Source organism: Roseomonas chloroacetimidivorans (genome assembly GCF_049629625.1).
Lineage (GTDB): Bacteria > Pseudomonadota > Alphaproteobacteria > Acetobacterales > Acetobacteraceae > Roseomonas > Roseomonas chloroacetimidivorans.
In genome coordinates this window covers 1-112,126 of sequence record NZ_JBNBZS010000009.1, presented here as the reverse complement: position 1 = coordinate 112,126, position 112,126 = coordinate 1, and the positions used below count along the sequence as shown (strand labels likewise).

Below are 112,126 nucleotides of genomic sequence, written 5' to 3'. Positions count from 1 at the left end.
ACGGTCCGAGAGCATGCCGAAGATGAGGCCACCCAGGACGGCGCCCACCAGTGTGCCGGTCACAAGGGAGGCAGCCTCGGCCTGGCCAAGCTGCAGCTCGCTCGCGATGGCGCGGAGCATGAAGCCCAGGATGAGAAGATCGAACCCGTCCATCGCATAGCCGACGGCCGAGCCCCAGAGCGCCTTCCGCGCCTCTGGCGTGACAGGTGTTTCCACGTTGACTTTTGCCTTTGTGACTGGTTTGCGGCCGGGCTCGTATCAGGCAAGCTTGCCGGCGAGCAACCGCGCTTCCCGCGGGCGCGTTCGTCCGTGCTATCCTATGATCAGGATGACACAGAGCGCCGGGCTTCAGAATTTCGTCGATCGTCACCGGCGCCTGTTCGTGCTGAGCGGGGCCGGTTGCAGCACGGATTCGGGCATCCCCGACTACCGGGATGCCGATGGCCGGTGGAAGCGCGCGCAGCCCATGACGTTCCAGGCCTTCATGGGGGGCGCGTCAGCCCGCCAGCGCTACTGGGCGCGCAGCCTGATCGGTTGGCGGAGCATCGCCCAGGTCAGGCCCAACCAGGCCCATAAGGCGCTAACGCGTCTGGAGGCGAGCGGCAGGAGCACGCTTCTGCTCACCCAGAATGTCGACGGGCTGCATCAGGCCGCCGGAAGCCACCGCGTGGTTGATCTGCACGGGCGGCTGGACACCGTGCGCTGCATGGATTGCGGGTGGATGGGCCCGCGGGAGGCCGTTCAGGAGGAGATGGTCCGGCTCAATCCCGGCTGGGCCGGGCTTGATGCCGCCCGGGCGCCGGATGGCGATGCCGATCTCGACGGGCTGGACTTCGCCTCCTTCGCCGTGCCGGGCTGCCCGGTCTGCGGCGGGCTGCTCAAGCCCGACGTCGTGTTCTTCGGCGAGACGGTTCCGAAAAGCCGGGTGGAGGCCGCCTTCCAGGCGCTGGAGGAGGCTGACGCGATGCTTGTCGTCGGGTCTTCGCTGATGGTCTGGTCGGGCTTCCGCTTCGTGCAGGCCGCGGCCCGCGCCGGGAAGGAAATCGCCGCCGTGAATCTGGGCCGTACCCGCGCCGACGAGCTGTTGACGCTGAAGGTGGAGCAACCCTGCGCGGAGGCCCTCTCCTTCCTGCTCTAGCCGCCGCGCCCTGCGGACCCTTACGCCGTCACGACGAGCCCCGGCCCATTCCCACGCAGCGCGCCGCGAGTGTCCACCACCAGCTTCGCCGCCCGGCGCACAAGGGCGAGGTCCATGCCCGGCTGCGGGGTGACGAGGATCACCGCGTCCTGCGCGGCGAGAATGGCTTCGTCCAGAGGCACGCTCTCCAGATGGGGTGAGGTGCCGGCCAGGCGGCGCGTCGCCGGAAAACGCGGCACCAGGGGGTCGTGATAGGCGAGCTGTGCACCGCGTTCCTCCAGCAGGCGGAAGATCTCGACAGCCGGGCTCTCCCGCGTGTCGGGCACCCCGGATTTGTAGGCGAGGCCGAGAAGGAGGATGCGGGCGTTGCGGAGCGGGATGCCACGATCGTCCAGCGCGTCGCGCAGCCGGGCGACGACATAGCCGGGCATGGCGTCGTTCACACGGCCAGCCAACTCCACGAAGTCGCTGGGCACGCCGAGTTCGCGCGCCTTCCAGGCCAGGTAATAGGGATCGACGGGGATGCAGTGGCCGCCCAGGCCAGGGCCGGGGCGGAAGGGCATGAAGCCGAAGGGCTTGGTGGCGGCCGCGTCGATCACCTCATGCACGTCCAGATGCATGGCATGGGCGATGCGCTTCAACTCGTTCACCAGGCCGATATTCACGGCGCGGAAGACGTTCTCATAGCACTTTGCCAGTTCGGCGACGGCGAGGGATGAGACGGGAACGAGGCTGCCGGCGACGGGCTCATAGAGGGCCTGGGCCACGGCGAGGCAGGCAGGAGTGGCGCCGGCGACGAGCTTGGGAATGCGGGAGACGGTACCGTCGGGATTGCCGGGGTCTTCGCGTTCCGGGGAGTAGATGGCGAAGGCGTTCTCCCCGACGCGCAGCCCGGCGGTAGCGAGGGTGGGAAGGACCAGCTCTTCCGTCGTGCCGGGATAGGTCGTGCTTTCCAGCGAGATGGCCTGGCCGGGCCGCAGATGCGGGGCCAGTGCCGCCAGCGTGGCGCGCACGGCCGAGAGGTCGGGTTCCTTATGCGGACCGATCGGGGTGGGAACGCAGATCACCAGCGCGTCGCAGGCGGCGGCGGCCTCGGCCGTTGCATGGGCGCGCATGCCGGAGGCGGCGACCCGGGCATCCGGGATTCCGTGGACGGGGCTGCGGCCCGCATTGATGGCTTCCACCTTCGCGGGATCGGTGTCGAAGCCTTCCACCGGAAAGCCCAGTTCGGCGAAGCGCAACGCGAGTGGCAGGCCGGCATAGCCGAGGCCGACCAGGCCGACCCGCGCCTGCCGTGCCGCCAGCCTTGCGATCAGCCTGTCGCGCCAGGCGGCGGGCGCGGTGACACCGTCCATCATGCTGTCCGGCCACGCGGTGGCAGGGCAGGGGCGGGGCGGAGCTTCATGCCCGCCCCGCCGCGGGGGTGTTCGGCGCGTGCTCGAATTCCGGCACCATGCGCGCGAGGCCACTGAGGGCAAGGCGTGCCTGGCCGCCGCGGGCGGCGTTGGAGATCTCATCGATGGCGCGGCCGACCAGGGCAGCATCGGCCGTGCGTGGCTTGGCGACGAGCAGGCCCGGGAACTGCGTCGGGCGCGGCGGCTCCTGCCCGTGGAACAACTCCTCATAAAGCTTCTCGCCCGGGCGGAGGCCCGTGAAACGGATCTCCACATCCTCGTCGGGCCGCAGCCCCGCGAGGCGGATCATGCGGCGGGCCAGGTCCACGATCTTCACGGGCTTGCCCATGTCGAGCACGAAGATGCCGCCGTCGCGCAGCTCAGGCGGCTGGTCCGCGCGGTCCTCCGCGCCGATGACGCTGGCCTGCAGCACGAGACCCACCGCCTCCCGCACCGTCATGAAGTAGCGGCGCATGTCCGGATGCGTGACGGTCAGCGGCCCGCCGCGCTCCAGCTGGCGCCGGAAGAGCGGCACGACGGAGCCGGTGGAGCCCAGCACATTGCCGAAGCGCACGGTGACGCAGCGCATGCCGCCGCCGCTCCGCGCCGCGACGTCGAGCGCCTGGCAGTACATCTCCGCCAGGCGCTTGGAGGCACCCATGACGCTGGTCGGATTGACCGCCTTGTCGGTGGAGATGAAGACCATGGCGCGGCAGCCATTGGCGCGGGCGGCATCGGCGATCAGGCGGGTGCCGAGGGCGTTGGTCAGCAGCCCTTCCATCGGGTCGTTCTCGACCATCGGCACATGCTTCAGCGCGGCGGCATGGAAAACCAGATCGGGCCGGATCTCCTCCATCAAGCGGCGCAGGCGTGGCTCGTCCCGCACATCGGCCAGCACGGCGCGGCGGGGGACACCGGGGTGACGCTCCGACAGTTCCAGATCGATCTCGTAAAGGGCGAACTCGCCATGGTCGAGCAGGGTGAGGTTGGACGGACCGAGCGCCGCGATCTGCCGGGCCAGCTCGCTGCCGATGGTGCCGCCGGCGCCGGTCACCAGCACGCGGCGGCCCTGGATCAGCCGGGCCATGCCTTCGCGGTCCAGCGGGATCTGCGGACGGTCCAGCAACTCCTCGATGGAGACGGGGCGGAGGTCGAGCTTGCGCGCCGCCTGGGGGCGGGCGGTGGCGGGATCCAGCGCCGTGGGGCGCGGGGCGCGGCGCACCGGCACGCCGTGACGGTCGGCAGCGTCCAACAGGGTTTCAAGCGCGTCACCGGCCAGCGAGGGATCAGCCAGCACCACCAGCGCGGGCAGGCGTCCCTCGGCCCGCAGCGTATCGAGAACCGTGCCGGCCTCCTCCACCGCACCCAGGATCGGCACGCCGAGGATCCGGCGGCCCCGCTGACGCGCGCGGGGGGCGAGGATCCCCTCCACGCGATAGCCGGGCGCGCGTTGGGCGATCAGGGCGCGGATGAAGAGATCCACCGCGTCGCCGCCGCCGACGGCCAGCACGGGCTGTGCCGGTACATCCGATTGCGGGCCGACGCGGTGGGTGGAGTTCACGCGTCCGACCAGCCGCGCGCAGCCGAGCAGAACCACCATCGCGCCGGCATGCAGCACGGGGAAGGCCATGTTGTCCGGCCGCCAGACTCCGGCCACGAGGAGCCCGGCCCAGAAGAGCACGGCGCCGCCCAGGGCGGCTCCGGCCACGGGCAGGAGATCGGGCAGATCGGCATAGCGCCAGTATTGCCGGGGCAGGCGCAGCGGCAGGGCAGCGGCAAGGAAGGCGAGCAATGCGCCCGCCAGCCCGCCCATCCACCAGGTGGCGGGCGGCCAGTCGCCAGGAGCGGCCAGCCAGAGCGCCGCGGGCAGAGCCATCGCGGCGAGGGCCAGATCCAGGCCGAGATTCAGGAGAATGCGCTGAGGTGCCATTTTGAGGGGCCTAGTGACGGGCCTGGGAAGGCAGACCGGCCGCATCGGGCAGCGGCGGCAGGGCCGGGGAGGGTTGAAGCAAGCGCCACTCGGACGGAACCGGCTGCGGCGCCATCCGGGGATTGGCGGCGCGCAGCCCCGCCTCCACCAACGGCACGTCGGAGTTGACCGGCGACCGGGCCGGAACCGGCTTGGAGGGCGTGTCGGGCGTGCGGGCAAGCATGGCGGCCAGTGGACTCGGCACACTGCGGGCCGCGGTCAGCCCGGCTTCCGTCAGCAGCCGCATGCCAGCAAAGCGCGGTGCTGAACCAATCGGCCGTCCCGTCAGGGCCGGAGCCGCCGGCTGTGGTAGGGCCGGAGGCGTCGCTCCAGGCGCGTCATGCAGGGAGGCGAGGAGGGCAGGGGCGGGCTCCGCCGGCTCTGCGGGCTGCGGTTCCGGGGCTGCATTGCGGATTGCCTGCACCATGGCGTTGAGCGCGGCTGCGGGGCTGGCGGGCGGTACGGCCACCCGGGGTGCTTCCGGCGGCGTCGAACCCAGAACCTGGGGAGATGGCGGCGAATGACCCGGCAGCGATGCGGCGGGGCGCGGCTCCCGGACGGAATCGGGCGCTTGGTGCGCCAGGGAAGAGACCGGTGCGGTTGGCACTGCCCGCGCCTCGCCCAGCGCAGCCTCGAGAAGGCGCGGAACAGCGTCGGACGAAGCGGGCGCTGGTGGGCTGGCGGCCCGGATCGCGGCGGACAGATTCGCGAAGAGCGTGTCCGCCGGCTCGGGCGATGCCCGCGTGACCGGAGCACGGGCGATCTCTGCGACGGGCGGCAAGGGGGGCTGTGGGGCCGCGGGCGCCGTTGGCTCTGTCCTGTTCAGGGCGGCGGTGAACGGGATTGCGGGCTGGGCAGGACCGGCTTCGGCTGGCTTTCCATGGCTGGCCATGGGGCGCACCACGTTGGACTGCGGAAGGGGCGCCAGATCGCGGTACAGGGCAATCAGGCGATCTGCCTCACCACCCCAGCCATAACGCCCAAGGGCGGCGACCCGGCCGGCCGCTCCCATTTCCGCCCGCCGCTTTGGATCGCGCAGGCTGCGCACGGCATTGGCGATCGTGCCGGGATCGGCGGTATCCACAAGGATGCCGCAGCCCGTCTCGCGCACCACCGTAGCCACCTCCTCCGCAAAGTCCGGGGCGATAACGGGAAGGCCGGCCAGCATGCAGTCGAACAGCTTGTGCGGCAGGGCAAGCCGGTGGTTCTCATGCCCGGGCTGGAACAGGACGAGGCCGATATCGGCCTCCGCCGCCCGCGCCACGGCTGCGTCGTGCGGCAGCCAGCCGTGGCGTTCCACCGCGCCCGCAAGGCCAAGGCGCTTGGCCTCGGAGAGGAACTCGGTCTCGGAGGAGTCCGTGAAGCGGCCGATGAGGGAAAGGCGGGTACCCTCCGGGCTCTGGGCGAGCGCCTGCAGCATCTCGAAGGCGCCGCGTTCCCGTGTCAGCGCGCCGAGATGGACAAGGGTGACGGGGCCTTGGCGGTGCTCGCGCGGCGCCACCGGCACACTGGCGGCGTAGTTACGGACGGGGACGACGGCGCTCCCGGGGAAGGCGTCCTCCAGCCCGTCCTTGGCCACCACGATGGCATCGGCCCGCGCCGCCATCCAGCGGCAGGAGGCCAGCACCGCGCGGCGGCCCAGGCCGCGGAAAAGGCCGGGCAGGCGGTTGTCGAGGCGCGAGGGGTAGTGCTCATGCACGTCCAGCACCACGGCCGCGCCGATCTTCCGGGCAGCGAGGATGGCGGCGTACCAGCTGTCCGGCTCATGCGCATGGATCACGTCCGGCTTCAGCCGGGCGGCGCGCCTCGCCAGGGCGCGGGCGCCGCGCAGCCGGCCCATCCAGCCTGAGGGGCGGGGATAGGTGACGATCGTCACGCCAGCGTGGCTGGCCGGCACGTCCTTGGCGCCACGCAGCGGAGCGGGGGCGAGATGCGTGACGCGCCAGCCCGCCGCGGCCAGGGCCGCGCCCTCCTTGCCGACGATCCGCAGGTCGGTCGGGGGATGCGCGGCCGAAAGCATCAGGACCAGCGGCGCCTCGGACAACGCTTTCGGGGAGCGGGTGTCGTGCGCCTCGCTCATGCTCTGCCTTCCTGCCCGGGAGCGTGATCCAGGAACTCGGCCAGATGCGCGGCCATGCGGGCGCCGGCCTGGCCATCCCAGAGCGGGATAGGGCGGGCGCGGGGGCGGTCACCTGCCAGGACAGCCGCGACGGCGTCGGGCAGCCCCGCAGGCTGTACGAGGCGGTTGGTGCCGGCCTCCAGCGTGATGGGCCGCTCGGTGGAGGGGCGGAGCGTCAGGCAAGGCAGGTCGAGCGCCCAGGCCTCCTCCTGCACGCCGCCGCTATCGGTGACGACCAGGCGGGCCTGGGTGAGCAATCCCAGGAAGTCCAGGTATCCGAGCGGCGGGAGGAACATGACCCTTTCTGGCACGGCAAGACCGAATTCCGAAAGGCGCTGCGCGGTGCGGGGGTGGACCGGCCAGGCCAGAGGCAGATGCTGCGCCGCCCCGGCCACCGCCGCCAGCAGGGCGGTTAGGGCCTCGCGCGAGTCGACATTGGCTGGGCGGTGGAGAGTGAGAACGCCATAGGCGCCGCCTTGAAGCCCGTCTGGAAGGGGACGGGCGCGGGCCATAGGCAGGGCGCGTAACAGGCTGTCGATCATCGTGTTGCCCACCGCACGCACGGAGTCAGCCCTATGGCCTTCGGCGAGGAGGCGGGCGGCGGTCGCCTCGTCGGGCGCCCAGAGAAGGGTGCTGATGGCATCCACGGCGCGGCGATTGATCTCTTCGGGCATATCGAGGTCGCCACAGCGCAGCCCCGCTTCAAGATGCGCGACCGGAATGGCCAGCTTGCGCGCGGCAAGAGTGGCGGCGAGCGTGCCGTCCACATCCCCGGCCACCACGACCAGGGCCGGGCGACGGGCGGCCCAAAGATCCGCGCAGGCGATCATGGTGCGGCCTGTCAGCCCGGCATGGCCCCCGCCGGATATGCCAAGCGCGATGTCCGGCGGGGCGAGGCCCAGATCGGCCAGATGGGCACCGAACATCGCGGCATCGTGATGCTGTCCGGTGTGAACGAGAACAGGGGTGCAGAAGGGTGTGACCTCAGCCAGGGCGTGCAGCAGGGCGGCCAGTTTGGGGAGGTTAGGGCGCGCGGCCGCGATCAGGTGGATTTCAGGAAGCAAGGGAAAAGTCCCGAGGGAAGTATCGCTCCGGTCCCCCCTCCACCTTTGTCTGGAGCGCTGGTGTGCCAACGACGCGGGGGCGCCCGTACACCCAAAGAAAGCGATGGGGGCCAAAGGCAGGCCCTCGCGCGGGGGCCGGGGAAGGAATTCTTCCTTCTCCCGGCCTTTCTTCTCTCATGCCGCCGCCTCCAGGATCTCGCAGAACCGTGCCGCATGCAGGCGCCGGTCCCAGAGCCGCATGGCCCGCCCCCGTGAGGCGGCGCCCATCGCGGCCCGGCGTGCCGGGTTCGTGGTGAGCGCCGCCAGCGCGTCGGCCAAGGCCGGCGCGTCGCCGGGGGGCGCGGCGAGGCCGCAGGCCGGGTCGTCGCCCTGCGCCTCCACCAGCCGCGCGGCGCGGCCGGGAGCGTTGGTGACGACCGGAAGCCCGGCGGCGAGGTAGTCCATCAACTTGTTCGGCGCTGTCCATTCCGCGAAGGCGGGAATGGGGGCCAGGAGGTGCAGCCCGATTCCGGCACCCGAGAGCAGGCCGGCGAGGCGGGTCTTGGGTAGGGGATCAAGGAAGGTAAGGTTCCGCAGGTCGCGGCGCGCCGCCTCGGCCATCAGCCGGCGGCGCTCGCCGCCCTCGCCGATCAGGACCAGGCGCAGGCGGCGCTCGCCATGATTGCGGAGGATGGTGGCGGCTTCGATGGCGGCATCTAACCCGTTGGCGCGGCCATGGGCACCGGCATAGACGGCCAGGACTTCCCCCGATGCGGCTGCGGGCGGGCGCCAGGGCGCGATATGCGGGCCGAAGAGGTCGAGATCGCAGCCATTGGGGACGACATGAACCCCGCCCGGGGCGGCGCCGCGAGCCAGGGCGGTCTCAACCATGCCTTCGGTCAGGCCGATCACGGCGCGGGCATTGCGGCAGGCGGCGGTGGCCAGGCGGTCCATCCCGGCCAGGATGGGCGCGGGCACGCCGGCGCCCTGCGCCCCGGACAGGGCGCGGGGCAGTTCGGGCCAGGGATCGCGGATCTCGAGGACAAAAGGCAGGCCGCGCAGGCGCCGGGCCGCGAGGGCGGGTAGGGCGACGGTCAGGGGCGTGGAGGAAGCGAGGAGAAGGTCGAAGCCCCCGTCCAGCGCGAGCCCGAGGGCGCGGCGGGCGTAGCGGAGGAAGGCACCGGTGCGGGCGACGAGACCCTGGCCGTTGGCGTAGGGAATGTCGAATTCGACCACCCGGAAGCCGGCTGTGCGGCCCTCGCGCCGGCCGGCACGGAAGGGACCGGACAGACCGGTCTCGGCGCCCTCGTAGCGGCCGCAGGCAAGGGTGACCTCATGGCCACGGGCGGCCATGGCGCGGGCCATGGCATGGGCGCGGGTGGCGGTGGCCCCGTCCGGGCCGGAATAGTGCTGGTGGAGGTAGAGGAGGCGCAGCGGGATCGGGCCTTCAGTGACGGGCTAGGCGGCGGATCACCTCGATAACGCGGGCTTGCTCACCCGGGGCCATGGCGCCGGAGGGAAGGCAGAGGCCGCGCTCGAACAACCCGGCCGCGACGCCACCACCGATACTGCGCATGCCGCGGAAGGCCGGCTGCAGATGGAGAGGCTTCCAGACCGGCCGGCTCTCGATTCCGGCCTCGTCAAGGGCGCGGCGTACCCTTTCACGGTCTGCCCCGAAGCGGTCGGCGTCAAACAGGACGACGCTGAGCCAGCGAGAGGAACGGCCCCAGGTGGGCTCCGGCATGAAGGTGATGCCGGGCAGGTCGGCCAGACCGGCGACATAGCGGGCGAAAACGGCGCGGCGGGCCTCTACCCGCGCTTCCAGTGCGCTGAGCTGGACGAGGCCGACAGCGGCCAGGATGGAAGAGAAGCCGTAGGAATAGCCTGTTGTCTCGTGTTGGTAGTGCGGCGCCGCCTCCTTCGCCTGCATGCTGAGATGGCGGGCGGCAGCGATCAGGCGGGAATCATCCGAAACCAATGCGCCGCCGCCCCCGGCGGTGACGATCTTGTTGCCGTTGAAGGAAAAGCAGGCGAGGCGCGCGCCCTGCCCGGCCCGGCGCCCCCGCGCGGTGGCGCCCAGGCTCTCCGCCGCGTCGCACATCACCGGCACGCCCCAGCGGTCGCAGATGGCAACGATGGCGTCGAGATCGGCGCACTGGCCGTAGAGGTCCACCGGCACGATGATGCGGGGCAGCCGCCCCTCCCGCGCCGCTTGGCCCAGGGCGTCCCGCAGTAGGTCGGGGTCGAGGGTCCAGCTCTCCGGAGAGACGTCCAGGAAGGTGACCCTCGCGCCCATCTGGACCGCAGGTGCGACAGTGGCGACAAAGGTGAGGTTGGGCGCCCAGACTTCATCGCCCGGGCCGAGGTCCAGCACACGATAGCCGAGATGTAGCGCTGCGGTGCCGGAGGAGACGGCGAGGGTATGGCGAAAGCCAGTCGCCCTGGCAAAGGCATCCTCGAAGGCCTTCGGGACGGGACCGGCAGGGGCAAGCCAGCCGCTCCGGAGGGTTTCCTCGATTGCCTCGACCTCGCCTCCCGCTAGTTCGGGTGGGGAGAGATGAATGCGGGCCAGCTGTGCTGCATTCCCGCCGGGGCGGCGGAATGGCAGCACGTTATGCAACGCGCCGGTTGTCACGGAAGCCGGGACGGTACCTATAGAGGGGGGAAGGCGCAGGACCATCTTTCGCTGCTTGGATATGACAACGAAAAGTTGATGCCGTAACCGGCGCATCCGCAAGGGCTTTTGCAACCTTTGGTAAGATTTTGCCGAGGAATTGCACGCATGACTCGAAAATTGTCCGTTTAAAAAGACAGTCGCTCGTCAGAGGGATAAATCTCATATATTTACGTTGTGTTGATCTCGGCGGACGGTCTTATGAGCACCAGGTGCGCAGCGGGCATGGATGGCCGCCGGCGACTCCAGGGCCGGCATGGTAGCGTGGCCTGGTGCGCTGACGCCGTTGCCGGAGAGCAGGACGCGCAACGTGCCCAGGATCGCCGCAAGATCGCCACGTAGCGTAACGGCCTCGGCATAGCGCGCATCCCATTCGAGCCGCTCGGGCCAGGGCACCGCGTTGCGGCCGTGGGACTGGGCCAGGCCGGCGAGGCCGGGACGGACCCGCAAGCGGGTTGTCTGGCGGGCGGTGAAGCGGGGGATATAGGCCATGGGCAGCGGGCGCGGGCCGACCAGGCTCATCTCCCCTCGCAGCACGTTCAGGAGTTGCGGGATCTCGTCGAGGGCGGAGGCGCGGAGAAGCCGGCCGAAGCGGGGTAGGCGGTCCGCGTCGGGTTCCCCGGGGAAGTGGGGCGCGCGCATGGAGCGGAATTTGAGGATGGTGAAAGGCACGCCGTTTCGCCCGGCGCGCTCCTGCCGGAACAGGATCTGGGGGCCAAGGGCCAGGCGCACGGCGAGCGCCGCCAGCGTGAGCACCGGGGCGAGCACAATGAGCAACAGCGTCGCCGCGATGGCGTCGAGCCAACGCTTGCCGCGCCGGGCGTAGAAGCCTTCAGCCATGATGCGCTCCTGAGGAGGCCGGGCCCCGGGGGCTGAGGCGTGGCTCGGCCTCCAGCCCGGCTGAGAGTGCAAGGCCGAGAGCGAACCAGACCATGCGGTTGCCCAGGTCGGTCGAGACCATGGCGCTAAGGGCCACGGGCAGCACCAGCGCGACCAGCCGCCCAGCGGCGCCCGGAGGCAGGGCGCGCAGCCGGCCCAGGAGCAGCGCCGCCCCGCCCCCGAAGGCGCCGAGCCAGAGAAGGATGCCGGGCAGGCCACCCTCCGCCAGGACCTCCAGCGCGTGGTTGTGGGGATAGAGGCCGCGCCGCTCCCCATTCCCGGCCGCCATGGTGAAGCCGCCGGTGCCCAGGCCCCAGGGCAGGCTTTCCCCGGCCCAGCGCAGCGCCTGCGCCCAGAGTACGGGGCGGGCAGAGGCGGCGAGGCCTTCGCCGGTGAAGCGCTCCAGCGTGCGAAGCCCGGCGGCACGGTCCGGCTGGGCGAGCAGCAGGGCCAGGCCGAGCAATCCCAGGCCTGCCGCCGCTGTGGTCCAGCCGAGGGCGGCCCGGGCACGCCCAGCGGACCAGAAATGGGCGGCCGGGGCCAGTGACACCGCAAGGCCCAGGGCCAGCAGCCCGGCCCGCCCGCCCGGTAACAGCCCCGCACCGCAAAGAAGGAGCGTCAGGCCGAGCCAGGGCAGGCGCCAAAGCCCCCGGGCCTCGGCCGCGCGAAGCGCGGACAGTCCCGCCGCGCAAGCTATTGCCAGCCCGGCGAGCTGGTACTGTACCCGCACCAGATCGGGATTTGCCCCTACCGCCCCGCCCAGCACCACCGTGCCGCTCGTGATGCCCCAGGCAACCGAGACGGCTACGAAGGGGCCGAGGGCGAGAGTCGTGGCCGCGAGCACGCGCCGCGCCCCCGCCTCGGCGCCAATGGCCAGACCGGCGAGGAGCATGGCTGGGGCGACCAGCACCTCCTCGGGCAGCTTGGCCGCCAGGATGTCGCGCGACGGGCTCCAGAGGGCCGCGATAACCAGCCAGAGCCAGAGCAGCGCGCAGGCACCGATAGGCAGGGCCAGGGCCGCATGGGCCCGCCAACGTGTTCCGGCGACGAGCAGCAGCAGGCCGGGAGCGAGGGCGGCCGTGCAGAGGAGCGTGATGTCGAAGGGCAGGTTCGCCAGGGGCGGGGCGGATTTGAGGGCCCCCGCATATTGCATTCCGGCGGCGGGGAGGCCGGCCAGGGCGGCGAGCATGGGCATGTTGGGGTGGGGGATGCTCACGCCGTCGGCCGTGGGAGGTGAGGGCTTCCGGGAACCATCCTGCGCTACGCCGCTCATTCCTCCCGCCGCGCGATAAGCGCCGGCGGAACACGTGCCCCCAGGCGGCTCCGCTTCTCCCGGTTAGGCGGTACGCCGAAGAGGAGCACATGGCAGGCGGCGAGAAGAAGGCAGGCGAGGGGGACGGTGACGGCCAGCAGGAGGAGGAGAAGGGGCCGATTGGGCAGGGCGGGCGAGAGGCCCACGCCGGGAGCGGAGACGAGGCGGGCGGCAACGGCCTCATCGGCCCCCGCAATGACGCTGGCGCGCTGATGCTGGGCCAGCAACTCGTAGATGGGGGTGCGGAGATAGATGTCGCGCTCCGTCGCCAGGCGGGCTTCCAGAGCGGCGATGCGGCGGCGGGCGAGGTCTTCCAGGCTTTGGCGCACCCGGCTCTCACCGAAGGCGTGCAGCCGGCGGAGTACGTCGAGGGCGGTGGCGCGGTCGGGATGGGGAATGGAGAGGGTGGTGGCGACGGTGGAGAGGGACTGGGTGACGGCGAGGTTGCGCTCAAGCCAGCGATCCAGGTCATCGAGGTCCACAGGGCCGGGAGGAAAGCCGATCAGGCGACGGATGAAGCCGATGGGGCCATGCCGCTTCCATTCCGTGAGGTCGGCCAGGAGGGAGGTGTCACGGGCGAGCATGGCCACTGCCTCGGGGCTGCGGAGGGTGGCGAGATAGACAGCGAAGTTGCCAGCCGCGCGGGTATCAAGCAGGCCGCCGGGCATAACGAGCCCACCCTGGATGAGAGTGGAGGCGGCAAGGCCTGTGGTTTCGGCCGGGGCTATCACGGCCTCGGCCACGTATTGCCGAGGCCAGAGCAGGACCAGCGTGCCGCCGAGGATGAGCAAGGCCGTGGCCGCGGCGATGACATGCCAGCGGAGCCTCCATACACCGAGCAGGACGAATTCGAGTGGCATCACGGATTGCTGAGAGGTGACTTGATCCAGTTAGGACCGGGTTATGCTACGGTTGCAATCGGAGCGGGACGAATTCGCGTAAGAAGACGGCTGATCGGGGCCAGTGCACGCACCACGAGCACAGGGATAGGGCGGGCCTCACCATAGGCGGGACTCTCCCAGCCCTGGCTCAGGGTCAGGTCCAGCGGGGCGTCCGCCGAGAGGGTGAGGTGGGCGCCTGGGCCTTCCACCCCATCGGCAGTACGGCGCCATGGGCCGGGGGAGAGGTGCCAGCGGAGCGTTAGCTGCCGGAAAGGGCCATTGACCCTGTCCTCAACGGTCCATTCAGCAGGGGTCGGAAGGATGCGGCGGGCGTGGCGGTTGCCGCGGGAATCGCGTGTGGCGGCGCCGTCCCGCAGGAGTGCCGTGGCGGGCCAGCGGGCCATCAGGAAGCGTCCGGCACGCGGCATGGGCTCGGTGTCGTCGAAGACGATCAGGTTATGGGCCGCGGCAGAGGGGAAGTGGGTGGTCCACCAGCTATGGCCGGGCGGCGGGTTGTAGGCGCCGGTGCCCGCGTCCCGAAGCAGGTTCAGCGGGCCATGCCAGAGATCGAGATGGAGCAGGTCGGCCTGACCGGGACGGAAGCGGAGCGGGCCCGTGCGGAGAAGGGCGCGGGTTTGGCCCTGCTGCCATCCCCGGCTGCCTTGGGCGATCCAGGCCGGCTCCGAGGGCCGGGTTGGCCCAGGCGGCAGGGCGAGCCAGGCGCAGCCGGGGTCATCGGGGAAGCCTGCGGAACTGCCGGCAAAGAGGCGGGCGGCACGCTCCGTGCTGCCCCGGGCATCGGCGGGACCGGACAGCGAGAGATCGGCAAAGGCCGAGCCGTCCTGATGGCCCAGGCGCGGCGTGGCGCCGGTTGAGGGTTCGGTAAGGCGGGCGAGCCATCTGGCCGCAGCGGCGGCGCGCGCCGCGATGGGCCGGGGCAGGGATGGCGCGGCGTGATGGCGGCGCAGGATCTCGGTCACCGAAAGTACGTCGAGGAGCAGGCGGTGATAGCCGGTCGAAACCTGGGCGAAGCCGCCATCGGGGGCGACGAGGCGGGCCATGGCGCGGGCCAGGTCACGGGCGGCGTGGCGGGCCAGGGCGGCGTCGCCGAGGGTCCAGGCACAGGCGAGGAGGCCGGCAGGCTCACTGACTGAATGATTGTTGTCCTGCGCGATCGCATAGGCGCGGGTGGCGGCGATCCGCGTCGTATGCAGGCGGAGCAGGGCAGCGAGGCCGGGGCGGACGGAACCGCCGCCGAGCAAAAACTGGGTAAGGGCGATATTCAGGACCCGCAGCGCGGCCTCCTGGCCGCAGGCCCAGTTCGGGCCCTGGAAGGGCGGATTGGCGGCCACCCACTCGGTCAGCTGGGCCTCGGCGCGGGCGAGATGCCCGCCGGCGGGGTCGAGCCGGTGAGCCTGGGCGAGGAGTGGCAGCCAGGCAAGGCGGTTGGCCTCCCAGACCGGGCGGATGTCGCCGGGCGCGAAGAGATCGAGGGACAGGGCCGGCGCGGCGGGATTGAAAGGGCCGTGAAAGGCGGCTGGGGGCAGTGCGCCTGCAGCGGCGAGGATCGCGTCCCGCGCCAAGGGGGAGAGAACGGGCGTCGGCGGGGCGGCATCAGGGAGGAAAGGGCCGCCCGGAAGTGGCGCGGGCTTGAGGGCCCGCGCGGCGAGACCGGCCGACAGGCGTAGCCTGTGCCATGCGAGCCACAGCACCGGTCGCGCGCCCAAGCGTCGGGCCGCCTCGAGGCGCAGCAGGGTTTGTGCCGCTTGGAGGGGCATACATCCCGTGTTAGCACCGATCACGAAGTTGTCACCGCCGGATCTTCCTCGCCGAATGGTTGCGGCCTGGAAACCGGCACAGCCTGGAGCAGGCGGCGGTTGTCGATCCGGGGCGGCGCGGCGAAGCGGGTGATGCGGCTGGCCGTGGCCGCGCTCATGCTGCCTTCCCTGTCCGGCCCGGCCTGGAGCCAGGGGCAGCCGCTTCTGCCGCCCTCGCTTCCGCCCAGCCTTCCAGGCGGGATGCCGCTGCCGAGCCTGCCCGTTGGTTCGCAGCAGGATATCCTCCAGCGCATCCTTGATGCGACCGGTGGGCGGCCGCCGGGTGGGGCGGCGCCCGCCGCGCTGGCGCCGCCCCCGCCTTCGCTTGTACCCGCCGCGCCATCGCCCGGACCGGCGAGCTTTGCCTCTCGTCCCGATGCCGGGGAGCCGCTTTCGAGCACCGAGGCCTTCTTCGCCGCTCGCCTGCCGGAGCAGCAGCCGCCCTTGCGGCAGTTCGGCTACGACACCTTCCGCAATCTTGTGCCAGTGCCAGGGGTAAGCTCCGCCATCATGGGGGCGCTGCCCGATGGCTATGTGCTGGGGCGGGACGATGAGGTTGTGGTGGCCATCCGCGGGCGGTCGCGCCAGTCGCTTTCGCTTCGCGTCGGGCGGGACGGGATGCTGGCCCTGCCGGATCTCGCGCCCATCCCTGCGGCAGGGCGCACACTGGCGGAACTGAGGGCCGATATCGAGGCACGGGTGGCGCGGGAGCTGGGTGGGTCGGAAGCCTTCGTCTCAATCGGGCAGACCCGGCAGATCGCGGTCTTCGTGGCGGGGGAGGTGGTGCGGCCGGGGCTGGTGCCGCTGCCGGCGATCTCCTCCCTGCTCGATGCGCTGGGCGCGGCGGGGGGCATCCGCCGCACCGGCAGCCTGCGCGCAATCAGGGTGGAAGGGCCGCATGGGTCGCGGGTGGTCGATCTCTACGCTGCCATCGCGGGGGTGGCGGGCACGCCGGACCTGACGCTGAGCGAGGGGGAACGGGTGGTGGTGCCACCCCTGGGCGGGGTGGTGGCGCTGGGCGGGGATGTGACGCGGCCCGCCATCTATGAATTGCCGGCACGGGCGGGTGCGGCGCCGCTGTCGGCGATGCTGGCGCTGGCGGGGGGTACGCTGCGGCCCGCGGGGAACCGCTTCCTGGCGACAGGGACGGATGCCGGCGGGCGGCGGGCCGTATCGGAGCTGTCGCCGGGCTCGTCCTTGCGGCGGGGGGATGCGGTGATCGTCTCGCCAGGCGCGGATGTGATGGCGGGCGGGCTGCGACTGGCCGGGCATGTCGCGATTCCCATCACGCGCGGGGTGGGGCCGCGGGGCGCGGGACTGCGGGCGTTGCTGGCCGATCCGCGGGTGATCCGGCCCGACCCCTATGTGCGGATGGGCGTGGTGTGGCGCGTGGACGAGCGAACGCGCGTGCGGCGCTTTATCGCCTTCGACCTGGGGCGCGTGATGCAGGGGCAGGCGGAGCTGCTGCTGCGCGAGGGGGACGAGGTCATTCTTCTCTCCCAGGCGGATGTGCTGTGGCTGGCCGCTCCACCTGTGCAGCGGGCCTTGCGGGGAGAGGTGGGAGTGCCCGCGACGGCGCTGCCCGCGGCTGCCCAGGCCGGCGCGGGGCCAGCCATGATGGCGACACCCGTGCCCGTCGCTCCGCCGCCTGCGGACTGCCCGGCGCTGACGGCGCTGGCGGTGGCCGCGCGGTCCAGCCCGCTGCGCTTCGCGCATGCGCGAAGCGCCGGCTTTCCCGATATCGGCTCGCCGCCCTGCCCGCAGATCTTCCTGGACTATCCGGCATTGCTGCCCTTCCTGCTGGACCAGTCCGTGCTGCTGGCCGGGGAGGTGCGGCTGCCCGGCCTGTATCCCATCCTGGAGGATACGGGGCTGGACCTCGTTCTGGCGACGGCTGGCGGGCCGGCCGACACGGCGGATCTTTCCGCCGTGGAATTCGCGCGGGAGCCGCTGGAGGGCGCCGGGGCCATCCCGCTGACTCGCGTGCAGCTCGATCTGCGGTCACACAACTTCGCGGCCGTGCGGCTCTCCCCGCGCGACGCGGTGCGGCTGCCGCGCGGCTTCGGGGATCGCGACACCGGGCCGGTGACGCTGGTGGGCGAGTTCCTGCGCCCGGGAACCTATGACATCCGCCGCGGCGAGCGCCTTTCGGAGTTGCTGGCACGCGCCGGCGGGCTGACAGCGCAGGCCTATCCCTATGGCGCCGTGTTTACCCGGGAGAGCGTGCGGCAGCGCCAGCAGGAGGGCTTCCAGCGTACGGCTCGGGAACTGGAGACGAGCCTGATCCAGGTGGCGGCTGGCCAGGCGGTGGCGGGCAGCCGGTCCGGCGGGCTGGACCTGGGTGGGGCGATCAATGCCGGCCAGGCCCTGGCGAACACGCTTCGTGAGGCGCGTGCCGCTGGCCGCATGGTGGTGGAGGCGAACCCGGTCGTCCTGGCCTCCCGCCCCGAGCTGGACGTGCTGCTGGAGCCGGGGGACCTGATCGTCATTCCCAAGCGCCCGAACGAAGTGACGGTGGTAGGCGCCGTGCTGAACCCAGGCAGCCTGCAATTCGCCAGTGGTTGGCGCGCCGCCCAATATGTGCGGGCCGCCGGGGGCGAGCAGCGTTTCGCCGATATCTCGCGCGCCTTCGTGGTGCTGCCGAACGGGCAGAGCGTGCCGGCCGGGCTGGGAAGCTGGCAGGCGGGCGGGCCGCCGATTCCGCCGGGCAGCCTCGTGGTCGTGCCGCAGGATCCCTCGCCCTATGAGACCTGGGGGTTCATCCGGGATCTGACGGCGGTGCTGGGACAGCTTTCCGTCAGCTCGGCGGCGCTGGCGGTGATCGCGAAGCAGGCACAGTAGGGAAGCTGGACCGTGATTTCGGAGGGGCTCTGCTTCCCGAACTCTTCGCTGGGGCTTCCGGCCCTACAGTTTGCCCTCCAGGGAACAGCGATCGAGCGCTGCGCTGCAGGCTTTTGCCTCAGAGCCTGGCCTGAAGTGGGATGGTAGGGCCGCTCGGGCCGGCCCTACCGGTGCACCAGCGCCACAATCGCTGCGGCAGCGTCTCCGGGTGGGGTCGTGCCAGTGTCGATCGCGAGATCAGGCGGCGGCATGGCCGCCTCGCAGGCTGCGAACTCCGCCCGGAGTTGGCGAAGGATGTCGAGCGAACGGAGCTTGCCGAAAGCTGCCCGACTTGGCTCGACAAGACGCCGCTCCTGCTCCTCCGGGGGTACGCTCAGGGCCACAAAGACCACATGACCGCCAGCCGCTTCGACCACTGCCCGAACGCGGTCTGGGAAGTCCGGCCCGACAGTGGGTTCGGGGGCGAAGGTGAAGATAAGAGATCGGTTATCCCGCGCTGCCTCAGCGATGACGTCCAGCCAGAAGCGCTCGCGGAGGCGGGTGAAGGCCGCCGATCCGAAGGGGAATACTGCAGCTACGGCATCCACGACGAGATGGTTATGAAAGAGGGCAAGTCCGGTCTGCCGGGCAACCTCGCGAGCAATGGTCAGCTTGCCAGATGCTACCGGCCCATAGAGGAAGATGACCTGCATCGGACGTCCGTAACTCTGTGCTCGCGTGGCTTTCAAGGCCCACCATACAATCTTGCCTGAATGTTTCGAGGCGGACACTCAGGTCTCAAATACGCTGCTGGCCGTTTCCGAAGGGTCAAGACTTTCGTCGAAAACCGCATCGAACCGCAAACAGGTCGAAGGTTCGGGAGAGCTGGTTTGCTGGCCGAGGCTTCGGGAGACAGAGCCTCCCGGAGGCGCGCCTGGCTTCGCTTAGTCCGGCAGGGTTCCGTCCGCCTTCAGCACTTCACCAGCCAGGTAAAGGCTCCCGCAGATCAGCACCCGCGCCGGCGGGCCGTTCAGGGAGGCCAGGGCATCGGCCACGCGCGGGCCCGGGCGGGCGAAGCCGTTCGAGGCAGCGACGATCTCTTCCGGTGGAACAGCGAGGTGCTGGCCGGGCTCGGCCACGGCCCAGGCGGTGGTCGCGAAAGGCAGGATCGGGGCAAGGAAGTCCGCGATGGCCTTGGACTTCTTCATGCCGACGATCAGATGCAGCGGGCGGTCGCTCCAGTGGCGAAGGTGCTCGGCCAGCGCCAGGCCGGCGCCCGCATTGTGGCCGCCATCCAGCCAGAGCTCCCAGCCCGCAGGCAGGGTTGCGGCCAGCGCACCGTGAAGTTGTTGCAGGCGTGCGGGCCAGGCGGCGGTGGCGAGGCCGTGGGCGATGGCCTCCTTGGTCAGCCAAGCTGGGTTCCAGGCGCGCAGGGCGGTGATGGCGATGCCCGCATTATCGGCCTGGTGCGGGCCGGGCAGGGCAGGGCGGGGAAGACGGAGCGTGCCGCGCATGTCGTGATAAATGAGGGCGTCACCCTCCCATTCGGCGCGCCAGTCCCGGCCGCGGAGGAGGAGGGGCGCTCCCTGGGCAGCGGCCTCGGCTTCCAGCACCGCGAGCGCTTCGGGCTGCTGGATGCCGGTGGCGGCGGGAATGCCGGGCTTGATGATGCCGGCCTTCTCGGCGGCGATGGTGGCCAGGTCGTTCCCCAGGAAATCCATGTGGTCCATGGAGATGGAGGCAATGGCGCAGGCGGCCGGGCGGTCAACCACATTGGTCGCGTCCACGCGGCCGCCCAGGCCGACCTCCAGCACCAGCAGGTCCGCTGGAACGCGGCTGAACAGAAGCAGGGCGGCGGCGGTGGTGATCTCGAAGACGGTGATGGGCAGGCCGCCATTGGCGGCCTCCACCTCCTCCAGCGTCGCGGCGAAGACGTCGTCCTCCACCAGCCGGCCAGCCAGGCGGATACGCTCATGAAAGCGGACGAGATGGGGGGAGGTGTAGACATGGACGCGCTGGCCGGCGGCCTCGGCGATGGCGCGCAGGAAGGCGCAGGTGCTGCCCTTGCCGTTGGTGCCGGCCACATGAACCACGGGTGGCAGCTGGCGTTCCGGGTTGCCCAGGGCGTTCAGGCAGCGCTGCAGGCGGTCGAGGCTGAGGTCGATCAGCTTCGGGTGCAGGCTGTGGAGCCGGTCGATGATCTGTTCGGAACGGCCGGCCGTCGGGGCGGCTTCGGGCGAGAGGCGGAGGCCGGCGGGGGCGCCCCAGGGGCTTTCCGGGGGCTTCGGCGAGGTGCTGTCGGGTGTATCGGCCATGGCCGGTTGTCCGGTTCGGGGTCCGGGCCGGCATCCCCGGCCGGGGACGCCCCGCGCGGGCTGCGCGGGGCGGGTCTGGGTTATTCCGCTGCGGGCGCCGGAACGGCCGGCTCAACAGTCTCCGGCACAGGCAAGGGAGTCGGCGGGCGGAGGAAGCCGATCAGGCGGGCCAGGGTCGCCTTCATTTCCTGCCGGCGCACGACCATGTCCAGGATGCCGTGTTCCAGCAGGTATTCGGCGCGCTGGAAGCCCTCGGGCAGCTTCTCGCGCACGGTCTGCTCGATCACGCGTGCCCCGGCAAAGCCGATCAGCGCGCCGGGCTCGGCGATCTGGATATCGCCCAGCATGGCGAAGCTGGCGGTGACGCCGCCCGTGGTCGGATCACAGAGGACCACGATGAAGGGCAGGCCCGCCTCCTTCACCATGCGCGTCGCGATGATGGTACGCGGCATCTGCATCAGGGAGATCGCGCCCTCCTGCATGCGGGCACCGCCGGAGGCGGTGAAGACGATCAGCGGTGCGTCCTGCAGAACGGCCAGCCGGGCGGCGGTGACAATGCCTTCGCCCACGCCCGCACCCATGGAGCCGCCCATGAAGGAGAACTCGAAGGCGGCGGCAACGGCCGGCTTACCCTCGATCGTGCCGTGGGCGACGGTGATGGCGTCGTCCATGCCGTTCTTCTGCTGGGCCTCGCGCAGGCGATCGGCATAGCGGCGGCTGTCACGGAAGCGCAGCGGATCGGCGGGGGCGCGGGGCAGCTCGATCTTCTGCCAGCCGGAATCCAGCGTGTAGTCTAGCCGGCGCTGGGCGGAGATTCGCATGTGGTGCCCGCATTTCGGGCAGACATGCAGGTTCCGCTCCAGATCCTGGTGGAAAATCATCTCCCCGCAATGGGAGCACTTGATCCAGAGATTTTCCGGCACGTCGCGCTTTGTGCCGAACAGCGTCTGTATCTTGGGCAGCGCCCAGTCGGAGATCCAGTTCATCCCGCCTCTTCCGGTGGCCCGTCTTGTCCGGCCCATGCCGGGCCAGGGCACCCATCCGCATCCCTGGCGCGCGGGAGGTAGGCTTGTCGGGGCTTGTGGCGCAAGAGGCGGGGGTGGGCGGGTGAGGCCGGCGATCAGCCTTGGGCTGCGTGAATCATGGACCTAACCTGGGCAAGGAGCGTTATTCTGCGACCATGCCGGCAAATGACCCCTACCAGATCCTTGGCGTGAGCCGGACGGCCAGCGCGGACGAACTCCGGAAGGCCTTCCGCAAGATTGCCAAGACAAACCACCCGGACCTCAACCCCGGCGACAAGGCGGCGGAGGAGCGCTTCAAGGCGGCCAACGCGGCCTATGACCTGCTGTCCGACCCCGAGAAGCGCGCCCGCTTTGACCGGGGGGAGATTGATGCGACGGGGCAGGAGGTGCCGCCGCGCGGCTACTACCGCGACTATGCCGAAGGCGCGCAGGGCGCACGTTACCGGCCGGGCGGCGGAGCCGGGGCCGATCCCTTCGCTGGCATGGGCAGCGGCTGGACCAGCGGGGGCAGCTTCGACCCGGACGACCTGGAGGACATCCTCGGGATGTTCCGGCAGAGCACCACCCAGGCGGGCCCGCGCCGGGGACGGGACGCGAATTACCGGTTGACCGTCGATTTCCTGGACACGGTGAACGGTGCCACCCGGCGCCTTACCCTGCCGGACGGCCAGAATCTGGATGTCCGCATTCCGCCGGGGCTGGAGGACGGGCAGGTGCTGCGGCTTCGCGGACGTGGTGCGCCCGGCATCCAGGGCGGGCCGGCTGGCGATGCGCTGATTGAGGTGACGGTCCGCCCCCATCCTTTTTATCAGCGTGAGGGACAGGACCTGCGGATGGAGGTGCCGGTAACGCTGTCGGAGGCGGTGCTTGGCGCGAAGGTGCCGGTGCCGACTCCGCGCGGGGAGGTTATGCTGACCGTTCCGCCACGTTCCGACGCCGGCACGCAGATGCGGTTGCGTGGGCGCGGTGTGGCGGAATCCGGGGGGACGCCGGCCGGAGACCTGATCGTGACCCTGCGCATTGTGCTCGGGCCGGTTGATGACCGGCTGGAAGCGTTCCTTCGCGGCTGGGCGCCGGACCAGTCCGGCAAGCCCGAAGCCGATCCGCGGGCGGAGATGCGGAGGCAGGCATGATTTCCTTCGAGGCCGTGCTGCTCCGGGTTTCGGGGCTGGATGAGGCGCGCCTGAATGCCTGGATCGCGGAAGGCTGGGTACGGCCACAGCGCGAGGGCGATCGCTTCGTGTTCCAGGATATCGATGTCGCGCGTTGCCGCCTGATCCTGGAACTGCATGAGGAGCTGGAGGTGAACGAGGCGGCGATGCCGGTCGTGCTGAACCTTCTGGACCAGCTTCATCAAACCCGCCACCAGCTCCGGCGCGTGGCCGAGGCGCTGGAGAAGGCGAGGCCGCCGCATGACCGATGAACCAGCTGTGCCGGACCTGTCCGGCAGCGTGGGCGCGCTGAGCGCGACGCTGCTGGGTGCGGCGATGGATGTGGCCGGGTTGGCCGTGATGATCACCGATGCGCGGCTGGAGCGGCCAGGACCCTCGATCCGCTACGTGAACGCCCGGTTTGAGGCGATGACGGGCTATTCCGCCGCGGAGGTGATCGGCCTGACGCCGCGCATCCTGCAAGGCCCCCGCACGGAGCGGGCGACATTGGACCGGCTGCGCCAGGCGCTGGAGGATCAGCACAGCTTCATCGGGCACGCGACGAATTACCGTAAGAACGGCGATTCCTACATCAACGAATGGATCATCTCGCCGATCCGGGCGGCGGATGGAACCCTGACGCATTGGTTGTCGATCCAGCGCGACGGGGCGATGCACGGCGTGCCCGCCGAAGCTCTGCGGGAGCGCACCGGCGCGCTGCTGGCCACGGTGAGGGAGATCGCGGCGCAGTCACTGTCGGTGCCGGAGGAAGGGGCCGCCTTCAACGACCGCCTTGCTGCGCTGAGCCGTGCGCAGGCCCTGCCGGATGACGGCGCCACGGTGGAAACAGTGCTGCGCGAGGCGCTGGAGCCCTTCCCGGCGGAGGCGCAAGTGACGCTGCTGGGGCCGCGGATCGTCCTGCCGCGCGGCATGGTGGAGCCGCTGGCGCTGGCGCTGCATGAGCTTGCGGCGAATGCTGCGCGGCACGGGGCGCTGCGCCTGGCGGACGGGCGGCTGGCTGTGACATGGCGGGTCCAGGGCAGCGGGGCGGAGCGAGGTCTTCTGCTGGAATGGCGCGAGCGCGGTGTGGCCCTGCCGGATGAGGCCCGGTCGCGGCGCGGCTATGGGCGGCAGGTGATCGAGGAAGCGCTGGTCTTCGCCTTGAGCGGGGAGACAGAGCTACGTTTCGAGGCGGAAGGCTTGTCCTGCCGAATCACCCTGCCTCTGCCGGGATAAGGCATTCCTCCGGCGCTGTCCTGCGTCGAATTTGAAGAAGAGGATGATGGGTCCGGGGAAAGAATTCCTTCCCCCGGTCTTTCTCAATTTCCTGCGCGCCGCGTTCCCAGATAGTCGCGCACCGTTTGCCAGGCGGTCGTCTGCAGGAAGCGCGCCGTATCGTCGTCCAGGCCAGCCATGTAGCGGTTGCCTTCAGGCGATGCGCCGAAAAGCGCGGCGTAGGTCGTGGCGGCTGCGAGATAGCTGCCGGCAAGGCTCGGATGGCGCTTGTCGGGCGCGTAGAGATTGAGGCCCGGCCGTTCGCGCATGGCGCGGGCAAAGGCGAGGCCGGCGGGGATGACGAGGGCGTTGTTGTCATTGCCGGCGCGCGTGTAGGCCTCGGCGAGTTGTTCCGTCATCTCGGGCTTGTCAGCATATGCCCAGGACATGAAAAGGACCGGCTTCGCGCCGTGGCGGCGCACCGTGTCGCTGTGGCGCTTCGCAAATTCGGTGAAGACTGGGGCGAGGCGCGGATGGATGGGGCATTGGCTGCAATCCATCATCACCGCGACGTCGAACAACCGGGCGTTGTTGTTGAAGACGATGTTGTTGTTCTCGTCGAAGCTATAGGACCCGATGGCATTGGGGCGGAAATAGGATTCCACATCGTGCCAGTCGAAGCCGGAGCCGCTGATGGTGACGGAGGTGCTGCGGAAGGGCGGCTGGTTGCCGGCGCCGCGCAGCAGGCTCGTCACGTGCCCATGCATAGAGTTGTTGTAGTAAAAGAAACTGTTGCCGATGAAGATTGCGGAGGCCGGGCGCTCATCGAGCGCCTGCACCACGGGGCGGGCCTGCTGGGTTTGGCCCGTGGTGGCGGTGCCGAGGATCAGCGCGGCGGCGAGGGCGAGCCGCCGGGCGGCGGTGAATGCGGACATGGCTGCTTCCTTCCCGTGGCGCGCTGCAAGGCGGCGCGCTTCCGATCATTAAGAGACCGGAACGCAGCCTGGTCGCAACCCTCCAATGGGCGCCTGAGGCATCGGACGGGCGGTAGCGGAGCGTTGACGCCCCATGGCTGTAAGCCAGCGCTGGCCAATGGGAAGACGGGGCCTCGAAGCAGCACCATTCAAGCCAACCTCCTGGGCCCGGGCAGGGAAGACGATCTCCGGAACCTCCCCCGGCCCGCAACTGAAGCAACCATCGGGCGCGAGGCCTGACGGATCCTGGGCCGGCGGGTCCAACCTTCACGATCAGAGGGTGATGCGGATCTCAGTGGCCTGCTGAACGTGGGTGGTGAAGTCGCGTTGGTGTCCCTCCTGTTATCTTGCTCTGCAAGGCTGCCGCCGGATCTGGACAGTTCTCCTGGCTTTGAGGAAAGAGGCGCCAGATAACGCGATCCGATGTGATCGCAGGATCGTTAACGGGAAGGGCGCGGCGGGTTCAGGCCGGCAGCCCTTGTCCAGATTGGGAGCCAGCGCCATGCGCAACATCTCTCGCCGCCAGGCTCTGGCCGGCGCGGCGTTCCTGGCCGGTGGTGCCGGCCTCGCCCCGAGGCCCGCCGGAGCCCAGGGCGCGGCCTGGCCATCGCGCCCGGTACGCGTCATCGTGCCTTTCCCGGCAGGTGGCACCACGGACCTGCTCGCCCGCATCGTGGCGGAGCGCCTGCAGCAGCGGATCGGCACGCCCTTCGTGGTGGAAAACCGTGGCGGCGCCGGCGGAAGCATCGGCTCCGATGTCGTCGCCAAGTCCGATCCCGATGGCTACACGCTGCTGATGGCCACCATCGGCACGGCCGCCATCAACTACGAGCTGTACAAGAGCAGCATCACCTATAAGCCTGCCGATCTCGCTGCCGTCTCCAATGTCTCCAATGTGCCGAATGTGCTTGCGGTGGCGGCTAACTCCCCCTCGCGCACGCTGCAGGACTTCATTGAGCGTGCGAAGAAGGCCGGTGGCCTCACCTATGGCAGCTCCGGCAATGGCTCGAGCCTGCACCTGACCGGCGAGTTGCTGAAGGCCGCGGCAGGGGTCGACCTGATCCATGTGCCCTATCGCGGCTCCGGCCCCATGCTGACGGACGCGATCGCCGGCCGGGTTGACCTGGCGATCGACAACCTGCCCTCCTCCATGGGCCATATCCAGGGCGGCCGCCTTCGTGCCCTGGCCGTGACGAGCCCGCAGCGCAGCCCCTCCCTGCCCGATGTTCCGACGGTGCGCGAGGCCGGGCTGCCCGGCGTCGAGACGGTCGCCTGGTTCGGCATTCAGGCCCCCGCGCGCACGCCGCGTCCGATTGTTGATCGCCTGGCCACTGAGATTCATGCCGCGGTGAACGAGCCGGGAACCCGCGCCAAGATCGCGGAACTGGGCGGCGAGCCCGTGGGCGACAAGCCCGAGGAGTTCCAGCGCCTGATCGATGCCGAGATCACCCGCTGGACCGAGGTGATCCGGCGCGCCAACGTGCGGCCCGACTGACAAGACGGCGGATATGATGGTGGAACGGGTTCTCGTCACGGGGGGTGCCTCGGGCATCGGGCGGGCAGTGGCAGCGCGCTGCCGCGAGGAGGGCTACGAGCCCGTGGTGATCGACCGGGAGGCGCCGCCCGGAAGCGGCGTCATCCAGGCCGATCTGTCGGATCCGGAGCAGACAGCGGTCGCGCTGGCCGAGGCGCTGAGCGGCGGCCCCATTACCCGGCTGGTGAACAATGTCGGCATCGTGCGCCCGGCCTCGCTGGAAGAGCAGACGCTGGCCGATCTGGACCTCGTCGTTTCGCTGAATCTGCGCTGCGCCATGCAATGCGCCCAGGCGCTGCTGCCTGGCATGAAGGATGCGGGGTTCGGACGCATCGTGAACATGGCCAGCCGCGCCGCGCTGGGGAAGGAGCTGCGCACGGCCTATGCCGCGACCAAGGCCGGGCTGATCGGTATGGCCAAGGTCTGGGCGCTGGAACTGGGCGAGCATGGTATCACCGCCAACGCCATCGGTCCCGGCCCGATCCGCACGGAGCTGTTCGACCGTGCCAACCCGCATAACAGCCCGCGCACCCGCGCCATCATCGAATCCGTTCCGGTGCGACGCCTCGGGGAGCCCGAGGACGTGGCGAATGCCGTGGCCTTCCTGCTGGATGCGCGCAGCGGCTTCGTGACGGGACAGGTGCTCTATGTCTGCGGCGGGATGACCGTAGGGGCGGCGGGCGCATGAGCGGGCAGGCGCCGGTCGCGATCGCTGGCGGAGGCAGCATCGGGGTTGCCTTTGCGATCGTCTTCGCGCGGGCAGGCCTGCCGGTGCGGCTCTGGGATCCGGATGCGGGGCGCCGCGCCGCGGTGCCGGGCGAGATGCGGGCACGGCTGGAGGATCTGGAGGGGTACGGCTTGCTCGCCGAGCCCGTGCAGGCCATCGCGGACCGGGTTGCCGTGCATGCGGAACTCGCGGATGCCGTGGCAGGCGTGCAGCATGTGCAGGAATGCGCGCCAGAGCGCGTGGAACTGAAGCGCGACCTGTTCGGGCAGCTCGACCAACTGGCGCCGCCCCAGGCGGTGCTGGCGAGCTCCTCCTCCTTCCTGCCGGCCTCCTCCTTCGCGTCCGAACTGCCGGGGCGCGGACGTTGCCTGATCGCGCATCCCGGCAACCCGCCTTATCTGATTCCGGTGATCGAGATCGTGCCGGCGCCCTTCACGGAGGAGGCGGTGGCGGCGCGGGCCGAGGCGCTGTTCGCCCAGGCAGGTCTGACCCCCGTGCGCGTGCGGAAGGAGGTGGAGGGATTCATCTTCAACCGCCTGCAAGGTGCCCTGCTGCGGGAGGCCTATTGCCTCGTGCGCGACGGCGTCGCCTCGGTGGAGGATGTGGACCGCGTGGTGCGCGACGGGCTCGGCCGCCGTTGGGCGCATATCGGGCCCTTCGAGACAGCGGACCTGAATACGCGCGGTGGGATCGTGGCCCATGCGGAGCGGATGGGGCCGTCCTACGCCCGAATGGGCGCGGAGCGCGGCCAGAACGACCCCTGGACGCCTGATCTGGTGGCGCAGGTGGAGCGGGAGCGCCGCGCCCTGCTGCCCATCGAGGAATGGGAGGCGCGTGTGGCCTGGCGGGACCGCGTGCTGATGGCGGCGCTGCGGGCGCGTTCGGCTGAGAGCTGAGAGGCGCTGACGGCGCCATCCTGCTGACGCGGCGTCGTCACCAACTGGTCAAGCGCCCGCAACACTCCGCGCGTAAGCCCCGCATGTTCTTCGCGGGAGTTCTGAATCATGCGCGCCATTCTCATGGCATCCGCCGCCCTGTTGGCCCTGGCCGGTTCCGCCCGCGCGGATCAGCGCTTCGAGGCCGTGCTGGAGGGCCACGCCATCCTGCCGGCGAATACCATGGCTCAGCCGCCGGCCGACGCGCCTGTGGATGCGCGAAATCCTGGCCGCTTCGCCGGGCCGGGTGGCCGGCGCGTGGAGGCGCCGGGCAGCATTCCCGGCACAACCGGCACGGCGGCGAATGCGCGTCCGACCGGCCTGTCTTTCCCCTTCCAGGGCCAGGCCGTGCAGGGCTTTTCCGGCATCAAGCCGGTGTCGGGCGAGCCGGGTGCCTACTGGGTGCTGACCGACAACGGCTTCGGTAACAAGCGCAACAGCCCCGACGCGCTGTTGATGGTCCACAAGATCCGGCCGGACTTCCGCAGCGGCAGCGTGGCTGTCGAGCGCACCATCTTCCTCTCCGACCCCGAGCGCCGCGTGCCCTTCCGCATTGCTCATGAGGGCACGGAACGCCGCTATCTCACCGGCAGCGACTTCGACATCGAGAGCATCCAGCCCATTGGCAATGGCTTCTGGCTTGGCGACGAGTTCGGCCCCTTCCTGATCCAGGTGGATGGTGAGGGTCGGGTGCAGCGCGTGGTCGAGACCACAATCGACAACCGCGCCATCCGCAGCCCCGACCACCCCGACCTCTCCGTGCCGGCGAGCCCGACAGGGAATGTCGCCTTCGAGTCCCAGCGCAGCGGCGGCTATGAGGGCATGGCGGCCAGCCCGGATGGCAGCCGCCTCTATGCGCTGTTGGAGAAGCCGCTTTTCACCGCCCAAGGCCAGCCGGAAGGCCGTTTCCTCCGCATCCTGGAACTGGACACGGCCCGCGGTGCCTGGACCGGCCGCAACCTGCGCTTTCAGTTTGCCGAGGGCGCTACCTCGATCGGCGACTTCAACATGATTGATGACCGCCGCGCCCTGGTGATCGAGCGCGACGACGGCGAGGGCGATCCCTCCCGCGCCTGCGGCGAGGGGCAGACCGCGCGGTCCACCAACAATGGCTGCTTCGGTACCCCGGCCCGGGTGAAGCGCATCTCCCTGATCGATCTTGGCGAGGTGGACGGCGAGGGATTCGTGCGGAAGATCGGCTATATCGACCTGATGCAGATCCGCGATCCCGAGGGCGTGGCGCGCCAGCGCGGCGATCTTGGCCCTGACGTGCCGCGCGACCGTTTCTCCTTCCCCTTCTTCACGATCGAGAATGTCGCGGTGGTCGACGCAGACCGCATTATCGTTGGCAATGATAACAACCTGCCCTTCAGCGCCGGCCGGCACCTGACCCGGGCGGATGACAACGAGCTGATCCTGCTGCGCGTGTCGGAAATGCTCCGCGCGCGCTGACGCGAGGCGGTCCGGCGGCGCGAGGAGGTACTGCGGGACCATTGCCGAAAAGCGCAGCCAGGGCGGTGGACACTGCCACGGTCGTGACGCAGCATCCGGCCCGATTCCAAAGGGGGTTCGGCATGGCAAGTGACGATCGGAACAGTGGCTTCATGCCGGGCCCGCAGGCCTCGCTGGCCCATGCGGCGGAAGGCCCCCTCTCCGGGCTGACCTTCGCGGTGAAGGACCTGTACGACATCGCCGGCGTGCCCACGACTTATGGCAACCCGGACTGGGAGCGCACCCATCCCGTACCGCCCAGTACGGCGCCTGCGGTGCTGGCGCTGCTGGAGGCCGGGGCGCGCTTTGTCGGCAAGACCAAGACGGTGGAACTGGCCTATGGCCTGACCGGCGAGAATGTCTGGTACGGCACGCCCGTGAACCCGGCGGCGCCGGACCGCTTCCCCGGCGGGTCCTCCTGCGGCTCTGCCTCGGTGGTGGCCGGCGGGCAGGCGGATATCGCTTTCGGCTCGGACACCGGTGGTTCGGTACGGATTCCGGCCTCCTATTGCGGCATCTACGGCATCCGTCCCTCCTGGGGCGCGGTCTCGCTGGTGGGCGCGCGGGGGTTGGCGCCTTCCTACGACACGGCGGGATGGTTCGCGGCCCGTGCCTCCATCCTCCGCCGGGCGGGGGAGGTGCTGTTGCCCGAGGGAGGCGACGCGCTGCCCGGCCCGCTGCTCTTCGTGGAGGAGGCATGGGTCGGCGCGCATCCCGCGGTTGCCGCCGCGCTGAGGCCAGCGCTGGCCGCGGTCGAAGCCGTGCTCGGCAAATCCCTGGGTATCCGCCTCCTACCCGAGGGACTTCCGGCCCTGTACGAGCATTTCCGCTGTATCCAGGCAGAGGAGGCATGGGCCACGTTGGGCGGTTGGATCGTCGCCACCAACCCGAAATTCGGCCCCGGTGTGAGCGAGCGCTTCGTCATGGCGCGCGATCTGGAGCCGGGGAAGGGGGCCGCGGGCCGCGCCTTTCGCCAGGGCTTCCGCCGGCGGCTGACGGGGCTGCTCGGGGGTGGTGCGGTCTTCGCCTATCCCACCTCCCCGGTGCCCGCGCCGAAGCTCGATGCGTCGCCTGCTGAACAGCAGAAGGTGCGGGAGGTGACGATCGGCACCACCGCCATCGCCGGCATGGGCGGTCTTTGCGAGGTTTCAATTCCCGCCGCCAGGGTGGAGGGGGCGCCGGTCGGCCTTTCCCTGGTCGCTGCGCCGGGGCGGGACCGGGCGCTGCTGACGCTGGCGGAGCGGGTGGCGGAACGGTTAGGCCTGCCGGTCTGAGTTATGGGGGGTGGTGGGCCAGGGGGGAATCATGGAAGGGTGATTCCCCGTTCGCATGTTCTGCTCTAGGCATCCGCCCATGCCGATCCGAGACGCCACCCCCGCCGACGCCGCCGCCATAGCGGCCATCTATGCCCATCACGTCCTGCACGGCACCGGCACCTTCGAGGAGGAGCCGCCTTCCGCCGAGGACATGGCCGCACGCATCGCCCGTATCCAGGGCGCCGGCCATGCCTGGCTGGTGGTGGAGGAGGGCGGGGTGATCCTCGGCTATGGCTATTACAACAATTTCCATCCGCGTTCGGCCTATCGCTACACCGGCGAGGACTCGATCTATGTGCGCGACGATGTGCGCGGCCAGGGCGTGGGCAAGGCGCTGGTGGCGGAGTTGCTGGCGCGGGCCGAGGCCGCTGGTTTCCGCCAGATGATGGCGGTGATCGGCGATTCGGAGAATGTTGGCTCGATCGGGCTGCACCTGTCGCTGGGCTTCAGGCAGGTGGGGCTGACCAAGGCGGTCGGGCTGAAATTCGGGCGCTGGGTGGACGTGGTCTATATGCAAAAGGCGCTGGGCGAGGGGGATCGTTCGATTCCCGCCTGATGTCGTGCCGGGACACGGATAAGGATGTCCCGTAACGCTTGGCGGCGCACGATTCGCTGCCTCGCGCGTTCGGTCCCCGTCACATCGGGGGGACGCCATGTTCAACGAAGCGCTGAGTCGCCTGCATTCCCTCGGCGCGGGCGCCGCGGCCATTCTGCCGGGGCTGGTGGTGGGTCTCCTGGTCTTCGGCCTGGGCCTGTTCCTGGTCCGGGGAATCCGCCTGGGGGTGACCCGCGCCGCCGCCATGCGCCATGCCTCGGAAGGCTCGGCCGCCGTGCTCGGGCGCATTGCGGGTGGCGTGGCCACGCTGGTGCTTTTCCTGATTTCCGCCTCGATCGCCTTCCCCTCGGTTTCCGCGGCCGACCTGTTCAACCTGCTGGGGATCGGCGGCGTGGCGGTCGGCTTCGCCTTCCGCGACGTGCTGCAAAATCTGCTGGCTGGTGTCCTGATCCTGCTGACCCGCCCGTTCCATATCGGGGATCAGATCAAGCATGGCGCGCAGGAAGGGACCGTGGAGGATATCTGGATCCGCGCCACGGTCCTGCGGACCTATGACAACCGCCGCATCCTGATTCCCAATGCCTCGCTTTTCACCGACAAGATCGAGGTCATCACCGCCTATGAGAAGCGTCGGCTGAGCTTCGCGGTGACCATCGGCAATGGCGATTCGATCGCCGAGGCCCGAGAGGTCATCATCCAGGCCCTGCGCGGATCGGAAGGCGTGATGGCCGATCCGCCGCCCGAGGCGCTGGTGACGGGCCTGGGCAGTTCGGGCGTGGACATGACCGCCCGCTTCTGGATCAACCCGCCGCGCCGGCGGGAGGCGGTGCAGTCGCTCGACCACGCCATCGAGGCGGTGAGGAACGCGCTGACCGAGGCTGGCATCGACCTGCCCTACCCGACCTCCCAGGTGCTGTGGCACGACCAGACGGAGGAGGCGGATGGCGACCGCGCCCGTCAGCGCGAGGGCTGGCCGGCCGGCAAGGGCGGTGCCACCCGGCCGCGCTGGCGTGCCGTGCAGGAGGCTGCGGAGAGGGAGCGGGACGTCCCGGAGCGTCAGGCCTCGGCGCGGTAGAGGCTGGCGGTCACGACTTCGGCGCGCCGCACGAAGGCCTAAGGTACACCATGGGGCCCCGCCCCGCAGTCGGTGGTGTTACGTTGACGGTACAGTCCGGATATGGGCTGTTCCCGGGCCTGAGCGGGGCCGAATCGGCCCCGGACGGCATGGGAGGTCACACGGGAATGCTGCTGGATCATCGCACCTATTTCTGCCGCCCCGGCACGCTGAAAAAGCATCTCGCACTTTATGAGCAGCAGGGTTGGCCCGTGCAGACACGGCATCTCGGCATGCCCTTTGCCTATCTCACGACCGAAACCGGTGACGTGAACAGCTTCGTCCATATCTGGATGTACGAGGACGCCGCCGATCGCGCCCGGCGCCGGGCCGCGATGCAGGCCGATCCGGACTGGATCGCCTATCAGGAGAAGAGCGGTGAGGCTGGCTACCTGATTCGGCAGGAGAACAAGCTCATGGTTCCCGCCTCCTTCGCGCCCAAGCCGGTACGCGCTGGCGGCTGAGCGCCGCGCCGGTCCCAAGAAGATACAGCCGGACGCCCCGTCATGATGGGGAGCGTCCGGCGGCCCGATCTCAGCTGGCCGTGACGCCTGCGCTGCGGACGACCGCGCCCCAGCGATCCCGATCCTCGGCGATGAAGGCGGCAAAGGCTTCGGGGGTGTTCGCGGTGGCATCGGCCCCCTGCTCGCGCAGCCGCGCCACAACCTCCGCATCAGTCAGGGCACGGCGGGTCGCCTCGTTCAGCGCTGTCACCACGGGCATGGGCGTACCGGCCGGTGCCAGCAGGCCGAACCAGGAGGTGACCTCCACCCCCGGCACGGAGGCTGCCAGGGTTGGCGCCTCCGGCAGCATCGGTGTCCGCTGCGGTCCGGCCGTGCCGAGTGCGATGAGGCTGCCGCTGCGGATATGCGGCAGGACCGTCGGAGCGTGGTCGATCATCATCAGCACCCGCCCTGCCAGCAGGTCCGCGATGGCCGGCGCGCTGCCGCGATAGGGCACATGCGTCAGCTGGATCCCGGCTTTCGAGGCGAAGAGTTCGGAGGCCAGATGGGTGATCGCCCCTTGGCCGGAGGAGGCAAAGGTGAGCGTGCCGGGCCTGGACTTCGCGTACTGGACCAGGCTGGGCACGTTCCGCGCGGGAACGGAGGGATGCACCACCAGCACCATCGGCACGGTCGCCACCATCGAGATGGGGGCGAAGTCCTTCAGCGTGTCGTAGGAAAGGCTGGGATAGAGATGCGGCGTGATGGCCTGGGTGGCGCTGGTGCCGAGGAGCAGCACATGCCCGTCCGGACTCGCCTTCGCCACGGCCTCCGTCCCAATCGTGCCGCCGGCGCCTGTCCGGTTCTCCACCATGGCCGGCTGGGGCCAATCGGCCTGGAACCGGTTTGCCAGCGCCCGTGCGAGAATGTCTGTCGCACCGCCGGCGGCGAAGGGAACGATGATGCGAACCGGGCGGCTGGGCCAGCTTTGCGCCCGCGCGGGCCGTGCCGTGGTCCAGGCTGCCGCGGTACCCAGGGCAGCCGCCATGAGAGAGCGTCGCTGCATTCGTTCCTCCGTTGATCCGGCAGGTTGCTCCCTGCTCGCAACGAAATGCAGCACGCCGCTTGCTAGGGCGGCAACCTGTGGGGTGGCTTCCCTTAAGGTGCGGAGGGAAGAGGTGCCGGGCGGTATCGGGCCGAGACCACCCCATCCATATGCAGGATCACGTCCAACTCCGCACGCCGGTCGGGCGAGGGAAGCAGGGCGATCACGCGATCGAACCAGGGGGCGCGACCTTTCACCCGATCCAGGAAAAGGGCGTCCAGCGCCTGGGCCATGGGCACGCGCCCGGCGCAGCAGGTGCAGGCCGCGGCATGCCTGGCATCGGGTTCAAAGCCGGCACTGGCGACGATGCCGGCGGGCAGGCTGGCGGGCGGCGCTTCGGCCAGCAGGGCGGCCTTCTGGCCCGTCGCAAGGCCGGACGCCAGCGCAGCCTCATCGGCCACGATCAGGACCGGAATTCGGCCATCGGCAAAGACGGGCATGGTAGGGATGCTCCTTTCCGATAGACATAAAGATATCGTTATGTCATGTGCAAGGCCATGGAAGAGACCCTGGCCCAGCTTCGTGCAGCCGCCGAGCCGACCCGGCTGCGGCTGCTTGCGCTTTGCGCCCGGGGAGCCCTCTGTGTCACTGACCTTTGTGCGGCCCTCGGCCAGTCCCAGCCACGCCTCTCCCGTCATCTGAAGCTCCTGGTGGAAGCGGGGTTGCTGGAGCGCTCGCCGGAAGGGTCCAACGTCTATTTCTCTCTCGCCCCCCGGGCGGATCTGGCGCGTGCCATCCTGGCCCGGCTGCCGGAGGATGATCCGCTGCTGGCCGCCGATCGGCGGTTGGCGGCACGGCTGGGAGCGGAACGCGTGCGCGCGGCCTCCGAAGCCTTCCGGAGTGCCGGTGCGGACTGGGATGAGATGAGCGCGCTCGGTCTTCCGGCCGCCGCCATAGAAGCGGCGGTGCTGGCAACGCTGCCTGCCCGGATCGGCCGGCTGCTGGATATCGGCTCCGGCACCGGCCAGTTGCTGGAGTTGGTGGCTGACCGCTGCGACGTCGCCCTCGGTGTGGATGCCAGCCGCGACATGCTGGCCCTGGCCCGCGGCCGCCTGGCCGAGCGTGGCCTGGCCCCGCGCTGCGCCGTGCGGCAGGCCGATATGTACCGTCTGCCCTTCCCCGATGGCGGCTTCGATGCTGTGACGCTCCAGATGGTGCTGCATTATGCCGAGGATCCCGCTGCCGCCCTGGCCGAGGCGGCGCGCGTGCTTTCCCCGGATGGCGTGCTGCTGGTGGTTGATCTGGCCGCCCATGGCCGTGCCGATCTGCTGGAGCGCCAGGCCCATCGCTGGCCCGGCTTCGATGATGCCCAAATGGCCGGCTGGCTTGGCGATGCTGGCTGTTCCCTCTCCCCGCCGGTCACTGTCGCCGGCCCCCTGAATGTTCGCCTGTGGTCCGCGCATCGCGCGACCGCGGTGCAGCCCGCCTGAAAGAGTGAAGATCATGTCCCGACCGCATTTGCTCGACGCGCTGCGTGACCGCGTGCTGCTTTGCGACGGCGCCATGGGCAGCCGCGTGCAGGCCCTGAACCTGGATGTCGAGAAGGACTACTGGGGGCAGGAGAACTGCACGGAGGTGCTGAACCTTTCGCGCCCCGACCTCGTGCGCGAGATCCATCGCGGTTACTTCGAGGCCGGTGCCGATATGGTGCTGACCAATTCCTTCGGCGGCAGCCCCGTGACGCTGGGCGAATTCGATCTTCAGGACCGTGCGCGGGAGATCAACCGCCGCGCCGTGGAACTGGCGCGCGAGGCGAGCGAGGGTTTCTCCGATGGCCGCCCGCGCTGGGTGATCGGCGATATCGGCCCGGGCACGCGCCTGCCGAGCCTGGGCCACATCACCTATGACGCGCTGGAAGAGGCGCTGACCGAACAGTGCCGTGGCCTGATTGAGGGCGGCGCGGATGCGATCCTGACCGAGACGAACCAGGACACGCTCTTCATCAAGGCGGCGGTGAACGCCGCCAAGCGCGCCATTGCCGAGGCCAAGTCGGATATTCCCATCTTCGTGCAGGTGACGGTGGAGACGACCGGCACGCTGCTGGTCGGGCCCGACATTGCCGCCGCCGCGACGGTGATCGATGCGCTGGACGTGCCGCTGATCGGCCTGAACTGCGCCACTGGCCCGCAGGAGATGGCGGAGCATGTGCGCTGGCTCTCCCAGAACTGGCGCGGCCTGATCTCCTGCCAGCCCAATGCGGGCCTGCCGGAGCTGGTGGATGGCAAGACGCATTATCCGCTCTCCGCCCAGGAGATGGCGAGCTGGATGGAGCGCTTCGTCACCGAGGACGGGCTGAACCTCATTGGTGGCTGCTGCGGCACTTCCATCCCGCATATCCAGGGGTTGGACGCGATGCTGCGGAAGCTGGGTGGTGCCAGCCACCGCCCGGCACCGGTCGCGCGCAAGCCGGTCTGGGTGCCTTCCGTCGCCAGCCTCTATGGCGCCGTCGCGCTGAGGCAGGAGAATGCGTATTTCTCCATCGGCGAGCGCTGCAATGCGAACGGCTCCAAGGCCTGGCGCGAGCGGCAGGCGGCGCATGACTGGGACGGCTGCGTCGCGATTGGGCGTGAGCAGGTGGGCGAGGGCTCTAACTCTCTCGATGTCTGCACCGCCTTCGTTGGCCGTGACGAGATGGCCGAGATGAACGAGGTCATCACCCGTTTCACCTCATCCGTGAACGCACCGCTCGTGATCGACTCCACCGAGACGCCGGTGATCGAGGCCGCGCTGAAGCTGCATGGCGGCAAGCCCATCATCAACTCGATCAATTTCGAGGATGGCGAGGGCCATGCGACAGATCGCATGATCCTGGCGAAGAAGTTCGGCGCCGCCGTGATCGCCCTGACCATTGACGAGGTGGGCATGGCCAAGACCGCCGAGGACAAGCTGCGCATTGCGCGGCGCCTGGTGGACTTCGCTTGCAACAAATACGGGTTGCCGCAGAGCGACCTGATGATCGACCCGCTGACTTTCACCATCGCCACGGGCAACGAGGACGATCGCAAGCTCGGCCTCTGGACGCTGGAGGGCATCCGCATGATCCGGGAGGAATTCCCGGACATCCAGATTATCCTCGGCCTCTCCAACATTTCTTTCGGCCTGAACCCGGCCGCGCGGCATGTGCTGAACAGCGTGTTCCTCGACCATGCCGTGAAGGCGGGCATGACGGGGGCAATCGTGCATGTTTCCAAGATCAAGCCGCTGCACCTGATCCCCGCGGAGGAGGTGAAGGTGGCGGAGGACCTGATCTTCGACCGCCGGGCGGAAGGCTACGACCCGCTCCAGGCCCTGCTGGAACTCTTCGCCGGACGCAAGGCCGCGGACAGCGCGAAGCGGGCGAAGGCCGAGACAGTGGAGGGCCGCCTGAAGGACCGCATCGTCGATGGCGACCGCAAGGGCCTCGATGACGAGTTGGCCGATGCGCTGGCCAAGGGCATCACGCCCCTTTCCATCATCAACGACATCCTGCTGGACGGGATGAAGGTGGTGGGCGAGCTCTTTGGCGCCGGCAAGATGCAGCTTCCCTTCGTGCTGCAATCCGCCGAGACCATGAAGGCGGCCGTGGCCTATCTCGAGCCGTATATGGAGCGCGTGGAGGGCCAGGAGAAAGGCACCATCGTGCTGGGCACGGTGAAGGGCGATGTGCACGACATCGGTAAGAACTTGGTCGACATCATCCTGACCAATAACGGCTACAAGGTCGTCAATCTCGGTATCAAGGTACCGCTGCAGGACATCGTCGCCGCCGCGAAGGAGCATAAGGCCAATGCCATCGGCATGTCTGGCCTGCTGGTGAAGTCCACCGTGGTGATGCGCGAGAACCTCGAGGAGATGTCGCGCCAGGGCGTGGATATTCCGGTCATGCTCGGAGGTGCGGCGCTGACGCGGAACTATGTCGAGGATGATTGCGTCAAGGCTTATGCCTGCGGGCGCGTCGCCTATGCGCGTGATGCCTTCGATGGCCTGCACCTGATGGACAAGGTGATGGGCAATGGCTTCGACGACTATCTCGCCGCCCTCCAGGCCCGCCGCGTCGGCAAGGGCAAGAATGAGCGCCGCACGCTTGGTGTCGCCGATGCACGCGGCTTCGCGCCGGTGGAGGTCGGCTATGCCCAGGAGCGCCGCCGCCGCCTGACGGCCAATGAGCCTGTGCCCACGCCGCCCTTCTGGGGCGCGAGGGTGGTGGAGGCCCCGCCCAAGGCCATCGTGCCCTTCATCAACGAGCGCAGCCTGTATCAATTCCAGTGGGGCTTCCGGAAGCAGGGCCGGTCCCTGGAGGATTTCATCGGCTGGGCGAAACAGGAGCTGCGCCCGGTGCTGCGCCGGATGCTCACGTTGGCGGAGGAGAAGGACATCCTCAAGCCGCAGGCAATCTATGGCTATTGGAAATGCGCGGGCCAGGGGAACGATCTCATCCTCTTTGAGGAGGATGGCGTCACCGAGGCCGCGCGCTTCACCCTGCCGCGCCAGCCCAAGGCCGATGGCGACTGCATCGCCGATTTCGTGCGTGACGTGGATGACGGGCCGGAGAAGCGGGACGTGATTGGCCTTCAGGTCGTCACCGTCGGCCAGAAGGCCAGCGACATGGCACGGGAGTGGTTCGAGGAGAACCGCTATCAGGATTACCTCTACCTGCACGGCCTTTCCGTGGAGATGGCCGAGGGCATGGCGGAATACGTCCACAAGCGCATCCGCGCCGAATGGGGCTATGCGGGCGAGGATGAGCGGGACATGGAGAAGATGCTGTCCCAGGGCTACCGGGGCGGCCGCTACTCCTTCGGCTACCCGGCCTGTCCGAAGCTGGAGGACCAGGAGCCGCTGCTGCGCCTGCTGAGGGCGGACCGGATCGGCGTCTCAATCTCGGACGAATGGCAATTGCATCCTGAGCAATCCACCTCCGCGATCGTGCTGCACCACCCCGGCGCGAAGTACTTCTCGGTCTAGGGGTGGGCGGGCTATGTCGGGCCGGATGAGCCCGACTGAACGCACCGCCTGGACTAGCCTTGGCGTTGGCCTGTCCGTGCTCGCCCTCAAGGGGGCGGCATGGTGGCTGACGGGCAGCACGGCTCTCTTTGCCGATATGCTGGAGACGGTGGTGAATGTCGCCGCCGCCTCCGCTGCCCTGGCTGCCGTCCGCTACTCCGCCATGCCGGCGGACGAGAACCACCCCTATGGCCATGCCAAGGTCGAGTATTTCTCGGCGGTGCTGGAGGGGACGCTGATCCTCGTCGCCGCCTCCATGATTCTGCAGGAGGTGTATCAGGCTTGGTTCCGGCTGCGCGTGCCGGACCAGCCGGTTTTGGGCCTGGCCCTCTCGGCCGCCGCTACGGTGATAAATGGCATCTGGGCCACCGTCCTGCGAAGGCGGGGGAAACGGCTCAGTTCGCCCGCGCTGGTCGCGGATTCACATTATCTTATGTCGGATGTCGTGACTTCCGCGGGCGTCATCATCGGCGTCGGGTTGGTCACGGTCACCGGCCTGCTCTGGCTTGATCCGCTGCTGGCCGGGGTCTCGGCGGTGATGATTCTCTTCTCCGGCGCGCGGCTGCTGCGGGAGAGCGTTGGCGGGCTGATGGACGAGGCCGTGAGACCTGAGGAACTGTCGCAGATCCGCAACCTGGTCTCGTCCGAGGCTGCGGGAGCCATCGAGGCGCATGACCTCCGCACCCGCCGCGCCGGGCGTATCACCTTCGTCGAGTTCCACCTGGTCGTTCCCGGTGCCATGCCGGTGTCGGAGGCGCATGAGATCTGCGACCGGATCGAGGCGGCACTGAAGGAGGAGCTCGGGAACGCCGTCATCAGCATCCATGTGGAGCCGGAAGGAAAGGCGAAGCACAGCGGGGTGCTGGTGCTGTGACGCACGACCCTTGAGCGGCGCGGCCTGGTCCTTTGCGCCAACGGCCAGCCCGGCCTGGCGGGTCCGGCCGCACCGGGTACGGCGCGAAACCTGGCCCCGCTGGGCGGCGGCCGTGTTGCATGGGGCGGCCCTGGCCGCCCTTATTCTTGGCCTGCCGCGGGAAACCCCGCCGGAGCCAAAGATTATCGAGGGCACGCCACTCGTCTGGGAGGGACCGGTCGGGGCCGCGGAGGGCGCGCCGGAACTGTCGCCGGACCTGCCCGCCGAGGCTGCGGATGGGCCCATGCCGCAACCTGATCCCCCGGCTTCCAACGAACTCGCCTCACCCGCGCCGCCTGCTTTGCCGCCAGCCCCGGCCGAGGCACCCGCACCACAGGCACCGCCGGCCGCACCCCTGCCGCCGACAACGGCGCCTGCTTCGCCGGCGCCCCCCGCCCAGCCTTCGGCTGTGCCTGCCCTGCATCGTCCGGCCCCGGAGCCGGCCCCCCGCGCGGCCGCGCCTGCTCCGCCGCCCCGGACCGCTGAACTGCCGCCCCTGCCCATGCCGCCGCCGGCCGCCCCACCTCCAGCGCCACCCATTCGGATGGCGGAGGCACCCGCCCCCATAGGCGGCATCAGGCTAGGGGCCGGCCTCGGCGGCAGCCCCGGCGAAAGCCGCAGTGTCGGCGCCCCTCAGCCGGGTTGCCAGGACGTGATCGGATATCCCTATGAGGAACGGACGCGCGGCATCACCGGGGCGGTGGGGTTGCGGCTGCGCGTCTCGGATGACGGGCGGGTGGTGGCGGCGCGGGTGATGGAATCCAGCGGCGTCGCCGCGCTGGACGAGGCGGCGCAGCGTGGCATCCGACGCTGCCGCTTCGTGCCCGCCCTGCGGGATGGCGTGCCGGTCTGGGGCAACCGGGACTACCGCGTCGTGTTCCGGATGGAATAGGGAAGCCCATGGTCAAGTTGGACGTGATTACCACCCGTGGCGGCGATACCGGGCAGACCTCGCTCGGCGACGGCAAGCGCGTGCCGAAGGATGCACCGCGCATCGAAGCATTGGGCACCGTGGATGAGGCGAATGCCGCGATCGGTCTCCTGCGCCTGCATACGGCGCAGGAGGAGGATGCGATGCTCGCGCGCATCCAGAACGACCTGTTCGACCTTGGCGCCGATCTGTCGGTGCCGGGTGGGGAAGGGGGGCTTCGGATTTCAGCCGCGCAGTGCCTGCGGTTGGAGCAGGAACTGGCGGCGATGAATGCCGAGCTTCCGCCACTCCGCTCCTTCGTTCTGCCTGGCGGCACGCCCGCTGCGGCACATGCCCATCTGGCGCGCACCCTGGTGCGGCGGGCGGAGCGCGCGGCGGTGACACTTGCCGCTGCGGAGGCGGTGAACAGCGATGTGGTGCGCTACCTCAATCGCTTGTCGGACCATCTTTTCGTCCTCGCCCGCAGCCTGAACATGGGCCAGGATCCGCTCTGGCAACCCGGGGAGAATCGCTGAGACCCGGTAACCTATCGCCTCGGGTAGATGAGGTGGATCCGATCGCGATCGCTTGAATTCGTTTCGGAGGGCGGTAGAACATTCCGATGTAGAATCGGGATTAGCAGACTTGCCCATCACGAAACTCTCCTTTGACGCGGGGACGATCGCCTATGTCGTTCGCTTCAAGGCCTCTCATTCCGAGGCGGCGACGGAGGCCGGTGGCCACAGCGACTGCATTCTCTCGACCGGCGCACCGGTTGGGTATTTTGGGGAATTCGCCTTTTTCAGCGGGAAGGGCTTTGTCTCCACCTTCTCCGGCTTCGCGGGCAGCCGGCCGCATTACGTCAACATCGCGAATGCGCGCGCCACGCCCTGCATCTCCACCGTCTTGATCATGCAGGTGGGCCCGACGCGGGCCAAGGCCTTCCGCGATGCCTGGATTTCCATGCGGGCCAAGGCCGACGGCTTCGGCCTGGTGGGCAACAACTGCTCCACCCATGCCTCGCGCGCCTGCTATGCCGCAGGTGTCATCCGTTCGCCGGAGGTCAGCGGCACGGACACGCCGAGCAATCTGTATGATCAGATCGTCGGTGCCGGCCTGGCCCCCTGGCGTTCCATCAGCGGCTATCTCGGCTTTGCCCCACGCTCCAAGGGCACGGATGAGATGTTGATGGATTTCGATGTGACCATGGACGCACTCGGCATCGCTACGGTCGGCGGCCCCAGCGCCAAGATGGCCTTCCGCTGACGAGCGGCCCGGCCGCACCCGCCCTTTGGTGATTTGTGCGGTTTGAGGCGGGGCACTCCGTCTCAAATGAATCCCTGATCTGGGCCGTGGTCCGGCCCTCAGAAGATGAACCCTCCGAACATGTAGAAGAGGGCGGCCATCGATGCTGAATCGCCTGATATGGGGGCTATCACCTCCTCATGGCCTGGTACCAACCGCCCTGGCCAATGACCGGTCCCGTCCCGTCAATTTCCACCCAACAAGGTCCGGTTCTGGACAGGAAGCGGTCATTCATCCGGCACAGCAGGATCGGCGGCTTCGCGCCCAAGTCGGCCATCTGCAGGAGATGGTCGCCCTCCCGAGACCGGACGTCGCTGTTAGGACGGTGTACATCGGGAATGGGCTGGAGAGTGGACGGAATGCTGGGCACTATAGGTGGCTCTCAGCACCGGAAGCAGCCAATTGCGGCGCCTGCACGAGAGCTAGGTAGCCACAGTCCAAGCTGTGGCCACCGTGGTCCGGAACTCAATCTGCTGCGACCATGTCGAGCCTCTGCGCCGCTGCATCGATGGTGTCCGAGACGACGACCGGCTGCGTCATGAACACAGCGTGGCTTGCGGCGATTTCAGTCACCGTGGCGCCCATCCTCTTGGCCATGTGCCGAAGCATCGCCAGGTCGAAGGCTTTGTCCTCAGTCGCGATCACCGCCCAGCTAGGCTTCGAACGCCAGGCGGCGTTCTCCAGCCTGGTACCGAACGCCGACATGTTGATCGGGACCTGCGAGTCCCGCAGGAAGGCGGCATCGGCATCGGGGGCATCGTGTGCGAACCCGGCCTTGAAGGTATCGGGCTTGATGAAGCCGTATCCATCGGGACGGGTGTTGATGACGAAGTCGGGGGTAGGCGCGAAGCCTTCATACAGCTGGGAGGTCGTCTCACCCGCATCCGGTGACAGGGCCGATACGTAGACCAGCCCGGCGACGTTGGGGTGCACGCCGGCCTCGGTGATCACCGTGCCGCCCCACGAGTGGCCGACGAGGATGGTTGGCCCAGGCTGCAGGTCGAGCACACGGCGGGTCGCTGCGACGTCGTCCGCAAGCGACGTCAGGGGGTTCTGGACAATAGTGACCTTGTAGCCCCGTGCCGTCAGGACGTCATGGACCCCGCGCCAGCCGGAACCATCGGCGAAGGCGCCGTGCACCAGCACCACGTTGTGAACCGCGCGTGGCGATGCAGGCTGGCTCTGTGCCTGAACGGCCGACGCCGTGGAAAGAGCTGACGCCGCGGCAGCGGCAAGACTCCTCCTCCTGATCAAGTTCATGGTGATCTCCTCGATGCTCGTGATGTCGGGTGGAAGGTCGGGGATCGGACGCGCCCTGTATTGCGCGCACCGGCTTCTCACGCGGTGGGAACAGTGCCCCCGTCGATCACATGCTCCGTCCCGGTGATGGAGGTCGCTCGATCCGAAGCAAGGAAGGCGATCAGGTCCGCGACCTCTTGCGGCGCAGCCGGTCGTCCCAGCGGTATGCCGCCGAGCGACTTCATGATCACCTGTATCGCGTCGGCGTAGTCGATGCCGGCTTCCCTGGCGATGCGGAGGGCCAGGCCATTGGAGTCTGGGCTGGCGATCCAGCCGGGAGAGACCCGTACCACCCGCACGCCCTTCGGAGAGACCTCCTTGGAGATGCTCTTGCTGTAGGTGTTGAGGGCGGCCTTGGCCGAAGCGTAGCCGGTCGTCGCCTCCGGGAGCGGCAGGCGGTTCTGGATCGAGGTGACGTGGATGACGACGCCGCTTCCCTGAGCCACCATGCCGGGGATCAGAGCACGATCGAGGCGGACCGCCGGGAAGAAGTTCAGGTTGAACTCCTTCTGCCATTCCGCCTCCGTCAACGCTGCAAAGCCGCCCGCAGGTGCGGAAGAGCCGCCCAGCATGTTGACGAGGATATCGAGCCCGCCGAGTTCGCGATGCACCGCTTCGACGACGGCCTGCACCCCGGCCTCGGTGGTCAGGTCGGCTTCGACGAAGGCACCGGCCGAGAAGGCCGCCGGCTTCGTGCGCGCGGTGGTCAGCACACGGGCACCGAGCGCCTGGAAGAGAGCCACGGTTGCGGCGCCGGCACCGAGAGTACCGCCGGTGATGAGGGCCCGACGCCCCTGCAGGGTGACGAACGGGGTCATACGGTGATCTCCAGCTCGGCGATCTTGTCGCCCGCAAGGAGGAAGAGGAAACGCAGATCGACCGGGCTTCCCGGGAAGTCGCCGACGACGTGAGCCGTCACCTGGGTCTTCCCGTTCTCGGTAGCGATGAGGAAGGGGTTCATCGTGTAGCTGTACTGCTGGGCGGCCTCAGCCATCCAACTGCGGATGGCATCACGGCCCCTGTGGGTCTTGCCCTTGTCCTTTACGATGCCGCTCTCCGTGAAAGCGGCAGCGACAGCTTCGGGGCCGCCATCTCGGTCAGCGTCGAAATAGGCTTGGATGCCTCTCGGCAGTTGGACAGTCATTCTTGTTTTCCAGGTTGTCCGGCAGCCCTGCCGGCTGCGGGCACGACCCTCTGCGGGGCCAACGGGGACTGATCTAAGCCTGGACGATTGCTGCGATAATCAGGATAAAAGTGAACGTGGAGTTTCGAAAAGATGGATTATGGCCCGGTCTTTTCTTGCTGATCTGGATGCGGTCCTCAGCATCGCCCGACAGAGCTCGTTTCGGGCGGCGGCGCTCGAACTCGGCATGTCAACGACGGCCTTGAGCAACGCCATCGCCAAGCTTGAGGAGCGCCTGGGGATCCGCCTCTTCAACCGGACAACGCGGAGCGTTTCCCTGACCGATGCGGGAAGGGCCTTTGTCGAGCGGGTCGGGCCGGCGATGACGGACATCCACGACGCCATGCTGGCCGCGCAGTCACTCCAGGAGACACCCACGGGGACCTTGCGCATCAATACCTTTGCATCGGCGGCGCGGGAGGTGATGACCCCCCTCGTCTTGTCGTTCCTGCGGCGCTACCCGCAGGTGCATATCGACCTCGTCACGGAGGGGCGCCTCGTCGACATCGTCGCCGCTGGCTTCGACATGGGCTTGAGGCCGGCGGACCTTGTGCCAAGCGACATGATCGCCGTTTCGCTCGGGTTACCGCGCCGGCACGCGGTCGTCGCCTCGCCGGAATTCCTCCGTACACACGGCCGTCCCGTCGTTCCGGGCGATCTTTACCGGTTCCGCTGTATCCGGGCGCGTCTTCCGAACAACGCCTTGTTCCGATGGCGTTTCGAGAAGGAGGGTAATGCCGTGCAGATCGACGTTCAGGGGTCCATCACCCTCGACGAACCGAGCCTGGTCCGGATTGCCGCGCTGGATGGCATCGGACTTGGGTACGTGATGGAGGCGGATGTTCGCGAGGACCTCTCGGTGGGCCGGCTGGTGTCCGTGCTCGATGACTGGACGCCACCATTGGCGCCGCTCTCGCTCTATTACCCGGGCAGGAAGAACCCCCCCGCCGCGTTCCGTGCCTTCCTTGAGGCCGCGAGAGAGTTCGCAACCGCCAAGGGTTAGCCCTCATGCAGCGATACGCGTAATCGCCAGTAGCGGTCATTGCACCTCCGACGAGCCAATGGCTGCTTTGAGTCGGGATCCCCCAGGATGCCATTTAGGGCAACGTCCGCTCCCCTCTGGACGCGGCTCGAAAGCGGACGTTCCGCTTTCGGCCAGACCACGCCATCAAGCCTGCGCCCAAAGCGGCCGCAACTGCGTCCGCTCGTGAGCGGTGGAGCGGTCATCCAACCAGGGCAGTTGATATAAGCGCCCGCAGGAGGCTGCGCCGGCTCACTCTATGGTCCGGCCGTCGCCGCTGCGTGGTCAGCGGGCAGGGCGCTGGCGTGCGCTTGGCAGGAGAATGATGACGAGCAGGATGTTCAGGACCGCGCCCCCAAACAGGACGGTGAGCGTCGTCGTCGGGCCGAACCTGTCCAGCAGCCAGGCACCGATGGCGGGTGACGCCGCCTGCGCCACGAGTGTCGGCATGGCGATACGGCCCATCAGAATCGCGTAGCCTTCCCGGCCAAACAGCGCCAAGGGAACCGTTCCCCGTGCGATCGAGCGGATACCGCTACCGGCGCCGTAAAGAATGATGCCGGCCGCGGCGGCGGTGACATCGCCCACAAGCATGCCGAGGCCGGCTGCCACCAGAATGGTGGAGGCCAGAAGGCTCCAGATCGGATGCGCCTTCCGGCCGAAGACCATCTCCAGCACCCGCGCACCGACCTGGCTGGGCCCGATCAGGGCGCCGAGCGCGACCGCAGCGGTCAGCGCAACCCCGCGCGATTGCAGCAGGGTGAGCAGGTGGACGGACACCACGGTCATGACGACGGATGCCAAGGTGAAACCGGCGGCAAGCAGGATGAAGGCGAAACGGTGCTCGGGTCGCACCTGGCCCGCCGGAGCCATGGCGCCGGTGGGCACTTCCGGCTCTCGCCGCGCCTCGCGGGGAACACCAGCCAGGTAAAGCGGCAGTACGACAATAAGGTGGATGGCGGCGTAAGTCAGGCAGGTACCGCGCCAGCCGAGCTGGTCGACCAAGAGGGCGCTGAGGGGCCAGCAGACCGTGCTCGCGAAGCCGCCGAAAAGGGTGACATGGGTGATGGCGCTGCGGGCGTCCTCACCATAAAGACGGCCCAGCGCCGAGAAGGCGGGATCGTAGAGCCCGGTCCCCATGCCCAGGCCCATGACGGCCCAGGCCGCCACGAAGACCGGAAGATTGGGCGCAAGGCCGAGCATGATCAGGCCGAGCGCCAGCAGCACGGCGCTTGCTGCCAGGACCGGGCGCCCGCCATGGCGGTCGATCAGATGGCCGATGCGCGGTGAGGCCAGCCCCGAGACCAGCATCCCAACCGAGAGGGCCCCCATGATCCATGACAGGGACCAGCCGGTATCGGCCGCGACGGGGCCGGCGAGAACAGCCAGCAGATAGTAGGACGAGCCCCAGGCGAGGATCTGGGCCACGCCAATCGCGGAGACGACCAACGGCCGCGAGGGGCGGGCGGGGGCGGCCGCCGGGATGTCCTCCAGCACCAGCTGGTTCATTTCGCTGGCTCGGGCTGGACGGTGTCGCGCTCGGCCGTGGCGCCGCAGCAGGGCGCTTCCTTTGCCAGTTCCGGCTTTGGCGGGCAGCAGATGCCCTGCGGCGTTTCCGTCCCGCAGCAGGCGTTTGCATCGGGCGTGTCTGGGAGCGTGCGGCTGGCGCTGCACACGCCGGTCTGCGGCAGGTCGAGTTCCACCCGGCGTGCCGCCTCGATATCTCCCGCGAGGAAGGCGGCAATGGAGCGCACCTGCTCGTAGCCGGTTGCCAACAGGAAAGTCGGGGCGCGTCCGTAGGAAGCCATCCCGGCAAGGAACAGGCCCGTGTCCGGCTGTGCCAATTCCTCGGCGCCATGCGGGCGGACCGTGCCGCAGGAATGCAGGTTCGGGTCGATGAGCGGCGCCAGGATGCGCGGGCAGTCGAGGGCGGGATCGAGGTCCAGCCGCACCTCGCTCAGGATTCGGAGATCGGGCCGCAGGCCGGTCGCCACCACCATTTCATCGGTCTCCACCACCCGACCCTCCAGGCTCAGCACCTGCAGGCATCCATCGGCACCGCGCCGGATTTCGTCCACGGAGAACGGGGCCAGCAGCTCGACCTTGCCGGTTCCGACCAGGTGCCGCAGCCGCTGGCCAAGCGCGCCGCGCTGCGGAAGCTGGTCCGCCGCGCCGCCGCCATAAGTCCGCGTCAGGTCCGCGCTGCGCGCCGCCCAGAGGACGGACGTTCCCGGCGCCCGCTCGGTGAGTAAGGCGAGGTCGATCAGGGTGCCAATGGCCGAGTGGCCTGAGCCGACGACAAGGACCCGCCGTCCGGCGTATCGGCTCCGCTCCGGACCGAGGACATCGGGCATGCCGTAGCGGATCTGGCCGGCCGCCTCGCGCTCTCCGATGGCCGGCAGGCCGGAGGAACCGGCAGGGCTGGGGTTGCCCCAGCTGCCCGAGGCGACGATGACCGCGCGGGCCAGCTGGCGCCCCGCCTTCCCCTCTGCGGTTTCGAAGCGCACCTCGAAGGCCTGTTGCTCGCGCCCGGCGTCCCGGACCTTGCCTGTGTGGAACCGGGCAATGCCGGTGACCCGCGTATTGAGGCGCAGGCACCCGGCGATCTCCGGCAGGGCGGCGAGTGGCGCGAGGTAGCGGTGGACGAGGTCACGGCCAGCCGGGAACGCCTCCGGGTCGGGCGCCGTCCACCCGTGGCGCTCCAGTAGGGAGCGCGCGGCCTTGTCGATATTGTAACGCCAGGGCGAGAACATGTGCACATGACCCCAGGCCAGCGGGGCCGCCCCAACCGATGATTCAGCCTCAAGGACAAGGGGCACCAGCCCGCGCTCAAGGAGATGCGCTGCGGCGGCGAGGCCGACCGGGCCACCACCGATGACGACCACCGGCAGCGAGGAAAGCTTGCCCTGACCGGTGGGCTGCGCCGCCGGGCTCCGGCTCTTTGTGCAGCACGAGCTCATGTCGCCTCCTCCGTTCCAGCTAGATACCTAGCTGGGCGATGTATCCTGGCAAAGGGATCTCAGCACGAGCAGTTGCCCTCCTTGCCCGCGCGAATCTCGGCCGTGCGGCCGGTCTCCAGCAAGGCGCTGGTCGCGTCCATCCAGGCCGCCAAGCCAACCCGGAAGGCTTCGCGCCCCTTCGCGGTCAGCGTATAGACCTTCCGCTCGCGGCCGGAGACGACCTGGGTGTCCGAGGTCAGATAGCCCCCCTGCTCGAACTCGCGGAGTGTCGGGTAGAGGGCTCCTTCCGAGGGCGAGCAGCAGCCATTCGTGGTGCGCTCCACCGCGCGGGCGATGTCGTAGCCATGCGCCGGGCCATCATGCAGGACCTGCAGGACGAAGAAGCGGCTCAAGGCCATCTTGATCGTCCCCGCCCAATAGGCGCGGTCCGTGAAGTCCGGGGAGGGGCGGGGAACCGCGGTGATGGTCGACTTCGGCGACATGTCGAGAGCCTATGCCTCGGTGGGCGATGCGTCAAACCGACTGCGGCGGTGCTGCTCGGCCTTTTCCCTCGAAGAGTCTGCCGGTCCGAGGTCGGCTCCCGATCAGGAGATTACCTGGCGTCCTGGCTGTTCGGTCCGGAGTGGCAAATGCTCCCACTGTGTCGGTGTGCAACCTGCGTGGTGTCGCCCGACGGAGTTGCCCGGTACGCGGAACCATACCGCTTTTCAGCAGTGGTGATCCGGAACGGAGAGCCGCATTCCTCCAGCATCTTGTTCAGGCGCCTCGCACTGCGCCTGAGGATCGCAGGGCCGGAGGAACCTTGAGTGTAGCGGCAGATCTTCAGGAGATCCGCCTCCTGAACTTCGCCCCCCTCACGGCACATCAGGGCAGCGACGAAATCGAAGTCGCGCGGCGTGCCGATATAGAGCCTGCTTGACGGAAACTGGAGAACCCGGTTGGCCGCATCGACGAGACCGAAAAGGGTGATGACGATGCCGTCCTGCGAGCCGTCCGGCTTCTCCAGCTCCTCTTGCCTCCAATCCGCAGGGAGGAAGGCACCCTCGGCCTGCGCAACGGCGGACCAGGAAGCTGATCCGGTTCCATGTGCCTTGGGCAAGGCTGTGCTCGCACAATCATCTTCGGAAGCGGCGAGAGATGGCCATGCCCAGTCAGCCAGCCAGTAACCGGCGCCCGGCTTGGACTGAACCAGACCCGGAAGGCCCGCGGCCCTGAGTTGCGAGCGAAGTTGGCTCATATGAGCCCTCACGCTGGCGACGCGGTCCGTGCAAAAATGCAACCCTAAGTGGCCCGCGATGGCTTCCTTACGAAGGGCTTGAGGAGAATGCCGGGCCAGCAGTTCGAGAATGGCGAAAGCGCTCGGCGTCAGTTCACTTCGCCTTCCCGCACCTTGGATCGAGCAATCCCGCCGGAATAGCAGCACCGGGCGCCTTGAGCCTGTTCCGGCTGCCGTGTGGAAGGGGGACTCGATGGAAGGCGTGACCCAGGCGACGAGCCGGTAGCCACGGCGCGGCTCTGTGACAATCAGTTCCGGGAGGCCTGCCGCGCGGAGCTGGGTCCTGAGCGAGCTCACATGCATCCGGCTGGCCGCGAGGCGGTCGATGCAAGAGAACAGCCGGAGATGCCTGGCGATCTCCTCCTTGCTGACCGTCTGTGGAAAGCGTTGGGCCATCAGCAACAGCAGGGCGAAAGCACTCTCGCCCAAGCTTACTCGCGCGCCATCAAACTCCACGCTGCGATCGCGCCGGGAGAGGACCATCTGGTGGTCCAAGCCATTCCTGGCACACCCTGGTTCCGGGGCGAATGCCGGATTGCCCTTCAACCTGTCCTTCCGTCTCCCGGGGTGTCAGCTATTGCGGCATGGCCGGGCTGCCAGACGTGGTGCTTTGCGGAGGCAACCGGCCATTTTCCGAAGCCGCAAAGGCGGCGTCAGCCTTCCACATCCAGCGAATAACCTGCGCTGCGGACAGTGCGGATCACGTCGGTTTCGCCATCCCCATTCACCGCCTTGCGGAGGCGACGGATATGCACGTCCACCGTCCGCAGCTCCACATGGATGTCGCGCCCCCAGACTGCGTCGAGAAGCTGCTCGCGCGAGAAAACGCGGCCGGGATGTTGAAGGAAGAACTCCAGCAGACGGTACTCGGTCGGGCCGAGATGGAGCGGTCGGCCGGCGCGCGTAACGCGATGCGCGTCCTGGTCCATGACGATGTCTTGCCAGGTGAGCGCGCCCTTCGTGGTGGGGCCGACGGAGCGACGCATCACGGCGCGGATGCGGGCCAGCAGCGCCTCGATGGTAAAGGGCTTGCCGATATGGTCGTCAGCACCGGTGTCGAGGGCGCGGACCGCGTCCGCCTCCTCGGTGCGGGCGGTGACCATGATGATCGGCAGATCACGCGTCTCCGCGCGGCGGCGAAGCTGGCGGCAGACCTCCAGCCCGGACATGGCAGGCAGCATCCAGTCCAGCAGCATCAGGTCGGGCTTGTTCTCGGCGACGCGGATCAGCGCCTCCGGCCCGTCCGTCGCCTCTTCCACCCGGAAGCCCTGCTTTTCCAGATTGTAGCGCAGAAGAGTGAGCAGCGGGGCCTCGTCCTCCACCACCAGAATGGTGGGGCGCTGGCCCTCGGGAAGCGTCATGGCCCTCATGCGCCGAGCACTTGCGGTGGAGGCAGATCGGTCGAGACGTCGGCCTTGGGCCGGTCCTCGGGCAGCACGGCGCCGCGAACGGCGTAATGCACGGTTTCCGCGATGTTGGTCGCGTGATCGCCGATGCGCTCGAAGTTCTTGGCGATGAAGAGCATGTGGGTAGCCGCGGTGATATTCCGCGGATCCTCCATCATATGGGTCAGCATCTCCCGGAAGATGCCGGTGTAGATGTCGTCCACCGGGGCGTCGGCAGCCCAGACGCGCTCCGCCAAGTCGGCATCATCCTTCACGAAGGCATCGATGCTGTCCTTCAGGTTGCGCTGGACCAGCTGCGCCATCCACTGGAAACCGTTGACCCCGCCAAGGAAAGGCTGGCCGGAGATGATAATGGCGCGCTTGGCGACGTTACGGGCGTAGTCGCCGATGCGCTCGATATCCTGGCTGATCTTCAGCGCGGCGACGATGAAGCGCAGGTCGCTCGCCATGGGCTGGCGCAGGGCGAGGAGCCGGACGCAGAAGGCGTCCACCTCGCGTTCCAGCGCATCGATCGGGGCATCGCGACCGACCACCTCTCCGGCCATTTCCGTGTCGCGACGGACTAGGGCATAGGCGGAATCCGCCACTTGCCGTTCAGCAAGGCCACCCATGCGGGCGATCAGCTCGCGCAGGCGCTTGAGCTCCTCCTCATAGGATTTCACGATACGCTCCGTTGGACGATCCATGATGACTTGCTCCCGGCTCAGCCGAAACGGCCGGTGATGTATTCCTGGGTGCGGGGATGCCGCGGTGCCGTGAAGAGCTGCGCCGCGGGCGCCACCTCCACCAACTCTCCCAGATAGAAGAAGGCCACCTGATCCGCGCAGCGGGCGGCCTGCTGCATGTTGTGGGTCACGATGGCGATGGTGAAATCCTGCTTCAGCTCGTCGATCAGCTCCTCGATCTTGAGGGTGCTGATAGGATCGAGCGCCGAGGTCGGCTCGTCGAACAGGATCACGTCCGGCCGCACGGCGATGGTGCGGGCAATACAGAGCCGCTGCTGCTGACCGCCGGACAGGCCCATGGCGGAGCTGTGCAGCCGGTCCTTCACCTCGTTCCAGATCGCCGCCCGGGTCAGGGCCCACTCGATACGCTCGTCCGTCTGCGCGCGAGAGAGCTTCTCGTGCAGGCGGATGCCGAACGCCACGTTCTCGTAGATCGTCATGGGGAAGGGCGTGGGCTTCTGGAAGACCATGCCGATCTTCGCCCGAAGCGCGTTCAGGTCGAGGTCAGTGTCCAGGATGTTCTGCCCATCCAGCATGACCTCGCCTTCGGCTCGCTGGCCGGGATAGAGGCTGTACATGCGGTTCAGTACGCGCAGCAGGGTGGACTTGCCGCAGCCGGAAGGACCGATCATGCCGGTCACCTGCCGATCCGGCAGATCGAGCGTGATGCCCTTCAGGGCCTTGTTGGCGCCGTAGAAGAATTCGAGGTTGCGGATCGCGATACGGGCCGGGTTCATGAGGGCGGAGGACCGCGCCGTCATGCCGCCGAAGGATGCGCCGTGGGTGGTGTCCTGGGCTGCCCCGCGGGCAACCACGGCGTCGGTGGCGCCAGGGATGGCAGCCGAGGACGATGGAGCGCTGCTACCGCTCATTGAGGCATATCCTACTGCTTGGGGGCGCGCAGGACGGCCCGCGCGATAATGTTGAGGGCCAGGACGCCGACTGTGATGACCAGGGCGCCGGTCCAGGCGAGGGCGATCCAGTCCTCATAGGGCGACGCGGCGAAGGAGTAGATGGCGATCGGCAGGCTGGGATAGGGCACGGACAGGTTGATGTTCCAGCCATTATTGCCCAGCGAGGTGAAGAGCAGAGGCGCCGTCTCACCTGCCACGCGGGCGATGGCCAGCAGGACGCCGGTCGTGATGCCCGACGCGGCAGCGCGCCAGCCGACAAGCGTGATCATCTTCCATTTCGGGGCCCCGAGCCCGATCACCGCTTCGCGGAGGGTGTCCGGAAGAAGGCGCAGCATATCTTCGGTCGTCCGCACCACGATTGGGATGACGATGATGGCGAGGGCCACGGATCCGGCCCAGCCGGAGAAGCCACCGAACGGAACCACCAGGATCTGGTAGACGAAAAGGCCGATGAGAATGGAGGGCGCCGAGAGCAGGATATCGGAGACGAAGCGCACCGCGCCGCCCATGGCAGACCCGCGAGCGTACTCCGCCAGGTAGGTGCCGACCAGCAGGCCGATCGGCGTGCCAATGGCGGTGCCGATGGCGACCTGGATGAGGCTGCCGACGATGGCGTTCAGAAGGCCGCCATTCGAGCCGGGGGGCAGGGTGACCTCCGTGAAGATCCGTGGGCTCAGAGCCTCAATGCCCCGGGCCAGCAGGGTAAGGATGATGGAGATCAGGAAGGCGACCGCGACGGCCGTCGCGATGATGCAGAGCGTCTGGACGATCTGGTCAGTCCGGCGGCGGCGTTTTCCGAGCTTCGCGGCAGTCTCGGGGTCACGCTTGACGCGATGAACGGACTCGTCAGCGGCTGGGGCAGACATGGTCGTGCTCATGATCGGTCAGGCCTTCAGCCGGGAGCGGAGCAGCCAGCGGGAGGTCGCCAGCACCAGGAAGGAGATGACGAACAGGATGAAGCCCAGGCCCAGAAGGGCTGACAGCTTGAGGCTCCCGAGTTGGCTTTCGCCGAATTCCAGGGCCACCACGGAGGCAATCGTATTGCCGGGGCCGAACAGGGAGGGCGCGATCCGGTTGGCGTTGCCGATGACGAAGGTGACGGCCATCGTCTCGCCCAGGGCGCGGCCAAGGCCGAGCATGATGCCGCCCACCACGGAAACCCGTGTGTAAGGAAGCACGACCTTGCGCATCACCTCCCACCGTGTGGCCCCGAGGCCGTAGGCGCTTTCCTTGAAGACGCCCGGCACCTGCAGGAAGACGTCCCGCATCGTCGCGGCGATGAAGGGCAGGATCATGATCGCGAGGATGAAGGCCGCCGTGAAGAGACCGGTGCCGAAGGGCGGGCCCTGGAAGAGGTCGCCGATGATGGGCAACTCGCCCACCGTGTCGATGACGGTGGGCTGCACATAGGCTGCCATCAGCGGGACGATGATAAAGAAGCCCCACATGCCGAAGATGATCGACGGGACGGCGGCAAGCAGCTCGACGGCTGTGCCCAGTGGGCGCCGGAGCCATTCGGGGGCCAGTTCAGTCAGGAAGAAGGCAACGCCGAATGCGAGTGGCAAGGCCAGGATGATGGCCAGCACGGCGGTCAGGATCGTGCCGTAGATCGATACGCCCGCTCCGAACACCTCCTGGACGGGATCCCAGTCGGTACCCCAGATGAAGGATAGGCCGAAATGCTGGAAAGCGGGCCAGCCGCCGATCAGCAAGCCGATGATGATGCCGCCCAGGAGCAGAAGGACAAGAATGCCCGCGCCCTGGCAGAGGGCCGCGAACAACACGTCACCGAAGGCGCCGGAGGCCTTCCGGGTGGGCCGGGCCGGGGTGGCGGTTGGCTGGATTACGGCATCGGACACGGCTGTCTCCAGGAGAGAACGGGCGGCGGAGAACCGCCGCCCGCAAGTCGGTATTCAGGCGATCAGGTCAGCCGCCGGTCCAGACAGGCTGACCGTTAACCTTGATCTCGCGCGCCCAGGCGTTCCGGACGGCGTCCTTCACTGCGGCCGGAAGCGGGATGTACTCCAGGTCCCTCGCCAGCTGGTCCCCGTTCTTGTAGGCCCAGTCGAAGAACCGCAGGACATTGCGGGCCTTGTCCGCGTCGGTCGGGTTCTTCGGAACGATGATGAAGGTCGGGGAGACGATTGGCCAGGACTGGGCGCCCTGGGTGTCGACCAGGTTCGCCGCGAAGTCCGGCGCGGTCCAGTCAGCATTCTCGGCCGCCGCGATGAAGCTGGCCTGGGTCGGCTGGACGAAGGAGCCGGCCTTGTTGCGGATCTGCGTGGACACCAGGTGGTTCTGGGTCGCGTAGGCGTTCTCGACATAGCCGATGGCGCCGCGGACGTTGCGGACGGTGCCGGCAACACCCTCGTTGCCACGGGCGCCGGTGCCGGCAGGGAAGCGGACGGAAGTGCCGATGCCGACCTTCTGCTTCCACTCCGGGCTGACGGCCGACAGGTAGGAAACCCACACATAGGTCGTGCCGGAGCCATCGGCGCGGTACACCGGCGCGATCGCCGTGGAGGGCAGGCGCAGGCCGGGGTTCAGCTCGACGATGCGGGGGTCATTCCACTTCGTGACCTTGCCCAGATAGATGTCCGCGAGCAGCTCGCCCGTCAGCTTCATCTGGTTATCGGCCACACCCTCGATGTTCACGATGGCAACCAGCGAGCCCATCACGGTCGGGAACTGCAGCAGGTTGTTCTCGCGGAGCACATCGGTGGACATCGGGGCGTCGGAGGCGCCGAAATCGACCGTGCGGTTGCGGATCTGGGCCTGGCCGGCGCCCGAGCCCACGGACTGGTAGTTGAGGGCGATATTGGCGCCGGAACGGGCGGCCTCGGCCCACTTCTGGTAGATCGGGTTCGGGAACGTCGCACCGGCGCCCGTGATCTGGGCCTGCTGGGCGAAGGCCGAACGGCCGCTCAGCAGGCTGGCCCCGATTAGGGGGGCGGCCGTGAGCAGAAGGCTGCGTCGATTCACCGTGTGGTCTCCGTAGGCATGTTTAGGTCCGGGCATGCGCTCCTGACGGGGCGCCCCGCGGCCGAGCCGGAACCTAAGGGGGTCTCCGCGACGGCAAGATTTCAAATCGATGAAAGAAATATGACAGGCAGTGGTTTCACCTGGGCGAGCACCCTAAGCCGCCATGCGGCCGGCGCGAGCGATGCCAGATTCAGCCCTGTGGTGCTCAATGGGCCAAGGCAGGCTGTCGGCCCGTGGCCGATTTTTCGTGTGCTAAGTTCATGTGCTGCCTGCGGTTGCCTTGCAGCACAGTTGTTACACAAGCTTCTTCAACCTTCTCCTGGAGGAGGGGCGAATACGAGCCCGCCCTGTCCCTTGACCAAGGCGTAATATCCACCATACTCGATTTATGGAAAGCAAAGACGCCCTGCTTTGCCTGAGCGCCCTCTCCCAGGAAACACGCCTGGAGACCTTCCGGCTGCTGGTCCGTCACGAGCCGGACGGGCTGGCGGCCGGCGAGATCGCCCGGCAGTTGGATGTCCCGCAGAACACGATGTCCACGCATCTGGGCATTCTGACGCGCGCCGGGCTCCTGCGACCGGAGAGGCAGAGTCGCTCCATCGTCTATCGCGCCGAGTTGGACCGGCTGCGGGAAGTGGCGGTGTTCCTGGTCAAGGATTGCTGCGGCGGCCGCGCCGAAGTCTGCCAACCCCTGGTCGCCGACCTGCTGCCCTGCTGTCCGCCCGAGAAGGCCGCCCCATGACGACAGACGTCATCATCTACCACAACCCCGACTGCGGAACCTCGCGCAATACGCTGGCGATGATCCGGAATGCCGGGATCGAGCCCCACGTCATCGAGTACTTGAAGACGCCCCCGTCGCGCGGCCTGCTGATGCAGCTTATCGGCCGGGCGGGACTGACACCCCGCGGTGTGCTGCGGCAGAAGGGCACACCCTATGCGGAGCTCGGCCTGGATGACCCGGCGCTCACGGATGATGAACTCATCGATGCCATGCTGAAGCATCCCATCCTCATCAACCGTCCGCTGGTGGTGACGGAACGTGGCGTCAGGCTTTGCCGCCCGTCTGAGGTGGTTCTCGACATCCTGCCGCTGGCGCAACGCGGCCCCTTCACCAAGGAGGATGGCCAGGCCGTTATCGACCCCGAGGGCCGGCGTGTGACCTGACGCGCCCGGAGCGCCAATTTTCTTCACGTCGAGACGTATCGCTCTGCCGCTCTGGGCGGCGGCCGGCGTATCGCGTCCACTCAGCGAGAACACGCCGTCATGCTGGCCCTGGCCATTTTCCTCGTCACCCTCGTCCTCGTCATCTGGCAGCCGCGCGGACTCGGTATTGGCTGGAGCGCCATGGGCGGCGCGCTTCTCGCCCTGCTGACAGGGGTGATCGGCTGGGCCGACGTGCCCGTCGTCTGGGGAATCGTCTGGGACGCCACTTTCACCTTCGTGGCCCTTATCATCATCTCGCTGCTGTTGGACGAGGCGGGATTTTTTCAGTGGGCCGCCCTGCACGTGGCCCGCTGGGGTGGGGGACACGGCCGCCGGCTCTTTCCGCTGGTCGTCATGCTTGGAGCTGTCATCGCGGCCTTCTTCGCCAATGATGGCGCGGCGCTGCTGCTCACGCCTATCGTCATGGCGATCCTGCTACGACTAAACTTCACGCCGGCCGCGACCCTGGCCTTTATCGTGGCCACCGGCTTCGTGGCGGACACGACCAGCCTGCCCCTGGTGATCTCCAACCTCGTCAACATTGTTTCTGCTAACTACTTCGGCATCGGCTTCGACCGCTACGCGGCGGTGATGGTGCCGGTAAATCTGGCGTCCCTTGCGGCCACGCTTGGCGTCCTTTGGGCCTATTACGGGCGCGAAGTTCCGGTCAGCTATCCGCTCGAACAACTGGTGGCGCCGTCCTCGGCCATTCGCGACCACCTCATCTTCCGTGCGGCCTTCCCGTTGCTGGCGGTGTTGCTCCTGGCCTATTTCGTCCTCGCGCCTCTGGGCGTGCCCGTCGCGGCGGTCACCGGTGCGGCCGCCCTGCTCATGCTCGTGCTGGCCGGGCGCTGGCATCGGGGAGGGGAAGGGGCCGTGGTCGCCGTCCGGAAGGTGCTCGGCGAGGCGCCGTGGCAGATCGTCGTCTTCTCCCTGGGCATGTACCTGGTGGTCTATGGGCTGCGGAACGCCGGTCTTACGGACCATCTTGCCCAGGCGCTGACCTGGCTGGCCGGGCACGGGCCATGGGCCGCGACGATCGGCACTGGCTTCGGGGCCGCGCTGCTCTCCTCCGCGATGAACAACATGCCCGGCGTGCTTGTCGGCGCCCTGGCGATCGAGCAGGCGCAAGGTATCCCGCCGGCCATCCGGGAACTGATGATCTATGCCAATGTGATCGGCTGCGACCTTGGCCCGAAATTCACCCCGATCGGCAGCCTTGCGACCCTCCTCTGGCTGCACGTCCTCGCCCGCAAGGGCACGACGATCACCTGGGGGCAGTACATGAAGGTCGGCTTGGCCATCACGCCGCCAGTCCTCCTGGTGGTGCTCGCTGCCCTGGCGGTCTGGCTGCCCCTGCTCGGCACGCCGTGATGGTTCAGCGGCAATACCGCCTCCGGCCCTGAGTTGCCGGTGCTCTGTGGCGCTGCAAGTTCCGCATCGAACGCAGAGCTCCGCCGGCCGGCACCAACAGTGCCGTGCGCACCGGCCCTTTCCGTGCTCCTCCGTCAGTCCAGATGTTGAGGTCGTTGCCTAGCGGTGCGGGTTGTCCCGGGATGGCCGGATCGCCGCCACCACTGGAGCAGCCAGCGCCGTGACCCCCAATATCCCCAGCGCGGTGACGCCGAGCGTCGCCAGCTTCCGGGCCCGGCTGGTGACGAATTCGTGGCGCGCGGGCTTCACCCGATCGGTGAACGGCCCGTCCACGCCCGGGTCATGCGTGCCTGGATCGAACAGGTTGCCGGCCGGGTTCGGCGGCGGGCCTGCTTCCAACTGCGCTTCCCACATCCGGGCCGCGTACCGGTCGGCCAGGCCCGGGGCCAGAGCCTGTGCTGCCACCATCTCCAAGGTGGAGCGGCCGACCCAGATCTCCCGTTGCGGATCTCGCACAGCGGAGAGGACGGCGTTGGCACAGAGCCGCGGGTCGAAGACTGGGTCGGGCGGCTGCTGAGCATGGCCGGTGTGATTGCGGGTGTGCCGGAACTGCGGCGTGTTCACGGCTGGCAGGTAGAGCACCGTCAGGCTGACTTCCGTGCGGTCATGGAGCAGTTCGGTCCGCAGACTGTCCGTGAAGGCCTGCGCCGCAGCCTTGGCCGCACAATAGGCAGATTGCAGCGGTGCGGCCCGGACCCCGATGCCCGAGGAGATCTGCACAATGGCGCCCCGGTTGCGCGGTCGCATGTGGCGCAGCGCCGCCAGCGTGCCGAAGACCAGCCCGTGATAGGTCACATCCGTCACGCGCCGGAATTCCTGCGGCGAGATGTCGCGGGCGGGCGCCACCACGGTGACCATGGCGTTGTTCACCCATGCCTCGATGGGGCCCAGTTCCCGCTCGATCCGGTCAGCGGCAGCATTCACGGCCTCGGCATCGGCCATGTCCACGCGGATGGCCAGCACGCGGGCGCCCAGGGCCTTCAGCTCGGCTTCCGTGGAGCGCAGCCGCTCCTCGCCACGCGCCAGGACGGCGACGGACCAGCCCTCCCGCGCGAAGGCCTGCGCGGTGGCCCGGCCGATGCCCATGGTGCCGCCTGTCACCACCGCCACCTTGTCCCGTGACGCCAAAGCCGTTCCGGTCATTCGAAACCCCTGCCCATCCGGTGCGGATAAGCAGGGGAGGGGCCTGGAGGTCACGGCATGAAGGGGGTCACACTCCGGCGAGGATGGCACCCGATGCCATGGCCGCGCGGCGTGGCACCGGCCGGGCCGGCTTCACGACGGCCGGTAGGACAGGGGCTGGTTGGGGTGGCCGCGTCCCCGTCAGAGAAACCCGATCGAGAGCCACGGTACCGCGGCAACGATGAGCAGTCCGGCCAGCAGCGCGGCCATGTAGCCCCAAATATGCCGCAAGCCTTCATTCGGATCGACGCGGCCGATCGCGCAGGCGGTGTAGTAGCCGATGCCGAAGGGCGGCGCGAAAAGGCCGAGCCCCATCGCGAGGATCGTCACCATCGCATAATGCACCTCATGAATGCCGAGCTGGTGCGCGATGGGAAAGAGCAGGGGCGCGAAGAGCACCATGGCCGGAATCCCCTCCAGCACGCTGCCCAGGATGATGAAGGCGATAATGGAGACGATCATGAAGGCGATTGCCCCGCCGGGCAGCGCCGCCATGGCGCGCGCGAGGTCGGCGGAGAAGCCGGACTGGGTGAGCGACCAGGCCATGGCCGTCGCGGCGCCGATGATCAGGAGGATGGCGCCCGAAAGGCTGGCCGTGTCGACCAGCATCGGCCCCAGCCGCCGGACATTGAAGCGGCGGTAGAGCAGCAGTCCGGCCAGCGCCGCATAGACGATGCCGATGGTCGAGACCTCGGTGGTGGTCGCGACGCCTTCCACCACCGCGGCGCGGATGATGAAGGGAAGGGCGAGCGCCGGGAGCGCGATGGCGAAGGTCCGTGCGATCTCGCGCCAAGAGGCGCGGCGCACGCCGGACACGTCCTCATGCCGGTAGCGGCGGCGCACGACGAGGCAGAGCATCACGCCCAGGACCACGGCCGGCAGGATGCCGCCGGTGAAGAGGGCGGCGATGGAGACGCCGGTGACCGAGCCGATGGTGATCAGCACCAGGCTCGGCGGCACGGTTTCGGTTTGCGCGCCTGTGGCGGAAAGCAGTGCGACAAGGTCGCCGGGATCGGAGCCGCGCCCCTTCATCTCCGGAAAAAGGGCTGGCGCGACGGCCGCCATATCCGCCGCCTTGGCCCCCGAGATGCCGGAAACGACATACATCGCGCCGATCAGCACGTAGGAGAGCCCGCCGCGTACCGAGCCGAGCAGCGAGGCCAGGAAGGCCACCATGGCCTGCGCCATGCCGGTCATCTCGATCAGCAGGCCGAGGAAGACGAAGAGCGGCACGGCCAGGAGGACGAGATGGCTCATCCCTTCCTCCATCCGCCCCACCATGACGAAGATGGGAAGATCGGTGGACAGGCCGAGATAGGCCAGGGTGCAGATGCCGAAGGCAAAGGCGATGGGCACGCCCGACAGCACGGCGAGCGCCACGCCGGCCACCAGAAAGATCAGCAGGTTCAGATTGCCAAGCGGTGGGAAGACGGGGGCCAGCGCCGTGAGGCCGTAGACCAGTGCCGCAGTCAGAGCGAGGCCCAGCGCGGAGCGCCACAGGCTCTCGGCGCGCGCCAGGCGGCACAGCGCGATAAAGGCCATCAGCCCCATGCCCGTGGGCAGCGCCGCGGCGCGCCAGGTATTGGCGATACCGAGCGCCGGCGTCGTGATGAACGCCTCCTCCTCGGCATATTCGATGGCGGTCGGAAGCAGGATCAGCAGGAAGGCCAGCGGAACGGTGATCGCCAGCACCTCCATCATGCTGCGGAGGCCGGGATTGGCCTGCGCCAGCAGCGCCGTCATCCGCATATGCGCGCCGCGCTGGAAGGCGATGACCGCCCCCAGCATCGCCAGCCACATGAAGAGGATGACGGCCAGTTCGTCAGCCCAGATGAGCGGCGTGTGCAGCACGTAGCGCGCGATCACGCCCGAGAGGAGCAGCAGGATCTCGGCCGTGACCAGCGCCGAGGCCGCCACCGCCACGGCGCCGCCAACCATGGCCTCGACCCTGCGGACCATCGTGCGGAGGAGTCCTTCGGCCCCTGTCATGGAGCCTGGCGCCACGGCGGCGGAAAAGGCCTCGTTCATGCCAGCCCGCCGACCGCGCCCTCCAGCAGGCCCCATGCCTGGTTGCCGAACTTTTCCTTCCACTCCTTGTAGAAGCCGGCCTGCTGGAGCTTGGCGCGGAAGACGGCGGGCTCCGGATTATTGAAGATCACGCCGCGCTGCTTAAGCTGCCCTTCCAGCGACTGGTTCAGGGCCGCGACATCCTCGCGCTGCTTCATCGCGGCCGCGTTCAGGATCCTCTCGACGGTGCCACGCAGGTCAGCCGGCATGGCGCTAAGGGCGCGGCGATTGGCGATCAGCCAGAAGCCATCCCACATGTGGTTCGTCATGGCGCAGTATTTCTGCACCTCGTAAAGCTTCGCCGTCTCCACCACCGCCAGCGGGTTCTCCTGCCCATCCACGATGCGTGTCTGCAGCGCCGAATAGGTCTCGGCGAAGTTGATCGAGGTGGGGGCGGCGCCGAAGGCGCTGAACAGCGAGGTCCAGAGCGGGCTCACGGGCACGCGGATCTTAAAATTCGCGAGGTCGGCCGGCGTGTTGATCGGCCGGGTGGAGGAGGTGATCTGGCGGAAGCCGTTGTCCCAGATCTTCTCGAACATGATCAGCCCGGCCTTGCCCACCTCGCCCCGGATATGGGCGCCGAGTTCGCCATCCATCGCCTTCCAGACCGTCGGGTAGTCCGTAAAGGCGAAGCCGATGCCGTTGATGGAGGTGGCAGGCACCAGGGTGGAGAGAATGAGGCCCGAGATGGTCATCATCTGCACGGCACCGGAGCGCACCTGGCTCAGTACATCCGTGTCGGAGCCGAGCTGGTTGTTTGGGAAGACGCGCAGTTCGACCCGGCCGCCGGTTTCCTTGCCGATAGCCTCCGCCGCCTCGCGCAGCCTCACATTCAGCGGGTGTGTGATGGGCAGGTTGTTGGAGAGGCGCAGCGTCACATCCGCCGCCTGGGCCCGGCCAATGGCGAAGAGAGGCAGGGCGCCCGCTGCCGCGCCCACCAGGCTGCGGCGGCCAAAGCCGGTGGTGATGCTCATGCGACGTTCCCGTTTCCCTCGTTTCAGTGCGCCCTTGATAGGCGGCCGGCTGCTGCCCCAGCTTGGGTGTCCGGCTTGACTGAAAGCTACGCAAATCAGGACGGAACGTAAACCTTCCGGCATCTGATGCCGGCGAGCAGATTCCCTGACCCACTCTCGTGGCTGCAAGCAGGCCGTAAGGACGGTCCAGGGCCTACAGCAAGGCCTGCATGGAATCCAGACGCAGAACCGGTGGCGGAACCTGCGCAGATCGCTAAGCACTGTCCTGGAAGGCCCCCGCTGCGGCCTGATCCGTTTCTACGGCGGGTGATGAGGAGGTTCCGTAAGTCGCCCTCACGGATCGCCTGGACCGACGTCACCGATAAAGGAATTGGACGAGCTACGGACAGCGCCTCCTCGGTGCCTGTCAGCGCGTTGCGTGCTCTGCACGCGACGCACCTGCTTCCACTGCCAACAGCTTGTACCTGGACATCTGGGTGGTTCAGGCATCACCGGCTGAGCAAAGGGCGGCAGAGAGTGTCTGATCAGGGGGCGCGGCCGCAGGGCCGCGTTCTCCTTCCTCATGCCCTTTGCTTTAGCGCTTCCGTAATCGGCTCAGGAGCCAACAGGCTTCAGCGGTTCCGTCGCCAGACGATCTGGCTTGCTCCCGTTCCTGCCGAGTTAGCCGGGTTGATAACGGTCAAGGTATCCCCATCGAGCGTAATGGGGCGCCTCTGCTCAATCCCGTCCCAATTCGGAAAGGTGCTGCTTTCAACTCTAAAGGCGAGAATCTTGTTGCTTTCATCAGTTGTGTAACTTCCGTAGTGGGCGATGCTTCCCTGGACAATCGCTTGGTTCTCCTCTGGCGTGCCAGAGGCGCGTGTTTTCATCCCGATGGTAGGAAGCTCGCGACGCATGACAATCACCATGTAGCGGCCGTCAGCGCCCAGGATCATCTGTCCTCGTGGCTCGCGACCGAACAGGTCAGCCCTATTGCGCCCATCCGCGGTGGTGAGAGAAACCAGCTTCCACGATCCCACGACGTCGTCGGCTGTTTGGGCGGCTGCCTCTTCCGGCAGAGCAAGTCCAGGCACCACGGCCCATGCGGCTATGGTGGACAGAGCACGGCGTTTCATGGCTCTCCTCCCAGAGAGGTTCTGTAGAGGCAGGTGCCCCGGACAAGGCTGGAGATAGCGGCTTCAGGACATGCCGTGCGCCTGCCGAATGACCAAGGATAGCGGCAGGATCGCAGCATTGCTGCGATCCTGCATCGCATCAGGTTCGATGCGTTCTCTTACGCACTCACAGCCTCAGCGCCTGCGGAATCTCGTGCTCCGAAGCGCGGCACCTACTGGTGCTGGCCGCCACCTCCTGTGGCACCCGACAGATCGAGGCTGCTGCTCGATGTGACAGGCTTGGCCAAGCTGTCCTGCTTCGATGACATTTCCTTGGAGGCCGCAATAAACTTCGAGCGGCCGTCATAAGGTGACGAGCCCTCATTGGTGGAGGACTGGGTGCCGAAGGCAAGCTCGTCGATGCTTCCGAGCATCCAGGACGGGCCGGGAACCTTAGACGCTGCCTTAAACTTCGAAGGGCCGTCATAGGGCGACGAGCCCTCGTCTGCATGAACCTGCGCAGTTAAGGGGCTCATCAGAGCTGCCCCAAGACCAAGTGCTGCGAACATACGGGACGTATGGAGGAAGGACATCGCACATCTTCTCCTTGATGGCGGCGGCGGCACATTGTCGTCGTCCCATCCAAGATGATGCACCCCGTTGTTGCAGAAAGATACAAGCTATTCCGGCGGTACTTTGCTTTTCTGCTGAAGTTTCGGTGATAACATTTAATAAAATTATGGAGTTTGGTATACATAGGATAAGACGTTGTTTACCTCACACTGTTGCGCTTTTATAACAAATTGTGCTGAGAGGACCGCAGTGCGCTCGCAGTTGGGCGACTGGCTCGTTGGACCGAGACCGAGATCCTGACGCTAGATAATTGGCCGAAGCTGCCGGCGCGAGCGAGGCTCGCGCTTACGGTTCACACTTCGGCTGCTCAACCTGCTGCGTCGGGCAAAGCAGAGGTGATGCCGCAGTGTCCTGACCTAACTAGTACCGGTGACTTGCAGGCGGTCCTAGTGGAAGGCGCAAGAAACGTCGGGGCTCTGGGTGCTGGGCTGCGCTCGCTCGATGGTTTCGTGCAGCCGGTCCGTCGTGCTTCCTCGTCACGCGCCTGCTGCTGCGTATCAGACGATGGCAGGACCGAACGCCTGAGGCTTTTTGTCTGGACCGGTTTGTTTGCAGGTCATCCTCACCCGTTCCGGCGCTTCCACCGGAACGGGATCGGCCCTGGCTAAACCCCGCCGCGCAGCAGCGCGCGAAACAACGGCACCGCCGCGGCCAGCTCCGCTACCGGAACATGCTCATGTGGAGAATGCGCCACGCCGATATCGCCGGGCCCAAGCACGACGCAGGGCGCCAGAGCGTTCAGCCGCGTGGCATCGGTGCCGAAGGGCACGGTGCGGGCAGGCTGCCCCGTCGCGGTTACCACTGCCTGGACCAGCGGGTGGTCCGCCGGCAGCTCAGGCGGCGTGCCGTCGATCACCATGCGCAGCTCCAGCCCCGCTCGCTCTGCTGCCGCCTGCACCGCCTGCACCACGGGCGTCGGATCGAGCTTGCGGGAGTAGCGGAACTTTATCCGCGCCGTGGCGCGGGCCACGGTGACGTTGATGGCCGTGCCGTGATTGTCGATCACCAGATTCAGGTCGGGGAAGGGCGGGTCGTAACCCTCATCCCGGAATGCGGCCTCGTTCCGCAGCCGGTCGTGCAGGGCGCGCATCTCCGCCAGGAAGGGGATCAGTGCGAGATTGGCGTTCACGCCCTTGCCGGTGGAGGAATGGGCCTGGATGCCCGTAGCCACCGCCTCGAAATTAATCGTGCCGCGATGCCCGCGGATGGGCGCCAGCCTCGTGGGCTCCGCCACGATGATCCCGCGCAGCGCCGCCTTCCGGGCCAGGGCCGACTGTTCCGCGATCAGTGCGGCGCCGGCCTTGGTCGTCTCCTCGTCGGTGGTGATCAGCAGCGTGACAGGAACATCCGCCGGAAGGCCGCGTGCGGCTACGATGCAGGCGGCCACGGGCCCCTTCATATCGGCCGTGCCCAACCCGTGCATCATGCCCTGTTCATCGATCCGGGCAGAGAAGGGGTCCTCCTGCCAGCCTGTATCCGGCACCGTGTCCATATGGCCAGACAGGGCCAGCCCACCAGGGCCGCCGCGATGCGCGACCAGCGCCCGCTTCACCACTCCGTTCGCGTCCTTGTAGTCCAGGCGCTCCATCTCAAAGCCGCCAAGGGCCGCTTCGACCCGCTCGGCGATCGGAAGGTTCGAGACGAAGGACCGGCTGTCGATGCGGACGAGCTCGGCGGCGAGGGCGACGACGGCCTCGGCATCGGTATGTTGAGTCATGGCTGGGGTATCCCTTGCGGGCCGCCCGGCGGCAAGACACCGTGCCGCGCCCCGCGTGCAAGGATGTATCATGACTGCCTATCTTGACCCACGCAGCGGCCAGACCTGGCCGTTGGAAATCCCGCGCTGGCGCGGCGATGACGGCCAGCCCCTGCTGCTAACCGACCTGCCCGGTATCACTCGCGACTCGATCGATCCCACCGCTCCCGGTCTCTGGCGCTATGCCGCGGCCCTGCCCTTCCGCCCGAAGGCGCCCATCACCATGGGGGAGGGACGTACCCCGCTCCTGCCACGGCAGCTGCACGGGCTGGACGCGCTGCTGAAATGCGAATGGCTGATGCCCACCGGCTCGTTCAAGGACCGGGGCGCCTCGGTCATGCTCTCCCTGCTGCGGGACCAGGGCATCACGGCGGTGCTGGAGGATTCCTCGGGCAATGGCGGGGCGGCCATTGCGACCTATGCCGCGGCAGGGGGGATGAAGGCGCGCATCCTCGTTCCCGACACCACTTCTCCCGCCAAGACCGTGCAGTCCGTCGCCGCCGGAGCGGAGATCCAGCTCACGGCCGGCACCCGCCAGGACTGCGCCAATGAGGCGCTGCGCCAGGGCAACGACCCGGAATCCGGCTTCTTCTATGCCAGCCATAACTGGCATCCCTTCTTCCTGCAGGGCACCAAGACCCTGGCCTATGAGCTGTGGGAGGATCTGGGCTTCCACGCGCCGGACGCGGTGGTCATTCCCTGCGGGGCGGGATCGAATGTGCTGGGCTGCGACATCGGCTTTGGGGAACTGCTGCGTGCCGGCCAGATTGCCCGCCTGCCGCGCCTCTATGCTGCCCAGCCCGCGAATTGCGGCCCGCTTGCCCGGGCGGCGCTGGGCCTGCCGCAGGAGGCGCCCCAGCCTACCATCGCCGAAGGCACCGCCATCGCCCAGCCGATCCGTCCGCAGGAGGTGCTGGAAGCCCTGTCCCGCAGCGGCGGCGGCGGCGTGCTGATGACCGAGGAGGCCATTGCGGAAGCGTCACTCTTCCTGGCGCGTCAAGGTATCTATGTGGAGCCGACTTGCGCCCAGGCCGTGGCTGCCCTTGGACAGTTAGCCGCTGATGGCCGGGTGCGGCCGGGAGAGAAGGTCGTGGTCGTCCTGACCGGCACGGGGCTGAAGGCGACCCTGCGCTATGCCGAAATGTTGGGAATTAATGCTTCTTGAATGGAGGAGGCCCGTCCAGGGCCGCCCCGACACTCGTCCTTTCCGTTCTGCCAGAAAAGCGGGTCATTCTTTCTTGTAAGTTACTATTGTTTAATCAGGTTCAACATCGAGCGACTGAGCCATGACTTGCATGCGGGGCCGCCCGTTCCATTCCTCCCGTTGTCTTATATAAGTCGTCTGTCATAAGCCCTGACCTATCGACAGGCGGGGGCCCATCGCGTTCCGGCCTCCTTCGGCACGGAACCCACATGATCAGACGCGCTCTCTCCCTGCTTTATGTGCAGGTCCTCATCGCCATTGTCCTCGGCGTGGCCGTGGGAGTTTTCTGGCCGCAAACCGGCGCCGCGATGCGCCCGCTGGGGGATGGCTTCGTCAAGCTCATCCGCATGGTTATCGCCCCGGTGGTGTTCTTCACTATCGTGCACGGCATTGCGTCGGTGCGGGACGCCAAGAGCGTGGGACGGGTCGGCATCAAGTCGCTCGTCTATTTCGAGGTGGTCTCCAGCTTTGCGCTCATCATCGGCCTGGGTGTCGCGAAGATCTTCCACACGGGCGCGGGCTTCAACATCGACCCGAGCCAGATGAACGCCGCGGCGATCCAGGGCTACGCGCAGAAGGCAGCCTCGGACAGCGTCACGGCCCATCTGCTGGCGATCATCCCGGACACTTTCATCGATGCCTTCGCCAAGGGCGACCTGCTGCAGGTGCTGCTGCTGGCTGTGCTGACCGGCTTCGCCATCAACGCCTTGCCGGAGCGGCTGCGCGAGCCGATTTCCCACGCCATTGATGCGGCCGGCGCGGTGTTCTTTGGCATCGTCAATATCGTGGTGAAGGCCGCCCCGGTCGGCGCCTTCGGTGCCATGGCCTTCACTATCGGTGCCTATGGCTTCTCCTCCATCTTCCGCCTGGCGGAGCTGGTGGCGACTTTCTACCTGACCTCCCTGTTCTTCGTGATCGTGGTGCTCGGAACCATCGCGAAGCTCTGCCGCTTCTCCATCTTCCGGCTGATCAACTACATCCGGGAAGAACTGCTGATCGTCCTCGGCACTTCCTCCTCGGAAAGCGTGCTGGCGCAGCTGATGCGCAAGATGGAAGCGGTCGGCGCCTCTCCGAAGGTGGTCGGCATCACCGTGCCGCTGGGTTATTCCTTCAACCTGGACGGCACGAACATCTACATGACGCTGTCCACCATGTTCCTGGCCTATGCCACGAACACCCACCTGACCCTGGGGCAGGAACTGACGATCCTGCTGGTGGCGATGCTCACCTCCAAGGGGGCTTCGGGCGTCACGGGCGCGGGCTTTATCACCCTGGCCGCCACGCTCTCGGTTATCCCGGACATTCCCATCGCCTCGCTCGCCATCCTGATCGGCATCGACAAGTTCATGAGTGAGGTACGCGCACTGACGAACCTGGTGGGCAACGCCGTGGCCTGCATCGTCATTTCCCGTTGGGAGGGTGAGCTGGACCCGGTGAAGCTGCATCACGACCTCGGCGGCAAGGAGATCGCTGGTGCCGGCGCCCCCGGGCCAGTGATGCCGTTGCCGGAGCCGGCGAAGAGCGGGGACTGAGAGCAGCCCAGGCGCGCCTCAAACTCGAAGAAAAAGATCAGGGGCCTGGGGAGAATTCTTTCTCTCCAGGCTTTTTGCTCCCAGGGCCTGCCCTACGGCTCCGGAGAGATGCCGTGATCACCGTCCGGCGCTGGATCGGCGGCGCCACTGGCTGGCTTGCCGCCATAGGCTGGCAGGGACCAGCCCCCGCCCAGCGCCAAGGCGCGGATTGCAAAAGCGGCGAGCGCTCCGAGGCCAATCGCCAGGCTGCGCGAGGCCCCCAGCCCGCTCAGCACCAGGAAGGCGCCGGCCCCCACCGCGGCAGCGGTGGCGTAGATCTCGCGCCGCAGGATCAGGGGGATCTCGCCGCAGATCACATCGCGGATCAGCCCGCCGAAGCTCGCGGTCATGACGCCCATCATCACGGCCACCCAGGGCGCCGCCCCGGCGCGTGTGGCGGCCTCTGCGCCCAGCACCGCGAAGACCGCCATCCCCGCCGCATCTGCCCAAAGCAGGAAGGTCACGCGCCGCTCCACCCGCGGCGCGATGAAGAACACGAGCATGGCGAAGGTCGCGGCCAGCACGGCCAGATCGGGCTGCCCCAGCCAGGCCACGGGCAGGCCCAGCATCAGGTCCCGCAGAGTGCCACCGCCAAACGCCGTGACGCCTGCAACCAGCAGGAAGCCCACGGGGTCCATTTGCTTGCGCGCAGCCGCCAACGCCCCCGCGGTGGCAAAGGCGGCCGTGCCGATCCAGGCCAGGGCCTCGAGAAGCAGTTCAAAGGGAGTGGCCAAATCAGGCCTGTTCAGGCAGCGAGAGGCACGGCTTGGCCGACCGTCTCGCGAATGGCCTGAACCAGCGGCCCGGCCAGCGGCGCCAGCCCCGCCACATCACCGAACACCGCCATCTCGGCGGCACCCAGCGGCGGCAGGCCGGATAGCGGCGCCAGCCCCTCAGGCAGGCCGGAGGCGCCGATCACTGTCGCGCCCAGCCCCGCCTGGGCGGCGGCCGCCACGCCGAGCAGGCTGGGAGAGGTATAGGTGATCTCGAATTCCCATCCGGCGCGGGCGAGGGCGGCCAGCGCCCGGTCACGGAACATGCATCCTGCTGGCAGCATGGCCAGGGGCAGGGGGCGACCCTCCGGCGGGCTCCAGCCGGGGGCGGCCGCCCAGATCACCGGTTCGGTCCAGAGCACTGTGCCCTCGCTCTCCCCGTCTCGCCGCTTGCCCAGGACAAGGTCGAGCGACCCCGCCTCCATCGCGCGGCGCAGATCATGGGACCGTCCGACTTCCACCTCCAGACGGACACCGGGATGGGAGCGGGCGAAGCGGGCCAGCAAGGGGGCCAGATTGCGTGGCACGAAGTGGTCCGCGACACCCAGGCGCAGCCGGCCGGTGACGGGTGGCGCGACGAGTTGCCGCACCGCCTCCTCATTCAGGGCGAGCATCCGGCGGGCATAGGCGAGCAGCGTTTCGCCCTGCGGAGTCAAGGCGACGCTGCGGCTGGTGCGCTCCAGCACCCGGCGGCCCAAAAGCTCCTCCAGCCGGCGGATCTTCAGGGAGATGGCCGATTGCGTCAGGCCGAGTGCCGGCGCCGCCGCGGTGAAGCCGCCACGCTCCGCCACCTGGACGAAGCAGCGGAGCAGGTCGAGATCAAGGTCGGGGATACGCATCGGGGGCGCAGGCTGCGCCTGCGCCCCCGATCGGGTCAATGATGATCTGGCGAGGTTATGTGCCGGATCGATGAGCCTTGCTGATGGCTCAAATCTCCTCGTCGAAGCCGCCAGCGTCGTTGTAACCGCCTGCGTCATTGCTGTAACCGGCAGCGTCATTGCCGCCCCAGCCGCCCTGGTCGGAAACCGGCGCGGCATCGTTCTGCGCGCCACCCGGATCGGTCCAGGGGGAGGCGGCGGGCGTGTCCACCGCCTGCTCGCCGAAGGCGCCCGCCGCACCGGAGGCAGCGTCCGAGGCCGCAGTCGCCGCATGCGCCGCGCCACCGGAGAACATGCCCATCAGCGCGTTGCCAAGCACCATGCCGCCCGCGACGCCGGCCGCCGTGGTCAGCGCCGTGCCGAGGAAGCCGCTGCCGCGGCTCTGCTGCATCATGGCCGGATTCATCGCGCCCATGGGCGGCTGGATCGGCTGCGGGCGCGGGGTATAGGGCACCTGCTGCCGGTTGCCACCGCCAAACATGCCGCCAAACAGGCCGCCGCGGGACTGCTGCTGGTTCGCCTGCTCCTGGTTCCGCAGGTTCTCCAGCTGCCACTCCAGCTCCTGGATGCGGTTCTGCGCCTGCACCATCGCCGCTTCCTGCACGAAGGCGGTCTGGGTGATACGGTAGCGGGCCTCGGGGTAGCGGCTGAAGAGGTCGCCGATCAGGCGGTCCGCTTCCGGGTCCACGGGAGGTAGATTGGGCGCGGGCTGCGTGCTGGGAACGCTGCGGGCGCCCCAGGGGCCGGCGGAAGCCGTGGCCGCTTGCGGCGCGACGCCGGCCACGCGCTCCACGAAAGCGGTGATAATACGGCGCTCTTCCTCGGTCATATACCTCAAAGCTCCTTGTTGCGGGCGAATGCCCACGACGGCCGCGAAATGGCCCGTCCGGGGAAATCTTTCAAGATGTTAATCTTGCCGTCATGCGGGCACCCTGGAGGGCAGCCCCAGCCGCCCCCATTCGATGGCCGGGCATCGGTCCATCACGATGGGGATTCCCGCCGCCCGCGCCCGCTCTGCCGCCGAATCGTCCCAGATGCCCAGTTGGAGCCAGATGGACCTGGCGCCCAGCCGGATGGCGTCGTCCACCACCGCGCCGGCATCCTCGCTGCGGCGGAAGACATCCACCATATCCAGGGGCTCCGCCTCCTCCAGCGCGGCGACGCCGGGCACGCCATGCACGGCCCGGCCATCCAGGACGGGGTTCACGGGAGTGGCGTCGTAGCCACGGGCCAGCAGAAAGCCGAAGACGCCGTTGGATGGGCGGCCTGGCTTGTCAGAGGCGCCCACCACCGCGATCCGGCGTGTCTTCAGCAGCAGGTCCCGTACCTGGTCGTCGCTCAACCCGTCCTTGGCCATGCGTCCTCTCCGCTTTTCTGCAGGGCAGTTGGGGCGGCACCCCCGTCTCGCCAATGGCCCGGCCCAATGCGGCGCGAATGCGGCGCGCGCCGCCTTTCGTGAGCCGCGAGGCATCGCTACACCCGGTGGCATGCCCGCTCCTCGTCCCCTGACCGCCTCCGCGCTGCTACTCGCCGCGCTTGTGACGATCTTGCTGTGGTGGTTCCCAAACCGCCAGCAGGCCGGGGACGTGCCGATGCTGGCCGACCGCTTCAACAGCGTGTCCTTCGCCCCCTTCCGGGAAGGCCAGAGCCCGCTGCGTGACATCTTCCCGACGGCGAAGCAGGTGGAGGAGGACATCACCCTGATCGCCCCCCGGGTGCGCGCCATCCGCAGCTATGCGAGCATCGAGGGAGATTACGAGACAGCCGCCATCGCCCAGCGCCACGGGGTGAAAATCTGGAAGGGCGCCTGGCTTGGCCGCGACCTTCGCCAGAACGACCGCGAGATCGCCGCCCTGATCCACACGGCGAACACCTATCCGGATACGGTGGAGCGCGTGGTGGTGGGCAATGAGGTGCTGCTGCGCCGCGACCTGCCGGTGGAGGAACTGGCCCGGCAGATCGACCGCGTGAAGGCCGCCGTGCGCCAGCCCGTCACCTATGCCGATGTCTGGGAGTTCTGGGCCCAGTTTCCCGAGCTGGCGAAGCATGTGGACATCATCACCATCCACATCCTGCCTTATTGGGAAGACGAGCCGCTGGGTGTGGATGTCGCGATGCAGCACACGCGCGAGGTTTATCGCCGCATGAAGGCGATGTTCCCCGACAAGCCCATTGCCATCGGGGAGATCGGCTGGCCCAGCGCCGGTCGCTGGCGTGAGGGCGCCGTTCCCTCCCGCGTGGATCAGGCGGTGTTCCTGCGCCGTTTCATCCAGCTCTCGAAGGAGGAGGGCTTCGATTACAACTTCATCGAGGCCTTCGATCAGGTCTGGAAATACCGCAACGAGGGCACGGTTGGTGCCGCCTGGGGGCTCTGGACCGCAGATCGCCAGCCGAAATTCAATCTGTCTGGCCCCGTGCGGGAGAATCCATGGTGGGCCTGGTATGCGGGCGCCGCGCTGGCGCTGGGTGGCCTGATGTTCGCGGCGGTCGCGCGCGCCTGGCCCAAGGCGGCGCGCTGGAAGCTGGCGCTGCTCTCGGCCGCGCTGGGCAATGCGCTGGCCTATGCCTTCTGTGGCGGCTGGCCCTACGCCTTCGACGAGCACCTGAAGCTCGCCTTCGTTGTGAATTTTGTGGGGCAGGCGCTGCTGGCCGCGCTGTTGCTGCGCCGTGTCGGCGCGCGGCTTTCCGGTGATCCGGTGGAGCCTGTGCGGAACGGCGCCCAGGCCAGCGCCAATATCCGTTCCATCTTCCGCGGCCGTTTCCGCTGGCGCGACTGGCGCGCCTTCGCCTTCGAGGATCTGCTCTTCCTCTTCACCTTTACGGCGGCTGTGCTGCAGATGATGCTGCTCTTTGATCCGCGATACCGCGACTTCCCCTTCCCGACCTTCGCCGTGCCGCTGGTGGCGGTGATCGCCCGCGCCCTGCTGCGCGATCTGCCGCGCCAGGGCGGCACCTGGGCGGAATGGCTGACCGGCGGGGTGCTGCTGTCCTGCGCTGTCGCGAGCGCGATCATGGAGGGACCGCATAATATCCAGGCGCTGGGCTGGAGCGCCTGTGCCATCGGGCTGGCCGTGCCGCCGCTCCTGCGGGTGCGGCCCTTCAGCCGGGCGGCCTGGGCGCCGGCTTCGGGCGCCCAGGGCCAAGCTGGGAGCGCAGGCCAGCGGGTTTGATCCTCGCAGGCGCTGGGCGAAGCACCCGACCGCGCGCGGTTGGTGGGCGCCTGCCAGAGATCAGCCGGCAGGCCGTGAGATCACTGGCCCTCCACTGCGCCACCGGCCGGCGGTCATGCCTGCGGCGGCCCGAACGCGCCGCAACGGAGGCGCGGCATGAGGCGTTTTCAGGGAGCGGCACCGACCAAGCTGCCTCCCAGAAAACCAGAACCTTGCAGGAAGGCGACCCCCATGGGCCTCTTCTCGAAGCCGATCAAGACGCTGGACGACCTCTTCGTCCATATGCTGCAGGACGCCTACTACGCCGAGAACCGGATCACGAAGGCCCTGCCGAAGATGATCGACAAGGCGACGGACCCGCAGCTGAAGCAGAGTTTCGAACTGCACCTGCAGGAGACGCGTAACCAGATCACGCGGCTGGAGAAGGTCTTCCAGATGCACGGCGAGCCCGTGAAGGGCGTCACCTGCGCCGCGATGGACGGTATCCTGGAGGAAGCCGAAGAGGTGATGGGCGATGTGGAGGACAAGGAGGTCCTCGACGCCGCTATGCTCGCCTCCGCCCAGGCGGTGGAACATTACGAGATCACCCGTTACGGCACCCTCGTTGCCTTCGCCCGGCAGCTCGGCCGCAGCGACTGTGCTTCGGTGCTGGAGGAGACGTTGGCAGAGGAGAAGGCCACCGACAAAAAGCTGACCCTTCTGGCCGAGGGCAAGCTCAACCGCATGGCGGTCTGAAGCGTTATTTAACGCCTCGGGCGATCCACCAGGGGCGAGGGGCGCCGGTTCGACATCCGCAATGCGGGTGAAGGGCCGGCGCTTCAGTGTGTGCCGGGGATCAGGTCAGGATCGCCGTCAGCCGTGCCGCCAGGGCTACGGCATCGCCTGCGATCAGCACCGTTTTTTCCCGTGAGGTCGTGCCCTGCGTGACCGCCGCGCGGGAAGGTGCGACGGATAGCGCCTCGGCCAGCAATGCGCAGATCGCGCGGTTTGCGCGGCCATCCTCCGGCACCTCGGGCACCGCAACCTTCACGCGCAGGCCATCGGTCGAATCCACCAGGCCCTGCAGCCCGGGGCGGCGGGCGCGCGGCTGGGCCTTCACCCGCAGTTCCAATCCGCCCTCCACCATGCGCCAGGCTGCCTGGCGCGGGGTGGCGGCCATCAGCCCCGGCGCGGCTGCGCGGACTTGCGGGCAGCAGCCTCCACCCAGGCCCAACCGCCGAGCGCGGCGCCAATCATTCCCCAGGTGGCGTTGAAGTTCAGCACCGCGATCACGCCCAGCGCCAAGGCCGCCGCCCGCACCCAGAACGGCGCGCCAATAAAGGCCCAGATTCCCAGCACCACGGCCCCTGCGCCCCAGAGCTGCCAATGCTGCAGCCAGAGCAGCGCCGCGCGTGGCTGGCAGGCGAAGGGCGCCTGGGAGAGATCGAGGCAGAGCGCCCCCATCTCCCGCGGCTCCACCTGCAGGTGGCGATAGGTCACCATGAGCGCGATGGCGGCGCCAACGGCCAGGGCGGCCCAGAGGTCGCGTTTCGAGACGGTCATGGGCCGGAGATTGCGCGAAGCCGCGTGGCGCGCAAGCGGCGGCAGCATGGCAGGACGGAGGCTGTGCTGCCTTGCCCAAGGCGTCTCGCTCGGCCATGCCTGCGGCCGTCACAAGGGGAACGAGCCATGCGGGTCATCCGCGATCTGGGAGAGCTGCGGGAGGTCACGGCCAGGCTGCGGGCTGAAGGACGGCCGCTCGGCTTCGTGCCGACCATGGGCGCCCTTCATCGCGGCCATCTGGCCCTGGTGGAGGAGGCGCGGCGCCAAGCTGGAGGCGCCAAGGCCGCCGTGGCCGTCTCCATCTTCGTCAACCCGCTGCAATTCGGCCCGAACGAGGACCTGTCGCGCTATCCCCGCGATGAGGCTGGCGACCTGGAGAAGCTGCGCGGCGTCGGCTGCGACCTGGTCTGGATGCCGCCGGTAGAGGTCATGTACCCCGCTGGTGCCGCCACGGTGGTCGAGGTGGCCGGTCCCTCCGAGGGTTTCGAGGGCGCGGCCCGGCCGGGGCATTTCCGCGGGGTCGCCACGGTCTGCTCCAAGCTGTTCAACCAGACTGGCGCCGACCTGGCGGTGTTCGGGGAGAAGGACTGGCAGCAGTTGCAGGTGGTCCGCCGCATGGTGGCGGATCTGGACATGCGCGTGCGGATCATCGGTCATCCCACGGTGCGGGAACCGGATGGCCTGGCCTTCTCCTCCCGCAACCAGCGCCTCACCCCGGGGGAGCGGGCGCTCGCGCCCCTGCTGGCACGGACCATGAATGAGGCGATCGCCGCCATGGCGGAGGGGGCGGAACCGGGGGAAACCCTGGACGCCGCCGCCGCTGGGCTGCGCCGGGCCGGCTTCGCGCCGGATTACCTTGCCTTGGTCGAGCCTGCGACGCTTCGCCCCTGGCCGGCCGCGCAGGGCGGCGAGGCCCGGCTGCTCGCCGCTGCACGGTTGGGCGATGTGCGCCTGCTCGACAACATGCCCGTCCGGTTGTCCGGCTCACGCTGAAATCGCTAGGGGCTGCGCGCCGCGGCCTTTTCCCAGGCGCGCACCGCCGCGTCGTGGAGGCTGCCCGGATAAACCTGCCGTGGGCCGGCGCTGTCACGCTTCTGTTCACTCTGCAGCCAGGCCGTGAGCTCGGCATACAGGGATTGGTCCGCCAGTAGCTCTTTCATGCAGAAAAGCCGGGATTCCTTGTAGCGCCCCGGCGGCCTGCCTCGCTCGGTGAACAGGGCGTCGAAATAGGCTCGGGCGGCCTGCGTGATGTGGGCCTGTTCCGCAGTCCAGCCGGTGGCGTCGAAGCCGACCGAGGCGAGCAACCTGAGCTGCTTTTCGGTGATCGGCTTTTTCCCGAATGGCTTCAGGACCGGGACCAGCTCCGGAGGAGCGACCCACTTCGGCTGGCTCTCCGTGCTGGCGTCCGCCGGCGGAACGGGCTGGGCTGTGGCTTCCTCATGCGGTGCTTCCGCCTCGGCTGCGGCTGCGGCTGCGGCTGCGGCTGGGGCGAGTGGAGGCTCGACCTCAGGATCAGGGGCAGGAGGCTCCTCGGCGGTGGCGGCAATGGCTGGTGCCGGCGCAGGCGGCTCCTCGAGAGGCACTTTCGCCTCAGATGTCGCCGGAGCCGGTGGCGGCTCGGCCTCAGGTTGATGCTCGGTCGCAACGGCTTGTGCGGCCGCGGGCGGCTCTTCGGTCGAGAAGGCGGCGGGCACTGCATTGGGGGAGGGGGGCGAGGCCGTGGGCTCCTCGGCTGCCGGCGAAGGCTCCTCCGCTGCGGGTGGCGTGGGCAGCACCTCAGGTGGAAGCGGCTTCACTTCCGGCGGGGGCGTGGACAGGACATCGGGGTAGGGCGGTGGCTCCGTCGCCTGTGGCGCCTGGCTCCGGCCGCCGAAAAGACGCTTCCAGAATGCCATGGCTCAGCGTGACACCAGCAGAGCGCCGGAACCGAGGCGGTCGCGCGCGGTCGGTTGGAAGGTGGACCCGGCCGCGAAAGGCCGGGTGAGCGGCAAGGGATCTGGCCTGTCTGGTGAGGCCGCCATTCCGCTGGATTGGCCGCAGTGATTCACATGTAGCATGGGCGAAGGTTACCGCTGCTTCTGGCCGGGGTGTCGAATCACCAATCGGTTTCCTGGGATGCCAGACCGTCCGGTGTTGGATTTCAGCGATGTGGATGGCCACAGATATCGTGGTCCGCCAGCACCTGGATCACCCGGCAGTCGCCGACACGGCCATGCGCGCACTCCTCGGTCATCCGCCGGATCTCCCCGCGCAGGGCGGTCAGACGGGCGATGCGGTCATCGATCTCGGCCAGATGCGCGCGGGCTATGCCGTCCACCTCGGCACAGGGGCGATCGGGCTGGTCGGCCAGGGCGAGAAGCTGACGGATCGCCTCCACCTCGAAGCCCAACTCGCGGGCATGGCGGATGAAGCGCAACCGTCGAACCGCGTCCTCGCCATAGAGACGCCGGTTGCTTTCGGTGCGGGGCGCGGCCGGAAGAAGGCCGATCTCCTCATAGTAGCGGATGGTCGGCACCTTCACGCCGGTCTGGCGCGACAGGCCACCGATGGGCAGGTCCATGGGGAATTCCCGCTTGATCCTCGAGTGGCTGGAGGATGTAGAGCCGCAGGGCGCCGCTTCCAAGGAGCCGCTCCATGGCCGAGACCCTGACCACCACCCGCTACCGCGTCGATGGAATGGATTGCGCAGGCTGTGCCACCCGGATCACCAACGCGGTGCGGCGCGTGCCGGGGGTGGAGGATGTCGCGGTTTCCGTGGCCGCCGGAACGATGACAGTGCGCCATGATTCCACGCCCGAGCTGGAGAAGGCCGTGCTGCGGCAGATCGGGCTCCTCGGCGGCTACACAGCCGCACCGCTCCCGCCGAGAGAGGTCGGGGGTGGCTCCGCGAGCGCGGGAAGTCATGCCTGCGGGGGATGCTGCCATCCCGATCCCGGGCTGCAGGACCATGCGGGCCATGACCACGGGACACCTGGCCACCACCATGCGAAGGACGGAAGGGCCGGACCGGAAGCCGGGCTGCACGGGCATCTTCACGATCACGGCCCCTCATCCGGCCCCTGGTGGCGCTCGCCGCGCGGGGTGCTGACCATCGCCTGCGCCGCCGCCCTGGCCGTGGCCTACGGGCTGGGGCAGGTGGTGCCGTGGGTCGGGCCCTGGGCCTTCACCGCCGCCATGCTGGTCGGGCTGGTGCCGATCGCCCGCCGCGCCTTCGTCGCCGCGCGCTTCGGCACGCCCTTTTCCATCGAGATGCTAATGGTGATCGCCGCGCTGGGCGCCACCATCATCGGCGCGACAGAGGAGGCGGCGATGGTCGTGCTGCTCTTCCTTGTTGGCGAGTTGCTGGAGGGGGTGGCCGCCACCCGCGCCCGCGCCAGCATCCAGGCCCTGACCACCCTGCTTCCCGCCACCGCCCTGCTGGAGCGCGACGGCCGGACCGAGCCGGTGCCGGCCGGGAGCCTGGCGGTGGGTAACACCATCCTGGTCCGCCCCGGTGACAGGATCGCCGCTGATGGCGAGATCCTGGACGGCGAGAGCGCCATCGACGAGGCGCCGGTGACCGGCGAGAGCACGCCGAAGCACAAGGGCGTGGGTGAGCGGGTCTTCGCCGGCACGGTGAATGGCGACGGCGTGCTGCGCCTGCGCGTGACCGCCGCGGCGGAAGACAACACCATCGCCCGCGTGGTGCGGCTGGTGGAAGAGGCGCAGGAGAGCAAGGCGCCGACCGAGCGCTTCATCGACCGCTTCTCCCGCTACTACACCCCGGCCGTGCTGGCCGTGGGCGCGCTGGTAGCGGTGGCGCCGCCCCTGTTCCTTGGCGGGGGCTGGGCCGAATGGGTTTATAAGGGTCTCGCCATCCTGCTGATTGGCTGCCCTTGCGCGCTGGTCATCTCCACCCCGGCGGCGATCGCGGCGGGGCTTTCGGCCGGCGCCCGGCGAGGGCTGCTGATGAAAGGTGGCGCGGTGCTGGAGGCGCTGGGCCGGATCGATGCCATCGCCCTCGACAAGACGGGCACCCTGACCGAGGGCCGCCCCCGCGTGACCGATCTAATCCCGGCCGAAGGCGACGCAAGCGCGCTGCTCGCCCGCGCCGCCGCGCTGGAGGCAGGATCCAGTCATCCGCTGGCCCTGGCCATCCTGGCGCGGGCCGAGGCCGACCGGATCGCCGTGCCGCCGGTTTCCGGAGCAGCGGCCCTGGGCGGCAAAGGCGTGGTAGGGCGTGTGAACGGCGAAAGCCTCTTCCTCGCATCGCCCGTCGCCGCCTCCATGCGCGCGACCATCCCGCCGGACTGGCAAGCGCGCATCGCCGCGCTGAACGAGGAAGGCAAGTCGGTCTCTGTTCTCCTGGCTGATGACCGGCTGGCCGGGCTGATCGCCATGCGAGACGAGCCGCGCACCGATGCCAGGGCCGGGCTGGATGCGCTGAAGCGTGCCGGGGTGCGGCCGGTCATGCTGACCGGCGATAACCGCCGCACCGCCGAGGCGATCGGCGCCGCGCTTGGCCTGCCCGTGCGGGCGGAGCTCTTGCCCGAGGACAAGCAACGCATCGTGCGCGAGATGCAGGGCCAGGGCCGGCGTGTCGCCAAGGTGGGCGATGGCATCAACGACGCCCCGGCGCTGGCCGCCGCTGATATCGGCATCGCCATGGGCGGCGGCACCGATGTGGCGCTGGAGACAGCGAATGCCGCCGTGCTGCATGGCCGGATGCTGGACCTGTCGCGGATGGTGGAACTGTCCCGCCGGACCATGGCCAATATTCATCAGAACATCGCCATCGCGCTGGGGCTGAAGGCGGTGTTCCTGGTGACGACGATTCTCGGCGTCACCGGGCTCTGGCCGGCCATCTTGGCGGATACGGGTGCCACGGTGCTGGTGACCGCCAATGCCATGCGGCTGCTGGCTGTTCGGCTCTGACGGTCCATGTCCCAGGTTTAATGCACCGATGGATGGAGCTGGCGCGTTGGGCTGATCCAGGAATTCAGGAGGTCCATACCGTGCGTTTTGCCCTTATCCCGGCCTTGGCTCTCGCCGCTGGCCTGAGCCTCGCCGCCCTGCCCGCCAGCGCGAAGGAGGGCGGCTGCATCAAGGGTGGGGCAGTCGGTGCCGCCGCCGGCCATTTCGTGGGCAGCGGCCATGCCGTGGCCGGCGCTGCGGCGGGCTGTGCCGTCGGCGTCCATCGCCGGCATCAGGCCGAGCGCCGCGACGCGCGGGCCCAGGCGCAGCAAGGTCAGAATCAGCCCTCCACCCGCTGAGGCGCGCTGTCCGACGCGAATAATCAATAAGGGGCCGGGGAGAATTTTGTCTCCCCGGCCTTTTCGACCCGGGCAGGGGGCCTTCCTTGCGGGGTTTCGGCGGCGGGCCCTATACCGGCCGGCTACGGAATACCGCGCCCACTCGGATGACCCTGCCCGAATGACCACCACCCCGCTTCCGTTCCAGGACATGATCCTGGCGCTCCACGCCTTCTGGTCGAAGCAGGGCTGCGCAATCCTGCAGCCCTATGACATGGAGATGGGCGCGGGGACCTTTCATCCGGCGACCACCCTGCGCGCCCTGGGGCCGAAGCCCTGGCGGGCCGCCTATGTGCAGCCCAGCCGCCGCCCCTCCGACGGGCGCTATGGCGAGAACCCGAACCGCCTGGGCGCCTATTACCAGTACCAGGTGATCCTGAAGCCAAGCCCGCCCGACCCGCAGTCCCTGCTGATCGAGAGCTACAAGGCCATCGGCATCGACCCGATGCTGCACGACATCCGCTTCGTGGAGGATGACTGGGAGAGCCCGACACTGGGTGCCTGGGGCCTGGGCTGGGAGGTCTGGTGCGACGGGATGGAGGTGACGCAGTTCACCTATTTCCAGCAGGTCGGCGGCATTCCCTGCGCCGTTCCCTCCTGCGAGTTGACCTACGGGCTTGAGCGCCTGGCCATGTATATCCAAGGCGTCGAGAACGTGTACGACCTGGCCTTCAATTCCACCGGTCTGACCTATGGCGACGTGTTTCTGCGGAACGAGCGCGAGTTCAGCGCCTATTCCTTCGAGCACGCCAACGTGGCCGTGCTGTTCCGGCATTTCGCGGAGGCGGAGGAGGAGTGCAACGCGCTCTGCGATGCCAACCTGCCGCTGCCGGCCTATGACCAGTGCATCAAGGCCAGCCACACCTTCAACCTGCTGGATGCCCGCGGCGCCATCAGCGTGACGGAGCGCGCCGCCTATATCGGCCGCGTGCGCGCGCTGGCGAAGCGATGCTGCGAAGGCTGGCTGGCCGGGGAGACGGTGTGATGGCCGAGCTCCTTCTCGAGATCCTCTCCGAGGAAATTCCGGCCCGCATGCAGGCCCGCGCCGCCGAGGACCTCGCGCGGTTGCTGGGCGAGGTGCTGAAGCCCGCCGGCCTTTTGCTGCAGGGCGTTCGTACCCTCCATGGCCCCCGCCGCATTGCCCTGGTCGCCGACCTCCCTGCCGCCACCCCGGCGAGCGAGCGCGAGGAGAAGGGCCCTCGCCTGGGTGCGCCGGAGAAGGCGCTGGAGGGTTTCGCCCGCAAATTTGCGCTGCCGGAAGCCGCCATTGCCGCCATGCGCGCCGCGACCGGCGCCTCCGATGCTCCGGTCTATGAGGGCGGCGGGCTGACCATCATCGCCCGCGCGGAAAAGTCCGGTGCTTCCTTCCTGCTGCGCCTGCAGAACCCCGCGCGTTCCAGCGCCGAGGTGCTGGCGGAGGCCATTCCCGGCCTGATCCGCCGCTTTCCCTGGCCGAAGTCCATGCGCTGGGGCACCTCCGACCTGATCTGGGTGCGGCCGATGCAGCGCATCCTCTGCCTGCTCGATGGTGCCGTGGTGCCCTTCGCGCTGGCCGAGGGCGACGACGCCCATGGGCTGCGTTCCGGTGATCTCACCGAGGGCCATCGCATCCAGTCTCCAGGCGCTTTCGCTGTCACCTCCGTGGCCGCTTATGAGTCCGGCCTGCGCGAGCGATCCGTCATTCCCGATGCCGCCGAGCGCGAGCGGATGATCGAGTCCGGCATCGCCGCGCTCGCCGCCGCCGAAGGGCTGGAAGTCGTGCCCGACCGCGGCCTGCTGGCCGAGGTGGCAGGGCTGGTGGAATGGCCCGTGCCGCTGCTGGGCCGCATCGACGACGCCTTCATGGATCTGCCGCCCGAGCTGATGCGGACGACCATGCGGGTGAACCAGCGCTATTTCGCGTTGCGCCACCCTGATGGCCGGGCCGCTGCCCGTTTCGCGCTGGTGGCGAACATCGCGGCGAAGGATGGCGGCACGGCCATTATCGGCGGCAATGAGCGCGTGCTGCGCGCCCGCCTTTCCGACGCGCGCTTCTTCTGGGACCTGGACCGCAAGCAGAAGCTGGAAAGCTTCCTGCCAAAACTCGATTCTGTTGTGTTCCACGCAAAGCTCGGCACACAGGGCGACCGCGTGCGCCGGCTGGAGCGCCTGGCGCGCCATATCGCGCCGATGGTGGGCGCCGATCCGGATCTGGCCGCCCGCGCCGCGCGCCTGGCGAAGGCGGACCTCGCCTCGGGCATGGTGGGCGAGTTCCCGGAACTGCAGGGCGTGATGGGCCGCTACTACGCGCTGCACGCGGGCGAGGACTCGCGCGTGGCGGAGGCGATCGGCGCGCATTACCGGCCGCTCGGCCCGGGCGACGCCGTGCCCTCCGAGCCGGTCGCGGTGACGGTGGCGCTGGCCGACAAGCTGGACCAGCTCGCCGGTTTCTTCGCGGCGGACGAGCGCCCGACCGGATCGGGCGATCCCTATGCGCTGCGCCGCGCCGCGCTCGGCATTATCCGTATCGTGCGTGAGAACGGACTGCGCCTGCCGCTGGCCGACGCGGTGGCGGAAGCCTTCTTTGGCTATCCCATGGCCCAGGGCACGACGGCCACGCCGGAATTCGGCATGGCGGTGGCCACCGAACGGATGAATGCCGGTTGGAAGCCGCCCGCCGATTCGATGCACCCGCCCATGGTCGCCGCCTTCGCCCAGGGGGTGGTGGAATTCCTGGCCGAGCGCCTGCGCGTGCAGATGCGGGCGGAGGGCCTGCGTCACGATCTCGTGGCCGCGGCCTTCGGGACCTCGGGTGATGACGACCTGAACCGCCTCCTCGCCCGCGCGGATGCGCTGCGTGACTTCCTCGCCACCGAGGCGGGGGCGGATCTCCTGGCCGCCTATCGCCGGGCCTCGAACATCCTGCGAATCGAGGAAAAGAAGGATGGGCGGAGCTATGCGCCGGCTATCCGGCCCGAGCTGCTCCGCGCGCCGGAGGAGAAGGCCCTCGCCGCAGCGCTGGAGGCCGCCCGCCCGGCCGTGCAGTCAGCACTTGGTCGTGAGGACTTCGCAGCTGCGATGGGCGCTCTTGCGCCGCTCCGCGCTCCGGTGGATGCCTTCTTCGATCGGGTCACGGTGAATGACCCGGATAGGGAACTGCGCGAGAATCGGCTTGGCCTGCTGGCGCTGCTTCGGGGCGCCATGGATGAGCTGGCCGATATCGCGCGCATAGAAGGCTGAGGAACAGGTCATGACGAGCTGGGTCTACGGGTTCGGCGCCGGACGGAACGACGGCCGAGCCGATATGCGCAACCTGCTGGGTGGCAAGGGTGCCAACCTGGCGGAAATGGCTTCCATCGGCCTGCCCGTGCCCCCCGGCTTTACCATCACAACCGAGGTCTGCACCTATTTCACCGAGAATAAGGGGCAGTACCCCGCGGATCTGGACGGCCAGGTGAAGGCGGCGCTGGCCCGGGTGGAGGAGGCGGTCGGCGCGAGGTTCGGCGACGCGAACAACCCGCTGCTCGTCTCCGTGCGTTCCGGCGCCCGCGTCTCCATGCCCGGCATGATGGACACGGTGCTAAACCTGGGCCTGAACGACACCACCGTGCAGGGCCTGGCCAAGGCCTCCGGCGACGACCGCTTCGCCTGGGACAGCTACCGCCGTTTCATCCAGATGTACGGCTCGGTGGTGCTCGGGGTGGATCATCACCGCTTCGAGGAGATCATCGACGACGCCAAGCTGGCGAAGGGCGTGATCGAGGACACCCAGCTCACGGCCCAGGACTGGCAGCAGGTCGCTGCCGCCTACAAGGACATGGTGCGTCAGGTGACCGGCGCGGACTTCCCGATGGACCCCTGGGCGCAGCTCTGGGGCGCGATCGGCGCCGTGTTCGGTTCCTGGATGAATCAGCGCGCCATCACCTATCGGCGGCTGCACGACATTCCCGTGGACTGGGGCACGGCGGTGAACGTGCAGGCCATGGTCTTCGGAAATATGGGCGATGATTGCGCCACCGGCGTCTGCTTCACCCGCGACCCGTCGACCGGCGAGAACGTCTTCTACGGCGAATACCTGATCAACGCGCAGGGCGAGGATGTGGTGGCCGGCATCCGAACGCCGCAGCCCATGTCCAAGGCCCGCGCCAAGCCCGGCGAGCACAGCATGGAAGAGGCCATGCCCGAGGCTTATGCCGAGCTGGTTAAGGTGCGCGAGACGCTCGAGCGCCACTATGCGGACATGCAGGACATCGAGTTCACGGTCCAGCGCAACAAGCTCTACATGCTACAGACCCGCAACGGGAAGCGCACGGCGGCCGCTTCGCTGAAGATCGCCGTGGACATGGCGAATGAGGGCCTGATCGACCACGCCGAGGCCGTGCGCCGCGTAAATCCCGGCTCGCTCGACCAGCTTCTGCACCCGACGCTGGATCCGAACGCGCCGCGCAAGCTGCTCACGCGCGGGCTGCCGGCCTCCCCGGGTGCTGCCTGCGGCGTGGTGGTGTTCAATGCCGACGAGGCGGAGGCGCGGGCCCAGAAGGGCGAGAGCGTCATCCTCGTGCGCATCGAGACCTCGCCCGAGGACATCCACGGCATGCACGCGGCCCGCGGCATCCTCACCACTCGTGGCGGCATGACCAGCCACGCGGCGGTGGTGGCGCGCGGCATGGGCCGGCCCTGCGTGGCCGGTGCTGGCGGCGTCGTGGTGGACTATGCGGCCCAGGCCCTCTCGGCTGGCGGCGTGACGGTGCAGGCGGGCGAAACCATCACCCTGGACGGCGCGACGGGCGAGGTCTTCGCCGGCACCGTTGCCATGGTGGAGCCGAAGCTCTCCGGCGATTTCGAGACGCTGATGGCCTGGGCCGACGAGGTGCGTCGCCTGCGCGTGCGCGCCAATGCGGAGACGCCGCTGGATGCCGACACGGCGCGCAAGTTCGGCGCAGAGGGCATCGGCCTCTGCCGCACCGAGCACATGTTCTTCGACCCCGAGCGCATCAGCGCCGTGCGCCAGATGATCATGAGCGAGACCGAAGGCGGACGCCGGGACGCGCTGGCCAAGCTGCTGCCCTTCCAGCGCGACGACTTTGTGAAGCTGTTCCGCATCATGGCGGGCCTGCCCGTCACGATCCGCCTGCTCGACCCGCCCCTGCACGAATTCCTGCCCCATAAGGAAGAAGAGCTGGCGGAGGTGGCGGAGAGCCTGGGGGCTGATCTTGCCACCATGAAGCGCCGGGCGGCGGATCTGTCGGAAGCCAATCCGATGCTCGGCCATCGCGGCTGCCGCCTGGCCATGACCTTCCCCGAGATCGCGGAGATGCAGGCGCGCGCCATCTTCGAGGCGGCGGTGATCGTGGCGAAGGAGGCCGGCAAGGCGCCGGTGCCGGAGATCATGGTTCCGCTGGTCGCGACCAGGAAGGAGCTGGAGATCAGCCACGCGCAGATCGACAAGGTGGCCAAGGAAGTTTTCGCCGAGGCCGGCATGACCATCGAATACATGGTCGGCACCATGATCGAATTGCCGCGCGCGGCCCTGACGGCCGACAAGATCGCGGAGACGGCCGACTTCTTCTCCTTCGGCACCAACGACCTGACGCAGACCACCTTCGGCCTGTCGCGTGACGATGCCGGCAAGTTCCTGCCCTTCTATGTCGAGAAGGGCATCCTGCCGAAGGACCCCTTCGTTTCGATCGACGTGGAGGGCGTGGGCGCGCTGGTGCGGATCGCGGTGGAGAAGGGACGGGCCACCAAGCCCGGCCTGAAGCTCGGCATCTGCGGCGAGCATGGCGGCGACCCTGCCTCCATCCAGTTCTGCGAGACGGCGGGGCTGGATTACGTGTCCTGCTCGCCCTACCGCGTGCCGGTGGCACGGCTGGCAGCGGCGCAGGCGGCACTGGCGAATGCCTCGCCGGCCATGGCCGACCGCACGGCCTGATATTCCATCCTGCCGGGGGCGGAAGCGCCCCCGGCATCTCCGCACGGCAACCCCGTCCTCGCGCCAGACGTTCGCAGCGTCTCGCAGTCGGGAGATTTGGCGATGCGTGGCATGATGATGGCAGCGGTGCTTCTGGCTGCAGTGCCGGTGGCTGTTCCAGTTCTGCTCCAGGCCCGTGACGCGATCCAGGCCACCCCGAGCGGCGCCGCGCCCGCCAGCACTTCGGCGGCAGTGCCCGACCTCGCCACCTATGGCCGCCGGCTTCAGGGGATCGAGGACAATCTACGCCGTGCTGCCGGCCGCCCTGATGTCCGGACTGCCACTGAAGGACGGAAAGAAGAGAGGGGCGCCCGCCAGGATCTGCTCCGTGCGATGCAGGAGGCGCTGGCCGTGGTCCGTAGCGCGCCCACGGAATATCGCGACAAGGACGAGTACAAGGACGCCGAGCGACGGGTTCGCGCTGTCACGCAGCGCGTCCAGGGGCAGCACGAGCCATCCGACCTCAACAGCCCGGCACAGGAGATTATCCAGGCCGTCGAGATGCTGCGCGCGAAGGTGGTTGCCGCAGGCGGTGGGCCTGCGGCTTCGGAACACGGTTGAGCGCCTGCGGCGTTACCGGCCCCTGGGGCGTGCGGGGATCCGGCGCCGAACGCGCATGGCCGCGAGGAAAGTGGCGCCCAGCGCCAGCATTCCCAGCGAGTTTGTAATGGAGGCCGGGCCTGCCGCCGGCCTGATACGGGGTGCCGGGGCCGGCTCCCCATCAGCGGGCGGTGGCACTTCCCGGGTCGTGGTGGTGCCGGGCATGGTGATCACCTTGCCGGGCGGCAGCAGCCCGGCATTGGCCCGGACAAAGGCCGCCGCCTGGGCGCGCGGCAGCATGGGCATCCGGTAGGACGGGCGGAAATCCGTGGTCGAGCGCCAGTCCGTCGCCAACCGTTCCCGGGCCTTGGCCTTGCCCCAGCTGCAATCGATCGCCTGGCTGTCCACAAGGTTCCAGAAGCCGGGCTCCCGGCTGTCCAGTGCGGCCACGGGATCATGCACCCGTTCGAAGGTGGTGCCCTCGATCAGCACCTGTGCACCCATGCGGCAGTTCACCCCGCTGCTTTCGACATCCGTCAGCAGGCAGCCCGCAACATGGGCCTCGCCGAAACGGACGGAGGGGCAGCGGGATCCGAGCTTGTCGAACCAGGAATAGGCGAAGGTGATGCGGCGGCTTCCCTCGTCCCGGTCGCTGGCGCCGTTGAGGCAGGCCTTGTGGTGGTCATGGAACTTGCAGAGCACGGCGGCGATCCGTTCCGCCCCACGCTTCGTGTCCATCAGCCCGTCATAATAATCCTTGTCGGCACCCATATCGCCGTACAGGTCGCAATGGAGGAGGACGATGTTCTTGCAGTCGCCCTCGATGCCAACCGCGTCCTTCTGTCCTTCCTCGATCCGCCCGATCTTCAGGTTGAAGAGGATGATGTTCTCCGACCCCTTGTTGATGCGGATGCCGACATTGGTGGCGTCCAGGTGCTGGCCGTCCCCCATGATTGTCAGGTCGCGGACGCCGGAAATGTCGATCTGCGGCGCCTGGCTATTGGCCCCGGTTATGGTGTCGGTGATGAAGATCGTCAGCGGCGCGTTGCCCTTTGCCTCCAGCGCCGCCCGCACCGCATCTCCGGTGGCACAGCGCACCACCGGCCCGCCCTGGCCACCGGTCGTGCCGGCGGCATAGCCGAAGAAGGGCTTGTAACGGTCGAGATCGAGCATGTGCTCCCCCTGTCGGACGCCGCGCAGGCCCGGAAGATGGGAGCGTCACCACAGCTGCGCCAATGTTACCGTATCCGGATTGGAGCTGTTCTGGCGTGATGTCGCGAAGGAAGAAGAAACTCTTTCCCGGAGCCTTTTCATTCCATCTCCGCCGGAACCGGCCCTGTTCCCGCCGTCGGCCCCGCCACCTTGTCGCGGTAATTGCAATGCGCCCGCGCCACGCAGTGCCAGCATTCCGGCCGCCGCGCCTTGCACACATAGCGTCCGTGCAGGATCAGCCAGTGATGGGCGTCGCGCAGCAACTCGGGCGGGCACCGCTTCACCAGGCCGTCCTCAACCTCGCGGGGCGTGTCGCCGGGAGCCAGGCCGGTGCGATTGCCGATGCGGAAAATATGGGTGTCCACCGCCATCGCATTCTCGCCAAAGGCGACGTTCAGCACGACATTGGCGGTCTTGCGGCCCACGCCCGGCAGCGCCTCCAGCGCCTCGCGCTCGCGCGGCACCTCGCCGCCATGGCGCTCGATCAACTGCTGGGACAGGGCGGCGACGTTCTTCGCCTTGGCCTGCCAGAGACCCAGCCGGCGAATATGGCGGGCAATGCCCTCAGGGCCCAGCGCGGCCATGGAAGCCGGGTCCGGCGCTTCGGCGAAGAGGGTGGCTGTGGCCTTGTTCACCGCGAGGTCGGTGGTCTGGGCGGAGAGCACCACGGCCACCAGCAGGGTGAAGGGATCCCGGTATTCCAACTCCGGCTTGGGTGTTGGGTTAGCTTCGGCCAGGGCGCGAATGAAGTCGGCGGCCTGGGCGGCCGACATGCGGCGGGCACGGCGGGGCTGCTGGGCCGTGCCGTGCAGGGGCGCTTTGCGCGGGGCGGGGCGGGTCACGATCCCGTCAATAGCCCCACATTGCTTTCCGGAGGAAGTCGGATGGCAAACACGCTAAACTCGACCGATGACGCCCGCCGAGGCTCCCCTCTTCGAGGCGCTGGCCACGCCGCACCAGTCCGGCACGTCCACCGGACTTCGTGTGATCGCGGGGCTGGTGCTGTTCGGCTCTGGCATGCTGACAACCCTGTTCTGGGCCCTTGGAGCCTGGCCAGTGGCCGGGTTCATGGGCGGGGAGGTCGTGCTGATGCTCGGCCTGTTGCGCGCCCATCGCCGCTGGTCGGGCCGCATCGCGGAACGCATCACTCTGGCCGATGGCCGGCTTCGGGTAGACCGGACGGATCGCCGGGGGCGCCGTCGATCGGAGGAGTTCGATGCCTATTGGGCCAGCGTGCGGCTCAGTCCCCGCCCTGGGCGGGTGAGCGAGTTGCGGCTGGCGGCGCGGGGTCATTCCACGGAGATCGGGTGCTTCCTGCCCGAGCTTGAAAAGGCTGACCTGGCCCGTGCCCTCACGCAGGCACTGCGAAACTATCGCAGTCCCGTTTTCGACAATCCTCAGCTCCGGGCCTGATCCCCTGGGCAGGCTCCCACCCATAGGGGAACCCCGTCCATGATCCTCGGGCTGAGGCCTTTCCAGGTCAGTCCGTTGGGGCGAGGCTCTTGATCAGGTCGAAAACACGCTTGCGCACTGCTGGCTCGGTGATGCGGTAATAGGCCCGCACCAGTTCCAGCGTCTCGCGCTTATGCAGCGTGTCGTCCTCGAACCCTTCCTGTGTCTCGGCAAAGCCGGCGAGCCGGCTACGATAGCCGGAGGCCACCCCGCCCATGCTGTCCGGCATGTCATCGAAGAAGAAGCCGATGGGGACATCCAGGACGCGGGCCAGATCGAACAGGCGGCTTGCGCCGATCCGGTTAACTCCGCGTTCATACTTCTGCACCTGCTGGAAGGTGAGGCCGAGTGCCTCTCCCAGCTTCTCCTGGCTCATCCCCAGAAGAGTGCGACGGAGCCGGACGCGGCTGCCGACATGCACGTCGATCGGGCTCGGCCGGTGCTCGGGTTTCTCAGTGCGCTCAAGCGCCTCGTCGCTCGACATCGGCGCCGCTCCTTCCTCCAACGGGGCAGGGGGGTGGCGCACATCCTGCACACCATGCCGACGGGCGGGGCCGTGGCCTCATGGAACCCTGCTTCGGTATAGGGAGAGATTGGGCACCCGCTAAGGATTTGTCAACTCTTTCGAGAATTCTAATTAAATGGACGATTCTGCTGGCCGTTACGGCCTCGGGATGGTCCGGCTTTTCGCGGTTCCCGCCAGCCCAGCAAGCAGGCAGAGCACCGTCAGGAAGGCCGGAATGGCAAGGCCAAGCCGCGAGAACGGTGTAGGCTCGCCGGCCACAGGCAGAGGAGAGAGGGCGAAGCCGGTTTCGCCCAGAGCAAGACGCGCGATCTCTCGCCCTCGCGAATCAAAAGTGGCGGAGATCCCGGTCTGTGCCGCCCGCGCCAGGGGCAATCCCTCCTCGACAGCGCGGAGCCGGGCGGCGGCGAGGTGCTGATAGGGGCCGGCCGAGATGCCGAACCAGGCATCGTTGGTGATGTTCAGCAGCCATCCCGGTCTCTCGTCACCCACCACCGCGCCGGGGAAGATCACCTCGTAGCAGATCAGGGGGGAAGCCGAGGGCAGTCCGGGCAGGGACATCGCCACGGGGCCCGGACCGGCGCCGAAATCCACCCCGCCACGGATGACCCGGATCGGCAGCCAGCCGGAGAGCGGCATGTACTCGCCGAAGGGCACGAGATGCGACTTGTCGTAAATGCCGGCGATCGCCGCATCCGGTCCTATGGCGACAAGGCTGTTGAACAGCTTGGTCGCCCGCCGGTCCGGGCCCCACTCGGCGCGCACCGTACCGGCCAGCAACAGGCCATCAGACGGCAAGGCGGTGGCGGCAATACGGCGCGCCTCCGGGTCGTCCGCCAACAGGAAGGGGCTGGCCGTCTCCGGCCAGATGATGACGGGGCGCGTGCCCGGGGCCTCGCGGGCGGCCGCCTGGGCCCCCTCTCGGCTCAGCTCCAGGTAGCGGCGGAAGATCGGCCAGCGCGCGTCCTCCCGCCACTTCACATCCTGCGCCACATTGCCCTGCACCAACACCAGGGTGACGGGCAGCGGGGCCGGCCCGGCGGGCTGGAGCCGGGCGTAGCCGAAGCCCGCGAAGGCGAGCAGCATCACGAGGCCGCCGGCCATGGCCCGGCGCCCCAGTAGCGGCGTGCAGGCCAGCAGAACCGTTGCCAGAGACAGCCCGTGCACCCCGATCCAGGCGGCGCCCTGGACCGGCAGGGCCGCGAAGGCCCAGACGCTGCCCATGAGGTTCCAGGGAAAGCCGGTGAAGGCCCAGCCGCGGACGAACTCCGCCAGCACCCAGCCGCCGGCCAGCACCAGCACGCGCGGCCAGCCTGGCGTCGCCCGCCAGGCCAGGACCGCCGGGATGATGCTGTAGATGCCCATCCAGATCGCCAGCAGCGGCACGGCCAGCGGCACGAACCACCAGAGGCGGTCGGCCTCTGTCAGGATGGAGTGGGTGATCCAATAGAGGCCGACGATGTGGTGACCCCAGCCGAAGGCCCAGCCGAGCATGGCCGCGCGACGCCAGCCGCCCGCCCTGCCCAGCAGAAGCAGCAGCCCAGGCAGGGCGATCAGCAGGACGGGGATGGCATGGACAGGTGGCATGGCCAGGGCGGAGAGCGCCCCCAGCCCGAAGGCCGCAGCCAGCGCGCGCCAGCCGGTGCGCGTTTCCAGATACCGGATCAGGCGCTGCATGTCGGGTGAAGGCTACTCCGCGGCCTGGGAAGCACCGGCCTCGGGTGCCTCGGCTGAAGAGGATGCGGGGCGGCGCACCCGCAGACGCCGGATGCGCCGTGGATCGGCCTCCAGCACGCGGAATTCCAGGCCCGAGGAATGGGAGACCAGTTCCCCTCGCGCGGGCACGCGCCCGGCCAGGGTAAAGACGAGGCCGCCCACCGTGTCGATGTCCTGATTGCGCTCCTCGGAGGTCAGCACCGCGCCCATCCGGGCCTCGAAATCCTCGATCTTCATCCGGGCGTCGAGGTCCAGGCTGCCATCGGGGCGCTCTGTCACTTGCGGCGCCGCCTCCTCGTCATGCTCATCGGAGATGTCGCCGACGATGGTCTCGACGAGGTCCTCGATCGTGACAAGGCCGTCAATGCCGCCATACTCGTCCACGACCAGGGCCATGTGGGTCCGGCCCTCCCGCATCTGCAGCAACAGGTCCAGCACGGGCACTTGCGGCACGACGAAGAGCAAGGGGCGGAGGATCGCCTCGATGGAGAAGGGCTCTTCGTCCCGTCCCACCGCGGCGAAGACATCCTTGATGTGGATCATGCCCCGGATGTCGTCGAGATCCCCATTATAGACGGGGAAGCGGCTATGGCCTTCCCGCTGGATCAGGCGAATGGCCTCGTCCAGCGTCAGGTCACAGGGCATGCCGATGATGTCGGCGCGGGGAACCATCACATCCACCGCGGTTTTGTTCCGAAGCTTCAGGACATTGCCAAGGATGACGCGTTCATTGGCGTCCAGCGCATCTGCCTCGGGCTCGGCGCCCTCGTCACCCTCCCCCTCGACCAAGGCTTCCACCTGATCGCGGACGCTCTCGGCCTCACGCCGGCGGAGCAGACCCTGGAACTTCCAGAAAATGCTGGTGCGATCGGGCCCGTGGCCATGACGCTCGCTCATGCCACGCCCCTCCACGGGTTGGGCAGGGCGAGGCGGCGCATGATCCGCGCCTCCGCCCGCTCCATCCGTCGCGCTTCGCCGGCGCGCAGGTGGTCATGCCCCGTCAGGTGCAGAACCCCATGGGCAACAAGATGGGACAGGTGCGCCATCACGCTGCGCCCCGCCGCGCGGGCCTCGCGCCGGACCGTGCCCAACGCCAATGCCACATCGCCGGGCATTCCGGGATGAAGGGGCGGGAAGGAGAGCACGTTGGTCGGTTTTACCTTGCCGCGATGCTCGCCATTCAGGCGCTTCACCTGAAGATCATTGGTCAGGAGCACCGTCACGGCACCCTCGACCCCGGCTTCCTCGAAGGCGGCCGCCGCGGCACGGCGCGCCACTTCCTCGACCCGCGGCACGGCGGACCGCCAGGCGGGGTCCTCCAGCACCACGTCGATATCACAACTCCAACCGGGCTCTGGACCCGGGGGCTCCTTATTCGGCCCGGCGGCATCGCCGCCGGGCGGGCGACTGCCCACTTCGGCTCTACTCCCTCATCCGTCCACGCGGGCTGCGGCCTTCGGTCGCTTCGGGGCGACCCTGGGCCTCGGCGCGGCCATAGGCCGAGACGATCCGTCCGACCAGAGGATGCCTTACCACATCCGCTTCGGCAAAGCGCGTGATGCCGATACCCTCTACCCCGTCGAGGATGGAGAGGGCCTCCACCAAGCCCGATTTCTGGCCGGGGGGCAGGTCCACCTGGGTAGGATCGCCGGTGACGACCATGCGCGTGCCCTCGCCCATGCGGGTGAGGAACATCTTCATCTGCGCCGGGGTGGTATTCTGCGCCTCGTCCAGGATGGCGAAAGCATGGGCCAGGGTGCGGCCGCGCATGAAGGCCAACGGCGCGATCTCGATCTCGCCGGAGACGAGACGGCGTGCCACCTGGTCAGCCGGCATCATGTCGTGCAGCGCGTCGTAGAGCGGGCGGAGATAGGGATCGACCTTCTCCTTCATGTCGCCGGGCAGGAAGCCCAGCCGCTCGCCAGCCTCGACCGCGGGGCGGGAGAGAATGATGCGATCCACACGCCCGGCCATTAGCAGGGCCACGCCCTGAGCAACGGCGAGATAGGTCTTGCCGGTGCCGGCGGGGCCGACGCCGAAAACCATCTCCTGGCTCTGGAGCATGTCCATATAGGCGGCCTGGGTACGCGAGCGGGGCGCAATGGCGCCCTTGCGCGTGCGGATCGCCGGCATGTCGGCGAGCGGCAGACGTGGATCTTCCGCGGGGCCATCCGCCATGCGCAGCGCGGCTTCAACCTCGGCCATGCCTGTTGCGTCTCCTCGTTCCAGCCGCTGCCAAAGGGACCGCAGGACCGATTCCGCCAATCCCGCGCCCTCGGCGCCGCCGCTGATCGTTACCCGGTTGCCCCGCGAGGCGATCCGCACGCCCAATCGCTGCTCGATCCGTGACAAGTGGCGGTCGTGCTCCCCGTACAGCATCGGCAACAGGGCGTTGTCGTCGAAGCTGAGGGTGACGGTCCGCTGGCTGTCCCGGCCCTGCGCCTGGGGCGCAAAGGCCGATCGCGCCACGTCACGGAGACCGGGGGCGCGGGGATCGGTCCGAAGGGTAATCCCCCCGGTCGTGGCGGCGATTTGGGTCAAGCGGCAGCGGACTCCTCTTGGAGCATGGTGGCGGAGAGAGAATTGGGGTGGGCGGCCCGTAATTGCATCGGAACCACCGCACCAATCGGGGCTGCGCCGGACGCATGGACCGGCTGGAGCCACGGGCTGCGGCCCGCCACCTGCCCGGGGTGCCGCCCGGTGCCGGTGACGAGGACATCGACGGTGCGCCCGACGCAGGCGCGGTTGAAATCATCCTGCTGCTGCCGGAGCAGCGCCTGGAGGGTCTGAAGCCGGCTGTCCTTCTCCTCCTCTGCCACCACAAAGGGCTGGGCGGCGGCGGGGGTGCCCGGCCGGGCCGAGTATTTGAAAGAATAGGCACCGGCGAAGCCGACCCGCTCCACCAGCCTCATCGTGGCGTCGAAATCGGCCGGGGTTTCGCCGGGATGGCCGACGATGAAGTCGGAGGTGAGCGCCAGATCCGGGCGGGCCTCCCGCAGCCGGTCTGCGATGCGGAAATACAGATCGGCCTTGTGGCCCCGGTTCATCGCGGCCAGCACCTTGTCCGAGCCGGACTGCACGGGGAGGTGCAGATACGGCATCAGGGACGGGATTTCCCCGTGGGCGGCGATGAGCTCGTCATCCATGTCGCGCGGGTGGCTCGTCGTGTAGCGCAAACGGGCAACGCCGGGGATTTCGGCCAGTTCCCGCAACAACCGCGCGAGGCGCCAGGTGTGGCCGCCGGGTGACGTGGTCGTCGGGGCCGCGCCCGCCCAGGCATTCACGTTCTGGCCGAGCAGCGCGATCTCCCGCGCGCCATTCGCGGCAAGCTGGCGGGCCTCCGCGATGATCGCGGCGGCGGGGCGGGAGAACTCGGCCCCGCGCGTATAGGGGACCACGCAGAAGGAGCAGAACTTGTCGCAGCCTTCCTGGATCGTGAGGAAGGCGATGGGGCCCTGCGGGCCGCGTGCCTCGGGCAAGTGGTCGAACTTGTCCTCGGCGGGGAAGTCCGTCTCGATCACGGCGCCGGCGGCGCGGCTGGCGCGGGCCACCATCTCCGGCAGACGGTGATAGGTCTGGGGGCCGAGCACGATGTCCACCCAGGGAGCGCGGGCGGTGATTTCCGCGCCCTCGGCCTGGGCGACGCAGCCGGCGACGGCGATGATGGTCTCGCGGCCTTCCGCCGCGCGCTCCTTCTTCGTCTCGCGCAGCCGGCCGAGATCGGAGAAAACCTTCTCGCTCGCCTTTTCCCGGATATGGCAGGTGTTGAGGATGACCATGTCGGCCTCCTCCGGGCGTTCCGTCGGCGCATAGCCGAGCGGCGCGAGGAGGTCGGCCATCCGCCCGCTGTCATAGACATTCATCTGGCAGCCCCAGGTGCGGATCAGGAGCTTGCGCGTGGCCTTCGGGGCCCCCTCGGTCGGGGCCGGGCCGGCCATGATGGTGCCGGTGGAGCTGCTCATGCGGAGAAAGATCCTCTCGTTCCGAAGCCCCGTCCGGTGCGGGCGGCTTCGGGCCGGGGGGATGTGCGGCGCGGGGCCTTCCAGGTCAAGAAAAGCCCGAGATCAGCAGCGCACGCGACGAGGGCAGCGCGTCCATCTGCGGAACGATGCGGAGGATGGTGATTTCCGTCAAGCGGCCCGTCACTCGGGCAGAGCCGGCCGGATGGCCAGCGGGGTGGGCTCGCGGTTCTGGCGCAGCGTGGACGCGCCCTCGGCCACCGTCGCCTCCGCGGCGGCGGAGAGGATCTTGCGGTTCGGGATGGTCGACGGCTCCACCGCGTCATGCAGCAGGATAGTGGCGCGCAGCCCGGCATGGCGCAGCAGGCGCCAGGCATGGGGGGCGATGGACATTTCCCCGTACCAGGCAAAGACCGGCCGATCCCGCCGGCAGGCCGGCAGCCCACCGAGCCGATCATAGGCCACCGAAACCGGCCGGATGGCTTCGGCCGCATCCGCCACTGCCAGGAAGGAGGAACGGAAGGGCAGGACGCGTGTGCCGTCGGAGCTGGTGCCCTCGGGGAAGAGGATGAGGGAGTCGCCCTTGGCCAGCCGGTCGCGCATCTCCTTGGCCTCGTTGCCCGTGCGACCGCGTGCGCGGGAGACGAAGATGGTGCGGCCGAGCCGCGCCACGATGCCGATCACCGGCCAGCCTCCGACTTCGGCCTTTGAGACGAAGGCGGCTTCCAGCGTGGCGCCCAGCACGGCGATGTCGAGCCAGGAGGAGTGGTTGGCCAGGTAGAGGGTACGCGGCGCGGTCCGGCGTTCCCCCACCACCCGGATTCGCATGCCGATCAGGAAGCAGACCACGCGCCAGTAGATACGGGCGAAGACGATCTTGCCCCGGCCAGGCAGGAACAGCAGCACCGCCTGGATCGGCATCGCGATCAGCGTCCAGAGGGTCGCGAAGAACAGGCGCCGCACGGCCCGGAACCGCCCGCCGAAGGGACGGTCACCCATGACGTCGAACAGGCGCCCGCCGGGTACGGCGCGGCGGAAGCGGAGTGGAGTGCGGCGACGGAGGCGGCTCGGCGGGGCCAGGGCCTCGGCCGGATCGCGGAGGGCGGAGTCCATGATGCCGGGTTAGCCGCTGGGCCTGGACACGTCCATGGCAGGAGGGTGACACCGGCGTGACGGCTTGCCCACACCCCCGCCACATCCGTATCGGCAAGCCCAGTGAGGTGCAGACTCCTCCTGCCAATGAAGACCAGGTGGTCGAAGGTGCCCAGCCGCTCGTAGTCGGGCGGTGGCCCGGCTTGAGGCCCGGTCGGGGTGTGCCTGCTGGACCGCACGCCGCGCGGAGTGACGCTCACGGAAGAAGGACAGTGCTTTCGTGCGCAGGTCGTGCTCCTGCTCGCCGGGCTGGGCGGAGAAGCGCTACCCGCCCTATGCCTATCCTCCTTGCCCGCGTCTGCAGCTCGCCAAGGTGCGGGCCTTTCTCGACTTCACCCTGGCCAGCCTTGCCTGGCCGGATCCAGTCGCGTCAGCGCGTCTCTTCTGAATGCGGCGCCAGCTTCCGCTCATAATGCTTGTAGTATTTGGCAGTTACCTGATCGGTCTTAACCACCACGCAGACATCGGTGGTATTGAACTGACGGTCCACCACCGCGCCTTCCCCGACAAAGCCGCCGAGGCGCAGATAGCCCTTCACGAGCGGCGGCAGATCGGCCAGCACGCGCTTCGCGTCAATCATGGCCGGATCCATCCGGTTCATTGGCACGTAGAGTTCAGGCAAGGCGCGCGGACGCAGCCTGGGCGGGGCCAAATGATTGGCGTGGAGATAGGTCAGCGGTTCCGCCAGCGCGTCCGGGTCGGTACCGGGCAGGGAGGCGCAGCCGAACATCAGCGCAATCCGGTGCTGGAAGACATAGGCCGCGATGCCCTGCCACAGAAGCTGAAGCGTGCCGCGGGTGCGATAGCCCTCGTCCACACAAGAACGCCCCAACTCCAGCAGCCCGCCCTCCATTCCGAGGATGGGCGTGAGGTCGTATTCTGAGGCCGAATAGAAGCGCCCGACCCGCTCGGCCGCGGGGCGACGGATTAGGCGGTAGGTGCCGACCACGGCGCGCGCGCCTTTGCCCCGGTCGTGGTCGAGTACCAGCAGGTGGTCGGCCACGGGGTCATAGATGTCGGCATCCAGCCGCGAGGCGGCGGTGTCGGCATCGGGATGGGCGCCCATCTCCTCGTAGAAGACGCGCCAGCGTAGCGCCTGGGCAGCCTCGACCTCCGCCGCGGTTTCCGCGAGCCGGACGCCCAAGCTGCCGTTGCGCAGTTCCTCGAAGCCGGAGCCCGGATGAATCATTCCAGGTCCTTTTTCGTGCCGGCGCGACGCCGCGTCTCGGCTTCAGGCGCGGTCGGGATCTTCTTCCCGAACAGTTCCAGTCGTTGCTGCACCAAGGTGAAGCCGTAGCGCGCGGCGATGGAGCGGACGAGGCGCTCATGCTCCTCGTCCTCAAATTCGATGACGGTGCCGGTATCCACGTCGATCAGGTGATGGTGCTGGCCGCGATCGGCCGGGTCGTAGCGCGACCGGCCGCCGCCGAAATCGCGGCGCTCCAGGATACCCTTCTCTTCCAGCAGGCGGACGGTCCGGTAGACGGTGGCGATGGAGACCTTGCTGTCGAGGGCAATGGCACGACGGTAGAGCTCCTCGACATCCGGATGGTCCTCCGCCTCGGAGAGGACGCGTGCGATCAGCCGGCGTTGGCCGGTCATTTTCAGCCCGCGCTCGATGCAGAGCCGCTCGATCCGGGTCGGGTCGGCCCGGTGGGGCGGATTGGGCGTCTTTGTGTGCGTGGCGTGGTCCATGGTCATCCCGTTCGGGCGGAGACTACCCCGCCTGGCCCTGTGGCGCCAAACCACCGGGGCCGGGCATGGCCGTCACGCCATGTCACCTGCCGCCCATGCCACGCGGGCCAGGCACGTGGAACTGGGCGGCCGGGGCCTGGAGGCCGAAATTGGAGCAGGCCGTGGCCGGGCACCATGACCCGGAAGCGCGGATTTGGCCCCCAGGTCGATACTAATCCTTACTGCCGCGCCCGCCCCGGCGGGAGCGCGGGCGGGTGCCCAGACCGATCTTCTTTGCGAGGGAGGAGCGGTGTTCGGCGTAGTTGGGAGCCACCATCGGATAGTCAGGTGGCAGGCCCCAACGCTCCCGATACTGTTCGGGCGTCATGTTGTAGGCGGTCTTGAGGTGGCGCTTCAGCATCTTCAGCTTCTTGCCGTCCTCGAGACAGACAAGATACTCGGGCGTGATGCTCTTCTTCACGGGCACCGCGGGCTCGGGCCGCGCGGGCGGTGGAACCTCGACCGGACGGCCCAGGCCGGAAAGGGTGCGGTGCACGTTCTCGATAAGGCTGGAGAGCTCGTTCAGCGGCACGGGGTTGTTCGAGACATGGGCCGCCACGATCTGCGCGGTCAGCCCCAGCACGCTCCCCTCGGCGTTTTCCCGACTGGTGGTCGCGCTCTCCGGCATGCCGGTCTCCTCGATAACGCTCGGTCAGTACTGGAGGCTGGTGATGCCTCCGATTCGCAATTGATCTACATCTTTTGTCCGATGAAGGACAGTGAAGAAAAGGGTTAATGTTCGGATGCAAGAAGAAATAGACGCGGTGCAGCGCGAAAGTCTCAGCGGGGAGACTTCCCGTCTCGACATCACGCGTGAGACTTGCCCGATGACCTTCGTCCGCACCCGTCTTGCGCTCGACCGGATGGCTGCTGGGGAGGTTCTCCTTGTACTGCTACGGGGCGAGGAGCCGCGCCGCAACGTGCCGCGTACCGCTGCCGAGCAGGGGCATGCCGTGCTGGGGATGGAGGAGGGGCCGGATGGCATCATCCGGCTTCGGATCAGGAAGGGGGGATGATTCGCAGGACCAGAGCGTCCGTGCCATCGGCGTAATAGCGTCGGCGGCGGCCGACCTCCTCCGCTCCAGCGGCGGCGTAGAGGGCTCGTGCCGCGACATTGGCTTCGGAAACCTCGAGAAATAGGCAGGCTGCGCCGCAGCGCTTCGCTTCGGCCAGGGCGGCGGAGAGGAGTCGTCTGCCGAGGCGCAGCCTGCGGCAGTCCGGATCGACGGCCAGCGTCAGGATCTCGGCCTCCTCCGCCACAGCGCGCGCCAGGATGAAGCCCTGGGCGCCCGGCGCGGCCCGGAAGCCGAAGGCACCCTCCAGGGCCAGCATCGCCTTGATTGCGGTCGACCCCCACCGCTCGGGGGGCGGGAAGGCGCGGGCATGCAGCGCGACAAGGTCCGGCACATCGGCCGGGAGGACCGGGCGGAGCGAGGCGGCCGCCGGGTCGCCGCTCATGCCAGGCCGGCCGTGGGGCGCAGGGCCAGGGGCTCGGCATAGAGCGGCGCGGCCTCCCGCACCTGGCCGGCGGACAACGCCAGGGCGGCCGCGGTGGCGACAGCACCGGCCTCGGGCAGGCGGGTCTCCGAGAGTAGTGCATCCGCCCCGCGGGCAAGGAGCCGCGCAGCCGCCAGCGGTGCTGCATCGCCCACGAGAACCACAGGGCCGGGAGGCTGCGGCAGGGCAGCCTCGTCGAGAAGCACCGGTGGAGCGCCTGAACATTCGAGCACCAGCCCGCCCCGACCGGCGACTGTGACGGACCAGATCATGCGGCCTTCCGCCTGCCAGGGCGGCAGGGCCGCCGCGAGCGCCTGGCCGGTGGTCACGCCGTAGCAAGGAACGCCCCAGCCATCCGCCAAGCCTCGGGCCAGGGCGATGGCGGCGCGCAGGCCGGTGAAGCCGCCCGGACCGATCGTGACAGCGACCGCGTCGGGCGCGACTTTCGCTGCCGCGAGCACCTCGGCGGCCAGTTCGGGCAGGGCGGCGGGCTGGCCACGCGGGCCGTCACGATGGGCCTCGGCCAGCACGGCCCCGTCCACCCAGAAGGCTGCTGAAGCGCGCGCCAGCGCGCCATCTAGGGCCAGCAGGCGCATGAGATCTCCTGTGAAGAGGCCGACTATGTCAGAGGTACTGGGCCCGGGTGAATCTACTGGCCGGCCCCGGCAATCGGATCGCCGGATATGAGGGGCGGAACGGTCATTTGGCGGTTCAGTCCGTTTCGATCCGGACGGCCTTCGCATCCTTCCACCCGATCTCGCTCCGGAGCGCGAGGCGCCCCGTGGGGCCAGGGCCAGGCCGAACTAGCAGCGGGTCCTCGCCCGGATGCGTCTGCATCCACTCCTGCGCCTTCAGCAAAGGAGCAAACTGCGTTTCACCATTCAGGGCGTAGCGGGTGCCGTTCCAGGTGAACCAGGCCATCGTCCGTCCGGGAACGTCGTAGGCGCCGTCGACCCGCTCCCAGCCGGGATGGGCCCGCGCCAAGGGCAGGACGTAGTGCTGCAGCAGTGACGCGAAATCGCTGTAGTGATTCATGGACGGCGCGCCCCCACCCTCGAATTCGTCATGAGTGTCCGAATCGAGAACTCCATCGGAGGTGGACGAGCCTTTCGTTCGGAAAGAGGTTCTTTTCTGAAGCCAGATCGTGGTGGCCCGCACGAGCACCGTGGCGACAAGGACGAAGCCGCCGACCCACAGCAAATTTTCGACGCGGTGCATGATCTGCCTCTACTTCAAATTCGAGGCGCCCTGTAGCCCCGGAGGGTCAAGAGTTCGTTCTTAAAGTGACGCCAGGTCGGAATGCGGCTGGGCCGAGAAGCCCTCGGGCCGCATGTGGGGCCCGCGGCGGTCGAGACTGTCTAGGGCAACATGACGAAGACCGCGTCCGTGCCCAGGAGATGCCCGAAGAGCAGCGCGGCATAGCCGCCCATCAAGGTCCCGTCGTGACCACCCGTGCCGGGGACAGCGCGCAGAGCACGCCGTGCAGATGATCGGCCAACGCCGTGGGCGCCGTGAGCGCGCCGCCGATGCCGCACTTGAACCAGCGACCTGCGGACGCATTGAGATAGGTCTACGTGAGAAATGTGCGGCTGCGAGCTCATCCTCCCTATTCCCTACCAACAGGGTAAAGAACAGGGATTTCCATGAGTGTGACCCAGGTATGCATACTGTGTCCGCGTTAGCCTCGGGCGATGTCATGCATTTGGCCTCGATTTCCCTATAGATCGGTTCAGGGAAAACCCTAGGCGAAGCAGTCAAACCCGTGAGGTTCAACAGGCGCCTAGACTGCAAAGCAGGGACACAGCTAGGGCTGGGCTGTCGAGGCGGGCCTGGAGCTTCTGGCTCCTGATGGCTTCTGGGTGACAGCTGAGCCACTACTGCCATGGAGCCAGCCGACGTCACAGGGTGGGCGGCCACGTGCCTCCGCTCGCGCCGCCTTGGCTGGTCCCTTGCTCGTGCTGCGGTAGAGCGCACATTCGCTTGGCTGGTCCGACTTCAACACCTAGTCTTACTGTGTCACTTAACGCTCCTATATGCTGGGCATGGTGGACGGAGATGCAAGTCGGCTGCGGACGGGCGAGGATCGGTTCGCGGCGTATCTGGACGAGATTGTGTCGGTTTTGGGCCACGCGGGCCGGGTTGAGCCGGCGCGGGCCTACTGCATGGGTCTTCTGCTGCCGGGGGCGCGCAAGAGCGTGGAGCCCATGGCGGCGCGGATCGAGCCGGGCCGGGTGCAGGCGGCGCACCAGTCGATGCACCACGTGGTGGCCAAGGCGGCCTGGGACGACGCGGCCCTGCTCGCGGCCGTGCGCGAGACGGTGCTGCCCGCCATCGAGCGGCACGGGCCGGTCGCCTACTGGATCGTGGACGACACCGGCTTTCCCAAGCAAGGCCAGCACTCGGTGGAAGTGGCCCGGCAGTACTGCGGGCAGCTGGGCAAGCAGGACAACTGCCAGGTCGCGGTGAGCCTTTCCGTGGCCAACGACCACGCCAGCCTGCCGATCGCCTGGCGTCTGTACCTGCCCGAGACCTGGGTGTTGAGTTTCGCTGAGAACTGACCCGGGGTTGGAGTGAACCCCTGGAGTTGGACCACTGGGGCACCCGGAACTGATACGCTGGCTGGACCTTCGATCAGGAGAAGGTCATGTCATCCCGAGGCCCCTACCGGCGTCACACGCCGCAGTTCAGGCTTCAGCTGTGCCACGAGATGCGCAGCGGTGCCATTGGGCGCCGCGATGCCGCCCGACACCATAACCTGTCGACGAACCTGCTCCAGCTCTGGCTGACCCAGTACGACCGGGGGGAGCTCACCAACGAGGAGGCCGAGGCCTCGGTCATTGCGGAGTACGAGGCCAGGATCGCCGCGTTGGAGCGCAAGGTCGGCCAGCTCACGATGGAACTGGACCTGGCAAAAAAACGCCGCGCCTGCGCCTCGTGAACGACAGCGAGACCTCATCGATCATCACCGGCCCCAGGCCTGCTCCGTCCGACGGGGGTGCCAAGTGATCGCTCTCCCGCGCAGCAGTTACTACTATCGAGCTCATGAGCGTGCTGTCGCGCTGACGGATAGCGGACTGGAGGAGCTCATCGGCACCGTCCAGGATGAGCTACCCGGCTATGGCTACCGCAGGGTGACGCAGGAACTCAGGCGACGGGGACACCTCATCAACCATAAACGGATCGCCCTGGTGATGCGGGCGAAGGGCATGGGGATCAAGCCACGGCGGCGCCATGTGCGCACCACCGACAGCAGGCATGACAGCCCGATCTTCCCTAACCTGTACCAGAACGTCATTCCGACCGAGCCGAACCGAGTATGGGTGGCCGACTTTACTTATATCCGGATCGCGTCGGGGTTCTGCTACCTGGCTGCCATCCTAGACGCCTGTAGCCGCAAGGTGGTCGGCTATGCCATCTCGCGCACCATCGACACCCCCCTGGCCCTGGCTGCCCTGAGATCGGCTGTGCAGAGCCGCCACCCTCCGGCCGGATGCATCTTCCACACCGACCGCGGGTGCCAGTACGCCAGCGAGACCTACCGCCGGGCCCTGGCGGACGCCGGGCTCCAGGGCTCGATGAGTTCCGTCGGAAACCCGTACCACAATGCACAGGCCGAGAGCTTCATGAAGACGCTCAAGGTCGAGGAGGTCTACATCGGCGGCTACGAGACCTTTCAGGACGTCGCGGAGCGTTTGCCGAGGTTCATCGAGGACGTCTACAACGCCAGACGGCTACACTCCGCGCTCGGCTACCGATCGCCCAACGAGTTCGAGAACCAACTGGTCCCGCACGTGGCTTAGTTCTGACCCGCGCGGTCCAGTCCCAGGGGTTCACTTCAACCTCATCCACCACCAGGCCGGGAGGCAACAGGGCACTAGGGTCGAGGTCGGGCATCGTGGGCGTCTCCGCGGAAGCAAGCCTCCCCAAGAAACGCGGAACGAGCACGCATTCAGCGACAGAGCCCCAATTCCATACGTTGCGTAATCGCGGCCGGTCACCTGGGAGGGTCGATAATCTAAGCCTGCCCAGGGGCAATCAGGAGGAGGATCCACTATGGCCCAGTACGTCGGCTTGGATGTGTCGCAGAGGGAGACGGCGCTGTGCGTCGTCGACGGGGATGGGAAGGTCCTGTTCGAGGGCAAGGTTCCATCCGATCCAGGTGCTCTGGCGCTGGTTCTCCGAAGGCGTGCGCCGGAGGCGGTGCGCATCGGCTTCGAGACCGGCGCCATGGCGAGTTGGCTGTGGTACGAGCTGAAGCGGGTTGGGCTCCCGGTGGTCTGCGTCGGCGCACGTCACGCGCATGCGGCGCTTTCGGTCCGGATGAACAAGAGCGATCCGAATGACGCCCGTGGCCTCGCCGAGCTGATCCGCGTCGGCTGGTATCGCGAGGTGCGGGTCAAGGGTGAGGAGTGTCAGGCGATCCGCTCGCTCCTGGTCGCCCGGGCACGGCTGGTGACCATCCGCCGCGACCTGGAGAATCAGGTCAGGGGCCTTCTGAAGGAGAACGGCTTGTTGTTCCCGCGCGCGATTGGTGGGGCGTTCCGGACGCAGGTGCTGCAACTGCTCGATGACCAGCATAACTTGCGCCCGGTCATGGCGGGCTTGCTCGCCATGCACGAGAAGGTGGATGAACAGCAGGGTATCCTCGACAAGCAGGTTCGTGCTCTCGCCAAGTCCGACGAAACCACGCGACGGCTGATGAGCGTGCCCGGAGTGGGCGTCGTGACGGCCCTGACCTTCCGCCACACCATCGATGACCCGACGCGGTTCCGATCAGGTGGAAGTGTCGGCGCCTACGTCGGCCTGACACCGCGGCGAAAGCAGTCGGGCGAGCAGGACTACAACGGCCGCATTTCGAAGTGGGGCGACCGGCTGCTACGAGCCTATCTGTTTGAAGCCGCCAGCGTGTTGCTACACAGGACACAGCGGTGGTGCAGCCTGAAGGCTTGGGGAACCCGTCTGATGAAGCGGATCGGCGCCAAGAAGGCCAAGGTCGCGGTCGCGAGGAAGATCGCCGTCATCCTGCACTGCATCTGGACGGACGGCACCAGCTTCGAGTGGGGACAGCAGAAGGCAGCTTGAGGATCCCAGATCCGGCCCGCGGCCTGACCGACGGCGCCGGTTGATGTCCCTGCCGGGACGGTGGTGTTGGTGACCTCGGTCAATCGGCTGAAGACGAGACCCTCGGACTTCGCTCAGTACGGTGAGGCGCCCACCCCGAACACGATCATGAGGCTCTGACTTCGGAAAGGACCCTGGCCCTGGCAGTCGCATCATCACCGGCGTTGACAGCGGGCCGCGATTAAAGGGCCGATTGACACGCCGCATCAAGACGCAGACCGTGCTGCTCTCGGCCGAGACAGCAGCCATGCTGTTCTAGGCGCTGCTCGCCTCCGGCCAGATCAGCAGGCGCAAGGTCGATGGCTGGCAGAGCCTCGGTCAACCGCCTGCCAGGAGCATGATTGACCTTGCCGCCTGAAGCAGTACCGTCACCGTGCCGGAGACGCTGAACGCGATTTCCTACAGCCTTTGCGACGGCACCAATAAGCTGCGTCCTGAGCGGTGTTGTGCGGTGGCTCCGCTCGCGCCATCTAGCCTCATTGGGTTGCCCTGACCGGCGCTGAGAGTGCCATTGTCCAGCTCCTCACTTTTGGGTTGCCGCGCACGGGAGGATGCTGGTAAGATCGCGCATTCGTGAGCGGACGTGAACCCTGGAGCCGCAGGCGCTATGATACGCGCATTCACCTACCTCGGAGCTGCGGCCCGCTTTGCCTGGCAACGCCGTTGCGCATTGGCCGGCCATCATTGGCAAAGCGATGGCTGGAAGAGCCTTCCTTATGGGAATGGGCGGCAAATGCGCTTGCAGCTGTGCTGTCGGTGTAAAGAGCAGTGGACTGAGCTGGCTTGCTCCAGCGACTACCAGGCGACAACCCGCTTCTGGGTCACCCAGACCACGCCGTTCAACAGCGAACACCAGAAAGAGACAGCACCTCGCTTTGCTGATCTCACGACGTCACACCAATGACGGGCAAGCTTCCCCCAGGCATGGCCAAGATCACGGCTGTTTTCCCCGTGGAGAGCAAGATGCCGTTCGGCCTTTTGCCAATCGTTGTGGCGTTCGAGACAACGCACGGGAAAGAATTCGTCGCGCTGCCACCGTCGCGGGTCAGAGAACTGGGAATTATCGCTGCCTTTGAGCGGCAGCAGCTAATCCCTATTCCGACGCTGTAGAGGCTGTGCCGGGCGACGGTTCAGATCTGCTGTTCGGCCGACGCCCACCGCGCGGGCGCCTCGTCGGTGCCGCGCGTCGCCGGCCCGGCTAACCGGTTCTCCGACCGCTCCTGTCGGCGCAGAATTTTCTAGGCGCAGCAGGATGCAGGCGGTCGCGTTGGCGAGTTGGGCTGCTCTTTCCAAACCGCTCTGGTCCGCAACCTCCATGGACCGTATGCGGCGGTGGAGCGCCTGCTGCTGCTGGTCGCGTATGCGGGTTGCCCTTTCCATCCGCGTCTCGAGCTGGCCGCGCATAAAAGCGCCTAACAGAACCGTCTGATCTGGCCGAGGCAGACCAGGGCACAGGCGAGTGTCGTGAAGGCGAGATGGATGTCGGCGCGGCGCTCGTATCGGATGCTCAGGCGGCGGTGGCGGGCCAGCTAGGCGAAGGTGCGTTCCACAATCCAGCGGTGTCGGCCGAGATGGCTGCTGCGCTCGATGCCACGCCGGGCGAGGCGCGGGGTGATGCTGCGGGCACGGCCCTCCTGGCGGCAGCGCCGGTGGTCGTAGGCTTTGTCGGCGTGGAGCTTGCGCGGTCTGCGGCGTGGGCGGCCCCGGTGCCCGCCCCACAGGGGCGAAACGGCATCGATGGTCGGGGCCAGCATGCGGCTGTCGTGGCGGTTGGCCCCGCTGAGCATCAGGTCAAGCGACGTGCCGCGGGCGTCCGTGACGAGGTGGCGCTTGGTGCCCGGCTTGCCGCGATCCGCCGGGTTCGGCCCGACTTCCGTGCCCCCCTTTTTTGCCGCAATGCTACAGCTGTCGAGGGCTGCCCGGCGCCAGTCGATCTGCCCGGCTGCCTGGAGCCGCTCCAGCAGGGGCCGGTGCAAGGCGGCCCAGACCCCGGCCTCGTGCCAGTCCCGCAAACGGCGCCAGCAGCTCATCCCAGACCCGCAGCCCATCTCGGCAGGCAGCATCTCCCAGGGCAGGCCGGACTTCAGCACGAACAGAATACCCGTCAGCGCAGCCCGGTCCGACAGCCGCGGCCGACCGCCCTTTGGTTTGGGCCGCTCACGCGGCAGTAGTGGCTCGATCGCCGCCCAGAGATCGTCCGGAACCAGGAGCTTCGCCATGCCCCTGAGAACGCCCAGAACGCAGTTTCGTTAGGTGTTCTTGGCAGCGCCGGTTTGTGTTCCCATCGTGACGGCGGTGCCGGTGACCTCGTTGAATCGGCTGAAGGCAGACTCCTGCACCTCGCTCCACACGATGAGGCGCCCAACTCGAAGACCATCATGAGGGGCCGACCTTGGAAAGGACCCTACCCCCGGCAGGGAGACGGTATCGGAGTTGACAGGCCCCTGCGATTAATGCGGCTGATCCATAGGACAGGATAATGTCTATAGACTAATACCAGCCCGTTGCCGGTGATGCCTAGCCTAGGTCTTCTTCGGCGAGTTCACCAAGGACGCTGGACGGAACCGACTGTATGCAGCTTCAAGGCCATATCGAGGTCTTCGCCCGGCGCGACCAGTTCCTGTCCATGGCGGGCTGGATGCGCGCCCCGGCAGACCAGCTCGCGCGCGAGACGCCGCGTCTAGCCCTCCTCTGGGCAGGGGAGCGGCACGAAATTCCGCTGAGGCGCCTTAGCCCGCGGCAGGACCTAGCCGCACAAGAGAAGCTGCCCGAGGGCTATGGCTTCCATGTCCTGCTTGAGACGGCTAAAACAGAGCTTCCCTCACAAGCCCTGCTTCTCCTCGGTGAAACCGTGGTGCCGGTCACGCCCGCGCCGCTACGGAAGACAGCCTTCCAGCCTCGGGGCAATCTCGAGGCAGCTCATCGTGGTGGTGTGAGCGGTTGGGTGCTCGATGCGCCCGGACAAAAGCCGTCGATCCTGCTGGACGGGTGCGCAATCCCGGTCACACTCGACGTGCATCGCCCGGATCTTCCGTTCGATGACGGCTCGGAGAAGCCCCTTTTCGGCTTCCACATGCCTGCCGAGGCCCTGGCCACCGCCCTCAGACAGAAAGATCCCAAGGCCACCCTCTTCGACGGCGCTCCGCGTGAGTTGGTGCTCGTGGCCTCGGGCACGGAGCTGGGGCGGCGCAGTCTGACTCTTCGGCGCGAAATGATTGGCAAGCTTGAGCGCGTCGGCAATGGGGAGGCTACAGGTTGGGTTGCGGAGAGTGGGCGGCCCGAGGACCGGCAGGCGGTGGACCTGCTGCTCGAGGGTGTCCGTTGGAGTACTGCCCAAGCAGACCTTGCCCGTTCTGACCTTTTGCAACACGGGATCGTCCGTCGCGGTGGCGGCTTCCGCTTCGCCCTGCCGAACCTGCATCCCGCAGAGGGCGGCCCGCTCCGTGTCGCCGCCGTCCCTCGACATGCGGCAAGCCCGCTACCTGGCGAGACTGACCTGGATTCACTCCCGACCTGGCGCAAGGATCGCGGCGAGGTGGCCTTCCGTCTGCCAGCCGACGGCCGCGTGCCCGTTGCGGTAATCGTTCCAATCTACAATGCGGCCGCCGAGCTAGACCGCTGCATTGCAAGCCTCGTGCACCACACGACCGGCCCTGCCCGGCTATTTCTCCTGGATGATGCCAGCCCTCAGCCGGAGGTCGCGGCGACACTGGAGCGTTGGCAGGGCACACCAGGCATTGAGATACGACGCAATCCCGAAAACCTTGGGTTCACCCGCACCGTTAATCGCGGCATCGGCCTTACCGCCCCACATGAAGACGTGGTGCTGCTGAACTCGGATACGATGGTCGGCCCAGGCTGGCTTGACGGACTGCGCATGGCCGCGCGCTCGGGCCCGCGCACGGGAACTGCGACTCCGGTTTCCGACAATGCTGGTGCCTTCTCCGTGCCGGAGATTAACGCCGCCAACCCGATGCCGCCCTGGTTTAGCGTGGACGAGATGGCGCGGTTGGTGCGCGGCACCTCCCTCTCCCTCTACCCCGCCGTCCCGACGGGACACGGCTTTTGCCTTTATCTGCGTCGGGAATGCCTAGACGCGGTCGGCTGCTTCGATGAAGCCGCCTTTCCGCGCGGCTATGGCGAGGAGAACGACTTCTGCATGCGGGCCGCATGGGCCGGCTTCGAGAACGTCGTGGATGACCGCACCTTTGTTTGGCACCAGCGCTCCGCCTCTTTCGGTGAGGAGAAGACGGCGCTCAATGCAGCCGGCCGCTCCGTACTCGCTGAGCGCTATCCTGAATACCGTACACTGACGCGGGTATTCGAGACGGACCCAGCACTTCTGACTATCCGATGGCGTCTCCGTCGCGCTCTGGAGCGCGTGCATGCGGAAGGTAGTATACCACGCCCGCGGGTACTCTTCGTGATCTCAACCGAGAGCGGGGGCACGCCCCAGACGAACCGCGACCTGATGGACGCGCTGGCCGACCGCTACGAGCCCTGGGTTCTACGCTGCAATAGGAAGGTCCTGACCCTCTCCCGCCACTTGCCTACCGAACGGCGAGGGACGGACGGAGTATTGGCGGAGGTGGTAGAGGAACATCCGCTGGAGCGATCCATCGAGCCCGCGACACACCGCTCCGGCGAGTATGATCGCATTGTAGGTGACCTGATCTTACGACACGGCTTCGAGCTCGTGCATATCCGACATATCGCTTGGCACGGGATCGGTCTCACAGAGACCTGCCGCCGCCTTGGCGTACCCGTCGTCTTCTCCTTCCACGACTTTTACACGCTCTGCCCCGTGACAAAGCTGTTGGATGCAGAAGGCCGCTTTTGTGGCGGCCGCTGTACGGAGGGGGACGAAGACTGCACGGCAGAGCTCTGGCCCGTCGATACCGTACCGCCGCTGCGCCACCGCTTCGCGCCACGCTGGCAAGCGATGATGGCCGAGGCGCTGCAAGCCTGCGACGCATTCGTCACAACCTCCCCCGCGGCCCAGGAAACGCTACTGGCCCGATTCGCCTTCCTTGCTGAGCGAGACTTCCGCGTCATCCCACATGGTCGCAGCTTTGGCCGGATGGAGATGCTCGGAGCGGAACCCAACATGGACGAGCGGCTCCGCGTACTCGTGCCCGGCAATGTATCCGTTGCGAAGGGTGGCGGGCTGGTCGCGGCTATGGCCGCGCTTGATCGTGGGCGAGAAGTGGAGTTCCACGTCCTGGGCGGGGTTGATACTTCTCTCGCCGCCGCGCCCGGCCTTGTGCTGCACGGGCGTTACGACCGGTCGGACTTTGCCGCCCATGTGGGCCGGATCCGGCCGCATCTCGGCGCTATCTTGCCACTCTGGCCCGAGACCTACTGCCATACGCTGACAGAGTGCTGGGCCACCGGGCTGCCGGTGATGGCGACAGCATTGGGCGCCCTGGCTGAGCGTATGAGTGAGACGCCGGGCGGATGGCTGGTAGACCGCTGGATGAAACCGGAAGCGATGCTGGCAATGCTGCGTCGGCTTCGTCGCGAGCCAGGGGAAGTGCGTGCCCGCCGGAACACAGTGCTGGACTGGCAGGCGCGCAGCGGCCGGCACCGTGACGCCGCGGCGATGGCCGTCGAATATGACCGTCTATACCGCGAAGTTCTGGACCGCCGCCGCGCCTTGCGCGCGGTACCGATGCGGCCCCGCGTGATACTCACGCTTGACCGTCCTAAAAGCGTACTTCCTAGCCCGCTTGCCGCCGCCACGCGCAATGCGGTGTCACGCCCCTTTATCTTCCGCCCCATCCTTCCGTCCTTCCCGTTCGGCGACCCGGCAGCAGGCTCAGCTGATGCCGTGCTCGTTGCGCCGGACGCGCTGCCACCTGAGGATCTCGCCGAACTACGGCGCCGCTGCGCCAGAGCCGGTTTGCCGGTCCTGGATGCGGTCGGAGGTGACAGTGCTGTGCCTGAGGGTGCTTCCACCTCCAGTCTCAAGCTCGAACATGGTTTAGAGGCGGAATCTTGGCTTTCGGATGGCGGGCAGCGATCGCTGGGCAAGACGGAGGGAAAGATGCCTCCCTACCGCGTTCTATACCTTGCCGGCCCAGATGATACGTTGCTAGCGGCCTTGTACCCGGTATTCGAACATCTCGCAGCACTTGACGTGGCGACGCTCAGCGTACTCGGCAGACCGAGCATCGCGGGAGGCTGGTTCCAGGGCATCGACATCGGCCCACAAGGGGCTGTTGCTGCACTGCGGCGCGCAGCGCCCGATCACCACATTGGTCTTGCCGAGCCAGGGCCAGCGATGCTGGCGCTTCAAGCGGCGGGCCTGCCCGTTCTGCCCATTTCGCCCGTTTTGGCAAGCGACGACCAAGAGCAGGCCACGTTGGCAGCCGATGCACTTTTACGGGCAATTGCGGAACTGGTAGCCGATGCGCCGGGGCGTGAGGTCTTGGCGCGCGAGGGTGTCCTCGCGGCCAAAGTTGCGATCGAAGAATTTTCGCCCAGACACGTCATTGATACGAAGCTGAGCGAAATGCTTCGGGTCACCTGCCCTGCCAGAGCGCTAGATACCGTAATCGGGTCGGCTGGTGGCGCGAGCTGCCATGACCGGTTGTTCTTCCAGGAGGCCCAGGCGGGGCTCAGCAGAGGGAGGCACCGAGATGACCCACTATGCCGGGATCGACGTCTCG

102 protein-coding genes and 4 pseudogenes (1 of these 106 cut by a window edge) are annotated in these 112,126 nt (G+C 68.0%); 45 read left to right on the top strand and 61 right to left on the bottom strand.

Features of this window, described 5'->3' with window-relative positions:
- Positions 1-216: the 5' end (the start) of an MFS transporter gene (locus tag ACO1BU_RS07820; RefSeq protein WP_424135353.1), read on the bottom strand. It extends 990 nt beyond the left edge of the window; only the first 216 of its 1,206 coding nucleotides appear in the window; it begins with the start codon at positions 214-216; its stop codon lies beyond the left edge, outside the window.
- A 112-nt stretch (positions 217-328) separates the two neighbouring features.
- Here ACO1BU_RS07820 and ACO1BU_RS07815 point away from each other — a divergent pair, with 112 nt between their 5' ends.
- Entirely contained in the window at positions 329-1,138 is an 810-nt protein-coding gene (locus tag ACO1BU_RS07815; protein WP_424135352.1) for an NAD-dependent protein deacetylase, read from the top strand.
- A gap of 20 nt (positions 1,139-1,158) precedes the next feature.
- Here the strand turns inward: ACO1BU_RS07815 and ACO1BU_RS07810 are convergent, their stop codons facing one another.
- The 11 genes from ACO1BU_RS07810 to ACO1BU_RS07760 all read right to left on the bottom strand — a co-directional run bounded on the left by ACO1BU_RS07810 (position 1,159) and on the right by ACO1BU_RS07760 (position 15,345).
- Positions 1,159-2,493, bottom strand: coding sequence for a nucleotide sugar dehydrogenase (locus ACO1BU_RS07810; protein WP_424135351.1), 1,335 nt, complete (start codon positions 2,491-2,493; stop codon positions 1,159-1,161).
- 46 nt (positions 2,494-2,539) lie between these two features.
- Positions 2,540-4,462: a polysaccharide biosynthesis protein gene (locus ACO1BU_RS07805; protein ID WP_424135350.1), complete on the bottom strand. Its 1,923-nt coding sequence runs from the start codon at positions 4,460-4,462 to the stop codon at positions 2,540-2,542.
- Between the two features lie 10 nt (positions 4,463-4,472).
- Positions 4,473-6,581 (bottom strand): glycosyltransferase, encoded by a 2,109-nt coding sequence (locus ACO1BU_RS07800; protein ID WP_424135349.1) that lies wholly within the window; start codon positions 6,579-6,581, stop codon positions 4,473-4,475.
- A complete protein-coding gene (gene wecB / locus ACO1BU_RS07795) occupies positions 6,578-7,684 on the bottom strand; it encodes a non-hydrolyzing UDP-N-acetylglucosamine 2-epimerase (RefSeq protein ID WP_424135348.1) in 1,107 nt (368 codons plus the stop codon). Before wecB ends, ACO1BU_RS07800 begins: the two co-directional genes overlap by 4 nt.
- 174 nt (positions 7,685-7,858) lie before the next feature.
- Complete coding sequence (locus ACO1BU_RS07790; RefSeq protein WP_424135528.1) at positions 7,859-9,097, bottom strand: glycosyltransferase family 4 protein; 1,239 nt, start codon at positions 9,095-9,097, stop codon at positions 7,859-7,861.
- Between the two features lie 13 nt (positions 9,098-9,110).
- Positions 9,111-10,343 (bottom strand): DegT/DnrJ/EryC1/StrS family aminotransferase, encoded by a 1,233-nt coding sequence (locus ACO1BU_RS07785; protein ID WP_424135347.1) that lies wholly within the window; start codon positions 10,341-10,343, stop codon positions 9,111-9,113.
- A gap of 156 nt (positions 10,344-10,499) precedes the next feature.
- Positions 10,500-11,177: a sugar transferase gene (locus tag ACO1BU_RS07780; RefSeq protein WP_424135346.1), complete on the bottom strand. Its 678-nt coding sequence runs from the start codon at positions 11,175-11,177 to the stop codon at positions 10,500-10,502.
- Positions 11,170-12,432 (bottom strand): O-antigen ligase family protein, encoded by a 1,263-nt coding sequence (locus ACO1BU_RS07775; RefSeq protein WP_424135345.1) that lies wholly within the window; start codon positions 12,430-12,432, stop codon positions 11,170-11,172. Before ACO1BU_RS07775 ends, ACO1BU_RS07780 begins: the two co-directional genes overlap by 8 nt.
- A 53-nt stretch (positions 12,433-12,485) precedes the next feature.
- On the bottom strand, positions 12,486-13,391 hold the full coding sequence (locus ACO1BU_RS07770; protein WP_424135344.1) for a hypothetical protein: 906 nt from the start codon (positions 13,389-13,391) through the stop codon (positions 12,486-12,488).
- Between the two features lie 38 nt (positions 13,392-13,429).
- Positions 13,430-15,187: a heparinase II/III domain-containing protein gene (locus tag ACO1BU_RS07765; protein WP_424135343.1), complete on the bottom strand. Its 1,758-nt coding sequence runs from the start codon at positions 15,185-15,187 to the stop codon at positions 13,430-13,432.
- A 20-nt stretch (positions 15,188-15,207) separates the two neighbouring features.
- On the bottom strand, positions 15,208-15,345 hold the full coding sequence (locus tag ACO1BU_RS07760; RefSeq protein ID WP_424135342.1) for a hypothetical protein: 138 nt from the start codon (positions 15,343-15,345) through the stop codon (positions 15,208-15,210).
- Between ACO1BU_RS07760 and ACO1BU_RS07755 the strand changes: the two genes are divergently transcribed.
- Positions 15,344-18,067, top strand: coding sequence for a polysaccharide biosynthesis/export family protein (locus tag ACO1BU_RS07755; protein WP_424135341.1), 2,724 nt, complete (start codon positions 15,344-15,346; stop codon positions 18,065-18,067). The genes ACO1BU_RS07760 and ACO1BU_RS07755 overlap by 2 nt on opposite strands.
- A gap of 164 nt (positions 18,068-18,231) precedes the next feature.
- Here the strand turns inward: ACO1BU_RS07755 and ACO1BU_RS07750 are convergent, their stop codons facing one another.
- The 3 genes from ACO1BU_RS07750 to accD all read right to left on the bottom strand — a co-directional run bounded on the left by ACO1BU_RS07750 (position 18,232) and on the right by accD (position 21,347).
- Entirely contained in the window at positions 18,232-18,759 is a 528-nt protein-coding gene (locus ACO1BU_RS07750; RefSeq protein WP_424135340.1) for a P-loop nucleotide/nucleoside kinase family protein, read from the bottom strand.
- 231 nt (positions 18,760-18,990) lie between these two features.
- Positions 18,991-20,361: a bifunctional folylpolyglutamate synthase/dihydrofolate synthase gene (locus tag ACO1BU_RS07745; RefSeq protein ID WP_424135339.1), complete on the bottom strand. Its 1,371-nt coding sequence runs from the start codon at positions 20,359-20,361 to the stop codon at positions 18,991-18,993.
- Between the two features lie 80 nt (positions 20,362-20,441).
- Complete coding sequence (gene accD / locus ACO1BU_RS07740; RefSeq protein WP_424135338.1) at positions 20,442-21,347, bottom strand: acetyl-CoA carboxylase, carboxyltransferase subunit beta; 906 nt, start codon at positions 21,345-21,347, stop codon at positions 20,442-20,444.
- 194 nt (positions 21,348-21,541) lie between these two features.
- On the opposite strand from accD, the gene ACO1BU_RS07735 reads away from it, so the two are divergent.
- Genes ACO1BU_RS07735 through ACO1BU_RS07725 form a run of 3 tightly spaced genes read left to right on the top strand, consistent with a single transcriptional unit; the run spans position 21,542 to position 23,773 of the window.
- Positions 21,542-22,519 carry a DnaJ C-terminal domain-containing protein gene (locus tag ACO1BU_RS07735; RefSeq protein WP_424135337.1) on the top strand — a complete coding sequence of 326 codons (978 nt, stop codon included), beginning with the start codon at positions 21,542-21,544 and terminating at the stop codon, positions 22,517-22,519.
- The gene (locus tag ACO1BU_RS07730) at positions 22,516-22,809 is read left to right on the top strand and encodes a chaperone modulator CbpM (RefSeq protein WP_424135336.1); all 294 of its coding nucleotides are present in this window, start codon (positions 22,516-22,518) and stop codon (positions 22,807-22,809) included. The genes ACO1BU_RS07735 and ACO1BU_RS07730 overlap by 4 nt, the downstream gene beginning before the upstream one ends.
- Positions 22,799-23,773: a PAS domain S-box protein gene (locus ACO1BU_RS07725; protein WP_424135335.1), complete on the top strand. Its 975-nt coding sequence runs from the start codon at positions 22,799-22,801 to the stop codon at positions 23,771-23,773. Before ACO1BU_RS07730 ends, ACO1BU_RS07725 begins: the two co-directional genes overlap by 11 nt.
- Positions 23,774-23,856: 83 nt before the next feature.
- Here the strand turns inward: ACO1BU_RS07725 and ACO1BU_RS07720 are convergent, their stop codons facing one another.
- Positions 23,857-24,687 carry a hypothetical protein gene (locus ACO1BU_RS07720; protein ID WP_424135334.1) on the bottom strand — a complete coding sequence of 277 codons (831 nt, stop codon included), beginning with the start codon at positions 24,685-24,687 and terminating at the stop codon, positions 23,857-23,859.
- A gap of 541 nt (positions 24,688-25,228) precedes the next feature.
- On the opposite strand from ACO1BU_RS07720, the gene ACO1BU_RS07715 reads away from it, so the two are divergent.
- The 8 genes from ACO1BU_RS07715 (at position 25,229) to ACO1BU_RS07680 (ending at position 32,863) form a co-directional block, all read left to right on the top strand.
- Complete coding sequence (locus ACO1BU_RS07715; RefSeq protein ID WP_424135333.1) at positions 25,229-26,221, top strand: Bug family tripartite tricarboxylate transporter substrate binding protein; 993 nt, start codon at positions 25,229-25,231, stop codon at positions 26,219-26,221.
- 13 nt (positions 26,222-26,234) lie between these two features.
- Complete coding sequence (locus ACO1BU_RS07710) at positions 26,235-26,948, top strand: SDR family oxidoreductase (protein ID WP_424135332.1); 714 nt, start codon at positions 26,235-26,237, stop codon at positions 26,946-26,948.
- On the top strand, positions 26,945-27,883 hold the full coding sequence (locus ACO1BU_RS07705; RefSeq protein ID WP_424135331.1) for a 3-hydroxyacyl-CoA dehydrogenase: 939 nt from the start codon (positions 26,945-26,947) through the stop codon (positions 27,881-27,883). The genes ACO1BU_RS07710 and ACO1BU_RS07705 overlap by 4 nt, the downstream gene beginning before the upstream one ends.
- A 108-nt stretch (positions 27,884-27,991) precedes the next feature.
- A complete protein-coding gene (locus tag ACO1BU_RS07700) occupies positions 27,992-29,374 on the top strand; it encodes an esterase-like activity of phytase family protein (protein ID WP_424135330.1) in 1,383 nt (460 codons plus the stop codon).
- 122 nt (positions 29,375-29,496) lie between these two features.
- Complete coding sequence (locus tag ACO1BU_RS07695) at positions 29,497-30,687, top strand: amidase (RefSeq protein ID WP_424135329.1); 1,191 nt, start codon at positions 29,497-29,499, stop codon at positions 30,685-30,687.
- Positions 30,688-30,766: 79 nt separating this feature from the next.
- The gene (locus ACO1BU_RS07690) at positions 30,767-31,285 is read left to right on the top strand and encodes a GNAT family N-acetyltransferase (protein ID WP_424135328.1); all 519 of its coding nucleotides are present in this window, start codon (positions 30,767-30,769) and stop codon (positions 31,283-31,285) included.
- A gap of 97 nt (positions 31,286-31,382) precedes the next feature.
- On the top strand, positions 31,383-32,360 hold the full coding sequence (locus tag ACO1BU_RS07685) for a mechanosensitive ion channel family protein (protein ID WP_424135327.1): 978 nt from the start codon (positions 31,383-31,385) through the stop codon (positions 32,358-32,360).
- 167 nt (positions 32,361-32,527) lie between these two features.
- A complete protein-coding gene (locus ACO1BU_RS07680; protein ID WP_424135326.1) occupies positions 32,528-32,863 on the top strand; it encodes an NIPSNAP family protein in 336 nt (111 codons plus the stop codon).
- Between the two features lie 70 nt (positions 32,864-32,933).
- Here the strand turns inward: ACO1BU_RS07680 and ACO1BU_RS07675 are convergent, their stop codons facing one another.
- Together ACO1BU_RS07675 and ACO1BU_RS07670 are read right to left on the bottom strand one after the other, a co-directional pair.
- Positions 32,934-33,908: a Bug family tripartite tricarboxylate transporter substrate binding protein gene (locus ACO1BU_RS07675; protein ID WP_424135325.1), complete on the bottom strand. Its 975-nt coding sequence runs from the start codon at positions 33,906-33,908 to the stop codon at positions 32,934-32,936.
- Positions 33,909-34,000: 92 nt separating this feature from the next.
- Positions 34,001-34,387, bottom strand: a complete 387-nt coding sequence (locus tag ACO1BU_RS07670; protein WP_424135324.1) for a hypothetical protein — start codon at positions 34,385-34,387, stop codon at positions 34,001-34,003.
- Positions 34,388-34,444: 57 nt separating this feature from the next.
- On the opposite strand from ACO1BU_RS07670, the gene ACO1BU_RS07665 reads away from it, so the two are divergent.
- The 6 genes from ACO1BU_RS07665 (at position 34,445) to ACO1BU_RS07640 (ending at position 42,019) form a co-directional block, all read left to right on the top strand.
- The gene (locus ACO1BU_RS07665; protein ID WP_424135323.1) at positions 34,445-35,377 is read left to right on the top strand and encodes an ArsR/SmtB family transcription factor; all 933 of its coding nucleotides are present in this window, start codon (positions 34,445-34,447) and stop codon (positions 35,375-35,377) included.
- Between the two features lie 13 nt (positions 35,378-35,390).
- Positions 35,391-38,891 carry a methionine synthase gene (gene metH / locus ACO1BU_RS07660; RefSeq protein ID WP_424135322.1) on the top strand — a complete coding sequence of 1,167 codons (3,501 nt, stop codon included), beginning with the start codon at positions 35,391-35,393 and terminating at the stop codon, positions 38,889-38,891.
- 25 nt (positions 38,892-38,916) lie between these two features.
- Complete coding sequence (locus tag ACO1BU_RS07655; protein WP_424135321.1) at positions 38,917-39,804, top strand: cation diffusion facilitator family transporter; 888 nt, start codon at positions 38,917-38,919, stop codon at positions 39,802-39,804.
- Positions 39,805-39,814: 10 nt separating this feature from the next.
- Positions 39,815-40,735 (top strand): energy transducer TonB, encoded by a 921-nt coding sequence (locus ACO1BU_RS07650; RefSeq protein WP_424135320.1) that lies wholly within the window; start codon positions 39,815-39,817, stop codon positions 40,733-40,735.
- Positions 40,736-40,743: 8 nt separating this feature from the next.
- Positions 40,744-41,289, top strand: a complete 546-nt coding sequence (locus ACO1BU_RS07645) for a cob(I)yrinic acid a,c-diamide adenosyltransferase (protein ID WP_424135319.1) — start codon at positions 40,744-40,746, stop codon at positions 41,287-41,289.
- A 109-nt stretch (positions 41,290-41,398) separates the two neighbouring features.
- Positions 41,399-42,019 (top strand): hypothetical protein, encoded by a 621-nt coding sequence (locus ACO1BU_RS07640; RefSeq protein ID WP_424135318.1) that lies wholly within the window; start codon positions 41,399-41,401, stop codon positions 42,017-42,019.
- Positions 42,020-42,523: 504 nt separating this feature from the next.
- On the opposite strand, the gene ACO1BU_RS07635 is transcribed toward ACO1BU_RS07640, so the two are convergent.
- The 3 genes from ACO1BU_RS07635 to ACO1BU_RS07625 form a co-directional block, all read right to left on the bottom strand.
- Positions 42,524-43,318 carry an alpha/beta fold hydrolase gene (locus ACO1BU_RS07635; RefSeq protein WP_424135317.1) on the bottom strand — a complete coding sequence of 265 codons (795 nt, stop codon included), beginning with the start codon at positions 43,316-43,318 and terminating at the stop codon, positions 42,524-42,526.
- Positions 43,319-43,395: 77 nt separating this feature from the next.
- Positions 43,396-44,175 (bottom strand): SDR family oxidoreductase, encoded by a 780-nt coding sequence (locus ACO1BU_RS07630; RefSeq protein ID WP_424135316.1) that lies wholly within the window; start codon positions 44,173-44,175, stop codon positions 43,396-43,398.
- On the bottom strand, positions 44,172-44,501 hold the full coding sequence (locus ACO1BU_RS07625) for a nuclear transport factor 2 family protein (protein WP_424135315.1): 330 nt from the start codon (positions 44,499-44,501) through the stop codon (positions 44,172-44,174). The genes ACO1BU_RS07630 and ACO1BU_RS07625 overlap by 4 nt, the downstream gene beginning before the upstream one ends.
- Here ACO1BU_RS07625 and ACO1BU_RS07620 point away from each other — a divergent pair.
- Positions 44,476-45,543: a LysR family transcriptional regulator gene (locus ACO1BU_RS07620; protein WP_424135314.1), complete on the top strand. Its 1,068-nt coding sequence runs from the start codon at positions 44,476-44,478 to the stop codon at positions 45,541-45,543. The genes ACO1BU_RS07625 and ACO1BU_RS07620 overlap by 26 nt on opposite strands.
- Positions 45,544-45,846: 303 nt before the next feature.
- Here the strand turns inward: ACO1BU_RS07620 and ACO1BU_RS07615 are convergent, their stop codons facing one another.
- The 10 genes from ACO1BU_RS07615 to pstS all read right to left on the bottom strand — a co-directional run bounded on the left by ACO1BU_RS07615 (position 45,847) and on the right by pstS (position 55,824).
- Positions 45,847-47,070, bottom strand: a complete 1,224-nt coding sequence (locus ACO1BU_RS07615; protein WP_424135313.1) for an MFS transporter — start codon at positions 47,068-47,070, stop codon at positions 45,847-45,849.
- Entirely contained in the window at positions 47,067-48,521 is a 1,455-nt protein-coding gene (locus ACO1BU_RS07610) for an NAD(P)-binding domain-containing protein (protein WP_424135312.1), read from the bottom strand. The genes ACO1BU_RS07615 and ACO1BU_RS07610 overlap by 4 nt, the downstream gene beginning before the upstream one ends.
- Before the next feature lie 59 nt (positions 48,522-48,580).
- On the bottom strand, positions 48,581-49,003 hold the full coding sequence (locus ACO1BU_RS07605; RefSeq protein WP_424135311.1) for a PadR family transcriptional regulator: 423 nt from the start codon (positions 49,001-49,003) through the stop codon (positions 48,581-48,583).
- A 110-nt stretch (positions 49,004-49,113) separates the two neighbouring features.
- The gene (locus ACO1BU_RS07600; RefSeq protein ID WP_424135310.1) at positions 49,114-50,292 is read right to left on the bottom strand and encodes a winged helix-turn-helix domain-containing protein; all 1,179 of its coding nucleotides are present in this window, start codon (positions 50,290-50,292) and stop codon (positions 49,114-49,116) included.
- Positions 50,293-50,450: 158 nt separating this feature from the next.
- Positions 50,451-51,167 carry a phosphate regulon transcriptional regulator PhoB gene (gene phoB / locus ACO1BU_RS07595; RefSeq protein WP_424135309.1) on the bottom strand — a complete coding sequence of 239 codons (717 nt, stop codon included), beginning with the start codon at positions 51,165-51,167 and terminating at the stop codon, positions 50,451-50,453.
- The gene (gene phoU / locus ACO1BU_RS07590) at positions 51,164-51,889 is read right to left on the bottom strand and encodes a phosphate signaling complex protein PhoU (RefSeq protein ID WP_424135308.1); all 726 of its coding nucleotides are present in this window, start codon (positions 51,887-51,889) and stop codon (positions 51,164-51,166) included. Before phoU ends, phoB begins: the two co-directional genes overlap by 4 nt.
- Before the next feature lie 17 nt (positions 51,890-51,906).
- On the bottom strand, positions 51,907-52,689 hold the full coding sequence (pstB, locus tag ACO1BU_RS07585; RefSeq protein WP_424135527.1) for a phosphate ABC transporter ATP-binding protein PstB: 783 nt from the start codon (positions 52,687-52,689) through the stop codon (positions 51,907-51,909).
- A gap of 122 nt (positions 52,690-52,811) precedes the next feature.
- Positions 52,812-53,708 carry a phosphate ABC transporter permease PstA gene (gene pstA / locus ACO1BU_RS07580; RefSeq protein ID WP_424135307.1) on the bottom strand — a complete coding sequence of 299 codons (897 nt, stop codon included), beginning with the start codon at positions 53,706-53,708 and terminating at the stop codon, positions 52,812-52,814.
- A gap of 18 nt (positions 53,709-53,726) precedes the next feature.
- Positions 53,727-54,701, bottom strand: a complete 975-nt coding sequence (gene pstC / locus ACO1BU_RS07575; protein WP_424135306.1) for a phosphate ABC transporter permease subunit PstC — start codon at positions 54,699-54,701, stop codon at positions 53,727-53,729.
- 67 nt (positions 54,702-54,768) lie between these two features.
- Positions 54,769-55,824: a phosphate ABC transporter substrate-binding protein PstS gene (pstS, locus tag ACO1BU_RS07570; RefSeq protein WP_424135305.1), complete on the bottom strand. Its 1,056-nt coding sequence runs from the start codon at positions 55,822-55,824 to the stop codon at positions 54,769-54,771.
- A 388-nt stretch (positions 55,825-56,212) separates the two neighbouring features.
- On the opposite strand from pstS, the gene ACO1BU_RS07565 reads away from it, so the two are divergent.
- The 3 genes from ACO1BU_RS07565 to ACO1BU_RS07555 all read left to right on the top strand — a co-directional run bounded on the left by ACO1BU_RS07565 (position 56,213) and on the right by ACO1BU_RS07555 (position 58,404).
- A complete protein-coding gene (locus tag ACO1BU_RS07565; protein WP_424135304.1) occupies positions 56,213-56,566 on the top strand; it encodes an ArsR/SmtB family transcription factor in 354 nt (117 codons plus the stop codon).
- The gene (gene arsC / locus ACO1BU_RS07560; RefSeq protein ID WP_424135303.1) at positions 56,563-56,991 is read left to right on the top strand and encodes an arsenate reductase (glutaredoxin); all 429 of its coding nucleotides are present in this window, start codon (positions 56,563-56,565) and stop codon (positions 56,989-56,991) included. Before ACO1BU_RS07565 ends, arsC begins: the two co-directional genes overlap by 4 nt.
- Before the next feature lie 99 nt (positions 56,992-57,090).
- Positions 57,091-58,404: an arsenic transporter gene (locus ACO1BU_RS07555; RefSeq protein ID WP_424135302.1), complete on the top strand. Its 1,314-nt coding sequence runs from the start codon at positions 57,091-57,093 to the stop codon at positions 58,402-58,404.
- Between the two features lie 159 nt (positions 58,405-58,563).
- Here the strand turns inward: ACO1BU_RS07555 and ACO1BU_RS07550 are convergent, their stop codons facing one another.
- The 6 genes from ACO1BU_RS07550 to ACO1BU_RS07525 all read right to left on the bottom strand — a co-directional run bounded on the left by ACO1BU_RS07550 (position 58,564) and on the right by ACO1BU_RS07525 (position 66,131).
- Positions 58,564-59,607 (bottom strand): SDR family oxidoreductase, encoded by a 1,044-nt coding sequence (locus ACO1BU_RS07550; RefSeq protein ID WP_424135301.1) that lies wholly within the window; start codon positions 59,605-59,607, stop codon positions 58,564-58,566.
- Positions 59,608-59,787: 180 nt separating this feature from the next.
- Positions 59,788-61,674, bottom strand: a complete 1,887-nt coding sequence (locus ACO1BU_RS07545) for a TRAP transporter large permease (protein ID WP_424135300.1) — start codon at positions 61,672-61,674, stop codon at positions 59,788-59,790.
- Positions 61,671-62,687, bottom strand: coding sequence for a TRAP transporter substrate-binding protein (locus tag ACO1BU_RS07540; RefSeq protein ID WP_424135299.1), 1,017 nt, complete (start codon positions 62,685-62,687; stop codon positions 61,671-61,673). Before ACO1BU_RS07540 ends, ACO1BU_RS07545 begins: the two co-directional genes overlap by 4 nt.
- A gap of 611 nt (positions 62,688-63,298) precedes the next feature.
- A complete protein-coding gene (locus ACO1BU_RS07535; protein ID WP_424135298.1) occupies positions 63,299-63,802 on the bottom strand; it encodes a lipocalin-like domain-containing protein in 504 nt (167 codons plus the stop codon).
- A gap of 212 nt (positions 63,803-64,014) precedes the next feature.
- Positions 64,015-64,374: a hypothetical protein gene (locus ACO1BU_RS07530; RefSeq protein ID WP_424135297.1), complete on the bottom strand. Its 360-nt coding sequence runs from the start codon at positions 64,372-64,374 to the stop codon at positions 64,015-64,017.
- 644 nt (positions 64,375-65,018) lie between these two features.
- A complete protein-coding gene (locus tag ACO1BU_RS07525) occupies positions 65,019-66,131 on the bottom strand; it encodes a M20/M25/M40 family metallo-hydrolase (RefSeq protein ID WP_424135296.1) in 1,113 nt (370 codons plus the stop codon).
- A 70-nt stretch (positions 66,132-66,201) separates the two neighbouring features.
- On the opposite strand from ACO1BU_RS07525, the gene ACO1BU_RS07520 reads away from it, so the two are divergent.
- Entirely contained in the window at positions 66,202-67,335 is a 1,134-nt protein-coding gene (locus ACO1BU_RS07520; RefSeq protein ID WP_424135295.1) for a threonine synthase, read from the top strand.
- Between the two features lie 248 nt (positions 67,336-67,583).
- A complete protein-coding gene (gene dctA, locus ACO1BU_RS07515; protein ID WP_424135294.1) occupies positions 67,584-68,906 on the top strand; it encodes a C4-dicarboxylate transporter DctA in 1,323 nt (440 codons plus the stop codon).
- A 92-nt stretch (positions 68,907-68,998) separates the two neighbouring features.
- Here dctA and ACO1BU_RS07510 read toward each other — a convergent pair whose 3' ends face one another.
- The 4 genes from ACO1BU_RS07510 to ACO1BU_RS07495 form a co-directional block, all read right to left on the bottom strand.
- Positions 68,999-69,679 (bottom strand): trimeric intracellular cation channel family protein, encoded by a 681-nt coding sequence (locus tag ACO1BU_RS07510; protein WP_424135293.1) that lies wholly within the window; start codon positions 69,677-69,679, stop codon positions 68,999-69,001.
- Between the two features lie 11 nt (positions 69,680-69,690).
- Entirely contained in the window at positions 69,691-70,557 is an 867-nt protein-coding gene (locus tag ACO1BU_RS07505) for a LysR family transcriptional regulator (RefSeq protein WP_424135292.1), read from the bottom strand.
- Between the two features lie 88 nt (positions 70,558-70,645).
- Positions 70,646-71,425: a DUF2076 domain-containing protein gene (locus ACO1BU_RS07500; RefSeq protein WP_424135291.1), complete on the bottom strand. Its 780-nt coding sequence runs from the start codon at positions 71,423-71,425 to the stop codon at positions 70,646-70,648.
- Between the two features lie 90 nt (positions 71,426-71,515).
- Positions 71,516-71,953 carry a CoA-binding protein gene (locus ACO1BU_RS07495; protein WP_481133215.1) on the bottom strand — a complete coding sequence of 146 codons (438 nt, stop codon included), beginning with the start codon at positions 71,951-71,953 and terminating at the stop codon, positions 71,516-71,518.
- A 130-nt stretch (positions 71,954-72,083) separates the two neighbouring features.
- Here ACO1BU_RS07495 and ACO1BU_RS07490 point away from each other — a divergent pair, with 130 nt between their 5' ends.
- Positions 72,084-73,766 (top strand): glycoside hydrolase family 17 protein, encoded by a 1,683-nt coding sequence (locus ACO1BU_RS07490; RefSeq protein WP_424135290.1) that lies wholly within the window; start codon positions 72,084-72,086, stop codon positions 73,764-73,766.
- A 231-nt stretch (positions 73,767-73,997) separates the two neighbouring features.
- Positions 73,998-74,501 carry a YciE/YciF ferroxidase family protein gene (locus ACO1BU_RS07485; RefSeq protein ID WP_424135289.1) on the top strand — a complete coding sequence of 168 codons (504 nt, stop codon included), beginning with the start codon at positions 73,998-74,000 and terminating at the stop codon, positions 74,499-74,501.
- A gap of 100 nt (positions 74,502-74,601) precedes the next feature.
- On the opposite strand, the gene ACO1BU_RS07480 is transcribed toward ACO1BU_RS07485, so the two are convergent.
- Positions 74,602-74,925 (bottom strand): DUF167 domain-containing protein, encoded by a 324-nt coding sequence (locus tag ACO1BU_RS07480; RefSeq protein WP_424135288.1) that lies wholly within the window; start codon positions 74,923-74,925, stop codon positions 74,602-74,604.
- On the bottom strand, positions 74,925-75,308 hold the full coding sequence (locus ACO1BU_RS07475) for a hypothetical protein (RefSeq protein WP_424135287.1): 384 nt from the start codon (positions 75,306-75,308) through the stop codon (positions 74,925-74,927). The genes ACO1BU_RS07480 and ACO1BU_RS07475 overlap by 1 nt, the downstream gene beginning before the upstream one ends.
- Before the next feature lie 126 nt (positions 75,309-75,434).
- Here ACO1BU_RS07475 and panC point away from each other — a divergent pair, with 126 nt between their 5' ends.
- A complete protein-coding gene (gene panC / locus ACO1BU_RS07470; protein WP_424135286.1) occupies positions 75,435-76,301 on the top strand; it encodes a pantoate--beta-alanine ligase in 867 nt (288 codons plus the stop codon).
- 5 nt (positions 76,302-76,306) lie between these two features.
- On the opposite strand, the gene ACO1BU_RS07465 is transcribed toward panC, so the two are convergent.
- Together ACO1BU_RS07465 and ACO1BU_RS07460 are read right to left on the bottom strand one after the other, a co-directional pair.
- A complete protein-coding gene (locus ACO1BU_RS07465; protein WP_424135285.1) occupies positions 76,307-77,203 on the bottom strand; it encodes a hypothetical protein in 897 nt (298 codons plus the stop codon).
- Positions 77,204-77,448: 245 nt separating this feature from the next.
- On the bottom strand, positions 77,449-77,868 hold the full coding sequence (locus ACO1BU_RS07460; RefSeq protein ID WP_424135284.1) for a MerR family transcriptional regulator: 420 nt from the start codon (positions 77,866-77,868) through the stop codon (positions 77,449-77,451).
- 74 nt (positions 77,869-77,942) lie between these two features.
- On the opposite strand from ACO1BU_RS07460, the pseudogene ACO1BU_RS07455 reads away from it, so the two are divergent.
- From ACO1BU_RS07455 to ACO1BU_RS07425, 7 genes and pseudogenes are all read left to right on the top strand, one after another.
- Positions 77,943-78,122, top strand: a pseudogene (locus tag ACO1BU_RS07455) (heavy-metal-associated domain-containing protein); the annotation flags it as partial.
- Positions 78,123-78,482: 360 nt separating this feature from the next.
- Positions 78,483-80,222 (top strand): heavy metal translocating P-type ATPase, encoded by a 1,740-nt coding sequence (locus ACO1BU_RS07450; protein ID WP_424135525.1) that lies wholly within the window; start codon positions 78,483-78,485, stop codon positions 80,220-80,222.
- Between the two features lie 80 nt (positions 80,223-80,302).
- Positions 80,303-80,560 carry a hypothetical protein gene (locus ACO1BU_RS07445; RefSeq protein WP_424135283.1) on the top strand — a complete coding sequence of 86 codons (258 nt, stop codon included), beginning with the start codon at positions 80,303-80,305 and terminating at the stop codon, positions 80,558-80,560.
- Between the two features lie 160 nt (positions 80,561-80,720).
- Complete coding sequence (locus ACO1BU_RS07440) at positions 80,721-81,584, top strand: glycine--tRNA ligase subunit alpha (RefSeq protein WP_424135282.1); 864 nt, start codon at positions 80,721-80,723, stop codon at positions 81,582-81,584.
- Positions 81,584-83,818, top strand: a complete 2,235-nt coding sequence (glyS, locus tag ACO1BU_RS07435; RefSeq protein WP_424135281.1) for a glycine--tRNA ligase subunit beta — start codon at positions 81,584-81,586, stop codon at positions 83,816-83,818. Before ACO1BU_RS07440 ends, glyS begins: the two co-directional genes overlap by 1 nt.
- A 10-nt stretch (positions 83,819-83,828) precedes the next feature.
- Positions 83,829-86,510 (top strand): pyruvate, phosphate dikinase, encoded by a 2,682-nt coding sequence (ppdK, locus tag ACO1BU_RS07430; RefSeq protein ID WP_424135280.1) that lies wholly within the window; start codon positions 83,829-83,831, stop codon positions 86,508-86,510.
- Positions 86,511-86,612: 102 nt separating this feature from the next.
- Complete coding sequence (locus ACO1BU_RS07425) at positions 86,613-87,110, top strand: hypothetical protein (protein ID WP_424135279.1); 498 nt, start codon at positions 86,613-86,615, stop codon at positions 87,108-87,110.
- Positions 87,111-87,122: 12 nt separating this feature from the next.
- On the opposite strand, the gene ACO1BU_RS07420 is transcribed toward ACO1BU_RS07425, so the two are convergent.
- Positions 87,123-88,262 carry a pectate lyase family protein gene (locus tag ACO1BU_RS07420; RefSeq protein ID WP_424135278.1) on the bottom strand — a complete coding sequence of 380 codons (1,140 nt, stop codon included), beginning with the start codon at positions 88,260-88,262 and terminating at the stop codon, positions 87,123-87,125.
- A gap of 137 nt (positions 88,263-88,399) precedes the next feature.
- On the bottom strand, positions 88,400-89,074 hold the full coding sequence (gene nth / locus ACO1BU_RS07415; RefSeq protein WP_424135524.1) for an endonuclease III: 675 nt from the start codon (positions 89,072-89,074) through the stop codon (positions 88,400-88,402).
- 136 nt (positions 89,075-89,210) lie between these two features.
- Here nth and ACO1BU_RS07410 point away from each other — a divergent pair, with 136 nt between their 5' ends.
- Positions 89,211-89,714 (top strand): DUF2244 domain-containing protein, encoded by a 504-nt coding sequence (locus ACO1BU_RS07410; protein ID WP_424135277.1) that lies wholly within the window; start codon positions 89,211-89,213, stop codon positions 89,712-89,714.
- A gap of 67 nt (positions 89,715-89,781) precedes the next feature.
- On the opposite strand, the gene ACO1BU_RS07405 is transcribed toward ACO1BU_RS07410, so the two are convergent.
- The 7 genes from ACO1BU_RS07405 to ACO1BU_RS07375 all read right to left on the bottom strand — a co-directional run bounded on the left by ACO1BU_RS07405 (position 89,782) and on the right by ACO1BU_RS07375 (position 97,064).
- A complete protein-coding gene (locus tag ACO1BU_RS07405) occupies positions 89,782-90,237 on the bottom strand; it encodes a helix-turn-helix domain-containing protein (RefSeq protein WP_424135276.1) in 456 nt (151 codons plus the stop codon).
- Positions 90,238-90,414: 177 nt separating this feature from the next.
- A complete protein-coding gene (lnt, locus tag ACO1BU_RS07400) occupies positions 90,415-91,953 on the bottom strand; it encodes an apolipoprotein N-acyltransferase (protein WP_424135275.1) in 1,539 nt (512 codons plus the stop codon).
- A gap of 12 nt (positions 91,954-91,965) precedes the next feature.
- Complete coding sequence (locus ACO1BU_RS07395) at positions 91,966-92,889, bottom strand: hemolysin family protein (RefSeq protein WP_424135274.1); 924 nt, start codon at positions 92,887-92,889, stop codon at positions 91,966-91,968.
- A complete protein-coding gene (gene ybeY / locus ACO1BU_RS07390) occupies positions 92,886-93,407 on the bottom strand; it encodes an rRNA maturation RNase YbeY (RefSeq protein WP_424135273.1) in 522 nt (173 codons plus the stop codon). Before ybeY ends, ACO1BU_RS07395 begins: the two co-directional genes overlap by 4 nt.
- Before the next feature lie 7 nt (positions 93,408-93,414).
- Entirely contained in the window at positions 93,415-94,371 is a 957-nt protein-coding gene (locus ACO1BU_RS07385; RefSeq protein WP_424135523.1) for a PhoH family protein, read from the bottom strand.
- A gap of 158 nt (positions 94,372-94,529) precedes the next feature.
- Positions 94,530-95,954 carry a tRNA (N6-isopentenyl adenosine(37)-C2)-methylthiotransferase MiaB gene (miaB, locus tag ACO1BU_RS07380; RefSeq protein WP_424135272.1) on the bottom strand — a complete coding sequence of 475 codons (1,425 nt, stop codon included), beginning with the start codon at positions 95,952-95,954 and terminating at the stop codon, positions 94,530-94,532.
- A gap of 180 nt (positions 95,955-96,134) precedes the next feature.
- Positions 96,135-97,064 carry a lysophospholipid acyltransferase family protein gene (locus ACO1BU_RS07375; protein WP_424135271.1) on the bottom strand — a complete coding sequence of 310 codons (930 nt, stop codon included), beginning with the start codon at positions 97,062-97,064 and terminating at the stop codon, positions 96,135-96,137.
- A 259-nt stretch (positions 97,065-97,323) separates the two neighbouring features.
- Here ACO1BU_RS07375 and ACO1BU_RS07370 point away from each other — a divergent pair, with 259 nt between their 5' ends.
- A complete protein-coding gene (locus tag ACO1BU_RS07370; RefSeq protein ID WP_424135270.1) occupies positions 97,324-97,491 on the top strand; it encodes a hypothetical protein in 168 nt (55 codons plus the stop codon).
- Here the strand turns inward: ACO1BU_RS07370 and ACO1BU_RS07365 are convergent.
- From ACO1BU_RS07365 to ACO1BU_RS07355, 3 genes are all read right to left on the bottom strand, one after another.
- Positions 97,474-98,292: a GNAT family N-acetyltransferase gene (locus tag ACO1BU_RS07365; RefSeq protein ID WP_424135269.1), complete on the bottom strand. Its 819-nt coding sequence runs from the start codon at positions 98,290-98,292 to the stop codon at positions 97,474-97,476. The genes ACO1BU_RS07370 and ACO1BU_RS07365 overlap by 18 nt on opposite strands.
- Positions 98,289-98,798 carry a Fur family transcriptional regulator gene (locus tag ACO1BU_RS07360; RefSeq protein WP_424135268.1) on the bottom strand — a complete coding sequence of 170 codons (510 nt, stop codon included), beginning with the start codon at positions 98,796-98,798 and terminating at the stop codon, positions 98,289-98,291. Before ACO1BU_RS07360 ends, ACO1BU_RS07365 begins: the two co-directional genes overlap by 4 nt.
- A gap of 211 nt (positions 98,799-99,009) precedes the next feature.
- Positions 99,010-99,465, bottom strand: coding sequence for a Ros/MucR family transcriptional regulator (locus ACO1BU_RS07355; protein WP_424135267.1), 456 nt, complete (start codon positions 99,463-99,465; stop codon positions 99,010-99,012).
- Between the two features lie 115 nt (positions 99,466-99,580).
- Between ACO1BU_RS07355 and ACO1BU_RS07350 the strand changes: the two genes are divergently transcribed.
- Positions 99,581-99,853, top strand: coding sequence for a sulfurtransferase TusA family protein (locus ACO1BU_RS07350; protein ID WP_424135266.1), 273 nt, complete (start codon positions 99,581-99,583; stop codon positions 99,851-99,853).
- On the opposite strand, the gene ACO1BU_RS07345 is transcribed toward ACO1BU_RS07350, so the two are convergent.
- The 3 genes from ACO1BU_RS07345 to ACO1BU_RS07335 form a co-directional block, all read right to left on the bottom strand.
- Complete coding sequence (locus tag ACO1BU_RS07345; RefSeq protein ID WP_424135265.1) at positions 99,837-100,295, bottom strand: GNAT family N-acetyltransferase; 459 nt, start codon at positions 100,293-100,295, stop codon at positions 99,837-99,839. The two genes, ACO1BU_RS07350 and ACO1BU_RS07345, sit on opposite strands and share 17 nt — an antisense overlap.
- On the bottom strand, positions 100,292-100,930 hold the full coding sequence (gene tsaB / locus ACO1BU_RS07340; protein WP_424135264.1) for a tRNA (adenosine(37)-N6)-threonylcarbamoyltransferase complex dimerization subunit type 1 TsaB: 639 nt from the start codon (positions 100,928-100,930) through the stop codon (positions 100,292-100,294). The genes ACO1BU_RS07345 and tsaB overlap by 4 nt, the downstream gene beginning before the upstream one ends.
- A gap of 115 nt (positions 100,931-101,045) precedes the next feature.
- A complete protein-coding gene (locus ACO1BU_RS07335; RefSeq protein ID WP_424135263.1) occupies positions 101,046-101,369 on the bottom strand; it encodes a hypothetical protein in 324 nt (107 codons plus the stop codon).
- 1,007 nt (positions 101,370-102,376) lie between these two features.
- Between ACO1BU_RS07335 and ACO1BU_RS07330 the strand changes: the two are divergent.
- The 6 genes and pseudogenes from ACO1BU_RS07330 to ACO1BU_RS07305 all read left to right on the top strand — a co-directional run.
- A pseudogene (locus ACO1BU_RS07330) lies at positions 102,377-102,868 on the top strand (IS701 family transposase); the annotation flags it as partial.
- A gap of 110 nt (positions 102,869-102,978) precedes the next feature.
- Entirely contained in the window at positions 102,979-103,272 is a 294-nt protein-coding gene (locus ACO1BU_RS07325; protein ID WP_424135262.1) for a transposase, read from the top strand.
- Positions 103,172-104,134 carry an IS3 family transposase gene (locus ACO1BU_RS07320; protein WP_424135261.1) on the top strand — a complete coding sequence of 321 codons (963 nt, stop codon included), beginning with the start codon at positions 103,172-103,174 and terminating at the stop codon, positions 104,132-104,134. Before ACO1BU_RS07325 ends, ACO1BU_RS07320 begins: the two co-directional genes overlap by 101 nt.
- Before the next feature lie 253 nt (positions 104,135-104,387).
- Complete coding sequence (locus tag ACO1BU_RS07315) at positions 104,388-105,416, top strand: IS110 family RNA-guided transposase (protein ID WP_424135260.1); 1,029 nt, start codon at positions 104,388-104,390, stop codon at positions 105,414-105,416.
- Positions 105,417-105,633: 217 nt separating this feature from the next.
- Positions 105,634-105,813 (top strand): annotated as a pseudogene (locus ACO1BU_RS07310) (IS256 family transposase); the annotation flags it as partial.
- A gap of 566 nt (positions 105,814-106,379) precedes the next feature.
- Positions 106,380-106,565, top strand: coding sequence for a hypothetical protein (locus tag ACO1BU_RS07305; protein WP_424135259.1), 186 nt, complete (start codon positions 106,380-106,382; stop codon positions 106,563-106,565).
- A gap of 302 nt (positions 106,566-106,867) precedes the next feature.
- On the opposite strand, the pseudogene ACO1BU_RS07300 reads toward ACO1BU_RS07305, so the two are convergent.
- Positions 106,868-107,674: pseudogene (locus ACO1BU_RS07300) on the bottom strand (IS5 family transposase).
- Positions 107,675-108,027: 353 nt separating this feature from the next.
- Between ACO1BU_RS07300 and ACO1BU_RS07295 the strand changes: the two are divergent.
- The coding region (locus ACO1BU_RS07295) for a glycosyltransferase (RefSeq protein ID WP_424135258.1) at positions 108,028-112,126 on the top strand (4,099 nt) is incomplete at its 3' end.

Bases quoted from the DNA above. Each gene is read 5' to 3' on its own strand.
- ACO1BU_RS07745 (WP_424135339.1), bottom strand. From the start codon at position 20,361: ATGGCCGATACACCCGACAGCACCTCGCCGAAGCCCCCGGAAAGCCCC.
- ACO1BU_RS07755 (WP_424135341.1), top strand. From the start codon at position 15,344: ATGCTGCCTTCCCTGTCCGGCCCGGCCTGGAGCCAGGGGCAGCCGCTT.
- lnt (WP_424135275.1), bottom strand. From the start codon at position 91,953: ATGCAGCGCCTGATCCGGTATCTGGAAACGCGCACCGGCTGGCGCGCG.
- ACO1BU_RS07630 (WP_424135316.1), bottom strand. From the start codon at position 44,175: ATGACCCCGTTCGTCACCCTGCAGGGGCGTCGGGCCCTCATCACCGGC.
- ACO1BU_RS07495 (WP_481133215.1), bottom strand. From the start codon at position 71,953: ATGGCCAAGGACGGGTTGAGCGACGACCAGGTACGGGACCTGCTGCTG.
- ACO1BU_RS07605 (WP_424135311.1), bottom strand. From the start codon at position 49,003: ATGTCGCCGAAGTCGACCATCACCGCGGTTCCCCGCCCCTCCCCGGAC.
- ACO1BU_RS07810 (WP_424135351.1), bottom strand. From the start codon at position 2,493: ATGGACGGTGTCACCGCGCCCGCCGCCTGGCGCGACAGGCTGATCGCA.
- ACO1BU_RS07425 (WP_424135279.1), top strand. From the start codon at position 86,613: ATGCGTGGCATGATGATGGCAGCGGTGCTTCTGGCTGCAGTGCCGGTG.
- ACO1BU_RS07360 (WP_424135268.1), bottom strand. From the start codon at position 98,798: ATGGACCACGCCACGCACACAAAGACGCCCAATCCGCCCCACCGGGCC.
- ACO1BU_RS07725 (WP_424135335.1), top strand. From the start codon at position 22,799: ATGACCGATGAACCAGCTGTGCCGGACCTGTCCGGCAGCGTGGGCGCG.
- metH (WP_424135322.1), top strand. From the start codon at position 35,391: ATGTCCCGACCGCATTTGCTCGACGCGCTGCGTGACCGCGTGCTGCTT.
- glyS (WP_424135281.1), top strand. From the start codon at position 81,584: ATGGCCGAGCTCCTTCTCGAGATCCTCTCCGAGGAAATTCCGGCCCGC.
- ACO1BU_RS07710 (WP_424135332.1), top strand. From the start codon at position 26,235: ATGATGGTGGAACGGGTTCTCGTCACGGGGGGTGCCTCGGGCATCGGG.
- ACO1BU_RS07550 (WP_424135301.1), bottom strand. From the start codon at position 59,607: ATGACCGGAACGGCTTTGGCGTCACGGGACAAGGTGGCGGTGGTGACA.
- ACO1BU_RS07750 (WP_424135340.1), bottom strand. From the start codon at position 18,759: ATGCAGGTCATCTTCCTCTATGGGCCGGTAGCATCTGGCAAGCTGACC.
- ACO1BU_RS07675 (WP_424135325.1), bottom strand. From the start codon at position 33,908: ATGCAGCGACGCTCTCTCATGGCGGCTGCCCTGGGTACCGCGGCAGCC.
- ACO1BU_RS07345 (WP_424135265.1), bottom strand. From the start codon at position 100,295: ATGAGCGGCGACCCGGCGGCCGCCTCGCTCCGCCCGGTCCTCCCGGCC.
- ACO1BU_RS07490 (WP_424135290.1), top strand. From the start codon at position 72,084: ATGCCCGCTCCTCGTCCCCTGACCGCCTCCGCGCTGCTACTCGCCGCG.
- ACO1BU_RS07505 (WP_424135292.1), bottom strand. From the start codon at position 70,557: ATGCGTATCCCCGACCTTGATCTCGACCTGCTCCGCTGCTTCGTCCAG.
- ACO1BU_RS07685 (WP_424135327.1), top strand. From the start codon at position 31,383: ATGTTCAACGAAGCGCTGAGTCGCCTGCATTCCCTCGGCGCGGGCGCC.
- ACO1BU_RS07625 (WP_424135315.1), bottom strand. From the start codon at position 44,501: ATGACTGTCCAACTGCCGAGAGGCATCCAAGCCTATTTCGACGCTGAC.
- ACO1BU_RS07335 (WP_424135263.1), bottom strand. From the start codon at position 101,369: ATGAATCACTACAGCGATTTCGCGTCACTGCTGCAGCACTACGTCCTG.
- ACO1BU_RS07615 (WP_424135313.1), bottom strand. From the start codon at position 47,070: ATGAACCAGCTGGTGCTGGAGGACATCCCGGCGGCCGCCCCCGCCCGC.
- ACO1BU_RS07670 (WP_424135324.1), bottom strand. From the start codon at position 34,387: ATGCCCGTCTTTGCCGATGGCCGAATTCCGGTCCTGATCGTGGCCGAT.
- ACO1BU_RS07665 (WP_424135323.1), top strand. From the start codon at position 34,445: ATGGAAGAGACCCTGGCCCAGCTTCGTGCAGCCGCCGAGCCGACCCGG.
- ACO1BU_RS07655 (WP_424135321.1), top strand. From the start codon at position 38,917: ATGAGCCCGACTGAACGCACCGCCTGGACTAGCCTTGGCGTTGGCCTG.
- ACO1BU_RS07450 (WP_424135525.1), top strand. From the start codon at position 78,483: ATGCTGGTCGGGCTGGTGCCGATCGCCCGCCGCGCCTTCGTCGCCGCG.
- ACO1BU_RS07325 (WP_424135262.1), top strand. From the start codon at position 102,979: ATGTCATCCCGAGGCCCCTACCGGCGTCACACGCCGCAGTTCAGGCTT.
- ACO1BU_RS07480 (WP_424135288.1), bottom strand. From the start codon at position 74,925: ATGGCCGCCACCCCGCGCCAGGCAGCCTGGCGCATGGTGGAGGGCGGA.
- tsaB (WP_424135264.1), bottom strand. From the start codon at position 100,930: ATGCGCCTGCTGGCCCTAGATGGCGCGCTGGCGCGCGCTTCAGCAGCC.
- ACO1BU_RS07440 (WP_424135282.1), top strand. From the start codon at position 80,721: ATGACCACCACCCCGCTTCCGTTCCAGGACATGATCCTGGCGCTCCAC.
- ACO1BU_RS07690 (WP_424135328.1), top strand. From the start codon at position 30,767: ATGCCGATCCGAGACGCCACCCCCGCCGACGCCGCCGCCATAGCGGCC.
- ACO1BU_RS07800 (WP_424135349.1), bottom strand. From the start codon at position 6,581: ATGAGCGAGGCGCACGACACCCGCTCCCCGAAAGCGTTGTCCGAGGCG.
- phoU (WP_424135308.1), bottom strand. From the start codon at position 51,889: ATGGATCGTCCAACGGAGCGTATCGTGAAATCCTATGAGGAGGAGCTC.
- ACO1BU_RS07305 (WP_424135259.1), top strand. From the start codon at position 106,380: ATGGCCAAGATCACGGCTGTTTTCCCCGTGGAGAGCAAGATGCCGTTC.
- ACO1BU_RS07355 (WP_424135267.1), bottom strand. From the start codon at position 99,465: ATGCCGGAGAGCGCGACCACCAGTCGGGAAAACGCCGAGGGGAGCGTG.
- ACO1BU_RS07475 (WP_424135287.1), bottom strand. From the start codon at position 75,308: ATGACCGTCTCGAAACGCGACCTCTGGGCCGCCCTGGCCGTTGGCGCC.
- ACO1BU_RS07525 (WP_424135296.1), bottom strand. From the start codon at position 66,131: ATGACTCAACATACCGATGCCGAGGCCGTCGTCGCCCTCGCCGCCGAG.
- miaB (WP_424135272.1), bottom strand. From the start codon at position 95,954: ATGAGCAGCTCCACCGGCACCATCATGGCCGGCCCGGCCCCGACCGAG.
- ACO1BU_RS07395 (WP_424135274.1), bottom strand. From the start codon at position 92,889: ATGAGCGAGCGTCATGGCCACGGGCCCGATCGCACCAGCATTTTCTGG.
- ACO1BU_RS07500 (WP_424135291.1), bottom strand. From the start codon at position 71,425: ATGACCGAGGAAGAGCGCCGTATTATCACCGCTTTCGTGGAGCGCGTG.
- ACO1BU_RS07610 (WP_424135312.1), bottom strand. From the start codon at position 48,521: ATGAGCTCGTGCTGCACAAAGAGCCGGAGCCCGGCGGCGCAGCCCACC.
- ACO1BU_RS07700 (WP_424135330.1), top strand. From the start codon at position 27,992: ATGCGCGCCATTCTCATGGCATCCGCCGCCCTGTTGGCCCTGGCCGGT.
- ACO1BU_RS07715 (WP_424135333.1), top strand. From the start codon at position 25,229: ATGCGCAACATCTCTCGCCGCCAGGCTCTGGCCGGCGCGGCGTTCCTG.
- ACO1BU_RS07785 (WP_424135347.1), bottom strand. From the start codon at position 10,343: ATGGTCCTGCGCCTTCCCCCCTCTATAGGTACCGTCCCGGCTTCCGTG.
- ACO1BU_RS07705 (WP_424135331.1), top strand. From the start codon at position 26,945: ATGAGCGGGCAGGCGCCGGTCGCGATCGCTGGCGGAGGCAGCATCGGG.
- arsC (WP_424135303.1), top strand. From the start codon at position 56,563: ATGACGACAGACGTCATCATCTACCACAACCCCGACTGCGGAACCTCG.
- ACO1BU_RS07375 (WP_424135271.1), bottom strand. From the start codon at position 97,064: ATGGACTCCGCCCTCCGCGATCCGGCCGAGGCCCTGGCCCCGCCGAGC.
- ACO1BU_RS07420 (WP_424135278.1), bottom strand. From the start codon at position 88,262: ATGCTCGATCTCGACCGTTACAAGCCCTTCTTCGGCTATGCCGCCGGC.
- dctA (WP_424135294.1), top strand. From the start codon at position 67,584: ATGATCAGACGCGCTCTCTCCCTGCTTTATGTGCAGGTCCTCATCGCC.
- ACO1BU_RS07410 (WP_424135277.1), top strand. From the start codon at position 89,211: ATGACGCCCGCCGAGGCTCCCCTCTTCGAGGCGCTGGCCACGCCGCAC.
- ACO1BU_RS07540 (WP_424135299.1), bottom strand. From the start codon at position 62,687: ATGAGCATCACCACCGGCTTTGGCCGCCGCAGCCTGGTGGGCGCGGCA.
- phoB (WP_424135309.1), bottom strand. From the start codon at position 51,167: ATGAGGGCCATGACGCTTCCCGAGGGCCAGCGCCCCACCATTCTGGTG.
- ACO1BU_RS07730 (WP_424135336.1), top strand. From the start codon at position 22,516: ATGATTTCCTTCGAGGCCGTGCTGCTCCGGGTTTCGGGGCTGGATGAG.
- accD (WP_424135338.1), bottom strand. From the start codon at position 21,347: ATGAACTGGATCTCCGACTGGGCGCTGCCCAAGATACAGACGCTGTTC.
- ACO1BU_RS07680 (WP_424135326.1), top strand. From the start codon at position 32,528: ATGCTGCTGGATCATCGCACCTATTTCTGCCGCCCCGGCACGCTGAAA.
- ACO1BU_RS07645 (WP_424135319.1), top strand. From the start codon at position 40,744: ATGGTCAAGTTGGACGTGATTACCACCCGTGGCGGCGATACCGGGCAG.
- ACO1BU_RS07465 (WP_424135285.1), bottom strand. From the start codon at position 77,203: ATGGCATTCTGGAAGCGTCTTTTCGGCGGCCGGAGCCAGGCGCCACAG.
- ACO1BU_RS07780 (WP_424135346.1), bottom strand. From the start codon at position 11,177: ATGGCTGAAGGCTTCTACGCCCGGCGCGGCAAGCGTTGGCTCGACGCC.
- ACO1BU_RS07765 (WP_424135343.1), bottom strand. From the start codon at position 15,187: ATGCCCCTCCAAGCGGCACAAACCCTGCTGCGCCTCGAGGCGGCCCGA.
- pstB (WP_424135527.1), bottom strand. From the start codon at position 52,689: ATGACGGCGCGGTCCTCCGCCCTCATGAACCCGGCCCGTATCGCGATC.
- ACO1BU_RS07555 (WP_424135302.1), top strand. From the start codon at position 57,091: ATGCTGGCCCTGGCCATTTTCCTCGTCACCCTCGTCCTCGTCATCTGG.
- ACO1BU_RS07695 (WP_424135329.1), top strand. From the start codon at position 29,497: ATGGCAAGTGACGATCGGAACAGTGGCTTCATGCCGGGCCCGCAGGCC.
- ACO1BU_RS07565 (WP_424135304.1), top strand. From the start codon at position 56,213: ATGGAAAGCAAAGACGCCCTGCTTTGCCTGAGCGCCCTCTCCCAGGAA.
- panC (WP_424135286.1), top strand. From the start codon at position 75,435: ATGCGGGTCATCCGCGATCTGGGAGAGCTGCGGGAGGTCACGGCCAGG.
- ppdK (WP_424135280.1), top strand. From the start codon at position 83,829: ATGACGAGCTGGGTCTACGGGTTCGGCGCCGGACGGAACGACGGCCGA.
- ACO1BU_RS07805 (WP_424135350.1), bottom strand. From the start codon at position 4,462: ATGGCACCTCAGCGCATTCTCCTGAATCTCGGCCTGGATCTGGCCCTC.
- ACO1BU_RS07530 (WP_424135297.1), bottom strand. From the start codon at position 64,374: ATGTCCTTCCTCCATACGTCCCGTATGTTCGCAGCACTTGGTCTTGGG.
- ACO1BU_RS07545 (WP_424135300.1), bottom strand. From the start codon at position 61,674: ATGAACGAGGCCTTTTCCGCCGCCGTGGCGCCAGGCTCCATGACAGGG.
- ACO1BU_RS07485 (WP_424135289.1), top strand. From the start codon at position 73,998: ATGGGCCTCTTCTCGAAGCCGATCAAGACGCTGGACGACCTCTTCGTC.
- ACO1BU_RS07520 (WP_424135295.1), top strand. From the start codon at position 66,202: ATGACTGCCTATCTTGACCCACGCAGCGGCCAGACCTGGCCGTTGGAA.
- ACO1BU_RS07635 (WP_424135317.1), bottom strand. From the start codon at position 43,318: ATGAACTTGATCAGGAGGAGGAGTCTTGCCGCTGCCGCGGCGTCAGCT.
- ACO1BU_RS07720 (WP_424135334.1), bottom strand. From the start codon at position 24,687: ATGTCCGCATTCACCGCCGCCCGGCGGCTCGCCCTCGCCGCCGCGCTG.
- ACO1BU_RS07315 (WP_424135260.1), top strand. From the start codon at position 104,388: ATGGCCCAGTACGTCGGCTTGGATGTGTCGCAGAGGGAGACGGCGCTG.
- pstA (WP_424135307.1), bottom strand. From the start codon at position 53,708: ATGTCTGCCCCAGCCGCTGACGAGTCCGTTCATCGCGTCAAGCGTGAC.
- nth (WP_424135524.1), bottom strand. From the start codon at position 89,074: ATGTCGGCCGCCCAGGCCGCCGACTTCATTCGCGCCCTGGCCGAAGCT.
- ACO1BU_RS07460 (WP_424135284.1), bottom strand. From the start codon at position 77,868: ATGGACCTGCCCATCGGTGGCCTGTCGCGCCAGACCGGCGTGAAGGTG.
- ACO1BU_RS07405 (WP_424135276.1), bottom strand. From the start codon at position 90,237: ATGTCGAGCGACGAGGCGCTTGAGCGCACTGAGAAACCCGAGCACCGG.
- ACO1BU_RS07815 (WP_424135352.1), top strand. From the start codon at position 329: ATGACACAGAGCGCCGGGCTTCAGAATTTCGTCGATCGTCACCGGCGC.
- ACO1BU_RS07365 (WP_424135269.1), bottom strand. From the start codon at position 98,292: ATGATTCATCCGGGCTCCGGCTTCGAGGAACTGCGCAACGGCAGCTTG.
- ACO1BU_RS07620 (WP_424135314.1), top strand. From the start codon at position 44,476: ATGCCTCTCGGCAGTTGGACAGTCATTCTTGTTTTCCAGGTTGTCCGG.
- ACO1BU_RS07760 (WP_424135342.1), bottom strand. From the start codon at position 15,345: ATGAGCGCGGCCACGGCCAGCCGCATCACCCGCTTCGCCGCGCCGCCC.
- ACO1BU_RS07735 (WP_424135337.1), top strand. From the start codon at position 21,542: ATGCCGGCAAATGACCCCTACCAGATCCTTGGCGTGAGCCGGACGGCC.
- ACO1BU_RS07535 (WP_424135298.1), bottom strand. From the start codon at position 63,802: ATGAAACGCCGTGCTCTGTCCACCATAGCCGCATGGGCCGTGGTGCCT.
- ACO1BU_RS07350 (WP_424135266.1), top strand. From the start codon at position 99,581: ATGCAAGAAGAAATAGACGCGGTGCAGCGCGAAAGTCTCAGCGGGGAG.
- ACO1BU_RS07385 (WP_424135523.1), bottom strand. From the start codon at position 94,371: ATGCTGTACGGGGAGCACGACCGCCACTTGTCACGGATCGAGCAGCGA.